This is a genomic window from Gordonia hongkongensis, from assembly GCF_023078355.1.
GTDB classification, from domain to species: domain Bacteria; phylum Actinomycetota; class Actinomycetes; order Mycobacteriales; family Mycobacteriaceae; genus Gordonia; species Gordonia hongkongensis.
In genome coordinates, this window is sequence record NZ_CP095552.1 from 5,177,254 (window position 1) to 5,292,596 (window position 115,343).

Here is a 115,343-nt window from a genome sequence, read left to right on the forward strand (position 1 = left end):
ACGGCTTCCACACCACCGCCCCCGACCGTCGCCAGTCCGTCGGCCACCGCGATCCGGACCTCACGGTCGGGATCCGTTGCCAGGCCGGCGATCAGCTCGGACTCGTCCCGAGACACCAGCGCGCGGATGGCCTCGATCCGGACGCGGTGGTCGGAATCCTCTGTGGCGGAAGCGAACAGGTCCACCCGATCAGCGCGCACGGCGCGCAACAGGTCGACGACGGTCGCACGCACGACCGGGTCCGGGGACTCGGCGTGATTGGCGAGCGCCGACACGAACTCCGCGGTCGGGTCGATGATCTCGACGAGTTCCCGCAGCCCCTGCGTCGCCGCTCCGCGGACCGGTGCCACAGCGTCGGCCAGCGCTCCGACCACGGCCATCTCGAACCCGTCCGGGGTGTTCTCGGTCAGCACCGCGATCGCGGTTCGGCGGACCGTCGGATCCGGGTCTGCCAGATAATCGGCGAGATCGGCGGCGTGGGTCACCGAGGTTCCGAGCAGTTCGACGATCCTCGGTGACGCCGTTGCCGTGGACTCGTCCTTCCTCGTGGTCTCACGCACCGGGCTCTCGACACCGCGGTATCCCGGGCCCGTCGACACGACCGGTTGTTCGATCGCGATCACCGTGCGGTCGGCCGGCGGGATGTGGTCCAGCCCCTCGACATCGACCAGGAAGGGTTCGACCGGCCGACCGAGGAACTCCATCGTGCCGTCGGCGGCCTTGCGGACGTTCAGGTGGTAGCCCCACTCGTCGTCCCGGCGCTCGGGGAGATCGGCACGCTCGTGATAGAGACCCCACCGACTCTCGGTGCGTGTCAACGAACTACGGGCCGCCAGTTCGGCGCAGTCGCGGATGAACGACACCTCCGCACACCGCATCAATTCGTGCGGGGTCCGCCCGCCCATCTGCTCGATCTCCGAGCGCATGCGCTCGAAGGTCTCGATGGCGATGGCGAGCTTGTTCGACGTCTTTGGCGGCGCCACATAGTCGTTGACGAATCGGCGCAGCTTGTACTCCACCTGTGGCTGGGGTGGGCCGTCGGGGTGGGTCAGCGGTCGGTAGATCAGCTCGTGGGCGGCACGCAGTTGGTCCATCGGCAGTTCGGTGGGCGCGGCCAGGTCGCGGGCGGTGTCGCTGGCATGCTGACCGGTGAGCTCGCCGTAGACGAATGCGCCGATCATGTAGTTGTGCGGCACGCACGCGAGGTCGCCGGCCGCATACAGGCCGTCGACGGTGGTGCGTCCGTGCTCGTCGACCCAGACGCCGGACGCGGAATGTCCACTGCACAGACCGATCTCGGAGATGTGCATCTCGATGTCGTGGGTACGGTAGTCGTGTCCGCGGTTGCTGTGAAACGTTCCCCGCGTGGGTCGTTCGGTGGTGTGCAGGATCGACTCGAGCGAATCCAGCGTCTCGTCGGGAAGGTGACTGACCTTGAGATAGATCGGGCCGCGCGCCGACTCGATCTCGGACTTCACCTCCGCCATCATGTCGCCCGACCAATAGTCGGAATCGACGAACCGCTCACCGTCGGCGTTCACCTGGTACCCGCCGAACGGGTTCGCCACATACGCACACGCCGGGCCGTTGTAGTCCTTGATCAGCGGGTTGATCTGGAAGCACTCGATGCCGCTGAGCTCCGCGCCCGCGTGGTAGGCCATCGAGTAACCGTCGCCGGCGTTCGTCGGGTTCTCGTAGGTGCCGTAGAGGTACCCGGAGGCGGGCAGGCCCAGGCGGCCGCAGGGCCCGGTGGCGAGAATGACCGTCTTGGCTCCGATCTCGACGAACTCGCCGGTGCGCGTGTGCAACGCGGCCGCACCCACCGCGCGCCCGCCCGCGGTCAGGACCCGGACGGGCATCAGCCGGTTCTCGATCGTGATCTTCTCGCGCATGTCCCGCTTGCGCAGGACGCGGTACAGCGCCTTCTTCACGTCTTTGCCCTCGGGCATCGGCAGGACGTACGACCCCGACCGGTGCACCCGGCGGACCGCGTACTCGCCGTACTCGTCCTTCTCGAACTTCACGCCGTAGCGTTCCAGACGACCGATCATTGCAAAGCCGCGAGTCGCTGTCTGATACACCGTCTTCTGGTTCACGATGCCGTCATTGGCTCGAGTGATCTCGGCGACGTAATCCTCGGGGGTGGCCTTGCCGGGGATGACCGCGTTGTTCACCCCGTCCATCCCCATGGCGAGGGCCCCGGAGTGGCGAACATGCGCCTTGTCGAGCAGCAAGACCGACGCGCCGTTCTCGGCGGCGGTGAGAGCGGCCATCGTCCCGGCTGTCCCGCCGCCGATGACCAGCACGTCACAGTCGAGCCGACTCCGGTCGGCGATGTCTGGGATATCCACTGCCGGTTCACTTCTCCAATGCATCGAGGATGGTGCGGCGAAGCCGCCGGGTGGCGTCGTCCCTGCGGCGATCCGGGTCGCGAGGGTGCGGGACGTCGACGGTGGCGCGGACGGTCTCGCCCGCACGGCCCAGTACGACGACCCGGTCGCCCAACAGCAGCGCCTCGTCGACGTCGTGGGTCACGAAGACCACGGTCGACGGGTGCGCCGACAGGGTCTGCAGCAGCAATCGCTGCATGGCGGTCCGTGTCTGCGCGTCGAGCGCCCCGAAGGGTTCGTCCATCAGAACCGCTCTCGGCGACCCGGCGAGGCCACGGGCGAGCTGCACGCGCTGACGCATGCCGCCGGACAACGACTTCGGCAGGTGGTCGGCGAAGCCGTCCAGACCGATCTCGGTGATCCACTGCTCGGCCTGATCCCGGCGGTGTCGCCGCGGGACGCCGCGCAATGTCAACGCCAGCAGGATGTTCCCGCGTACCGTCCGCCATGGGTGCAGCGCATCGTCCTGGAACACCATGGCCCGATCCCGAGACGTGGTGCCAACCGGGTCGCCGTCTGCGAGGATTCGACCGCCGCGGACCGGCAGGAGACCCGCGATGGCGCGGAGGATCGTGGACTTCCCGCACCCGGACGGTCCCGTCAGGACGACGATCTCGCCGGCGCCGACGACGAGGTCGAAACCGTCGATCACCGTCGAGTCCCCGTAACCGATCCGGATGTCCTCGAGATCGAGTCGCATCGCGGCGACCGAGTCCGCCGTCAATGCCGTTGTCGCGGGGGCCATCGTCGCTCCTGCCGTCGTCGGGGTCATCGTTGCTCCTGCCCTCGCGGCAGCCAGCGGGTGACCCGCCGTCCGATCACCTCGATCAGCCCCGACGTCAGTGCGCCGAGGACGCCGATGGTCAGCATCCCGACGAACACCTGCGGGTAGTCGACCACCGTGTACGCCTGCCACGTGCGGTATCCGACCCCGTGCCGGCCGGAGATCATCTCGGCGGAGATGAGGCAGATCCAGGCGACGCCGACCCCGACCGACAGTCCGCTGAACACACCCGGCGCGATACCGGGCAGGATCACCCGGAGGACGACGTCTCGACGGGTGCCGCCCATCGTCCGCACCGAGTCCTCCCAGATCGTGGGCAGCGCCCGGACGGCATGGCGGGTCGCAACGAGGATGGGGAAGAACGCCGCGGCGAAGGTGATGAAGACCATGCCGGCCTCGTCGGTCGGCAACACCAGGATCGCGACCGGTACCAGGGCGATCGCCGGTATCGGACGGAGCACCTCGGTGAGGGTGCCGACCGTGAGTCGCGCTGTCCCGGAGCGGCCCAGGGCGATTCCCACCGGGATGCCGACGCAGACCGCCAGCGCGAATCCCGTACCGATCCGGATCAGCGACTGGCCGAGATCCAGGTAGTACTGCTCGGAGCCGAGAGCTGCCCAGAACGCCTGGCCGACGTCGGTGAGCGAGGGAATGGTGTCGAACCTGGCCCACAGAACCACATCGTGCGTGGTCAGCAGCTGCCAGACGACACCGGCCACCACCAGGACCAGTATCCGGACTCCCCAGTGCCAGTACCGGTTCGACCCGTCCGGGGTCCGGGCCGGCACCGAATCGGTGGCCGTGTCGTCGACGGCGACCGATCCGATCGTCGCGGTGGTCATGACACGACTCCGGCGAGTGCCTGCTCGTACGTCACGTCGACGGCACCGGGATGCGTCGCGCGGTACTGTCGCGCGCTGTCGGTCGTGGTGAACGCGACGTACCGGTCGCCCTCCCGCAGCCACACCGCCTTGTCGGCGAACCAGCGGGTCCCGAGCTGCGGGTCCGAGATGTAGGCGGCCCGGACTTCCTGCCCCTGTCGTCGAGCCTGTGCGACCGCGCGCAGCAAGCAGGTCGGATCCGCGGCGGGTTGGGTCCGTTCCTGTCCGCGCAACCAGAGCTCACCCGCGGTCGCCGGGTCGACCGCGACCCCGCAGATCGGATCGTCACCACGGGTGACGGAGGCATTGCCGGTGCGGCTCAGGGCTTCCGAGTGGTTGATGCCGGCCGCGGCGAAGGTCTCCTGCAGCGGCCCCGGATCGACGAAGGTGTCCAGGTCGATCTCGTGGGGGAAGCTCCCGATGGACTTCAGGTAGGGGACGTCGTTGCGCAGCGCCTCGACGAGGCCCGACTTGATGGCCGGATTGAAATCCGTTCCGCCCGGGCCGTTGTAGAGGTAGACGACCTCGGCCGGGAGACCGCTGTTCTCCGCGACGAGTTCGGCGGCCGCGAGCGGGTCGCGGGTCAGGGACTCGGTCGAATCGAGCTGCGCGCGCAGAAAGGCCTGGACCACGTCCGGGTTCTCCTGCGCGTAGGCAGATCTCGCGACGACGCCGTGCAGGGTCGGAACCCCGAGCTGAGCTCCGTCATAGAGCAACCGCGCCTTGTCCTGGAAGACCAGGAGTCCCGGCCAGGCCACGAACTGGGCCAGGGCATCCACCTTGCCCGACTCCAGCGCCGACGCGCCCACCTGCGGCTGTTGGTTCTGCACCTGCACCCCGGTGGTGGGGTCGATCCCGGCGCGGTCGAGGGCCTGCACGAGCGTCCCGTGACCGGCCGATCCGACGCTGGCCGAGATCGACTTGCCGCGTAGATCGCCGATCGTCGATGCCGGTGAATTCTGAGGGACCACAACCATGTTCAGCGAACCCCGCGGGCTGGATCCCGTGACCGACAGCATCTCGGTGCGGGTCTTCTCCTCAGCACCGGCACGGGATCCGTTGATCAGCAACGGATAGTCACCCATCGACCCGATGTCGATTTTGCCCGCGATCATCCCGGTCGTGATCGGCGCGCCGGTGTCGAAGTCCTGCCACTCGACCGTGTACTCCTGGCCGGTCCGTTCGGTGACCTCGGCGAGCCGCTTCTCGAACTGACCTTCCGCGCGTAGCAGGGTCCCGGCGGTCACCGTGTTGATCGTCTTCGACTGATAACCGACGACGACCCGGATGGTGTCGGTGTCACCGGTGTCCTCGAGCGAGCAGGCGGCACTGCCGAGGACGACGGCGAGCGTGACGGTGATCGCCGCCAGTTGTCGGGATCGGAGACGTGTTCTCATCGGACGTCCTTTGGGCTGGGACCATGGGCATGGGTGATCGCCGCCGGTTGCGTTGCAGTACCGGCGTTGTGGGACAGAAGATTTCAGCGGAGCAGATAGGGCATGTTGACGGTGACCGCACCCGTCGGGCATCGGACCGCGCACGGCCCGCAGTACCAACACTCGTCGACGTGCATGAAGGCCTTGCCCGATTCCGGGTTGATCGCCAACGAGTCGAGAGGACAGACCTCGACGCAGAGGGTGCAGCCCTCGATGCACAGCGATTCGTCGATGGTGACCGGCACGTCGACGCGGTTGTTGACCTGACTCATGAGCCGGCCGCCTCGCGTCGGGCGGTGCTCCGCAGACAGACTCGGTCACTGCGCATCCGGATGTACTCGAGGTCGACGGGGCGGCTCTCGTGCGCGAGATGGGTCAGTCGTTCGAGCAGCAGCAGCGAGGTACCCGAACCGGTCTCGAGATGCGCAGCCGAATGCGGGTCGGCGTCGACGGCCTCCACCGTCATCGTCGCGTGTCCGAGGGGTCCGCCGGCGATCTGCTCGAGAAGCGTGAACACGTCGTTGTTCTCGAGGTCGTGCTCGAGCAGCGGGATGCCGAGGTCCGGCACGAGATACGTGATGTCCAGGCTGATCGGCTCGTCGTCGAGGTAGCGCAGCCGTTCGATGTAGACGGCCTGCGCGTCGGCGAGTTGCAGCCGCCTCGCGACTGCGCGGGGGGCATCGACGAGGGTGGCGATCTTGACCGTGTTGCGCACCTCGCCGTGCATGCGGAATGTCTCTTTCAGTCCCTGCAGGGCATCGAGCCCATGATCGAGTTTGCGAGCCACCACATGGGTGCCGACCCGTGGCGCTCGCTCGATCAGTCGTTCCTCGGTGAGGATCGCGAGTGCATCGCGGATGGTGTTGCGGGAGACATTGAAGTCGGCGATGAGGGTGCGTTCATCGAGCGACTCGGCGAGGTCGCCGTCGTGGATCTGTCGCCGGAGCACGTCGGCGACCATACGGGCGTTGTCCGCCCGGAGCCGTCCGGCTGCTGTGGTCCTGAGCTGCATGAATGGCACGATAACGCGATCGCGCCGGCCCCGGAACGCCTGTGCGCGGCGCTGGTCGCGGCCCGGGGTGAATGCGCCACCGGCGGTACGCCGTGACCTGCGGCCCGTGCTCGGCCGCAGGTCATTGCGCCACCCTCGTGCGCCTCGGTCCGATTAGAATCACCGCGCTCACAATGCGGTGTCGGCCCCCCGGGTCAGCGCGGTTGCGTCGCGTCGGCCGCTCGCAGCACCGTCCGCGAGACCGCGTCGGGGCGCGACACCAACGACGCGTGCGAGGCGTTGACCTCGGCGGTGCGCCCGGGTACGGCTCGTCCGGCCAGGAAGCGCTGCAGCGCCGTGGGATCACCCGATCCTGCTGCGAGACGAGGTACCAGCTGGGCACCCGTGCCCACGACGGCGGTCCGGACGGTTCCAGGTTGGCGCGGAGCGCGGCGGATTTCTGGTGGGCGAACATGTCGGCGGCGACCGCGGGCGACACGTCCTGCGCGAAGATCTCCCGGAAGTACGGGCGCGCGATGTAACCGTCGACGTTGCGTCCGGCCACGCCGGTCGGGTCGTTCTCGACCACCGTCAGCTGCAGGGCCGGCGGAAGGAGCCGGCTACCGGGATAGGTGATCGGGTTCAGCAGCCCCTGGACGAACTCGCCCGTGGTGCATCGGGTGTTCCGACCACTCGCCGGCGATGACCACTACTCTTGCCCTCATGACCAAGCGAACCGAACCGGACGCCGAGATCGACATCAAACCGCGTAGTCGCGACGTCACGGACGGCTTGGAGAAGACCGCGGCCCGCGGCATGCTCCGCGCGGTGGGCATGGGCGACGACGACTGGGTGAAACCGCAGATCGGCGTCGGGTCGTCGTGGAACGAGATCACGCCCTGCAACCTGTCGCTCGACCGGCTGGCCAAGGCGGTCAAAGAAGGCGTGCACGAGGGCGGCGGGTACCCGCTCGAGTTCGGCACCATCTCGGTCTCCGACGGCATCTCGATGGGTCACGAGGGCATGCACTTCTCGCTGGTGTCCCGCGAGGTGATCGCCGACAGCGTCGAAACCGTCATGAGCGCCGAGCGGCTCGACGGTTCGGTCCTGCTGGCCGGTTGTGACAAGTCCCTGCCCGGCATGCTGATGGCCGCCGCCCGACTCGACCTCGCGTCGGTGTTCCTCTACGCCGGGTCGACGCTGCCCGGATACGCGACGCTGTCGGACGGCAAAGAGCGTCAGGTGACCATCATCGACGCCTTCGAGGCGGTCGGAGCCTGCTCGCGCGGACTGATGAGCCGGGAGGACGTCGACACCATCGAACGCGCGATCTGCCCGGGTGAGGGTGCGTGCGGCGGCATGTACACCGCCAACACGATGGCCAGCGCGGCCGAGGCACTGGGGATGTCCATCCCGGGCAGTGCCGCACCCCGGCCCCGGACAAGCGTCGCGACCAGTTCGCCCGCCAGAGCGGGGTCGCCGTCGTCGAGATGCTGCGCCGCGGGATCACCGCGCGCGACATCATGACCCGCGAGGCCTTCGAGAACGCGATCGCCGTGGTGATGGCGTTCGGCGGCTCGACCAATGCGGTGCTCCACCTCCTCGCCATCGCCAACGAGGCCGAGGTCGAACTGTCGCTCGACGACTTCATCAGCGTCGGCAGCCGGGTTCCGCACCTGGCCGACGTCAAGCCGTTCGGCCGGCACGTGATGACCGACGTCGATCGCATCGGCGGTGTGCCGGTGGTGATGAAGGCACTCCTCGACGCGGGCCTCCTGCACGGCGACTGCCTGACGGTGACCGGATCGACGGTCGCCGAGAACCTGGCGCACATCGCGCCGCCGGACCCGGACGGCCAGGTCCTGCGGGCCACGAAGTCGCCCATCCATCCCACCGGCGGCATCACCATCCTCAAGGGATCGCTGGCCCCGGAGGGCGCGGTGGTGAAGTCCGCAGGCTTCGACTCCGATGTGTTCGAGGGCACGGCACGGGTTTTCGACCGCGAACGCGCCGCGATGGACGCGCTCGAGGACGGCACGATCACCGCCGGGGACGTCGTCGTCATCCGGTACGAAGGCCCGAAGGGCGGACCGGGCATGCGGGAGATGCTCGCGATCACCGGCGCCATCAAGGGCGCGGGTCTCGGCAAGGACGTGCTGTTGATGACCGACGGCCGATTCTCCGGCGGCACCACCGGTCTGTGCGTGGGTCACATCGCGCCGGAGGCCGTCGACGGCGGACCGATCGCACTGGTCCGCGACGGCGACCGCATTCGGCTCGACGTCGGCCGCGGTCTCCTCGACCTCCTCGTCGACGACGACGAACTCGCTTCGCGTGCACGAGAGTTCACTCCCCTGCCCCCGCGGTACACGCGCGGCGTGCTGGCGAAGTACTCCAAGCTCGTCACCTCGGCGTCGCAAGGGGCGGTCTGCCGCTGAGCGCGGTACCGGTCCCGCTGGACCCCTTGAACCCCGGTGCCGGCGTCAGGTTGCGGTTTGTCCCGGATTGCGGGACAAATCGCAACGGGATCTCCGGTGACCGCCGTCGAATGGGCCTACAGTCTCTGGCATGGCCAAAGACCGTGGCACCCCGAAACCCACTGCTGGGAGCTCGTCCGCGCTGTCGAAGGTGTCTCTGCCGCAATGGATTGCGCTCGGACTGACCGTTCTCGCGGTGGTCTTCATCGTGCAGAACCGGACCACGGTGCGCATCGACCTGTTCTGGGTGAGTGTCGAGTCCCCGCTGTGGTTCATCCTGGCCGTGGTTTTTCTCGTCGGCTGGGTCGTCGGCGTACTCGCCGCGCGCGGCCGTTACCGGCAGCGCCGTCCGCACTGAGTTCGACGCCGCTTCGTCGGCGAAACCGGCGCGGTCTCACGACGATCGGCCGGGCGGCAGCTCCTTTCGCGGGGTGAGGTGGCCGAGCAGCCAGTCGTAGATCGCGTCGTTGTTCAGCAGGGTGAAATGGTGTGCGTTGCCGATGTGGAACCCCTCCTGGAACTTCAGCCCGCGACGCTGCCGCGTGTGCTGCCCGCGCCCACTCGGCGCGAGCACCAGGCCGTCACCCAGCAGACGCCCGACCGGGTGGTCGGGGTCGCGGGTGATCGTCGCGGTGACGAAGAGATGGCGAGCGCCCGCCAGCAGCGGCACGTCGGCGCCGGGCGGCTGTGACCACGCGTCCGGGTCGTGACCTGTCCAGTCGTCGTCGGTCAGGCTGCCGTGGAACAGGTCTCGCACCCCGGCGCTGCGACGACGCAGCAACGAGCCGATCGGGCGGGTGACCGGCGTCCGGTTCAGCGCATTCGTGGCCAGGTGGACACCGCGGGCCAGTGGAGCTCCGAGGTGCGGCGTCCCGAGGCACACTGTCTCCGACACCAGGCCCGTCCAGTAGTCGCCGCGCTGATCGGCTGCGTGGCAAGCACTTCGGACGACCAACCCACCCATCGAATGGCCGATGAGGGTCAGTCGTGTCACCGGCGTCGGCCAGAGCAGGACGAGTGCGTCGAGAAGGTCGGCGAGGGCGCGGCCGTTCTCGCTGATGTGGCGACCGGTGTTGTAGCGGACCTGGACCTCGGTGGCGCCGATGTCGTCGGTCAGCCGCTCGCCGTATGTGGGTTGCTCACCTAGAGACCACGCGAACTCCGACTCCATCAGGCCGTGCAGGAACACGACGACGTGTCCACCCGCGTCGGGGAAGCCATCGCGGAGCGACTCGGCGTCGAGGGAGACCGGCCAGCCGTCGACGCGGATCGACATGTCGGCCGTGAGGGGCGAGTGCACGGTGTCCAGTTCATCGCCGATGAGACCGTTGAGGATGCCGAGGAGCACCGCGCCTCGAGGGGTGTGCGAGGGCGCGCGGCCCTCCGACCAGGGCACATGGTCCGCAGCCGACCGGCCGGCGTCGAGGGCAGCGGTGATCGAGTTGTACGTCCCCTCGCTGACGGCGTCATGCACCATCCGCGCGGTGTCGACGGAACTCCCCAGGACAGGCCGGAGCATCCGGAAGACGCCCCCGGCGATGACGCGGTGCATCGCTCCGACGCCGCGCGTGGCAGCGCCGGCCTCGTACAGCCCGAGATCGGTGAGCGCCCGCAGCTCGGACTCACGCGTGGTCGTGGCGGTCATGCCCCGAGTGTACAGATGTGCACTCAATTCGGGGCGGAGCTGAAGTCACGACCGCCACCCGTCAGATCCGATTGCGTTTTGTCCCGGCTACCGGGACAAAACGCAAGGGGATCTCAGGCGGCCCGGCGTCGCGCCCGGAACACCACGTCGTGGGTGTGGTGGCCGCCTCCCGCGGCCTTGCCGCGTTCCCGCGTCTCGTCGGTGACGATTTCCCAACCGTCGCCGAGCAAGGCCACGAAGCCCTTGGGCTGCACATAGGCATCAGGGTCGAAGCCATGCGCACGCACACCCTCGGGGGCGTGTGCCACGACGAGCAGGGACCCGCCGGGGCCGACGGCGTCGACCAGCCGCCGCGCGGCGTCCAAACCCTCCTTCGGAATCGGGAAATAGTGCAACGTCACGAGGTCGACCCCGGCCGCCGGCACGTCCTCGGCGATCACGTCGGCACGCAACCACGTGATCGACGGCCGCGGGTCGATCTCACGGGCCCGATCCACCGCGACCTGCGAGATGTCGAGGGCCGTGACCTGCCATCCGCGGTCGGCGAGCCATCGGGCGTCGGCCCCCTCGCCCGACCCGACGTCGAGCGCGGTGCCCGGCTCGATGTCCGACACCTCGGCGACGAGCGCAGGGTTGACGTCGGAGGTCCACAAACGGTCCGCGCTGCGGTACCGCTCGTCCCAGCCTTCGGCGGTTCCCGGATCGTTGCTCCCCCGGGACTCGGTGGCGGCCTGGGGGCGGTGGCTGTTCTCGGTTGTCATGCCTTCGACTCTGGCACGCACCGTCGTGAGCGGCAAGGACGGTTGCCGATCCGGCAAGAAGTGATGGTGGAGGGAGACCCCGGGTCAGTGCACCACGCCCGCGATCCGCCGGATGGCCTCGGTGAGCACGTCGGCGGAGCAGGCGGCGTTGAGTCGAACGAAACCGGCACCCGGATTCCCGAAGGCGTGTCCGTAATGCAGGGCGACGCGGGCTTTGTCGAGAATGACGAGCCCGGGGTCGTCGCCCAGCCCGGTCTCGCGGAAGTCGAGCCAGGCGAGATACGACGCCTCCGGCCGCGTGTACCGAACCGTCGGAAGATGCTGCGCGAGCAGCTGTTCGAGGAGATCGAAGCTCTCCCCGATGACCTCGAGGGTGGCGTCGAGCCACTCGTCACCGTGCGCCAATGCCGCTTCGGCCGCAGCGCGGCCCAGAATGATGCTCGTGCGATAGCGCACCTCGTCGGGTTGCCGCGCGATCAGAGCCCGGCCCCGATCCGACGCGACAACCGTGAGCGCGCACTTGGCACCGGCGAGATTGAAGGCCTTGCTCGCCGAATGTGCGGCCACGCCGACGTCGCGCGCCGTGTCGCTCACCGCGAGGAACGGGACGAACTCCACGCCGGGGTGGACCAGCGGCGCATGGATCTCGTCACTGACAACGGTCGCCCGCGGCCAAGTCGGCCAGTCGCGCGAGGTCGGTGGCGTCGTGGACGAGACCGAGCGGATTGTGCGGGTGACACAGTAAAACCGCGCGGGCCCCGGCGGCGAGGGCGCGTTCGATGCCCGCCAGATCCATCCGCCAGGTCGTCGACGACGACCCGCGTTCCTCGAGAAGGGGCACCTCGACGACGCGACCTCCGGCCTCCGGGATGAGTTCGAAGAACGGCGGATAGACCGGGGGCATCAGCACGACACCGTCGCCGGGACTGATCGCGACACGCAGACTCTCGACGATGACGACGCTCACGTCGGTCGTCGAGTTGACGTCAGCCGGATCCACCCGCCACCCCCACCGACGGTCGGCGAACCCGGCGAAGGCCTCCCCTGCCGAACCCGAGGTCGCCGCGTAACCGATGTCGGACGCACGTACCCGGTCGATGATGGCGTCGGCGACCACCGGTGCGAGCGGATAGTCCATCTCCGCGATGAACAGCGGTAGTACGTCGTCGGGGTGCGTGTTCCACTTCGCGCTGGTACGACGGCGTAGTTCGTCGAGCGGCGGCGCGACCGGTCTGATGCTCACCGCTACTTCGTACCGCCGATGCCAACGCCGCACCACCACTGCGCGGCCACCATGTCCGTCGACGATTCCGCCGTCAGCGGGCAGACTGGTCGGCATGGCCTCCCCATTCGCATCGGTGTCCAGATCCAGCCCCAGCACGCACCCGAGTACTCGCTGATCCGTGACGCGGTCCGCCGCGCCGAGGACACGGGCGTCGACATCGCGTTCAACTGGGATCACTTCTATCCGCTGTACGGCGCCCCCGAGGGCGAACACTTCGAATGCTGGACGATGCTCGGCGCCTGGGCCGAGCAGACCTCCCGGGTGGAGATCGGCGCGCTCGTGACCTGCAACTCTTACCGGAATCCGGAGTTACTCGCCGACATGGCCCGCACCGTCGACCACATCAGCAACGGCCGTCTGATCCTGGGCGTCGGGGCCGGCTGGTTCCAGAAGGACTACGACGAGTACGGGTACGACTTCGGCACCGTCGGTTCCCGGTTGAACGATTTCGGTGCCGCCCTCCCGCGGATCAAGTCGCGGCTGGCCAAGCTGAATCCGGCTCCCACCCGCGACATCCCGATCCTCATCGGCGGCAGCGGCGAGAAGAAGACGCTGCGCTACATCGCCGAGCACGGCGACGTCTGGCACGGCTTCAACGACGTCGAGCAGTACCGGCACAAGTCCAAGGTGCTGGCCGAGCACTGCGCCGCCGTGGGTCGCGATCCCGAGACCATCGAGCGGTCGTCGGGCGTGCAGTTCGACGGGGACACCGACGCGCTGCTGCGCGATGCCGATGCGCTCGCCGACGAGGGCGTCACGCTGCTGACCGTCGGCGTCACCGGCCCCGACTACGACCTCACCGCACTCGAGGCGCTGTGTCGGTGGCGCGACTCGCGGAACTGACCGCGTAGCACCCGGGCGCACCCGCGCCCGGGTGCCGACACTCCCCCGAAGGCGTCGACGACACCGCACGCCCGCACGGCTAGGTTTGTGATCATGCATCGAGTGCCGGCACTTCGGGAACTGCTGACACGCGCGGCTTCGGCGGTCGCGCTGACGGGACTGCTGGGCGTCCTCATGGCCCTGGCGTCCCCCGGCGCGGCGTCGGCGGAGCCGCCCACCCGGCTGCCGAACTACGTCGTCGACTCCGCCGATGCGATCTCCCCGGCGCAGCGCGCCGAACTCGAGACGGCGATCGACTCGCTCTACAACGCCCACGCGGTCCAGATGTGGATCGTGTACGTCCGCGATTTCGACGGTCTGACCAGCGAGGAATGGGCGGATCGGACCGCCGCCGCCAGCGAGCTGGGTGACCATGACGCCCTGCTCGCCGTCGCCACCGAGGACCGGGCGTATCGGTTGTTCGCACCCGACAGCGTGGGCGGCCTCGATCAATCGACACTCGAAGAAGTCGCGAACGACGACGTCGTCCCGCAATTGCGCGACGAGAACTGGGCAGGTGCGGGCCTGGCGGCGGTCAACGGACTGTCCGGCGCACTCGATCCGAACCACACCGGCCTGATCGCAGCCGGCGTCGTCGGCGGCGTGGCCATCCTCGGCGGCGGCGGCGCGTACCTCTACTCCCGACGCCGCAAGCAGCGTCGTATCGACGACAGCGTCGAGACCCTGCGAGAGCAGGAACTGACTGTCGACCAGTTGGCCGCGCAACCCGTCGAGGTGCTCGACCCGTGGTCGCGTGAGGTGCTCACGGACCTCGACAACGCCATCCGCACCAGCAAGGAAGAGCTGCAGCTGGCGGTCGGCGAGTTCGGTGAGGCCGAGACGGCTCCGTTCACCGACACCGTGCGGCACGCCGAACAGGCGCTCGGACGGGCGTTCGGGCTGCGCCAGCGTCTCGATGACAACGTTCCCGAGACCGACGACGAACGACGCTCGATGCTCGTCCAGATCATCACCACCTGCACCGAGATCGACAGCACGCTGGACGACCACGTCGAGAACTTCGACGCGATGCGCAACCTCCTCATCAATGCGGACTCGCGATTCGACGCCATCACCCAGCAACTCATCGGTCTACGCGCCCGTCTGGAGACGGCGACGCAGCAGCTGACCGACCTCATCGGCAAGCACGGCGAGGCCACGTTGACCTCCATCCTCGACAACGTCGATCTCGCCCGAGCCCAGATCGACTTCGCCGAGGCGACCGCGGATCAGGGGCGCGCCGCCATCGCCGCACCGGTGGGTCAGCAGGGACCGGCCGTCGCTGCGATCAGGTCGGCCGAGGGATCGATCGAGCAGGCGACCACGCTGCTCGACGCCATCGATCACGCAGATGCGAACATCGCCGTCGCCCGCTCGCGAATGCCGGCGCTCATCGCCGAGGTGGACGACGAACTGGCCGAGGCCAACGCCCTGGCACAGACCGGCGGGACCTCGCTGGTGACTGCGATCGAGGTCGCGAGCGCCGCGGTCGCCAATGCCCGCAGCAACTTCGACGCCGATCCGCTGGGTACCTTCACGGCGCTCGTCGACGCGGATGCCGATCTCGACGACGCACTCGCCGCGGCCCGGGACGCCGCGGCCGAGCGCATCCGTCGTGCACAGGTCCTCACCGCGGCACTCGAATCGGCCGAGGCCAAGGTGACGGCGGCGGCCGACTTCATCGGCACCCGCCGCGGGGCCGTGCAGTCCACGGCACGTACCCGACTGGCGGAGGCGCAGCGGCTTCTGCAGTCCGCGATGGACGCCGCTGCCACCGATGCACCGGTGGCGACCGCGACCGCACGTCGCGCCGGTTCCCTGGCCGACCAGGCGCTCATGGCCGCTCAGACCGACGTCGTCGACTGGCAGTCGCAGCAGCGACATCCGGGCGGCTCGTCCACCGCCGGTGCGGTCCTCGGCGGAATCCTCGTCGACAGCTTCCTACGCGGCACCGTCGCGGGACGCGGGGGCGGATTCGGCGGCGGTTTCGGCGGGGGCGGCTTCGGAAGCGGCGGACGCAGCCCCGGTTCCTTCGGCGGCTCCGGGTCGTCGGGCCGGATCGGAACCGGCGGGCGGTTCTAGGCCCCGGCGCCGGGAGCGCAGCGAGCGGGCCGAATCAGCACGGCGCCGGGAGCGCAGCGAGCGGGCCGGATCGACACGGCCGCGTGATGTTCCACGTGGAACCAACAGGGGTGTTGGGCTGCCGTTAACGCTCGGGTAGCCATCGGTTCGTTTCATCCTCCTAACGTGCTCCTCGTCGTGCGCCGGCCCCGTGGCGCGACCATGTTTTCAGAGGAGCCCGTGTGCGTATTCCGTTGCAGCTGTTCATGTCCACCGGCGAGGATGCCGGACGTTCGTCCCGCGCCTACGTGACATGCCGCTACAAGTGCGGCGACGCGTGCCGCCACGATCCCGGGAACACCAGCGACAACAACTACTTCCGGGACATCGTCCGCACCGCGGTCTCGCGTCGAAGCGTTCTCAAGACCTCGGCCGGTGCAGCGGTGGCCGTCGGTGCGACCTCGCTCCTCGCGGCGTGCGGTGACTCCGGGTCGTCGGAGTCGGCCTCGTCGTCGAGCGGTGCGACATCCGGAGATGCGATGCCGGGCATGAACTTCGCCGCCGTCGCACCGAACACGGAGGACGCCGTGGTGATCCCGGACGGGTACCGCCAGGAGGTGGTGATCAGGTGGGGCGACCCGATCCTGCCCGGCGCTCCCGAGTTCGACTTCGCCAATCAGACACCCGAGGCGCAGGCCGGGCAGTTCGGCTTCAACAACGACTTCGCCGGCCTGATCCCGGTCGACGGCGTCGCCGATCACCACTACCTGGTCGCCAACCTGGAGTATCCGACCGAGCCCTTCATGTTCGCCGGCTACAAGGAAGGCGAACCCACCGAGCAGCAGGCCCGCATCGCCATGGCGTCGGTCGGCATCGCAGTCGTCGAGGTCACCGCGCAATCCGGCAGCGGCGCTCTCAAAACCGTTGTGGGCCCTCGCAACCGACGTCTGGCTGCCTCGAGTCCGTTCCGTCTCACCGGCCCGGCCGCGGGCAGCGAGTTCGTCAAGACGGCCGCAGACCCGGCGGGCACCACTGTCCTGGGCACCTTCGCCAACTGTTCCGGAGGTCTCACCCCGTGGGGCACGATGCTCTCCGGGGAGGAGAACTTCAACAACTACTTCGCGAACCCGAGCACCGTCACCGACGCCAAGGCCAAGGAGCGGCTCGAGCGCTACTCCTTCGAGGACGACGGCGACGAGCATTACTGGGGACGGTTCGACAAGCGCTTCGACCTGGCCGTCGAGCCGAACGAGGGGAATCGCTTCGGTTACATCGTCGAGGTGGATCCGCACGACCCGAATTCCGTTCCGGTGAAGCACAGTTCGATGGGCCGGTTCAAGCACGAATCGGCGAACATCTACGTGGTCGGGAGCGGGCCGGACAAGGACACCGTCGTCGCCTACAGCGGTGACGACGAAAGGTTCGAGTACATCTACAAGTTCGTCTCCAGCCGCAAGATGAAGTCCGGCCTGTCGAAGACGGCCCGCGACCACAACATGGGCATCCTCGACGAAGGCACGCTCTACGTCGCCACCTTCACCGGGGACTCCCCCGACCCGGTGGACGGCACCGGAACCCCGCCCGCCTCAGAGAAATTCGCCGGGAAGGGGTCCTGGAAGCCGCTGCTGACGGTCAATGCCGACGGTTCGGCACGCTCGTACATCCGCGGCATGTCCCCCGCCGAGGTCGCGGTGTTCACCCGGCAGGCCGCCGACACCGTCGGCGCGACCAAGATGGACCGGCCCGAGGACATCGAACCGAATCCGAAGTCCGGCAAGGTCTACTGCGCGCTGACGAACAACGACGATCGCGGCACCGATGGAGAAGCGCCTGCCGATGCGGTGAACCCCCGCAACGAGAACAAGAACGGTCAGGTCCTCGAGATGACCGACGACCACACCGGCACCGAGTTCACCTGGGAACTCCTGCTGGTGTGCGGCGACCCGGCTGCTGCCGACACCTACTACGGCGGGTTCGACAAGACCAAGGTCAGTCCGATCTCCTGCCCCGACAACGTCGCGTTCGATCCACATGGCAATCTGTGGATCTCCACGGACGGCAACGCACTCGACAGCAACGACGGGTTGTTCGCGGTCGCCCTGGACGGCGATCGACGCGGGGAGACCAAGCAGTTCCTGACCGTGCCCAAGGGTGGCGAGACCTGCGGCCCGATCATCGACACCAATCGTGTCCTGATCGCGGTTCAGCATCCCGGCGAACTCGACGACCACTCCGCGGACAACCCGGCGTCGCACTGGCCCGACGGCGGACAATCGCAGCCCCGGCCCTCCGTCGTCGCCGTGTGGCGCGACAACGGAGGCGAGATCGGCGTCTGACCACACCTCGTCATCCGAGCACCCTCGAGTCCCGGCCACTGCCGCCCGGCTCGGGGGTGTTCTGCATCTCCCACCAGGACTGTCCAGCGGCACCGAGCCGTTGACCTGGATCTTTCGTGGACCACACCCCGATCGTGACAGTCGTCAAGGTTTTTCTTGACGACTGTCAAGACCCAGGCCTAGTGTGGCGTGCAGCACATGTCGTCTCGACTGTGTCTTGCTTCTCCGCCTCGGTCGAGGCGGTCTCACGGAGGTGGAACGATGACGAGTTATGACCTGACCGGGCGGACGGCACTGGTCACCGGTGGCGCACAGGGTCTCGGTGCCGGGATGGCCGAGGCGCTCGCCGCAGCGGGCGCGTCCGTCGCGATCGGCGACGTGAACTCCGACGGCGGTCGGCAGACGGTCGAAACGCTTCGGGCACAAGGCGCGAAGGCCGAGTTCGTCGCGCTCGACGTGACCGACGACGCAGCCTGGGAGTCGGCCGTGGCGTCGACCGTCGAGTCGCTGGGCGGGCTCGACATCGTCGTGAACAACGCCGGCATCGAGGTGACGAACCTCCTGGTCGATCTCGACGCCGGCGAGGCGTCGAAGATGCTGGACGTCAACGTGCTCGGTACTGCCCTCGGCATCAAGCACGCGTTCCGCGCGATGCGTCCCGGCGGCATCGCAGGCAGGGGCGGAGCCGTCGTGAACATCGCATCCGTCGCTGCGACAATCGCTTTCCCCGGCATCAGCGTCTACTCCGCGACGAAGTCGGGTATCGACCGCCTCACCCGGGTGGCGGCCGCCGAATCCGGCAAGCTCGGCTACGGAGTGCGCGTCAACTCGATCTATCCCGCACTCACCCCGACCGCGATGGGCAACAAGCTCGCCGTCGAGACCGCGGCCCTGGGGCTGTTCGAATCCCCGGAGGCGGCTGCCCAGGCGGTCGCCGAACTGACGCCGCTGGGCCGGCTCGGTCAGGTCGACGACATGGCCGACGCCGTGGTCTTCCTCGTCTCCGACGCCGCGAAGTTCATCACCGGCGCGGGCCTCCCGGTCGACGGCGGCATGGGGATGTGATCCCGCCGACGTCCACCGCCGCAACGCTTTTCCCGAACACCCGCATCGAACACCCGAACCAGACACGAGGAGTCCCACCATGCCCACCGACAAACGCGTCGTCGTCTACGGAGCGTCCGGATACACCGGCCGACTGATCTGTGAGTACCTGCGCGAGTACAACATTCCGTTCCTGGCCGCGGGCCGCGACCACGCCCGGCTGAAGAGCGCCGTCGAGGCGGTGCCGGGCATCGACACGGTCGCGTACGACATCGTCGAGGTCGAGCACACGGTCGAGGCGCTGACCGAGGCCTTCCGCGGCGCCGACGTCGTACTGAACACGGTCGGGCCGTTCGCCCGCTACGGTCACGAGGTCGTCCAGGCGTGCCTGGAGATCGGGGCCCACTACACCGACACCAACGGTGAACAGAACTGGATGATCGATGCCGAGGCGCAGTACGGAGCCGAATTCGCTTCTCGCGAACTGGTCTTGACGCCGGGCCTGGCGCAGATGTACTCGATCGGCGAGATCGCCGCGAACATCTGCCTGGAGAACCCCGGACTGGACACCCTCGACATCCAGGTGTTCTGGAAGGGCCACCCGACCGTCGCGTCGACCAACACGATCCTCACCAATGCGGCATTCGCGAAGGCGTACTACCTCGAGGAGAACGAGTACGTCGAATGGCCGGCGGACGCGGGTCTGTACACGGTCAGCGTGCCCGGCCAGCACGACCTCGGTCTCGCTCTGCCCTGGGGCGGTACATCACACCCGGTGTGGTTCAAGAACGACCCGCGCGTGGCCACCGCAAAGGCACTCGGCGGCGTCTTCAACCGGCCACTGATGCAGGGCGTTCCGGTTCTGGTGGCCGCCGCGCTCGAACAGATGGAGGGCAAGTCCGAGGAGGAGAAGTACCGGATCATCGACGAGCAGTCGGCCGCCATCCGCAGCGAGATGCCCCCGCGTGAGAACCCGCGCCTGAACACCTCGCTGGACTCGGTGTACGCCTCCGGTCCGCTCGGCCGCGCGCACTGCGTGATCCACGGCAACTCCAACTACAAGCAGACCGCCCTGCTCAACGCGCACGCCGCGAACGAACTCCTCCAGGCCCGCCCCCGCCGTGTCGGCTTCGTCTCGAGCTGCCAGGCGTTCGGCCATCGCGAATTGCTCGGCACCCTACGCGCTTTCGGTCTGGTCCTGGACCCGATCGTCACCGTGCACCGCTGAGGACGACATGCGACTCTCGGAGTACCTCGACAAGGGCGCCTCGCTGGGGCGCGACGCGCCGTGCCTCACCGCCGGCGGGGTCACCTCGACCTACGGCGAGGTCCAGGATCGGTCCACCGCCATCGCGGGTGCATTGCAGCACAACGGGATCGAGGCCGGTGACCGGGTCGCCGTCCTCTCGGCCAACGATCCGCTGGCCCTGACATGCGTCTTCGGCATCTCGCGTGCGGGTGCTGTGTGGTGCCCGGTCAATCCGCGCAACGAGGCCGAGGAGAACCGACAGCTGTTCGATCTCTTCGGGTGTCGGCTGCTGTTCTTCCAGGCGAAGTTCACCGGCCTGATCGAGAAGATCAAAGATCAGCTCCCGCAATTGGACCGGATGATCTGTCTGGACGGCGACGTCGACTGGGCGAGGCCGTTCGACGGCTGGCTCGACGAACATCGGGCCGAGCCGGACGAACGCCGACGACCAGATGGCGGTCTGTGCATGCTCGCCGGTACCGGCGGGACGACCGGCCGACCGAAGGGGGTGCGACTCACCGAGGACAACATGATGACCTCGACGGCACTGGCGTTGATGAGCTACCCGTTCGGTGAGCGCCCCCGGTACCTGGCGCTCGCCCCGCTGACCCACTCGGCGGGGGTGCTGACGTTCCCCATCCTCAGCCTCGGCGGGGAGGTCGTGATCATGCCGGCACCTGACATCGGGGACTTCCTGGCGCTGATCGAGCGGCATCGAATCACCCACGCCTTCCTCCCGCCGACGGTGATCTACGGGGTGCTCGACCATCCCGACCTCGACAGTCGGGATGTGAGCTCGCTGCGATGTCTGTGGTACGGCGCGGCGCCGATGTCGCCCACGCGGCTGGAAGAAGCACTGACGCGTATCGGACCGGTGCTCGGCCAGTTGTTCGGGCAGACGGAGGCGCCGAACATGATCGCCACCCTCGCGCCCGCCGAGCACTTCCATGACGACGGGTCGATGGCCACCGAGCGGTTCGGATCGGCCGGGCGGCCGACACCGCTGACCACGGTCGCGATCATGGCCGAGGACGGGTCGCTGCTGGGTCGCGGCGAGCGCGGGGAGATCGTCGTCCGGGGACCGCTCGTGATGGACGGGTATCACGAGAACCCCACGGCCACCGCCGAAGTGAGCGCGCACGGCTGGCATCACACCGGCGACATCGGCTACCTCGACGACGACGGCTACCTCTTCGTCGTCGACCGCGCCAAGGACATGATCATCACCGGCGGGTTCAACGTGTACTCGGCCGAGGTGGAACAGGCGTTGCTGGCCCATCCGGCGGTGAAGGACTCGGCCGTCATCGGGCTGCCTGATCCCAAATGGGGCGAACGCGTGACGGCCGCCGTCGAACTGCGTGCGGGGCACGACGCCGACACCGAGGAGCTCATCGCCTTCGTCAAGGAACGGATCGGCAGCGTCAAGGCGCCGAAGGAGATCGAGATCTGGACCGAGCTGCCGCGGTCCAAGATCGGCAAGATCCTGAAGACCGAGGTCCGGGGCGCATTCAGCTGACCGGATCGAGGCCTCACCCGGTGCCCGCCCGGCTGGCGCCGACAAGCGTCGAACTCGGCCGGGTGGGTACACTCGGGTCTCGAACTCCATCACTTCCCGAGCAAGGGAATCCCCGGCAAGGACCGCGAGATGACACAGGTCGTCGACCGACAGGCCCGCATCGAGGCCCGCGCACGAGACAAGTTCCAGGCCAAGCGCGACGAGCTGGCCATGGCGACTCTGACGACGCTGGCCGAACTCGGGTACGCGCGGACGAGCCTGCGCGAGATCGCGCAGAACTCCGAGTACTCGCACGGCGTGTTGCACTACTACTTCACCGACAAGCTCGACCTCATCGCCCACGCGGTCCGGCAGTACGAGGCCGTCTGCGTCACCCGCTATGACGAGGTCGTGGCCCAGGCGGTGACCGCGGACCAGTTGCGCGACGAGTTCGCCGACACCTTCTTCGCAGGCATGCACTCCGAGGCAGCCATTCATCGGCTCTGGTACGACCTGCGCAACCAGAGCATGTTCGACGACTCCTTCCGCGCGGACGTGATCGAGATCGAGCGCCGGCGCGAAGAGATGATCTGGCGTGTGGTGGAGAGATTCTGCGAGTTGTCGGGGACGCAGCCCGCGGTGACACCGGCGGTCGCCTACATCGCGCTCGACGGCATCTTCCAGCGCGGACTGCTCAGCGAGATCGACGGCCGGCCCGACGGCGTCGCGACCGCCCGCGAGGACCTGATCGCCTTCTTCGGAGTCGTGGGGCACCACTGACCGTCTGAACGAGTCGAGTCGCAGATGCGTGCGCAGCGTCACAGCCTTCCGCCCTAATACTTCGAATCCCTAAGTATTAGACTCTCTAAACGTGTCCGCTTCCGACCCCGCCCAGCTCGCCCAGACCCTGCGGCCGACGATCACCAGGCTCTACCTGGCCCTTCGTCGTCGCGCACCGTCGGTCGAGCTGACCGCGGCGCAGACGTCTGCCCTGAGCGTCCTCGCCGATCACGGGCCGATGCGGATGGGTGTATTCGCCACCCGCGAATCCATCCGCATGCCGACAGCGACGTCGGTGATCGACGGACTCACCAAGCACGACCTGGTCGAACGCAGACCTGATCCAGACGACCGCCGAGCCGTGCTCGTCGGCCTCACCGACCACGGGCGCACCCTCGTGCGGCAGATCCGCGAGGAGCGGGACGTCATCCTGACCGGTGCGCTCGCCGCACTCGACGATCAGCAGCGCGAAGCCATCGCCGCGGCCGGACCGGCCCTGCAGGCCCTGCGCGACCATCTCGACAATCACCCGGTATCGCACCCCGCCCGCCCGGCGAGTGCGTGAGCGGCCCGGTCGGGGTTCGACACCGCCGGCCGTCCGCCTGATCTGGCAGAGGAATTCATGACCGTCACCGAACACACCCCGGGCGACACCGCCGCGGTGGCGCGCGACACCACCGCAACCGAACCGTCGATGCTCGCCTCTCTGCGCGCCCAACCGCGCGCGGTGTGGATCACCGCCTTCGCCGCCGTCATCGCCTTCATGGGCATCGGCCTCGTCGATCCGATCCTGCACAGCATCGCCGAAGCGCTGAACGCCCCACCGGAGAAGCTCACGCTCCTGTTCGGTGTCTACGTCGGCGTCCAGTGCGTCGCGATGCTGCTGACCGGTTGGGCCGCATACCGTTTCGGGCCGCGACGCACACTCACCGTCGGGCTGGGACTCATCGTCGTCGCAGCCGGCGTCTCGGCCTTCGCCGACAACATCGACCAGCTCATCGCCTACCGGGTGATCTGGGGTCTCGGCAACGCACTGTTCCTCGCCACCGCACTGGCTTTCATCGTCCAATCGGCGGTGGGCAACCGCAACAGCGCCATCATGATGTACGAGGCCGCCCTGGGCATCGGGCTGGCCGTCGGACCGCTCCTGGGTGCGACGCTCGGTGAATGGACTTGGCGCGCACCGTTTGCCGGTACCGCCCTGCTGATGCTGGCCGGAGCCATCCTGTGCGCGTTCATGCTTCCCGCCGACGGCCCCCGGTCCGAACGAGTGCGGGTCCGGATCGTCGACCCGATCAAGGTCCTGCGCAACCGCACCCTGTTCGTCACGTCCGTCGGTTCCGCCTTCTACACGGGCGCCCTCTTCACCGTGATCGCCTGGGCGCCGATCGCGATGGGCCTGCGACCCATCTACGCCGGACTCGTCTTCTTCGGCTGGGGTCTACTCACCGCGGTCGCCGGAGTCTTCGTCGCGCCGCTGCTCGCTCGGGTCGTCGGTGAGAAGGCCGGTGTCATGGTTGCCATCTCGACATACGGACTTGTCATGGTGCTGGCCGGGATCGGCACGTTCACCGGACAGATCTGGCTGATCGGCCTGGCCGTCATCCTCTCCGGCTTCCCCTCGGGCGTGCTCAACACCCTCTTCACCGACGTCGCGATGTCGGCCGTCGGCGGCGACACCCCGCGCTCGGTCTCGAGTGCCGGGTTCAGCTTCCTCCGCTGGATGGGCGCCGCGATCGCGGCCGTGCTCGTCGCGTACCTCGCGAAGTGGACCGGTTCGGAGGCGACACCGTGGTGGTTCGCCACCGGATACTGCGTCGTCGCCCTCGGCGCGGTATCGCTGGCCAAGGTCGCCCACGACCACAAGGTCGCCGACGATGCCGCTCTCATCGGCGCCGAGGAGTTCTGAGGTTCGCGCACACGCGGCTTCACGCTCCCTGAGCACAGGCGCAAGGAGCACGGCCCCCTCCCGCTCCCCGAGGTGCGACGAGCGCGACGCCTCCGCTCCCTGAGGAGCGGCCGGACGGCCGTCGTGGACCACCGAGCGAACACTCCTGGGCGCCCGAATTCTATGCTCCCTGAGGTGCGAGCGGAGCGAGCCACGAAGGGCCACGCAACGTGTCTCACCAGGCCCTTCGTGGCTCGTCGCTGATATGTAGTGCTGCTCTGTCAAGTCCCATGGCGAAATTGCCTCCTTCTCAGGGGCTGTTGTGGGGTTGGCCACCCGCCGCGGTGTGTGGTGGTCGTTACTCGCGACGGTGTTGTCGGACTGATATACGCGGGTTGGTTACCGCTCAACGGTGTTCGACAGGAGATGAAAACGCTGGCCGACGGGTCTATGTAAACGTGCGTACCGTGCACCCAAAAGTGCTGGCGCACATAGCGACGCCGTGGATTCGTTCCCTGTTCACCACAGCGGGAGTCCCGCGACGGGTGGCCAAGATTGTGTGTCAGTGCTGGTTAGTCGTCGAGCACCGCCAGCGACCAGCACCAGCCGGCGAGCTCACGAGCGATCGCGGTGTTGGCCACGCAGGGATGTTTGCTGCGGCGGTCGAATTGTTGCCAGCGCTTGTGTAGCCGACGATTGCCGGCATGGCCACGGGCGCGGGCAGCCGGTGTAGCAGCCTCCCACCGGCGGCGCATGGTCTGTCCGGGTGTGGCGTAGGGGCGTCGGTGTTGCCAGGCCGCCTCGACCAATAGCCGCCGCACGTGGGCGTTACCGGCCTTGGTGATCGATCCCTGACTGCGGGTCCCGCCGGTCGAGTATTCCGAGGGCACCAACCCGGCGTAGGAGCCGATCGTGGCGCCACTAAACCGTGACCAGTCGCCGATCTCGACCGCCAAAGCGAACGCGGTCAGCGTCGACACGCCCCGCAGACACGACAGCCGGGTGACCACCGCCCGCCACGGATCGGTGGCCGCGGTCTGTTCGATCAGCTCATCGAGGCGGTCACGGCGGGCGGTCACGCTCAACACCGCGTCCAGGTCGTTGTCGAAGGCGGCTTGCAGCAGCGGCAGCTCGAAACGTTGACGCTGCAGCCACCGCTGATGAACACCGGTCCAGGGTTTCCCGCCGGAGTAGACGATCCCCTGTCGCAGAAGCAGTTTGGACAATCGATGCCGAGCGCGCATCAAGTCGCTGCGGGCGTCCTCGCGGGCGCGGACCAGATCCCGTGCGGCTTCGGTGCCCACCTCAGGAACACTGACCGCCACCACTTCGCCCAGGCGCAGCAACTTCGCCAAGTGTGCAGCGTCTCGGGCATCGGTCTTGACGCGGTCCCCGGCTGGCCGCTGCAGCTTCGAGGGCGCGGCAACCACACACTCCATCCCGGCCGCCGTGATCGCCCGCGCCAATCCAAAGCCGGTCGGACCGGCCTCATAGGCCACCCGCACCGGCGGGGCCAGGCCTTGTAGCCAGCTGACGATGGTCGCCGCATCAGGGACCAAGGTCTCCCGAATCACCTGCCCGGTGTCTTCATCGATGGCGTGAGCGACCACCGAGCGTGCGTGAACATCCAATCCGACACTTGTACCCTGAACAATCACCGGAGGCCTCCTGATCTGCAATGTGGTGCTACCGCCGAGTGTGAACTCAGCAGCAGCAACCCACGATGTGTTTGCAGCTTGAGGCCTTCGGCCCCAAGGCCCTCATACCGTCTATCGCTCCTCGCACCTCAGGGAGCAGGGGGCTGTCGCTTGCGCTCCTCGCACCTCAGGGAGCAGGGGGCTGTCGCTTGCGCTCCTCACAGCTCAGGGAGCAGGGGGCTGTCGCTTGCGCTCCTCGCACCTCAGGGAGCAGGGGGCTGTCGCTTGCGCTCCCCACAGCTCAGGGAGCAAAAGCGCGGATGGATCTGCGAATCGGCGACCGGCGCGCGGAACGACCGGTACCGTCCGCGGGATGACGAGTTCCAAGGTGATCGTCGCCATCCGGGGCGACGGGCCGAGCCGCACCGACGCCGACGATCTCGTCGAGCGCTGTATGGCAGCGGGGGCAACGCGCGTGCAGGTCAACCTCAGCGACGACGCGGTCTCCGGGGCCATGCGCATCGACGAACTCGACCCGCCCATCGTCGCGGTGCTGTCCTTCTGGGCGCCCGACCCCGACCCGGTCCTTGCCGTCGTCGATGACGAACTCGACGGTCCGATCGCTGCCTGGGCGGTCACCGCGCGGGCGCCGCTCAATCCGGACCTGCCCGCGGACGGGACGCGGATCGACGCCCTGTCCAACGTCGCGTTCCTGCGGCGACCCGACGAACTCGACCACGCCGAGTGGTTGCGCCGCTGGTTGGACGATCACACCCAGGTCGCCATCGACACCCAGGCCACGTTCGGTTACGTCCAGAACATCGTCGAACGACCGTTGACCGAGGACATCCCGCCGGTCGCGGCCATCGTCGAGGAACTGTTCCCGATGGCGGCGGTCAGCGACATCCACGCGTTCTACGGAAGCGGCGGTGATCAGCTGGAACTCGAGCGCCGGATGACCCTGATGCTCGAGAGCGTGTCCCGCTTCGGCGCGGACCGCCACCTCGACGTGGTGCCGACCTCGCGCTACGACTTCGACCTCAGCCGGTCGCGAACCTGAATGGGGCTGTCACACGGCCGAATCCGGGAACGCGATCACCGACAGGAAGCGCACCGGCAGCTCGACGAGTTCGACGGGTCCATGCGCGCCCTCGCCGTCGATCTGTAGCGAGTCGCCTGGATGCATCCGGTACACCGAGCGACTGTGGGCGTAGTCCATCACGCCCTCGAGGACGTACAGGAACTCGGTTCCCGCATGCTGGAACAACGGCTGGGTCACCGACTTCTCCGTCAAGGTGACGAGGAGACATTCCAGGCGTTTGTGCTCACCGCGCAGCGACCCGAGCAGCTCGTACTCGTGACCCTCCCGGGACCCCTCGCGCACGATCTCCGAGCCCTCGCCCGCTTTGACGAACACCGCCGACCGCTCCATCTCGGCGCCGCGGAACAGCGAGGTGACCGACACGTCGAAGCCGTTGGCCAGGCGGGCGAGCGTGCTGAGACTGCACGAGGTCTGGGCGTTCTCGATCTTCGACAGCATCGCCTTGGAGATGCCGACGCGAGTGGCCATGTCTCCCACCGACAGTCCCTGCTGACGTCGCAGGCGACGCACGTTGTGCGCGATCGCCGTCTCGAGCTCCAGCTCCTCGACCGACTGGTCGACAGGTCTCTCTCGCGCGGTGCCGGACTGATTCCGGATCAATGGGTCGTCCGTCACGCCGCCAGCATAGTGAGAAACAACGTTTCCTGACAGTTGACACACGATTCCACCCCTGTCGACGGCCACGGCCTCGGATCATCCGGCGTCCCGGTCAGCGCATCTCGCCGGCTCCCACATACGGGAAGCGCGTCGTCAGCAGGTCGCCTTCGGCGAACCGCGTGAACCGGAAGTCCGACTCCGGAATACGCGGGTCCGCGCTGCGTCCGTCGACGACGAGGTCGGCGATCAACCGGCCGACCGCCGGCGAGATCTTGAACCCATGGCCGCTGAACCCGGCCGCCAGGACGAGCCCGTCCAGTGGTCCGCTGGAGATGATCGGATTCCAGTCGGGTGTGACGTCGTAACACCCGGCGTAGCTCGTGGTGATCGCCGGATCGGTGAACCCGGGGAACCGGGTGCCGACCTTGTCGACGGTGAGGTCGATGAAGTCCGAGTCCGCGCGGTTCCGGTAGTCGTCGGGATTCGCTATGTCGAGCGCCGCGAGATCGCTGTTGCCGAACAGAATCTCGCCGCGGACGTCCGGTCGGACGTACTGCAGCGACACCAGGTCGGAGAAGACCGGCACCTCGCCGAGGTCCTCACCGGGGTGAATCATCACGATCTGTTCGCGGTGCACCTCGATCGGGATGTCGACCCCGTAGGGCGCGAGGAACGGTTTGGACCAGACACCGGTGGCGACGACCACGGTGTCCGCGGAGATCGTCGAACCGTCCGCGAGTCGGACTCCCGTCACCCGGTCGGCGTCGACGATTAGGCCGGTGACGTTGGTGCCCTGACGAATTCGGATTCCTGTTGCCCGCGCCGAGGCCGCGAAGGCCTGCGCGGTCTGATACGCGTCCCCGTAGCCGCCGCGCTCTTCCCAACCGAAGGCCGCGAAGGGTTCGAGGTCGGCGGTGGGCCACATCGCGGCGACATCGGCGGCGTCGATCTCCTCGGTCTGCACGCCGACCGCACGTTGCGCCGCGAGGCTCTTGCGCATGTTCTCGACATTCGGCTCGCCGACGCCGACGACATATCCGGTCTGACGGAATCCGATGTCGGAGCCGAAGATCTCCTCCGCCTTCTCGAAGACCTCGAGTCCGACCGCGGCCATCGCCGCCAGCGAACCGACGCCGTAGTGGCACCGCACGATTCCCGAAGACTTGCCCGTCATCCCGCCGCCGACGGTGTCCCGCTCGCAGACGATCACATCGGTGATGCCGCGTTGTCCCAAGGCCCAGGCGGCCGCCACGCCCTCGAGGCCGCCACCGACGATGACGACCGAGGCGGTCTCGGTGCTCACAGGCCCGCCCCCGGAATCCAACTCGTCCCGGCGAGCGGAACGCGGGCCATCGCCGACGCCTCGATCGAGATGGCGACGAGATCTTCGGGCTCCAGATGCTGCAGGTGCGCTTTGCCGCACGCACGGGCGATCGTCTGGGCCTCCATCGTCATCACGCGCAAGAAGTTCGCCAGGCGCTTTCCGCCGAGGACTGGGTCGAAACGCGCCGAGAGTTCCGGGTCCTGCGTGCTGATGCCCGCGGGATCGCGCCCGTCCTGGAAGTCGTCGTAGAAACCGGCGGCCGATCCCAGCGCCTCGTACTCCGCGGCGTATCGGGGATCGTTGTCGCCCAACGCGATCAGCGCTGCGGTGCCGATGGCGACGGCGTCGGCACCGAGGGCCATCGCCTTGGCGACATCGGCGCCGTTGCGGATTCCGCCCGACACGATGAGTTGGACCTCTCGGTGAACACCCAACTCCTGCAGGGCCTGCACCGCCTGCGGGATGGCGGCGAGGGTCGGGATGCCGACGTGCTCGATGAAGACGTCCTGGGTCGCCGCAGTTCCGCCCTGCATCCCGTCGACCACGACGACGTCGGCGCCGGAATGCACCGCGAGTTTCACGTCGTAATACGTGCGGGTGGCGCCGACCTTCACATAGATCGGCTTCTCCCAGTCGGTGATCTCGCGCAACTCGTTGATCTTGATCGCCAGGTCGTCCGGTCCGGTCCAGTCGGGGTGACGGCACGCGCTGCGCTGGTCGATTCCCTGCGGCAGGGTACGCATGCCCGCCACACGCTCGGAGATCTTCTGTCCCAGCAGCATTCCCCCGCCGCCCGGTTTGGCACCCTGGCCGAGCACGATCTCGATCGCGTCGGCCTTGCGCAGGTCGTCGGGGTTCATCCCGTATCGCGACGGGAGATATTGGTAGACGAGGTGTTTGGACTGACCCCGCTCTTCGGGCGTCATCCCGCCGTCACCGGTGGTGGTGGAGGTACCGACCTCCGAGGCGCCGCGCCCCAGCGCTTCCTTCGCCCCGGCCGACAGCGCGCCGAAGCTCATCCCGGCGATCGTCACCGGGGTGGAGAGATGCAACGGGTACTTCGCATTTCGCGAGCCGAGGACGACGTCGGTGTCGCAGCGCTCGCGATAACCCTCGAGGGGGTACCGGGACATCGATGCGCCGAGGAACAGCAGATCGTCGAAGTGCGGCAGCTTGCGCTTGGCGCCCCAGCCACGGATGTCGTAGATGCCGGTCTCGGCCGCGCGCTGGATCGCGGCGATGGTGGTGCGGTCGAACGTGGCCGACTCACGCAGGCCGCGCTGTTCGATGCTCAGGTTGTTGGTCATCGGTAGTTCTCTTTCGTCGTGTGGTCGTGCGGCGTTGCGGCCCTTCGTGGCTCGTCGCTAACGCTCCTCGCACCTCAGGGAGCAGGTGGTCGGCCGCGCTATCGCTCCTCGCACCTCAGGGAGCAGGGGTTGCGCCTCCGCAAGCTCCGGGCGCTCCTCAGGGAGCGGAGGAGGGTCAGTACGCGGAGGTGTTGTCGACCTTGAAGTGGTAGAGCTCGCGGGCGGAGCCGTAGCGGGTGTAGTCGCGGGGGTCGTCGTCGCCGAAACCGGCGGCCTTGAGCAACCCGGCCAGTTCCTCGAGGTGCTCGGCGCGCATCGGTTTGGCGATGCAATCGGCACCCAGCGAGGCGACCTCGCCGCGCACGTAGATGCGGGTCTCGTAGATCGAGTCGCCGAGACCGTCGCCGGCGTCGCCGCGGACGACCAAGCGGCCCGCCTGAGCCATGAAAGCGCTGTTGTGCCCGACGTTTCCGCCGACGACGATGTCGACGCCCTTCATCGAGATGCCGCAGCGTGCCGCGGCATCGCCCTCGACTACGAGGAGTCCACCGTGCGCGGTGGCGCCGGCCGACTGCGAGGCGTTGCCCTTCACGATCACACTGCCGCTCATCATGTTCTCGGCGACGCCGGTGCCGGCGTTGCCGTTGATCGTGACCTCGGCCTGCTGGTTCATGCCCGCGGCGTAGTAGCCGACGTGGCCGTTGATCGTGATCTTCACCGGCAGGTTGACTCCCGCGGCGACGCTGTGGGCTCCGGCCGGGTTGTCGATGACGATCTCGCCGGAGATGTCCCCGTGCAGCATCGAGTTGATCTCGCGCAACGGGGTTTCGGCGAGGTCGAAGGTGTGATTGGGGTTCATCGTCTCAGCTTTCGCCGTGTCGTTCGAGGCGGGAACGGTAGGGGTGGAGGGAAACTCGGCGGTCATCGAGTCCATGCGTAGACGACCTCCGGCTCGGGCTCCCAGATGCGGGCGTTCTCCACGCCGGGCAGTTTGGCCAGTGCGCGGTACTCACTCGCCATGGCCACCCAGTCGTCGGTCTCGGCGATCACGGCCGGTTTGCATGCGATGGCGTCGCGCACCACCGCGAACGAATCGCGATTCGACACCAGCAACGTGTAGAAACCGTCGAAGTTCGCGCAGACCTCTTTCAGTGCTGTTTCCACGTCCTTGCCCGCCGCAAGCTGGTGTGCGACGAAGCGCGCCCCGACCTCCGTGTCGTTCTCACTGTCGAATTCCACTCCGGCAGCGCGCAGTTCACGCCGGATGGTCGCGTGATTCGCAAACGAACCGTTGTGGACCAGGCACTGTTCGGGGCCGACCGCAAACGGATGTGCGCCCGAGGAGGTGACCGCCGATTCGGTCGCCATCCGGGTGTGCCCGACGCCCTGCCATCCCGACGCCGCGGCCAGGCCCCAGGATTCGGTCAGGTCACGGGGTGCGCCGACGCCCTTGAGGACGGTCAGGTCCGACCCGAAACCGGCCACCAGGGCCTGCGGGTATGCGGCCCGGGCGGCGGCCAGCAGCTCGTCGGCCGGCGCCGGGGCGGAGGCCACCAGCGTCACGTCGATCGTCTGTGCCGCGACCGGCACCCCGAGGGCCGCGCTCAGCGTCGTGGACACCTCGTCGGGAAGAACGTCGAGTTCGAGGAGGGAGATGCAGCCGTGTCCGGACGGTGCCCACGTGGGGTTGCCGTAGACGGCGATACCCGCCGAATCCGCGCCACGGTCTTGCATCTCGCCGAGCATCCCGGCGAGCATCTCGCCCAACCGGGGGTGAAGGTCAGGGTTGCGCAGGTGCAGCCCGACGATTCCGCACATGATCAGTTCCTTACGTCGATCGATGAATCTCGTTGAGAGGTCTTGTGTTCTGGGGGAAGGACGGTCAGAACGCCGTCAGGTACTTGTCGACCTCCCACGGCGTGACCGCCGCGTGCCAGTCGAAGAACTCGTCGCGTTTGAGTCCGGCGAAGTATGCCGAGACCCGCTGCTCGTCCTCGGGCCAGTCCTCGGGAAGCGCGGCGTCGAGCGTGCCGGCGACGACCCCGTCGGCCTCCAGCGCCTCCACCGCGTGCAGGAGGGTGAGCGGGAGTTCGGCGATGTGGCCGGGGCAGTTGCCGACGGCGCCCGGGTCCAGACTCCGCTTGATGCCGTCGAGTCCCGCACCGAGCAGCGCGGCGACGGCCAGGTACGGATTCGCCGACCCGTCACCGCCACGGAGCTCCACGCGCTGCTCGTCGGGCACCCGGATGTAGTGGGTGCGGTCGTTGCCGCCATAGGTGGCCCGCCGCGGGGCCCAGGACGCACCCGAGCGCGTCGCCGTCGCACCGGTTCGCTTGTAGGAGTTGACCGTCGGTGCGATCACGGCTTGGAGCGCGGGTGCGTGTTCCAGAATCCCGCCGATGAACCCGTACGCCGTCTCCGACAACCCCAGTCCTCGCTCGTCGTCGGTGACCTGCGGGAACACCGGGTCGCCCGCCTGCGTGAGGGACAGGTGGAAGTGCAGACCCGACCCGGTGCGCTCTGCGAAGGGTTTCGGCATGAAGGTCGCGATCATGCCCTTCTCCGCAGCCAGGGCGGAGAGCAGGTACCGGAGCGTGACGACGCGGTCGGCGGTCGTGAGCGCGTCGGAGTAGGCGAAGTTCTGCTCGAACTGGCCGTTCCCGTCCTCGTGGTCGTTGGCGTAGTTGCTCCAGCCGAGTTGGTTCATCGCGGTGGACACGGTGGTGAGGTGGTCGTACATCCGGGTGAGACCGCGGACGTCGTAGCACGGCTGGTCGGAATCATCGGCGGCGTCGGCGGTCACCAGCGAGCCGTCGGCGGCCCGTTTCAGGAGGAAGTACTCGACCTCGGCCCCGACCCACGGCTCGAAACCCGCGTCCGCGGTCTGCGCGATGAGCGCCTTGAGGATGTTCCGGGGCGCGAACGGCCACGGCTTGCCCTCGACATGGGGATCGCACTGAACGACCGCGAGGCCCTCCTTGATGAACGGGATGGGCAGGAAGGACCGGACATCGGGGATCGCGATGAGATCGGGATCCTTCGGCTCCTGGCCGATCGCGCCGACCGCATATCCGGCGAAACCTACGCCCTCGGTGGCCAATTCGTCCACCGCTTCCACCGGCACCAGTTTGGCGCAGGGCTTGCCGCGGAGGTCGACGAACATCGCGAGGATGAACTTGGTGCCGTGCGTCGCGCAGAGATCGGCGAGTTCGCCGGTCGTTGTCTCGGTGGTTGTCATCATGTGCTCCGGGGTCGACTCTATGGGCTTTCGTTCCGCATGTCTACTAGCGTGAACCATTGTCTACTATTAGTAGACCCGGTGGATGTTTCGTCCCTGTTTCGACTCCGTGAGCGGTGGGTGTCAATCTGTCCGGCAACGTTTTCCACGTCCTCGGACGCACAGCGCTCGGGGGCCCACCGTCGAACGGTGAACCCCCGAGCAGTTGCCAACCGATGACCGGTATGGATCAGACCCCGGCCGGTGGCGCCGAGGCCGGAGTCGACGGCGGCATCGCCTCCTCCACCTTGTCCGCGGCACGGGCCGGCGACATGGTCGCGAGTCCGCCGGCGTGACCGACCGAGGCGGCGGGGATCTCGTACGCCGTCTCCGCGTGGACCGCGGTGTCGAGGCCGACCATCTCGGTCTCCTCGTCGACGCGCATGCCGATGAGCTTGTCGAGTCCCTTGGCGATCAGCCAGGTCATCACGAACGAGTACGTGCAGGTGATGACGATGCCGGCGAGCTCACGCCAGACGATGTCCACCGGACCGCCGAACAAGATCCCCTGGACACCGGCCGGCGCGGCCTCGGTGGCGAAGAGCACGATGCAGATGGTTCCGACGATCCCGCCGATGCCGTGCACGGCGAAGGCATCCAGCGTCTCGTCGATCTTGAGCTTGCTCTTGAAGCTCAGCAGGAACGCCACGACCGCCGCGGCGAAGATGCCCACGAGCAGCGCACCGAGCGGTGCCATGCTGCTGGCCGCCGGGGTGATCCCGACGAGGCCCGCGACGGTGCCGGTGATCATGCCGAGCGAGGTGACGTGCCCCTCGCGCCACTTCTCGATGATCGCGAACCCGATCATGCCCGCCGAACCGGCCAGCAGGGTGTTCAGGATGACGTGCGCGAGGAAGTTGGCGCCGAGCGCGCAACTGCCGTTGAACCCGAACCAGCCGAAGAACAGGATGCCGCCGCCCATGATCGTCATCGGCACGTTGTGCGGGCGCTCCATCCGCCGCTTGCGCGCACCGAGCACCACCGCGAGGGCAAGGGCCGCGACACCGGCATTCATGTGGACGGCGGTGCCGCCTGCGTAGTCGACGATCTCGAGGTCGTTCAGCAGGAACCCGCCGCTGTAGTTGTCGTCGACGTCGGCCGCGAAGACCCAGTGGGCGACCGGGAAGTACACCACGATGAGCCAGATCGGCGCGAAGACCAGCCACGCCGAGAACTTCATCCGGCCCGCCGCGCCGCTGGCGACGATCGCGATCGTGATGGCCGCGAACAGGATGAACCAGGCTGCGAAGTAGAGCGTCTGGGTGGCGCCGGAAGCGTCGTCGGTGAGCCAGTTGGTCAGGCCGATGTAGTCGGTCGGGTTGCCGATGAGGCCCCACCCGCCCACCGACGGACCGGACACCAGGCCGTGCCCGATCACGACGTACAGGACCGCCGTGATCGCCAGGGTGGACATGACCATCGTCATGATGTTGAGGACGTTCTTCGATCCGACCATGCCTCCGTAGAAGAAGGCCAGGCCCGGGAACATCAGCAGGACGAAGACGAAGGCCGCCAGCATCCATGCCAGGTCGGCATTGGCGGCGAGTATGGGTTCCATGAGCGATCTTTCGGTTCTGGGACTCTACGAGAAGTCGGGTGTTACGGGACCAGGGCTCACGGGCGACTTTGACCGCGGAGGTATGCGACGACGTTGTCGCGATAGTCGAGAAAACCCTTGTAGGCGGCGATGTCCTCGCCGAGCGTCTCGATGACGGTCGCCAATTGACCGGCCCACTCGGGTATGCGCTTCACGTCCTCGAGCGAGGCCATGAATGTCCGGATATTGAACGTCACCGCACCCGACATCGGCAACCGGACGAAGTGTTCCAGCTCGATGCGCAGTCGCGCGCGACCGAAATCGCCGTCGGCGATCATGCCCGCGACGTCGGCCGCCCACTCCGGCAGCTCCTCGAGGCTGACGTCGAGTTTGTGGGAGTCCGACGCCGACAGCGTCCAGTTCACCCTGCGGTACACCTGGTCTGCGGGTAGCCTCCGCAGGAACTGTTCGGCGCGGGCGACGATGCCTTCGCGGAGCATGCGGGGAACGGGCGCGTGGATCTCGTACATGTCCATCCCGACGTCGAAGGACACCGACCACGCGGCGGCGAAGGTGACCACGCCGGCGTCGAAGTACAGGTGCCCGTCGCGTTCGGTGACGAGCAGCAGGTCGTCGGGTACCTCACGCGCCAGGAATTCCATGGGGCCGTAGGGAAGGGTGGCCGGATCACCCAGGACGAACTCCTGATCCGTACCCAGAAGCCGGTTGCACCAACGGAATCGACCGTCACCGTGTTCGGTGAGCTCCATCGCCGCGGGGTAGGCGTGACCGAGATCGCGCAGGTAGTACAACAGCAGATCCCAGGAGGCCAGTTCCATCCCCGGGCGCACACGGACGCGTGTCGGATCGGCGTCGAGGATCCGCCGTCGCTCGGCCATGATCTCCGGATACTCGGCGCCGCCGAGATCGACGAGGTGCCTGCCCCATTCGCCGGCCCGGGTCGGACGCGGGATGCGTGCCGGTTCGACGTTCACGCTGTAGGAGAACTCCTCCATTTCGTCCGGAAACGGCCACGGCAGGTTCGTCAGGTGGTCGACCCGACGGGTCGGGAACGATTCGATGCTCACAGGTCCACCTCGATGTCCTGACCGCGCGAGACACAACACAGCATGGCGTCGCCCACGGTCTTCTCGTCGTCGGTCAGTACGAAGTCGCGGTGCTCGATTCGGCCGCTTCGCACCGGGATTCGGCATTCGCCGCACACGCCTTGGCGGCACAGACTCGGCACCGGGACGCCGTTGTCGAGCAACCGCTGCAGCAGCGACACACCCGGTGGCACGTCGATGCGGAGGCCCGAAGACGCCACCGTCACGGTGAAGGGATCGCCGGGATCCTGTTCGGGGGCGGTGAAACGTTCGAGATGTACTCGCGCGCTGGGCCATCCGGCGTCCTCCGCGAGCCGCGTGTACGCCTCCAGGAGTGACGTGGGACCACAGGCATAGGCGTGCGTTCCGAGCGGCTGCGCCCGCAATCGCTCAGCGATCACCCGCATGGTGGCCGCGGCCCCGGACACCTCGTGCAGCGTCACGGAGGGTTGCATGGCGAGCGCCCGCAGGTCCTCGGTGTGCGCACCGCATCCACGCCGATAGGAGTAGACGATGTCGGCCCGACGCCCGTCCCGAGCGAGGGCACGGGCGTGCGACAGCACCGGCGTGACCCCGATTCCGCCCGCGATCAGCAATGCGCCGCGCTGATCGAGCACCGGCGGGAACATCGAACGCGGACCCTCGATCTCGATGACGGCATCGACGACGAGGTTGTCGTGCAACCAATCCGAACCACCGCCCGCACCACGTCGCAACACCGAGATGCCGTAGCTGGTCGGGTACATCCCGTCGTCGACGAGCGAGTAGGCATTCCGCTGTCCGCCGGCCGAGATGATGAGATGGCTGCCCGGCTGGTACGCGGTCAGGACCGCGTGGGCGTCGTCGACGGGGCCGAACCGGAAATGCGTGACCTCGTCGGTGAGTTGTCGCACGGACATGACACGCATCGGTCGCGGACCGGTGGCATAGGCCGGATGAAGGTGGGCCGGGTACTGCCCTACGGCGACCGCGGTCATTCGTCGCCGCCGACCGCAGAGGCCAGGAAGCTGCCCATCACCGGTGAATGGTGTTCGTGCACCTCGAGATCCCGAGCGCAACCGGGGCACGCGACGACGCCGCCGACAACGGCCTCGGCGCGAAAGGTCTCGCGGCAATGCGCGCAGTAGAGCGGTAGGTCGCGGGTGTGCGTGACATAGCACGACAGTTCGGCCGCCACCGCCCCCGCGTTACGCGCCATGGCGAGTGCCGTCATGACGTCGTACTGCCCGCCGGTGACCAGGACTCGGGTACCGGTGCGGCACTCGTCCAGAGCAGACTGCAACGCCGATCTGTCGACCGCGTCGCCCAGTGAGTCCAGGACCACCAACCGCGTCCCTCCGGCTGCCTCGGCGGCCGCCACCCAGTTCCGTGACACGTGCGCGGCTGCCGGATCGTCGCCGATCGCCACCACGAGGAACGCCGCCCCGGTGGTGTCGACGGCCGGGGGCGAGGCGGGCCACCGCGGCATGCCGGCCCCGGTGGTCTCCGGCGTCGCCGGTGCGGCCGCGCGCAGCCACTGCGCCGCACGATCCCGGAACTTGATGATGCCCTTGTAATCGGCCATGTCACCGGGCAATTCGGCCAACACCTCCGCGGTGCGTCGGCGCCAGACCTCGACGGTGGCGAGTTGCTCGAGCGGAAGCATGTACGTCCGGATGAGGAACATGACCGCACCCGAATCCGGCAGCCGGATGAGGTGTTGCACTTCGACGCGGAGGTGTACCCGCCTGCCGAACTCGTCGTCGGGGACCTGTTGGATGACCTCCCGGTCCGGTCCCCACTTGTGATAGATCTCGGTCGAGACGTCGAGCCTGCGGTCGATCGTCAACGTCCAGTTGGTTCGTCGATACGGCTGATGAGGTTGGAGGCGCTTGAGGAACTCGTGCGCACGGGTGATGACGCCTTCGGGGTGGATGCGCGGCACCGGTCCGTGGATCTCGAGGAAGCTCATCCCGACGTCGAACCCGAAACTCCAATCGGCGGCGAAGGTGACGACCCCGGCATCGACGTGGAGTTGCCCATTGCGCTGATCCAGAAGGGCGATGTCCTCCTGGACCTGAGAGCTGATGTAGCGCAACGGTTCCTCGGGAAGTGACGCCGGGTCACCGTATCGGAAGTGTTGCTCGATCCCGAGGATTTCGTTGTGCCACAACCAGGTGTCGGGTCCGGTCGACGCGAGCCGGAACTCGGGACAGGTCGCGGCGAGCTCACCCATGACGGTCAACATCGCGTCCCACGCGGCCGGGACCATGTGCGGCAACACAGCATGGCGGGTGGGATCGGCGGCCAGGATCACCGCGCGCTGATCGATCTCGGTGCGGTACTCCGAATCGATGTCGACAACCGACGTCCCCCACTCGCCCGCCGCCGTGGTCACCGGGGTCCGGGCCGGCTCGACATTCGTGCTGTAACGATAGCGGTCCTCGGGGAACGGGAACGGGAAGCCCGCGAGGAGATCTGGCGCGACCGTCGTCGTCGCTCCGCCCGGGCCGAGAGTGTCTGTCACAGGGGAACCTCCAGGGTGCTGGCGGCCGCAGCGCGCGAGACGCACGGCATGATGGCGTTGCCCGCGTCCTTCTCCTCGGGGGTGAGGTAGAGATCGCGGTGGACCGGGATACCGCCGGCGAGCGGGATGCGGCACTCACCGCACACGCCTTGCCGGCAGAGATTCGGCACGACGATGCCCTCGTTCTCGAGAGCCTCGAGCATGCTCGTCCCCGCCGGTACATCGACCGTCCGCCCGGAAGCGGTCAGCTCCACACGGAAGGGGTCGCCGGCGTCGAGAGCGTCGATCCCGAACCGCTCGAGATGAATCCGCGATTCCGGCCAACCGGCGTCCACCGCCGCAGCAGTGACCGCGTCGATCATCGCCGCCGGACCGCATACGTACAGGTGGGTACCGATCGGCTGGGTACGCAGGGTCTGTGCGAGGCGATCGGCGAAAGAGTGCCGGTCGGTGAACAGTTCGGCACGGGGTCCGGCGAGTGCGGTGACCTCGTCGAGGTGGGCGGCCGCCGAATCACGGAAGACATACAGCAGTTGCACATCCCGGCGCCAGCGAGCCGCCGACCGAAGGTGGGACATCATCGGCGTGATCCCGATCCCGCCGGCGATCAGGAGATGTTTACGCGCCCGGGCGACCGGAGCGAACGCGCTGCGCGGCAACCCCACCGACACCGTTGCGCCGACCTCGAGTTCGTCGTGCAACCAACGCGATCCGCCCTTGCCGTCATCGAGTCGGAGCACCGAGATCGAGTAGTGCAACGGATGCGCGCCGTCGCCGGTCAGGCTGTAGGCGTTGGTGAAGGCACCCCCGTGCACGACGACGTGACTGCCCGGGATGTAACCGGGCAGCACGTTGCCGCCGGGGTCGGAAAAGGTGATCGCGCGGATGTCTCGGGCGGGGGCGTCGACAGCCGTGACGACGAGTTCCAGCGTCGTCGCGCCGGCTCCGGGACGCACGACGGACTCGGGGCTGCTCATGTCGGCCACTCCGGTGTTCATGAGGGATCCTTCGTGAGGGTGGGTACCTCGCCTGGTCCGGTTCCCGGACAGGCCGACTGGGCGGTCTCGGCGTCGGCCATGAAACCCAGATATTGTCCGGTTCGACGCGAGACGTGGTGGTACACGAGCAGGTCGCGACGGCAACCGACGCACCCGACGATGTCATCGACGGCCGCGGCCGCGCGGGTGACCGATCGGCAGTGTGCGCAGAAGATCTGCACGACCGACTGCGGCGCGGAAGTCACCGGGACGACGGCGATCTCGTCGTCCTCGAGTCCGGCACCGAGCGCGACCGCGCGCAGTGTCAGTGCCGATCCCGGCTCCGCTGCTATCCAGACTCGCACGCCGACAACGGCTTCGGCGAGGGTGCTGCCGAGCTGGGCGGCGACCGAGTCGGTATCCCCGTGGATACGTGTGGTGGCACGCGGAGGTAGTGATGACTCCCAGCGAGCCAGGGTCTCGGCGACATCCCCGACACCGACCAGCACGTACGAGTTGCCGGTCGGTGGGGGCGTCGTCGCCTCGATCGGTACGCCGGGACGTGCCCACGTCGGCACGCTGGAGAAGTCGATCTGCGACATGGCAGCGACTCAGAGGAGGGTGGCGTCGCGCAACCCGGTGTAGAAGGCGAGCGCGTAGTCGGGGGTGCTGAAGTAGATCTTGGACCCCTTCGGGAAGAAGATCGCGTCCTTGGCCGGCCACGGTCTTCTGCCCGGTCTCCCTGTTCTCCAGGAGGAACTCGCCTTCGAGCACGACCTTCATCTCGTCGTATTCGTACTCGTAGTACAGCGGCTCGTCGGTGTGGCGCAGCTCGAAGTACCCGCTGCACATGGGGCTTCCGTCCGGGTTCTCGTAGACGTCTCCGATGAAGCCCTCGGTGCCCGGGTACTCCGCCTCGGGCATCTTCGGCAGATCCTCGTATCCGCCGCTGGTCACGCGGAACTCCAGGGCCTTGGCACTCTCGATGGTCACGATGCTCCTTCACAGGTTCGATCTGGGCGTACTCGCGGGCGGCGGTACGTCGACGACATCCGGGGTCCGCGACCCATCGGCGCGACTCCCCGTAGTGGACTTTGTCCCCTGTTATGAAACAAGCGTCGTGTTTCGTAGGTGTGACGGCACTGTAATGGCGTGCTACGGAACCGGCCCGTCCCGGACAGGGTGATCGGTCGGGCACGCAGACATCGACCCGCAGGTGCGCACCGTTTCGGCCCCTGGTCGGTCGGGTACCGCGGTCGGCAAGCCGGTTCCGCCGCATGCGAGCGCCCCGGCCCAGGCGCCCGGTTGAGAACCCAGCCGGGCGCCGTCTCATGACTCGACTCCGCGGGCCTGCTCGGCACGACTGCGACCGCGCCGCAACGTGATTCGCGATCAGTGTTGCACCTTCGACCAGACTCTGACAACATACGTTCTCAGTTTGATCGGAGGGATCAATGGGCCATCGGCGTCAGTGGGTGACGGTTGCCGGCGCAACCAGCACGACAGGTCGTGCACGAAGTGCGCGCGATGTCGGCGGAGTGCCTGACATGCAACCCACGTGTACCTCGAACCCGGACGCCTGGTTCCCGGAGCAGGCCGCCGGTGCCCGGAGCCTGGCCAACCGGCACGCTGTCGACGGGTGCGTCCGCTGTCCGATCCGCTCGCGCTGCGCCCGCCTCGCACTGGACGATCCGACTCACCTGACCGGGATCTGGGCGGGTGTCTACGTGCCGCCGCCGGGCAACCAGCACCGGGCCCGTACCCATGCACTGAATCGACTGCAATCCATCGGCTTTCCGCACGCGCACCCGAACGAAGAGCACCGGACGACGGCCTGACCCGACGATGCGGTGGCACTCGCACACGACATCGGCCCGGGTGCGGCGACTACCTGAGAGGTAGTGGCTCTCACGACGTCTGACGCCGACACTGGGATCACGACGATCCGCAGAGGAGGTGTCCGATGACCGACCGACCGACCGCCGTCGGCAGAAGACCCGCTGCTCTCCGCGCGCCCACGGGCTCGTGTCCGCGGTGGCTGACCGCGGTCATGCGGTGCGACCGCGCCCTGTCCTCGTGGTTCATCGGGGCGGGCTTCTTCTTCGCGCCGGTCTTGTTGATCCTCGACCCGTGGCCGGCCGCTGTCGTGATCGCCTGGGTGACGATCTCGATGTCCGGGCTGTGGCTTGGTCTGCTCGGCGTCTTCATGGCCGCCGGCTTGGCGCAGGTGCTGCGCGCCGGCGACGAGATCCCCGACGAGTTCTGGTCCGGTCTGCTGGATTACCGGACCCGGTGAGCCGGCCGGGCCGACGGTCGAGCGGCTAGGCCGACTCGGCGGCCCGGGCCGCCGGCGCACCCGTTCGGCCACGGACGAGCGCGGCCGCTGCGATGAGCACAAGCGACAGGCAGGCCGCGACGACGAAGGCCAGGTAAATGCCGTCGGCCCCCGCCTGCAGCGGGTTCACCCCGTCGTCGATGGCCGACTGTGTACCCCGGGACATCAGCGTGATGAACAGCGCGGTGCCTGCCGCTCCCGCGACCTGCTGGATGGTGCTGACGGTCGCGCTGCCGTGCGAGTACAGCTCGGGACTCAGCAATCCCAGCGCTGAGGTCATGAGCGGCGTCAGACCGAAAGCGATACCAGCACTGAGGATCACGTGAGCCGCGATCACCATGCCCAACGACGACCCGGCGTCGAGCGTGGTGAGCAGCCACGTGCCGGCACTGACGGCCAAGGTGCCCGGTAGCACCAGTGGTCGTGCACCGACCTTGTCGAACAATGCACCGACGAAGGGCGCCAGCAGACCCATCACCAGGCCACCGGGCAGGAGCACGAGGCCGGTGGTCAGGACGTCCTTGCCCATCACGTTCTGTAGGAAAAGGGGAAGCAGGATGAGCGCGCCGAAGAGCGTCAGCATGAACCCGGCCATCAGCACGACGGCCAAGCGGAACGGTGCGATCGCGAAGGTCCGCAGGTCGAGCAGTGCCAAGCCGCGGTCGGCGAGTTTGAGCTGTCGCACGACGAACAACGCGAGCGCGACGGCGCCGATGACGAGTGGCACCCACGGTGGGATCGGGGCGTGCCCACCCGCCGACTCCCCGATGCTGCTGAGACCGTAGACGACACCGCCGAAGCCGAGAGCCGACAACGGGACCGAGATGAGGTCGAGCTGCGCGGGCCGCCGTTCGGTGACGTTGCGGACGAACACCCCGCCGAGGATCAGCGCACCGATCGCGATGGGCAGCACGATCCAGAACATGGCTCGCCAGCTGAGGGACTGCAGGATCAGGCCGGACACCGTCGGACCGACGGCCGGCGCGACGGCGATGACGATGGAGACCAGTCCCATCGTGCGGCCCCGATTCTGCTCCGGGACGACGTTCAGGATCGTCGTCATCAGCAGCGGGACCATGAGCGCGGTGCCGGACGCCTGCACCACGCGGGCGACGATCAGGAGTTCGAAGCCCGGCGCGAGGGCGGCGGCGAGGGTGCCGATCGTGAACAACGTCATCGCCGCGATGTAGATCGACCGCAGGGTGAAGCGCTGCATCAGGTAGCCGGTGATCGGGATGACGATCGCCATCGTCAGCAGGAACCCGCTGGTGAGCCATTGCGCGGTGGCGGCGGTGATCTCGAGGTCGGCCATCAGGGTGGGCAGTGCGACGCTCAGGATCGTCTCGTTCAGGATCACCACGAAGGCCGCGACCAGCAAGACCCCGATGAGCAGCACGGCGCTGCGATCCGTGCCGGTGTCGGTGCGGTTGTCGGTGCCCGGGAGGGCGGCGTTCTCGGTCACTGTCGTTCTCTCATCGCTGTGGTGGTCCGGGTCGATCACACGGCGACGCTACCGAAAAATGGCAGGGACTGCCAGGCTGGCACCGACTGACACCTGCGCCGGTCGACCGCTAGTCTCGACCCATGCCGGAATCCTCCGAGACCGGCGGGTTGCGGGCCCGCCGTCGAGATGCGACGCGCCTGGAGATCCACGAGGCCGCAGTGGATCTGTTCGAGCGCAACGGATTCGACGAGACGACGGTCGACGAGATCGCCGCTGCCGCCGGGGTCTCCCCGCGCACGTTCTTCCGGTACTTCCCGACCAAGGAAGAGTGCGTGCTCTTCGACCGCTTCGGTTTCGACCAGGCACTCGACGACCATCTGGCCGGCACCGACCCCGATGCCCTGTCGCTCGCCGACATCGAGGGCGTCTACCGGCAGCTGCTGGAGGGGTTCGGTGATCGCAGCGACGACGTGTCCGCCCATTTCATGCGCGTGCAGAAACTCGTACTCGCGACACCCACCCTGAGCCGAGCCGCCCTCGGCCGCTACGCCGACAAGTCACGCCGACGGCCCGAGGCCCTGGGCGACCGCAGCTCGGCGCGAACTCGCGGTCAGCTACGGATGATCCTGGAGATCGCCAATCTCGAGGTGCAGTGCGCCTTCGAGGAATGGGTCGAGATCAACGAGCGTCCCGGGTCGTCGGGGACGCCCCGGCCACTCGTGGACGTCTACGACGACGTGTGCCGTCGGATGCGGGAGCTGTGATCAGAGGTCACTCATGTCGAGGACGAAGCGGTGCCGCACCTCCCCTCGGCGAAGGCGGTCCAGCGCGACGTCGACCTGGCTCGACGGAAACACCTCGACGTCCGCGGCGAAGTCGTCGGGCGACGTGGCCACCGCCACCGTGTGCGCTCCGAGCGCCCGGCCATCGGGGACCTTGGCGGCGGTCGAGGTGCACGCCGTGACCTCGGCGCAGAGCGCCACCGCGAACTTCACGGCGAGGGGTCCCAGACCGCCGACTCCGGCGACGCCGACACGGACGCTCGGGCCCGCGTTCCACCTCCTCAGCGGTGCGGTCGATGATCATCTCGCTGGCGGCCACATGGGTCCCGGCGTCGATCGTCGTCGTCGCCGACCAGGACGAGAACCCCGAGATTCATCGGCGACGCAAAGCAAGCGCTCGCCGCGAGCGCTTCGCGAGCTTCTTCTCGGTGTGACCGCCCACGATGGGTCGCCCCGGCCCGGGGTACGGACTTCGAGCGTCCGCACCGCACTGACCGGGGCACGCGTCAGGACGCGACGTCGAGGACCCAGGTGACCCCGAATCTGTCGGTCAGCATGCCGAAACCGGGACTCCACTGCGACGCGGCGAGCGGTTCGACGGTCGACGCCCCGACGGACAGCCCGTCCCAGAACTGCTGCACTTCGTCGAGGGTCTCCCCTCGGACGGAGACGAAGAAGGACGCGTCGGTGACCGTCATCCCGTTCTCGCGTCTCGTCGTGCCGGCAACGTCTGCCGAAACACCCGCCGGACCCGGAACGTCATACGCCATCACTCGGAACCCGTTGTCTGATACGACCGATCCGAAGACCACGTCGTCAGCACCGGGCGCCTCGGCGGGCATCCCGAAGTCGCCGTAGGTCCGGATGACCATCTGGCCGCCGAAGACCGACCGGTAGAACTCCAGGGCCGGGCGTGCATCGCCACGGAAGTTGAGGTGCGTGGTGGTGGTGATCATCATTCTCCTGGATGTGTGTCGCGTTGCCGACCGATTCTCGGTCGCACAGACGACGATCGCCCGTGAGTAGGTCACCTTGTGTCCGCCACTGCGAACTACATTTGTCTGGTGCGCACACCGACCGCCCGGCACCTACGGCTGCTGTCTCTGCTGCAGACGCGGCGGGACTGGCCCGGCGCGCTGCTGGCCGACCGTCTGGAGGTCAGCCACCGCACCATCCGACGGGACGTGGACCGTCTGCGCGACATGGGCTACAACATCCAGGCGACGATGGGACCCGAGGGCGGTTATAGACTCGAGGCCGGCGCGGAGTTGCCGCCGCTGCTCTTCGACGACGACCAGGTGGTCGCCCTCGCGCTCGCCCTGCAGACCGCGAGCGCCACCGGTGTGGATGTCGGTGAGCCGGCCGCACGTGCGCTGGCGACCGTCCGGCAACTCATGCCCTCCCGTCTCCGCCATCGTCTCGATGCGCTCCCCGTCACCGCCGGTGGCCCCGAGACCGATCTGGCTGGGCCGGATGTGCTGAGCGCGATATCGCGGGCCGTCCACCACCGCCACGTCCTCCGGTTCGACTACGCACGCCGTGTCGGCTCACCCGAGTCAGCTGATTCTCGTTCCACTGCATCGGTTCCCGACGTCTCACCACCGCGCCGGGTGGAACCGCACCACCTCCTGACCGCTCGGGGACGCTGGTACCTGGTGGCGTGGGATCTCGAGCGAGACGACTGGCGCATCTTCCGTGCCGATCGAATGAGCCCGCGAGTACCCACCGGTCCGCAGTTCACTCGGCGCGACCTACCGACGGGAGACCCCGCATCGTTCGTCGCCGCCCGGTTCAAGGGCTCGACCGATTCCGACACGTGGCCGTGCCGCGGCAAGGTGATACTCGACCTGCCTGCCCGCGATGTCGCCCCGTTCGCCGGCGACGGCACCGTCGAAGAACTCGACTTCGATTGTTGCAGTGTGGAACTCGGCTCCTGGTCATGGATCGGGATGGCCGCGTCGCTCAACCGGTTCGACTGTTCCGTCGAAGTCGTATACCCGGCCGAACTCGCCGCGGCCTTCGGCGTCCTCGCGGCCCGCAACGCGGCCACGGCAGAGAGCTCAGGCGGCCCGGGCCTTCCCTCGGGCCCGGTTCCGTCCTGCTGATGGGATGCCATCAGCGGGACGGAAACGGCACCAGGACGACACTATTCGCTGCAACATGTGGCGAATCCGCACCAGCTCAGTCGAGCCAGTCCAGCACCGACGCCGCGGTCCAGCTCTGCTGCATGCTGCCGAGCGGCTCCCCGGTGAACGGCTCGTAGTACTCGGCGAACGTCCCGTCGGTGGCCTGGCGGAGTCCTTCCTCGCGCAGGCGCGCCGACCGCTCGGTCCAGCCACGGCGGGCGAACGCCCAGCTGAAGAGCCAGGTCATCACCGGCCAGACGGGCCCGCGCCAGTACTCGCGCGGGCGGAAGTCGGCCGAGATCGGTGACGTCGACGGCGGGACCGCATACCGCAGATCCGGGTGGCCGCAGTACCGCGGACCGTCGAAGAGTCGCAGCAGCGCGCGTTCGCGGTCCCGGGAGAGGCCGCCGCATAGCAGCGGCGCGAACACCGCGATCGTCTCGGTGTTGATCCACGAGTTGGCGCGCAGGTCGAAATCCCGTGCGGCACCGTTCCGGTCGTTGGCGGCGGACACGACCCCGGCCCGGAACCGGTCAGCCCACGCGCGGAGATCCCGCACGTCCGACCGCGGCTTGGAGTAATCCTCGCCGATCGTCGCCAGCACGTCGCAGGCAACGGCGAAGATCGCGCTGACGAACACATCCTCGACGGCGAAGCTCATCACCTTCGGGAGCAATTCGTCGTCGTAGTTGGCGCGCTTCATCTGTTCGACCAGCCAGATGTAACGGTCGTACTCGAGGTCGGTGGGCCGCATCGAGAAGTCGTCGACGTGATCGAGGTCGGCGCGTTGGTACGGGGGGAGGTCCACCCCGGGGATCACGTTGGCGTACGCGGAATCCCAGCGTGGCGAGTTGTCCATCCCCGACTCCCAGCCGTGGAAGATGGTGATCCGCCCGCGCCCGTTGGGGTCTCGCGCGTGTGCCAGCCACCGGTGCCACCGCACCAGCGAACTCCAGCGCCGGTCGATGAACTCGTTGGCGACGGCGCGGGTGGTGCGACCGTGGCGTCGGGAGTGATCGAGGATGCGCTGCACCGCGATCGCATGCACCGGCGGCTGGGTGATACCGGACGTGTCGGGGAAGTCGGGCGCGCACTCGGCGAGGCGGGCGCACTCCCAGCGAGCCGGCCCCGGGAAGTAGCCGTCGCGGCCGTTCGCGAAGACGATGTGCGGAATCATCCCGTTGCGCCACTGCGCCGACAGCAGGGTGTCCATCTCGATGACGGCCCGCTCCACCGACAACGGTGCGAGACCGACCGTGACGAACGCCGCATCCCAGCTCCACATGTGCGGATACAACTTGGGCGCAGCGCTTGTCATCGTGCCCAGGTCGTTGCCTCGAAGCAGGTACGCGGCACGTGCCGACAGCTGCGTTGGGGTGAATCCGTACCTGGCCACGTCGACGATTGTGCCCCGCGACGTCGGCGTCTGCTCATCGAGCCCGACGGGGCTGCCGCCCACGGATTCGCAGTAGGGTCGAGAGGTGCCCACCGCGTTGATCACCGGGGCGAGCCGCGGCCTCGGAGCCGAGATCGCCCGCCAGCTCGCGCCGACCCACGACCTCCTGCTCGGCGGACGACCCTCCCCCGAACTCGATCGGCTGGCGACCGAACTCGACGGCGCGAGCACCTTCGCCGTCGACCTCACCGACTACGACGAGGTCGAAGCCGCGGTCGAGGCGATCACCGAGCTCGATGTCCTCGTCCACAACGCCGGAGTAGCCAGCAGTCTCGAGCACGTCGCGGAGACGCCGGTCGAGGAATGGCGTCACATCCTCGAGGTGAATCTCATCGCGGCCGCCGAGCTGACGCGGCTGCTGCTCCCCGCTCTGCGAGCGGCTGCGGGCCACGTCGTGTTCATCAACTCGGGCGCGGGACGCCGGGTCAACCCGGGATGGACCCCGTACGCCGCGAGCAAGTTCGGGCTGCGCGCTCTCGCAGACGGATTGCGCGTCGAGGAACCGACCCTCCGGGTGACGTCCGTCTTCCCCGGCCGCATCGACACCGACATGCAGCGCGACATCGTCGCCATCGAAGGAGACGAGTACGACGGGTCGCGGTTCCTGCGTCCCGCGACCGTCGCCCGAGCAGTCGTGCACGCCATCTCCACCCCGGCCGACGCCCACCCCGAAGAAATCGTGCTGAGGCCGACGGGGCGGGGCTGACCCTTCCTGAGCGTCCGTATTCTCTGCTCCCTGAGGTGCGAGCGAAGCGAGCCACGAAGGGCCCGCAAGACGTCTGGGGGATCGCTAGAAACCGCCGTCCACCAGGCCCTTCGTGGCTCGTCGCTTGCGCTCCTCGCACCTTTTGGGAGCAAGGCTGACTCGCCCTCCGCAAGCTCCGGGCTCTCTCAGGAGCGGAGGGATCGCGGTCAGAGTTGCTTGAGATCCGACTGCTGCCAGACCGCGCGCATCGTCGACACCTTGCCCTCGGCGTCGAAGACCATGATGTCGACGGGGGTGATCTCGAAGGCGAGTCCGGCGGTCTTGGTGACCAGGGTGAACTCGAAGACCGCGGTGTCGCCGGCGATCTTCTTCCACTTGAGCGTCGCGGTGCGCTCGTCCATACCGGTGATCACCGAGTAGAACTCCACCAGCTGCTCGCGGGTGTCGCGGATGTCCGCGCCGATGGGGTCCTCGACGGTCGCGTCGGCGGCGTAGAGGTCGGCGATCTGCTCTGCGGTACCCGAGTTGAGCAGCTCGATATAGGCGTCGACGGCCGCGTCGATCTTCTCCGCGAGCCCGGCTTGTTCCACGGTCATGAATCCTCCAGAAAAGTAGAACGTGTTCTAATTCGGCACGGTAGCACGGCGTCCGTCAACCGGTGGATGATTTCGGTGCCCGGTCGGAGTTGTTTGATACGTTCGCCGCACAGTTTCCCCGCGTGCGGAAAGGCCGGTGCACCTCTCGATGACCGAGCCGCCGCGCGTACCTCCACCACCGTCCGGCGAGCCCCAATGGCAGCCGCCCGTCGTCTCCGACGAGTGGAGCCCGGTGCCGGATGCCGGACCGCCGCAGGGTCCACTCACACCGCGCCCTCCGACCGTGCCCGGACCGCAGCCCCAATGGGGCTCCGCGCAATGGGGCCCGGCGTTGTCGCCGCCGCACGAGCCGGGAGCGACCCCTCCGGGCAACGGGTGGCCGGGGTGGATGCCGCAACGACGACCGACGTCCGTCAACTCCTTGCTGCAACAGATCTTCTCCACCACGTTCGCGGCACCGCGTGTCTTCCTGGGCCTCGTCGGCGTGAGTTGGGGCGCGGCGGCGGCACCAGTCGCGCTCATCACCTGGTGGCTGGTGAGCGCCGAACCGACCCTCGACGACCCGGACGACTTGGCATCGAGCCTGGCACCGGTCACCGCGTTCGTCCTCATCGTCTTTGCGCAGTGGACCGTCATGACGGGCGCACTCAGCGGTCTCGCCGCCCGCCCCCTGGCCCGCCTGCGCGCCGGGTCCGTACCGACGCTCGACGACGCCCTGCGCGCGGGTCGCCGGTCCCTCGCCCGACTGTCGGGGTGGACCGCCCTCCTGGGACTCGCCGTCGCGGCGGCGTTCACCCCGGGCATCGCACTCCTCGGTCTGGGAGTCAGCTCCGACGGGATCGTGCTGATCGCCGGGAGTCTCCTCCTCTTCCTCGTCGCGCTCATCCCGGTGACGTGGCTGCTGGTACGCACGGTGTTCACGGCACCGGCGATCGTGATCGACGGCCTCTCCGTGCGAGACGCGATCGCCCGCTCGGGGTCGTTGTCGGCGGAGCGGTTCTGGCGGACCTTCGGCATCCTGGCGGTCATGGTCGTGCTGGCGTGGGTCGCGATGCCGACGATGATGTACCCCTTCGATCTCCTCGGATCGATCGCCGGCATGTGGTTCGACAACTGGGACGCCCGTGGCACCGAGACCGTCGTCGCGGTGATCGGCACCGTCGTGGCGTCGATGGTCGTGCAACCGGTACTGACCGTCGTCCCGGCCGTCCTCTATGACGATGCACGCGCCGAGGCGGACCCGAAGCCGTTCTTCTCCGGACAGGGCGACCGGTGATCGGAGTTCTCGCTGCGCCACTGAACCCCGGCAACGACGAAGCACGCCGGTGGGCCGAGGAGGAGCTGTCCGACTCCGAGTATCAACCACCCGAACCGTCGTGGTTCGACCGCTTCGGTGAGCGGCTCTGGGAGTGGATCGCCGACAACGTCTTCGGCTGGTTCGGCGGCTCCGACACCCTTCGGGGCATCGTGATCGTCGTGGCGATCGCCCTCGTCCTCGGGCTCGTCGTCGCGGTCGTCCGGCATCTCCGACGCAACCCACGACTTCCCCGCACCACCGCTGGCCCGCCAACGGGGTCGGTACTGACAGGTCCGGCTCGGTCCGCGGCCGACTTCCGGTCCGACGCCGACGCCGCCTTCGCCGCAGGCCGGTACGACGAGTGTGTGCTCGCCGCCGTGCGTGCCATGGCTCGTCGGGGTATCGAGCGCGGTCTGCTGGCCGATGAACCGTCTCTGACCGCCCACGAGGTCGCTGTCGACCTCGGACCCCGCTTCCCCACCTACGACTCCGGGTTACGAACGGCGACAGACCTGTTCGACGCCATCGCCTACGGCGACCGACACGCATCGGCCGAATCCGCGCGCGCGGTCCTCGACATCGAACGCGGGGTCTCGTCCGCACGGCCGGTCGACCAGGACACGGTCCGGTCGAGCCGACTGGCGGTGCCCCGGTGACCGGAACCGTGCAGGCGACGCCACCCGGACCCGTCGCGTCGACGCCGATGCGACCGGCGCCCGCGAAGAACAAGACGCCGGCGTGGATCTGGGTGACCATCGTGCTGGTGGTGGTCGTCGTGGTCGCCGGCGTCGGACTCCTCGGTGTCACGGCACTCACCGGGGTGCAGGGCACGCCCGGTCCCGGCGTCAGCTACGACCCCGACAACGCCCAACCCACCGGATCGCGCGCTCTCGCTCAGATCCTCGACGACCGCGGGGCCGACCTCAGGCAGGTGCGCGGCCTCGCGGAGTTCACCGACGCCCCGCGTCCCGGCCGCGGGACCACGGTGGTGGTGAGCTCGACGTCGTCGCTGAATCCCGGTACGACACAACAGTTCCGAGAGCGCGTGCAGGACGCCGACCGCGTGATCCTGATCGCGCCGGACACCACCGTGCTCACCGCGCTCGACCTGCCCGTCACGTCCGGCTACGGCGCCGGCCCGGCAGCGGTCCCCGCGGGTTGCCGCACGCCCGGCATCGACGAGACCGACGTCGTCGACTTCAGTCCGTTCGGATACTCACCGACCTCGCCCGCGGCCACGGCCTGCTTCACGTCCGACGGGACATCGAATCTGGTCGTGGTCCCCCGCACCACCGACCGTCCCGAATTTGTCGTCATCAGTGGCACAATGCTCACCAACGATCAACTGGCACAGCAGGACAACGCCGGCGTCGCCGTGCGGGTCTTCGCGAGGTCCGACGAGATCCTCTGGTACGTTCCCTTCTTCACCGATCAAGTCGCGACCGAGGACGAGGAGTCCGACATCCCGGCCGCGGTCGGGCCGCTGATCGTGTTGACCGTCTTCGCGGTTCTGGCCCTGATGTTGTGGCGGGGCAGGCGATTCGGCCCGCTGGTCACCGAGCCGCTCCCGGCGGTCGTCAAGGCGGTCGAGACCACCCGGGCGCGGGGCCGCATGTATCACCGCGCTGGAGCCGACGCGCGCGCCGCGGCGGCGCTGCGCATCCACACGCTGGGTTCGCTGGCGTCGTATCTGGGACTTCCGTTCGACGCCGCCCGTGCCACCGACGCACTGTCGCGACCCGACTGGGACACCGTCGTCGCGCCGACCGAGAACTCGGACCCGATGGTGTCGGCGATCGTCCTCGCCGTGGTGGGGGCAACGCACCGCGATCTGGGCGAGGTCCGGTCGCTGCTGTCCGGTCCGCTCCCCACCACCGACGCCCAGCTCGTGCACTTCACCGCCGAGCTGACCAACCTCGAGAAGGAAGTCCGACACGCGCCATGACCGTCGACCCGTCCCGCAACCCAGGCCCCGGTCCGTTCGCCCCGGACGCATCCGTACACGCAGACCCGTTCGCCAAGGCACCTGCCGGGCCACCACCGGAGCACGCCCACCACCGACCCGGCGGAGCGCCGAACCGCGCCCGCGATGCACTCGGGGCCGTCCGCGGCGAGGTCGGGAAGGCCGTCGTCGGCCAGGACCCGGCGGTGGCAGGCATCCTGATCGCGCTGCTCTGCCGCGGGCACATCCTGCTCGAAGGCGTTCCCGGCGTGGCCAAGACGCTGCTCGTCCGGTCCGTGGCGGCCGCGCTCGACGTCGAGACCAAGCGCGTGCAGTTCACCCCCGACCTCATGCCCGGTGATGTCACCGGCTCACTCGTGTTCGATTCCGCCAGCTCCGAATTCACGTTCCGCGAGGGACCGGTGTTCACCAATCTCCTGCTGGCCGACGAGATCAACCGCACCCCGCCGAAGACCCAGGCATCGTTGCTCGAGGCGATGGAGGAACGGCAGGTCACCGTCGACGGGGATCCCCGCCCGCTGCCGAGCCCGTTCCTCGTCGCGGCGACGCAGAACCCGGTCGAGTACGAGGGCACCTACCCGTTGCCCGAAGCCCAGCTCGACCGCTTCCTGCTGAAGGTCACCCTGCCGCTCCCCCTCGCGACGACGAGATCACCGTGCTGACGCGGCACGCCTCCGGATTCGATCCGCGGAATCTGTTCGCCGCCGGCCTCCGTCCGGTCGCTTCGGCCGCCGACATCGAGGCCGGCGCCGAGCAGGTCCGCCGGGTCACGGTCGCCCCGCAGGTCACCGCCTACATCGTCGACATCGCCCGGGCCACCCGATTCTCGCCGTCACTGGCCCTCGGCGTCAGTCCGCGCGGCGCCACCGCACTGCTCGGCACGAGCCGGGCATGGGCGTGGCTGAACGGCCGCGACTTCGTGACCCCCGACGACGTGCAGGCGCTCGCTCAATCGACGCTCGCGCACCGCCTGTCGTTGCGCCCGGAGGCCGAACTCGAAGGGGTGTCGGTGGGTTCGGTGCTCGACGCCGCGATCAACTCGGTGCCCGTCCCCCGCTGATGTTCCTCACGGGGCGCTTTCTGATCCTGGTGCTGCTCGGTGCGGTGCCCATCCTGATATGGCCGAACTACTTCGTCCCCGTGCTGTGGGCGCTGTTCTGTGTCCCGGTCGTGTGCCTCGACATCGCGCTGGCAGGGTCCACGAAATCGATCACCATGTCGCGGTCGGCACCCGGCCCGATCCGGCTCGGCCAGAGCACGACGTGTTCGATCGCGGTCACCAACCACGGCTCTCAGACGTTCCGCGGAGTGTTGCGCGACAGCTGGCAGCCGTCGGCGGGCGCCTCGTCGAACACCCACCGCGTCAGCATCCCCCGCGCGGAGACACGCTCGATGACAACGACTCTCACCCCCACCCGGCGCGGTGACCGACTCGCGGTCCGAGTCGCCGTCCGCCGGGTGGGTCCCTTCGGCCTCGCCGGACGCCAACGGTCGGTGCCGCTCCCGGGCCGAGTCCGCGCACTCCCGCCCTTCGATTCGCGGCGGTTGCTGCCGTCACGGTTGGCCCACCTGCGTCAGCTCGACGGTCGGTCGGCAGTGCGCGTGCGCGGTCAAGGTACCGAATTCGATTCCCTGCGTGACTATGTCGAAGGCGACGATGTCCGCAGCATCGACTGGCGGGCCACCGCCCGGCGTCGTTCGACCGTGGTGCGGACCTGGCAGCCGGAGAAGGATCGGCACATCGTCATCGTTCTGGACACGTCTCGAACGTCGGCCGGGCGTGTGGGCGACACACCTCGGCTCGACGCCGCGATGGATGCCGCACTATTGCTTGCCGCACTCGCGTCGCATGCCGGCGATCGGGTCGATCTGATCGCCGGTGACCGGCGGGTCCATCGACGGGTGGTCGGCGTCGGTCGCACGATGCTGCTCAACAGCCTTGTCACCGCGATGGCTGATCTCGAACCCGCCCTTCTGGAAGCAGATTGGCCACTGCTCGGCGCCGAAGTCGCCAAGATCGGACGCCAGCGCGCACTGTTGGTGCTGCTCACACCCCTCGAACCCGCGGCCGTCGAGGAGTCGCTTCTACCCCCGCTGTCGGTGCTTGCGCAACGCTACAAGGTCATCATCGGCTCGGTCGCCGATCCCGCCCTCGACGACATGCTCACCGAGCGTGCCGACGCCGCACAGATCTACGACGCCGCCGCCGCGGCACGCACACTCACCCTGCGGGACCGAACCGCCACCGCGGTGGGCCGACTCGGCGTCGACGTGGTCGATGCGGCGCCCGACAAGCTCCCGGCGAAACTCGCCGATCAATACCTATTGCTCAAGTCGCGAGGGTTGCTCTGACCTGGGCGATTCACACTCTTCGAGGGTGTCTACCTGGCGACCACTTTCATAGACACCGGGAGTCGAGAGGGAGGGATCGACACGCGTAGCTACCACCTGCGAAGTCACTCAGGATGTGGAAGCCGTGTCCTCCCAACTTGTTTCCACTCGTCCTCGTCTTTCGCCGATGCTCTACCTTCTGTCGACTGAAGTGCTGCATATCGCTGCCCAAATATGTCGGGCTTGCCAAGAGCCACCCGAGGAATGAACCTGGGCTGCCCACCTCACTCCGGGTCATGCCACGCCACGTTCGAGGCGTGACACCGATCACGGCAGTACCAGCGATCCGCACAGATCCATCAGTCGAACTGAATATGGACAAGGATGGCACTCGGCCGACGGGGAGGACGGCGGGTGTCATCCTTGTCCACTTCTCTGCCTGCCATCGCCCAGAGCCCGGCACCGCCAACCCTTTCGACTCCCGGACGCAGGCGTCTTTCAGAAGCTCTCAGATCGAGGTGGGCGGGCCACGCTGCCGCCCACCTCGCCTCACCACTCGGTGTCGCGGCCGCAGGTGCGCGATGCGAGCGGCGGTTCGGCATGAACCAGGTACCCGGCGCCGAACGGTGGCGACCCCGCACGTGAGGGTAGGTAGCACCTGTTGCGGATCGCCGACCTGCGCGAAGACAGCATCGATTTCAGCGGCCAGCCAGGTGTCTTCGGCGTCGATCACGTCGACACATCCGGCTGGCGACGCAGCCGTGACGCAGCCCATCATCATCTCAGACCTCCCGGTACTGGGGTGACAGTGACGAACCACCTCCCCGGTCAGTCAGCCCGAGGCCGCCTCGGAGCCGGCGGTGATCTCCTGACGTCCGTCGCCGGAATGCTCGATGGCCACCTTGCGAGGCTTGGCTCTCTCGGCCACCGGGATCGTCACCGTGAGCACACCGTTGTCATAGGCAGCAGAGATCTTCGCCGGATCGACACCCTCACCCAGAGTGATCTGCCGACGATAGGTGCCGGCGAAACGCTCGTTGCCCAACCACTGCACACCCTCATCCGAGAGTGCGCTGCGATGCGCCGACAAGGTCAACACCCCGTTGTCGACGTTGAGATCGATCGAACCAGGATCAGCACCAGGCAGGTCGGCAATCAACGAATAGTGGTCGTCGACCTTGTACACATCGATCGGCATGAATCGCGGTGTACGTCGGCCAGCGCCGGACTCGCCGGTGAGAAGTCCTCGAGCCCAGTCATCAACCATGGAGAACGGATCGATACCCAGCATCGCAAACACCTCCTTGATCCACGGGTGCCGCCACGCTGACGGCACCACATCAACCATCACTGCGCGCCATCAGATTAGCACTCAACGCCAGTGAGTGCCAAGCATCTTTTCGATGATCAACGCACTCAGTCCTCCACCGGCACAACAGCACTCGACCCAAGAGCAGAGCAGTAGCCCGCTTTCGGCATCGGGTGGCGATTCACCCAGACGAGTGCTATCTAGGAACACGACGTTCACCCCCGGCACGTTCCGACGACATGACCCAGGAAGGACCCAACCGATGTCGGCCCCCGCCCCTGAACTTCACCCGATCGTCTGGCCCGACCCCAGCCCGCTGCAGCACTGGTGGACCCACGTCATGGGCCGGCCACGTCTCCACCCGGATCAATCCGAAACACCGGTACCAGCCACACCCGGCACCCATGACCAGCAACGACGCACGCCCGGCCCGGCATTGACCGCCAGCATGGGTGCCCGCGGCCGCCACAGCATGCCTCGACAGCAGCTGGCTTCCGCTCGACGGCGCTGACCGCGTCACACACCTCTACGGCCGGGCCACGCCTCCCAACGCACAGCGACATGACCCCCGACCTCAGGGTGCGTTCTGTTCACGCGCGGGACGGGCATTGGCCCTACGACGACTCTTGCTGTCCCACAACGCCAACTTGATCGAACTTGCAGTCATGACATCCCGCAGCCTCACATTTCACCGTTACACCCCGCCCACCCCACATCACGACCTACGGTGGGCCCTGGCCTACCTCATCACCCTGGCCGCCATCCTTGTATTCCTCACCACGTTGCAATGACACCTCGATCTCCTGGCGGGCTGGGCAACCCAACAACGGGTGACGGCAGCGGCGTACCCGCCGCGACACTGTCACGCCGCACACGTAACGTCCGATGACCGGTCGTAGATCGGTGTCGCATCGGCCCTAGTAGATCCCGAAACACACTGCGCTAGAGCACTTTCGAAACACATTGAGCAGGACATCAGAAGGAAGGTCAGACGCGTATGGTGAGCCTGGGTGGTCTTGTCATGCCGGTCGCTGTGATGGTCGCCGCGTTGGTCATGGAAGCAGTGCAGAAACGCATACACCCCTATTCGCCCGACGACGACGTCCCACGCCTCTGACAGACCGGGCGCGCCCATCCTGGCCACGGCCTTTCTGCCAGCAGCGGCGGGACCACCTCTGGCAAAGCGGTTTCGGGGCCGGCTTCCGACTGATCTCCGCAGGACGACTCTGGCACTGAGTGTCTAATACCCTGTCCAGCAGCGATTCACAACCACTGGCTACGACGATCAGGAGGAGTGGCCAGGCTGACACATCTGGGAGATATGCAGGCTATTGCTGCGGGTAACACTGCATATCCGCTTGCTGCGTTGGTCCTGCGTTGATGGCTCACTGTCCGATGACACCGTAGTTGGGAGTTGTGACAGCTAATTGGTGAGTCACTAACCCGCGTTTGCGGCACCCGGATTGCGTAGTTCGCTGCCAACTGAATCGAGATCGCGGGTTCGGCACAGGCGTGGCCCCGACGGCCGGCCTGCTGACTCCTGTCGAAATACGCTGTGCGAGAACGAATACTCTGATTCGATGGTGCCCAATGTGCTAGGACCAATGGAAGGTCGGGGACGTTCAGAATGCCTAGCGAGAGACCGGACAGGTTCGGCCCCAGCCACTCCCACCGAAGCCCTCGCCCCGGGAGCAGCGTAGGGGCCTGGGTCGGGTTGACCGGCGGCGGGACAGTCTGTACCGTTTGGTACATCGCATACTATTCAGTACACTCTGAACCGATGGGTACACCCGTGCTCTTGAAAGGAGCTTGTCATGTCTCGTCCTCCGCTGCCGCCGTTCACCGAGGCCACCGCTACCCAGAAGGTCCGCGCCGCAGAAGACGCGTGGAACACGCGTGACCCCGAGCGCGTCTCCCTCGCGTATAGCGAGGACAGCTGGTGGCGGAACCGATCGACTTTCGTCCAGGGCCGTGCCGCGATCGTCGAATTCCTCACAGACAAGTGGGACCGCGAGCTCGACTACCGACTCATCAAAGAGCTGTGGGCATTCACCGGCGACGTCATCGCGGTGCGCTTCGCCTACGAGTATCGTGATCTCACCGGCCACTGGTTCCGCGCATACGGGAACGAAAACTGGCACTTCGACAAGGACGGCCTGATGACCCACCGCCACGCGAGCATCAACGACGTCGCGATCACGGAGTCCGACCGCAAGTTCTTCTGGGACGCCTCCGGTCCCCGGCTGGCCGACCACCCCGGCTTGAGCGACCTCGGACTGTAATGGCCCGAACCGTCCTCGACCGATCCGACGCGGTCCGCGCGCTGGCCGGCGTCTTCCGCAAGCGAGGCTTCGAAGCCGGCTCGCTGTCGGTCATCCAGCAAGAGACCGGACTCGGCCGCGGCAGCCTCTACCACTTTTTCCCTGACGGGAAAACGGACATGGCGCGTGCCGTTCTCGACGAGGTGAGCGAGTGGTTCGAGGAACGGGTCTTCGTGCCACTTCGCACGACCGAGAGCGCAACTCAAGCGGTCGAGGCGATGTCACAAGAGGTGGCCGACTACTTCATGTCCCGCGAGAGCGTGTGCCTGTTCGCGGCAATGACGTTGGGCCAGGAGAAGGAGACATTCGCTGACGCGGTCCGCAGCTACTTCAGCGACTGGGTCGACGCTCTCGCGGAAGCGCTACGGCGCGGCGGGCTCACCAACCAAGAGGCTTCAGACCGTGCCCTGGACGCGGTCGCGGCGATCCAAGGCGGGCTGATCTTGGCCCGTGCCTACGACGACAGCGCGACCTTCCTTCACATCGTCGACCGCACCCGGCAGCGCCTACTCGCCCCCGTTTCCTGAGCGGACGCTGACAGTAGGCCGAGCCGCCGTCACTCTCGGCTGCCGGACTTGCCTCATCGCGACGCCCGACGGTTTCATCGGATCGACAGACAGACCCTATGTCACCCAACCGTGAAAACTGTTCTTTGTCAGCGTCATTCATCGAGGTCGGCGCTCGGTCGCCCCCTGACATCGAGACGTCCCCCTCCCGCCCCACGCCGGACAACTTTCTGGAGGAGGCACTTAGGAGCGCGGGGCTGGAGTGAAGGCGTGGGGTGGCTCAGAAGTAGTAGCTCTTGTTCGCGACGACGGTGACTCGCTTGATCGCGGTGCGGTACGCCCCTGCGCCGTACCAAGTCTTGCAGAACAAGTTGGCGGTGAGCTGAACACTTGCACCGGCGGGCGCGGTAACGGCTGTCCAACGTCCGGGACGCCAGTTCGTGGAGTTTCCTGGTGTGGCCGCGACTTGCAGGCTGCTCACAGACCCCCGCCCCAGACAATTGGCGTCACTATAGTTGGGATAGATCGTCACCATCGCCGCGTCGGCGGTGGGTGCGGTGAGCAGTCCGGCGCCACACACCATTGCCGCAGCCGCGGCCGATACTCCCAGTCGATGCTTCATTCTCATGCGGTGTACCCCTTGTCTTGGTCAGAAATACGAAATGCCAGCTGCCTCGACGACGGCGGCAAATGCACTATCGCAACGATTTGAGGGTGTCGGCACCCGACCTGCGAGAATTCACCCGTACGGGCCAACCGATTCCAGCGTTTGGCCCGCACCGCCGTGCCTTGACCCCCGATTCATACTCCGGAGTACTTATCTGACTTCGTCGTCGGTCGCCGACGAGGCGTGCGCTGATTCAGGATCGCGACGGCCAGGCATCGACCTCACCTCACACCACTGCGACAGAGGACATTCCGCGGCGCACCACCACCCGACTCGCCGCGACTGGCCCCTCGGCGAGCCGAGCGTGCCCGCGATCGGAGGCAGCGCGAAGCCACGCAAGAAGCCGAACGTCATGACCTACTGGAGGACCGCCGACGTTCCTCTCACACCTCCACGACAGTCACACCGCCACCGCCGGGATGTCGGCCGCGTAGCGGATGACCGAACCGACCCGGCCGAAGCGACGTTCGATGATCACGATCGCCTCCGCGAGCTGGTCGGGGTCGTCGACGTCGGCGACGAATGCCGCGGTGTGCCCGTTGTTGCCGAGCATGAACGGCAGGACCGCGGAGTACTCACTGCTGACGACAGCCAGCGGGATGTCGCGACGGAACAGGTCGTACGCGTGGTCGATGGCAGCAGGGTCGTCGAGGACGACGAGCGGGACCGAGGAGATGTGCTTGTTCTTTCTCATGTATCGAGAGTGAACTCGCAGGTTATGAGGGGGTTGACCGATCACTGTGAATTCGCTGGCAGCTACGCGTTGCCACCCCCCGGCCCGCGAGGTCACCGCACGAGTTGCTCGTCGAGAATGCTGGGGATGACTCCGCCGCGTCGGAGAAGCCGACGATCCAAATCGGTCTCGGCGGCCACCTGCGCGTCGAAACGCATCTCGGAACCGTCGACCCGTCGGACCACGACCGTCACCGTCCCGCGCTCGACGGCGTCGGCAGTCCCGTTGACGTGCAGTCGGTCTCCGGGCTGCAGGTCCTGCAACCCGCCGTCGACGTCAGCAGGAACCAGCAACGGCAGGACGCCGACACCGATCAGATTGGACCGATGAATCCGCTCGAAACTGCGCGCGAGCACGGCCCGCACTCCGAGAAGACGCACCAGCTTCGCCGCCCAGTCGCGCGAGCTGCCCATGCCGTACCGTTCCCCGGCGACGATCACCACTGCGTCGCCGGCGTCGGCATAGCGTCGGGCGGCTTCCGGGAGCAACACGACCTCGCCCGTGGGGGCGTGGACAGTGTGCGCGGGAGCCGCATCCGGTGCGAGCGCGTTGCGGACGTTCTTGTTCTGAAAGCCGCCCCGCAGCATGGCTTCCCAATTGCCGCGCCGGGAGGCGTAGACGTTCAGGTCGCCCGGTTCCGCACCCCGCTCCACGAGGTATCGACCGGTCGGGCTGTCGGGCTTGATCGCCCCGGCCGGGGAGATGTGGTCGGTGGTGATGTCGTCGCCGAGCACGAGCAGGGGATGCGCGGTGTACTCCCCGAGCATGGTGTGCGCGTAGCCGTCATCGGCAAAAGGAGGACGCCGCAGGGCCGTCGACGACGGGTCCCAGGGAAACAGCGGCCCATCCGGTACATCGAGTGCGTCCCACGCGGGATTGCGGGATGCCGACGCGAAGTCGTCGACGACATCGCGCGGCCGCCGCGACGAATCCGTCAGAGCATCGATTTCGTCAGGGGCGGGCCACAGATCAGCGAGCAGCACGTCGTGTCCGTCGGCGTCGACGCCGATCGGCTCCGAGGTGGGATCGATGGCCGCGTCACCGGCAAGGGCGAAGACGATCACCATCGGCGGCGACATCAGCAGACCCAGTTCGAGGTCCGGGTGGACGCGGCCGGGGAAGTTGCGGTTGCCACTGAGAACAGCCACCGGCTTCCGGGTGCGCGCCTCGGCCACCGCGGTGATCTCCGCCGGCAGCGGACCCGAGTTGCCGATGCAGGTGGCACAACCGAATCCGACGATGTCGAAACCGACCGCGGACAGGTCGTCGGTGAGACCGGCCCGCTCGAGCACGCCGGCGGCAGAGGGCGAACCCGGCGCGAGGGAGGTCTTCACATACTCCGGCACCCGCATCCCTCGCTCCCGTGCGCGGCGGGCGACCAGACCCGCAGCGATGAGGAGGCGCGGGTCAGAGGTGTTGGTACAGCTCGTGATCGACGCGATGGCGATCGGGAAGGCGGGCATCGGGATGTCGTCGTCACATCGAGAAGGCCCCTCGGCGTCGAAGGTCGCCGGCAACTCGGTCACCGTAACCAGGTCCTGCGGACGACGCGGACCGGCCACCGACGGGACCACCGCACCCAGGTCGATGTCGATCATGCGGGTGAAACGCGGCTCGGCGTCGGGGTCGAACCACAGTCCGAGCCGTCGTGTCACCGACTCGACGAGCTCGCAGTGTTCTGCGGCACGTCCGGTGTCGGCCAGGTATCGGACGGTCTGTGCGTCGACGGGGAAGAACCCGGTGGTGGCACCGTATTCCGGGGCCATGTTGGCAATCACCGCCCGTGCGCCCACCGTCAGTGCCGATACGCCCGGTCCGTAGAACTCGACGAACTCACCCGTGACCCCGAGCTCGCGCAGACGGTGCGTGACCACCAACGCAAGGTCTGTGGCCAGCACACCCGCGGAGAGCGTCCCGGTGAGGCGGACTCCCACAACGTCGGGGATCCGCAGTGTGGTCGGCATGCCGAACATCACCGTCTCGGCTTCCAGACCTCCTATGCCCCAGCCCAATACACCCAGCCCGTTGATCATGGGCGTGTGGCTGTCCGTACCGAGCATCATGTCCGGAACCGCGTGGTCGACGCCACCGACCTTCTCCACCGTCACCACGGTGGCGAGCTGTTCGAGGTTGATCGTGTGCATGATCCCGGTACCCGGCGGGTTGATGTGCACGGTGTCCATCGTCGTCGACGCCCAGGCCAGGAAGCGATACCGCTCCGCGTTGCGGCGCATGTCGTGGGCGAGATTGGCCGCGGCGGCATCGCGGCGCGCGAACGACTCGACCGCGAGCGAATGGTCCACCGAGACCTCCACCGGCAGGCGGGGACTCAACGCCGTCGGATCCCCACCTCGGGCGGCAACCGCGTCACGCATCGCGGCGATGTCGACGAGGGCGGGCGTGCTGGTGGTGTCGTGCATCAGCAACCGGCCCGGCACATACGGGATCTCGGCGTCGCTGGTGCCGGCGCGAAGCCAGCGGGTCATGTCGTCCAGGGCTCGATCGCGCGTCTCGGCGTCGGCATGGCGAGTCACGTTCTCGGCGAGTAGACGGACCACCGTGGGCCACTGCCGGTACACGTCGGACCCGACCCGCCGCTCGACATCGACGACCGGCAGATCGGGTTGCGCGCGGCGTTCAGCTCCACTCATGCATCCCACCATAGGTTATAACCTATAACTTGCACCACCGGTGATATCATCGCGGCGTCCGGCGCTGCCGCACCTCGACGTCCCATGACCACTGCCGGGAGGCCGCCATGACCACACCAGGCGGGATGTTCACCAAGAACGATTACGCATACGCCGAGCTCCAACGGCGAATTCTGACCGGGGTCCTGCCGGCCGGCGCGGTGATCCCCCAGGCCAAGCTGGCGGCCGAGATCGGCGTCAGCACGACTCCCCTCCGCGAGGCGATCCGCCGGCTGTCCGCCGAGGGCATGGTCGAACTCGAGGCCCACCGAGACGCGCGGGTGACCCCCGTATCGGCAAATGAGGCGCGCCACCTCTACCAGGTACGGGAGAACCTGGACCCGCTCGCGGCGGCGCTCGCCGCGCGGACGCGAACGGCGGCCGACATCGCCGCCATCAGCAATGCCTTCGATCGCCTCTCGCCTATTGCCAGTGCGTCCGATGTCGATGCCCTTGTCCGACACCGGGAATTCCATCGCACGGTGTACCGCGCGTCGGGCAACCCCGTTCTCATCGACATCCTCGAACGACTCTGGGACAAAGCAGATCGTTACCGCGTCATCGGCCTCTCCCACCGGGGCGATTCACCCGACGACCGGTCGCGGGTCACCGCCGAGCACCGGGCGATCATGGAGGCCGTCGCCGACGGTGACGCCGAGCGTGCCGACGCGGTGATGCGCGAGCACATCGGCAACAGTCTCGGACGTCGTGCCATCGATGCGCTCACCGCGGACCCCGTCGCCGGTTGACCTGGCCGCTGCCACTTTTCCAACCCCTGTGTCCTGCGTCACGGCCATAGGTTATAATCTATAACTGTGCGACGCCGAGTGCGCGCGAAAAGCGCAAAACGATACTTATGCGCCCAAGCGTGACTGTGACGACGGTTACGCCAACACTTCCGATGTGACCACCGACGTGGTTGTCCTCACATCCGCAGCAGAATCGAGTCAGACGATGTTGGTAGCTCTCGGCCTCGGGACCCGACCCCGAACGAAAACGAGGACCGCATGACCGCACCATCCCCCGGCACCGACGAATCGACAGAGCTGTCCCGCACGTCTCGTCCGCCGAAACGTGTTCCCACGCTCGTCAAAGCACTCGGCGCACTGGTCGCCGCAGCGATCGTCGTCGTCGGCGTCGTCGACGCGGCCGGTAGCGAGGGCGGCGCCGACGCGCGATCGCAACTGACCCTGATCGCGCCCGCGGCCGCCGGTGGAGGTTGGGACGGTGCGGCGCGCGAGATGCAGCAGGCGCTGCGAGCCCAAAACATCGTCAACAACTCGCAGGTCGTCAACATCCCCGGTGCCGGCGGCACGATCGGACTCAGCCAGTTCGCGGGGATGACCGGCGACGCCACCACGATCATGGTCATGGGCATCACGATGCTGGGCGCGATCAACATCAACGGGTCCGACGTGGATCTCGGAGACGTCACCCCCATCGCGCGGCTCGCCGACGATTACGACGTCGTCGTCGTGCCGGCTGATTCTCCGATCACGACCATCGAAGAGCTGATGGCCGAATGGAAGAAGGACCCCAAGAACTTCACGTTCGGTGGCGGTTCGCTGGGCAGCGTCGACCAGATGATCATCAGCCAGATGGCTCGGGAGAACGGTATCGACCCCGCCGCGGTCAACTACATCGCCTACTCCGGTGGTGGCGAACTGGCGACCTCACTCATGTCCGGGACGATCAAGGCCTCGGTCAGTGGTTACGAGGACTTCGTCGACCAGATCACCGCCGGAAATCTACGCGCACTGGCGATCTCGGCTCCCGAGCCGGTCCCGGCCATCGATCTGCCGACCCTGTCCGAACTGGGTTACGACGTCACCCTCACCAACTGGCGCGGGGTGGTCGCACCGCCGGGCATCACCGATGACCAGCGCACCGAACTCGAGGCGATCGTCACCGAGGTCGTCGAATCACCCGAGTGGCGAGATGCACTGCAGCGCAACAACTGGTCCGACACGTTCACGCCGGGTACCGGATTCAACCAGGTCATCGACCAGCAATCGGAGTTCGTCCGCGGCATCTGGGCCGACCTCGGGTACTGACCGACCGCCTGTCGGCGAACCCGCACTGCACAACCCCTGCCCCACACGACATCACGGAGAACCCATGCCCATCCTTGTCGCTTTCGCCCACACCCCCGAAGGTCGAGCGGCCTTCGAACACGGCCGGCGCCTCGCGCGCAACGAGAGCTCTCAACTGATCGTCTTCGACATGGAGACCCCCGCTGTCGACGACGACGGTGGCATTCCCGAGCCCGACTTCGCCCCTGTCGAGAATGCCGGCAACAACACCGCGATTCGCTGGCTCGGCCATCGTCGCGAGGATTCCGATCCGGCCGCCGAACTCATCGACGTCTCAGAAGAACTGGCCGCCGATCTCATCGTCGTCGGCCTGCGCCGTCGGTCACGGGTCGGGAAACTCCTGCTCGGCTCGAACGCACAGCGCATCCTCATCGACGCCGAGGTCCCGGTACTGGCAGTGAAGGCAGCCCATCATGACGACTGACAATGCGGCGGCACAGCCCGTCGGCACGACGCTCGACGACGGACACGGATCGGACCCCGCGCGCCGACCGCTCACCGGACGAAGCGGTCTGGTCGTCGCGGGCCTCATGCTCGCACTTGCCGTCTACCTGACCGCGGGCATCATCGGGATGGACATCCCGGGCAGCGCAGCGACTCCCGGACCCGCGTTCTTCCCAATCATCCTGACGATCTGCGCGTACGTGATCGCCGGACTGCTGACCGTGCAGACCCTGCGTCACCCCGACGAGCCCGACCCCGACATCGTGCCGCCCGCGACCGGTCAGTGGCGAACGCAGAGTGATTGGCGTGCACTGGGTCTCGTCCTGGCCGGGCTCATCGCCTTCACCGCGCTGCTGGTTCCGCTCGGTTGGATTCTGTCCGCCGCGCTGCTCTTCTGGATCGTCGCCTATGCCATGGGTTCCACCCGTCCGGTCCTCGACATCGCGGTGTCGCTCGTCGTCTCCTGTGCGGTGCAGGCGTTCTTCTCGGCGGGTCTCGGGCTGAACCTCCCCGCCGGCATCCTGGGAGGTCTGTTCTGATGGACAACGTCTCACTCCTGTTGGAAGGTTTCTCCCAGGCGCTCACCCCGATGAACCTGCTCTGGGTCTTCATCGGCGCGCTGCTCGGCACCGCAGTGGGTGTGCTCCCGGGCCTCGGTTCGGCGATGGCCGTCGCACTGCTGCTGCCGGTGACCTTCACCCTCGACCCCACCGCCGCGTTCATCATGTTCGCCGGCGTGTACTTCGGCGGCCTGTTCGGTGACTCGACCATGGGCATCCTGATGAACACGCCTGGTGGGTCCACCGCCATCGCAACATCATTCGAGGGTCATCGGATGGCCAAACGCGGGCGGGCCGCCCAGGCCCTCGCCACCGCCGCGGTCGGCGCCTTCATCGGCGGCATGATCGCGACGACCATCGTCGTGTTCTTCGCACCCAAGCTCGCCGATCTCGCCATCCAGTTCGGTCCCGCCGAATACTTCGCCCTCGCCGTCTTCGCCTTCATCGCGATTGCCTCGGTGGTCTCCGACTCCGTCATCAAGGGTCTGACCGGACTCCTCATCGGGCTGATCCTTGCGGTCGTCGGGATCGACGGGATCTCGGGCACCCAGCGCTTCACGATGGGGGCGCCGGAGTTGTTCGACGGCATCAGCATCATCGTCATCACCGTCGGCACCCTGGCCCTGGGCGAGGTCCTCTACGTCGCCTCTCGCATCCATCGCACACGTGCGCCGGACGCCGACGCCGTCATCGGACGGCCCTTCCTCAAGCGCGCCGAGTTCCGCGAGGCGCTCCCGGCGTGGTTGCGCGGCACCGGTTTCGGCGTCCCCTTTGGCGTCATCCCGGTCGGCGGCGCAGAGGTGCCGACGTTCCTCGCCTACGGAACCGAGCGTCGTCTCGACCGCAAACGACCCGACCCCCAGTTCGGCCACGGCGCCATCCGCGGTGTCGCCGGTCCGGAGGCGGCGGGCAACGCGACGTCGGGCACCGCGATGGGAGCCCTGCTCGCGATGGGTCTGCCCACCTCCGCCACGGCGGCGATCATGCTGGCCGCATTCCAGCAGTACGGCCTGCAGCCCGGCCCCCTGCTCTTCGAACGCAACGCCGATCTCGTCTGGACGCTCATCGCCAGCCTGTTCATCGGCCTGGTCATGCTGCTGATCCTCAACATGCCGTTCGCCGCCATCTGGGCGAAACTGCTGCTGATCCCCAGGCACTACCTCTACGCGGGGATCGCGGTGTTCTGCGTGCTCGGTGTCTACGCGACCTCGGCCGCGATCACCGACCTCATCCTGGTCATCGCCATCGCCTTCGTCGGATATCTGCTGCGACGCTATGGTTTCCCGCTCGCCCCCGTCATGATCGGCGTCGTCCTCGGCCCCCTTGCCGAGACCAGCCTGCGCAACGCGATGATGTCGAGCGGCGGCGATCCGAGTGTGCTGGTGGGCAGCGCGATCACCTGGGTCCTCTACGGAGTCCTGGCCGTCGTCGTCCTGTTCACCGCGTTCCGCCGCCTGCGGATGCGAACGCGTCAGGACACCTGATGCGACCGCAGTTCGTCCCGCGCTTCTCGCCCGCCCTCACCGAAAGTCAGCCGCCGACGCCCATGCGCACCACCACCGACCGCGCACTCATTCGCTCCCGCTTCCTCGCCGTCGACGTCGCGAACGTCGCCGACGTCCTCGACGACCTGGGCCACCGTGATCAGGCGCTCGCCACCGACATCAGGTGTGTGGCCGGACGCGAACGGCTGGCCGGGTGGGCGTTCACCATCTCGGGCGCGATGAGCGCCGCCCCGGGACGGGACCCGCTGAAAGCGCAGGCGTGCAGCCAGATCGGCCCGGACGAGGTCTCCGTGTGGCAGGGGAACGGCCGGGGCGTCTGTTACTTCGGTGAACTCGTCGCGATCGGCATGATGCAGCGGGGCTCCGTCGGCGCAGTGGTCGACGGCGGTGTGCGCGACAAGAGATGGCTCCACGAGATCGGTTTCACGACGTTCTCCTGCTATCCGACCTCGGTGCAGACCAGCGGCCGTTGGCGCGTCGAGACGTGGCAGCAACCCGTCACCATGCCGGGCGCATCCGGGCAACCGGTCGTCATCGAGCCCGGCGACTTCGTCCTCGGCGACGACGACGGTGTCATCGTCATCCCCGCCGGGATCGCCGACGTCGTGCTCGAGGCAGCGGAGACCATGACGGAGAAGGAGATCGACGTCCGTGCCGCCATCCGCAACGGCATGACCCTCGCCGACGCGATGGCGGAGTTCGGACGGTTCTGATCCCGCACTCTGCGGCGTCACCTCCGCCCCACGGTCACTTCTTCGCGAGAGCCGCCCGGTAACCGAGGAACCCGACGTAACCGGCCAGCCCGGCCAGGCCCAGCCGGCGGGTCCGCGGCGACACCAGTGCGAGGCCAATAGCGGTCTCGCAGGCACCGTTGCGGTAGGTCCAGGTGGTGGTGTCGTCGGGGAATACCGGCTCGGTGATAGGGCCGAAGATCTCGGGCTTGATGAAGTGCGCAACCCCGGTGGCGGCCAGTCCCCCGCCCAGCAGCGAAACAGCGTCGAGTGATCCCTTGCGAGTTGCCATCAGAGTGTTCCCCTTCGTCGTCGTCGACTCTCCCCGGTGATCGTAGGCGTCGTTCCATTCCGGTTCGACGTCGACGGGCCGCTATCTCGCCGTCGGGACGGTGAGCCCGCGAGCTGCCTCGTCGAGATCGCCGGTGTCGCCGTACTCGTACGCGCGGCGCCCGGCGATGAAGACGTACGCCATGAACAGCGTCCACGCCGTCACACCGATCCCGATCCGGGCCCAGGTCGGCAGCGGGGACGGCGTGACGAACGCTTCGATGACCCCGCACAGCAGCAGCACGACGACCAGACCCAGCGCGACACCGACCGCTGCCCGGCCCTCCTCCCCGAGAGCCGTTGCACGCGTTCGGTTCCCCGGGGCCACCCAGGCCCAGAAGATCCGCAGGCCCACGCCCGCGGCGACGAACAGGCAGGTCAGCTCGAGCATGCCGTGCGGCAGGATCAGTCCGAAGAACAGGTCACCACGACCGTGCCGGATCATGATCGACGCCACGACCACCAGATTGAGGATATTCGTGTAGAGCATCCAGATCACGGGGAACCCGAAGACCCCCAACGCGATACACAGCGCGGCCAGCCAGAAGTTGTTGGTCCACACGCGAGCGGCGAACGACGTCGCCTCGTATTCGCTGTAGTAGTTCTCGAAGTCGTTGGTGACGAGACGCTCAATCTCCGCGGGCGATGCGAACGAACTCTCGATCCGCGGGTGGGCCAGCACCCACCACGTCATGATCACGGCCGCGCCGAGGGACCCGCCCATCACCGAGAGCCACCACCAGCGCATCCGGTACAGGGCCGCGGGGAACGATCGGGTGAAGAACTCGATCACCGTCGCCGGCGTGCTGACCCGGGTTCCGGTTGCGCGACCGCGGGCGCGGGCCAGGAGGCCCGACAGGTATGCCACCAGCGAGGCATCGGGCGCCGTCGAGCGGATGACCGACAGGTGGGTGGCCACCCGCTGGTAGGTGTCGATCATCTCGTCGGCCTCGGCGCCGGTGAGTCGGCGGCGCCGCGAGAGCGCATCGAGCCGCTCCCACGTCGCGCGGTGCGCGGACACATAGGCGTCGAGATCCACTCGGCCAGCGTATCGGGCATTCTCACCTCCGCGGCACGTGTCATTCAGCGGACGTCGGGGCTGTGAGTTCCCGATGCGCTGTCGACGAATTGCGTCGTAGGGTGAGGCGTGATGTCTCGTCCATTGCCGCCTCGGCCCCCCGCGGGCCCGGGCGCACCCGTCGCCGGCCGGCCCGGTCCGGTCGCATGGGGCGCGGGCGCCACGACGACGGTCGGAGTTGGACGCAACGACCTCGTCTCCGGCGAGGCGGTCGCTCTCGCACTCCCGCCGGCGAACCTCGGCTACCGGATTCTCTCCGGCATCATCGACGTCCTGCTGGGGTTCGGACTGTGGTTGTTCCTGTGGTGGATGTCGTTCAAGGTCGCCGGCGAGGCGAGCGAGGCGTGGCGGGGAACCATCAACACCCTGATCCCGATCGTCGCCGTCGTCGCACTCCCGACGCTGCTGGAGACCGTGACCCCGGGGAAGACCGTGGGACACCTCGTCCTGGGCCTCCGAACAGTCCGCGATGACGCGGGCCCGACCGGGTTCCGCCACTCCCTGACCCGAGCACTAGTCGGCTTCGTCGAACTGTATGCGTGCCTGGGACTCCCAGCGCTGATCTCGGCGGCGATCTCGCGCAAGAGCAAGCGCCTGGGCGACCTGCTCGCCGGGACCTACGTCATCCGCGACCGCCACCGGCTCGTCGAGCAGGCACCCATCGAGATGCCACCCGGCCTGCACTCGTGGGCCGTGTCCGCCGACATGGCCGCCCTCCCCGACCCACTCGCGGTGATCATCCGCCAGTTCCTCAACGGCCGCCACGGCATGAAGCCCGAGCCGAGAGCCCATGCCGCCCGGAGGATCGTGTTCGACGTCGCGCCGTTCGTCGCACCCGCTCCCCCGCCCGGCGCCCCGTTCGAAGACGTGTTGTCGGCGATCATGGCCGAGCGTCGCCGCCGGGACACCGAACGGCTCGCGCGCGAAGCCGTACTGCGCCAACGTCTCCTGCGCTGATCTGTGCTGCGACCCGCCGAGGCGGCGCGGCGCACCCGAATCCCGGTTACTCTGCTACGGGTGACGTTGCCCACCCTGCTTGCGAAGGACACGAGATCGATCGGCGGCCGACGGCTTCTCGCCGCAGTCGTCGGAGTCGCGTTGACCTTCACCACGGTGCTGACCGTGCAGGCTCCCGCCAGGGCGGGAGGTCCAGGGCCGGATTCGGCGGCCGGTGTTCACGTGGTCCCGCGCATCGTCGACTCCGAAACCGTAACGGATCCGATCGTCGCACTCCCCCAGGCGGGTTCGACGCTCCGCGTGCGATACAGCTCGACGTCCATTCACGGTCTCCCGACGGAGATGACCGGCACGCTGCTCACACCGTCGACGCCGCCGCCCGCCGGGGGTTGGCCGCTCGCCGTCTGGAATCACATGACGGTCGGCGCCGCGGACCGGTGCGCGCCGTCGCGAGCCCGGGCCGGTCATTCCGAACTGCCCCGCATGACGTCAGGTGACGGCATCGTCGGCCGGTTGCTCGACGCCGGATTCGCCGTCACACGGCCCGACTTCGAGGGCATCGGCGGGCCCGGGCCGCACCCGTACCTCATCAGCGACTCGCTGGCGCGATCGACGGTCGACATGGCGCTGGCCGTCGCGGATCACGACCGACGGATCGGCCGCGACGTCGTCGTGGCCGGGCATTCCGAGGGCGCCGTCGCCGCCTTGGCCGCGGCGGCGCGGCCGTCATCGGAATGGGGTGACCTCCGACTACGCGCGGTGTCGGCACTCGCGCCGCCGACACAGGTGGCCGCGCTCCTCGACGGGGCGTCCTACGTCCCGTTGTCCGGTCCCGCGATCAACGAACTGATGGGATTGGCCGCCCTCATCGGATATGGCGCGGCCGCAGCCGATCCCGAGTTCGACGAGCTGATGTCCAACGGCGGGCTCAGCGCGACGGCGAGGAGGCTCCGTCCGCAGGTCGAGACCCGCTGCTACGCCGACCTGACCTCACCGGACTCGTTCGGCGGCCTCGCACCGGCCCAGCTCCTGGGACCGCGCGGCGACGAGATGAAGGTCGCATTGTTGAAAGTGCTGCGCGACAACGACGTCGACCGTCTGCGTTTTGATCGGGGGCTACCGGTCCGCATCGACTCGGGCACCGTCGACACCGTGTCGCCGCAACCGCTGGTGTCCGGTCTGGTGCAGACCTATCGGCGCGCCGGGGTGCGCGTCACGTACTCCGACCGGTTCACCGGGCATGCGGGCGTGGCCACCGACCGCGCGAACGCTGCCACGATCGCGGCGTGGCTCATCGCGCAGGTTTGAGAACGTTCGACGACACCCAGACTTCAACTCGACCGCCAGACCTCGATCGAGGTCTTGCGGTCGAGTTGAGGTCTGCAGGTGACCTTTTTCGGCGGTCGCGACCAGTGGACTGCGGCCGGACTTTCGAGAGTCTTACGTCAGATCGGTCGAGCTCTTCCCCAACACGCGCCGGGCGATGATCAGCTGCTGGATCTGCTGGGTTCCCTCGAAGATGTCAAGGATCTTCGAGTCACGCGCCCACTTCTCCACCAGTGACGTCTCGGAATAGCCTGCCGTCGCACCGATCTCGACGGTCTTGTTGGTGATGTCGGTGACGGTCCGACCGGCCTTCGCCTTCGACATCGATGCCTCGGTCGAGTTGGGCTGCTTGTTGTCTGCCATCCACGCCGCCCGCACCGTGTGCAACCACGAGGCCTCCCAATCGGATTCGAGGCGGATGAACTCGGCGACGGTGGCGTGCTGCGACGACGCGGGACGGTCGTAGTCGATCTCGTGACCCGCTTCCTCCAGCATCCGACGCAGCTCCTCCAGGGAGGCGCGACCGAGCCCGATGGCCATCGCGGCGACCACCGGACGGGTGTTGTCGAAGGTCTGCATGACCCCGCCGAAGGCCTTCTTGGTGTCGATCTCCGGCGAGCCGAGCAGGTTCTCGGCGGGGACCCGCGCGTTCTCGAACCGGATGACCGCCGTGTCGGAGGCCTTGATGCCCAGCTTGTGCTCGAGGCGGGCCACGGTGACGCCCTCGGTGGTCATCGGCACGACGAAACTCTTGATGGCCGCGCGTCCGACGCTCTTGTCGATGGTCGCCCACACGACGACGTGGTCGGCGCGCGATCCCGCGGTCACGAAGATCTTCTCCCCGTTCAGGATGTAGTCGTCGCCGTCGAGGGTCGCGGTCGTCGACACTGCCGCCGAGTCCGAGCCGAAGCTCGGCTCGGTGATGGCCATCGCCGCCCATACGTCGCCGAAACGTTCGAGCTGCTCGGGGTTCGCCACGGCCGCGATCGCGGCATTGCCCAGGCCCTGACCGGGAATGGAGAGCAGCAGGCCCACGTCGCCCCAGCTCATCTCCAGAGCCGACAGGAGCCCGCGCATGTTCGCGCCGTTCACCGACGGAGCGTCGGAGGCGGACTTCTCGGCGTCGGCGGACTTCTCGGCGTCGGCGGACTTCTCCGTGGAGCGACTCTGCTTGGCGAGCTTCGCCAGTTCGTCGAGTTCGACCGGGTACTCGTGCTCGGCCTGGTCGTACTTCCGCGAGATCGGCCGGAAGAGGTGCTCGGCAGCCATGTGGGTGCGCTCGACCGTCGAATCGAACTTCTTCGGGAGCTCCAGGTTGATCGCCATGGCAGTACCTTACTGCGCAGTAAGTTCGTTGCCAAGTCCCGGTTCGTGACCGAAGCCGAATAATGTGGACCGGTGGCGTACGACGAGGAACTGGCCTACCGCATCCGTGCTCTGCTGGCGACCGAGTGCGGCCTCGACGAGAAGCGCATGTTCGGCGGGCTGGCCTTTCTGATCAACGGCAACATGGCCGTCGCCGCCAGCGGCAAGGGCGGGATCATGGTGCGCGTCGCACCCGAGGAGACCGAGAGCCTCCTCGAGTACCCGCACACCCGGCCGATGGTGATGTCGGAACGCGAGCTCCGGGGATGGCTACGCGTCGACGACGCCGGCATAGCCACCGACCGCCAGCTCTCCCGCTGGATTGCAATCGGTTCGAACTACGCGCGGAAGTTGCCGCCGAAGTAGATGGCAACCGCTCCGCCCTCTGACCTGGGAGAACCGCACCCCATTGCTCCCTGAGGAGCGCCCGGAGCTTGCGGAGGGCGCGTAACGAAGGGTCTGCCAGGCATCTCACCAGGACCCTTCGTGACGCTCGCAAGCTCGCTCCTCAGGGAGCGGGGGTGTTACGCCCGAGCCCCGCGGGGAACAGAGGGGGTCACGACCCAACCACGCGGGGAGCAGAGCAGAGGGGGTCACGACCCAGCCACGCGGGGAGCATGAGTACGGCCCTCTCGGATCAAAGAGCAGAGAGGTGCCGTCAGGGAACGATGTTCACCATCCGACCGGGCACCACGATGACCTTGCGGGGTTCGGCGCCGTCGAGGAGCGCGACGATCTTCTCGTCGGCGAGCGCGGCGGCACGCAGGGTCTCTTCGTCGGCGTCGGCCGGGACGGTGATCCGACTGCGGACCTTGCCCTTGACCTGAACCGGGATCTCGACGGTGTCCTCGACCAGCCACTCCTCATCGGCGACCGGGAATGCGGTCCGCACCACCAGGGTCTCCCGACCCAGCCGATGCCACAGCTCCTCGGCGATGTGCGGCGCCAGGGGAGCCAGCATGATCACCAGCGCCTCGACGGCCTCCCGCGGGGCGCCGGTCTTCTCGAAGTTCTTGGTGAGGTGGTTGGTCAGCACCGTGAGCTTGGCGACCGCCGTGTTGTTGCGCAACGCGTCGTAGTCCTCGCGGACGCCGGCGATGGTCTTGTGCAGCAACCGTTTCGTGTCGTCGTCGAGCTCGGTGTCGGCGACCCGGAGCGCACCGGACTCCTCGTCGACGACGAGTCGCCAGATGCGCTGCAGGAATCGCTGCGACCCCACCACGTCCTTGGTGGCCCACGGCCGCGACTGGTCGAGCGGACCCATGAACATCTCGTAGACGCGCAGCGTATCGGCACCGTAGTCACGGCAGATGTCGTCGGGCGCCACCGAGTTCTTGAGGGACTTGCCCATCTTGCCGTACTCCCGGCGAACCTTCTCACCGTTGTAGAAGAACTCGCCGTTCTCTTCGGTGACCTCTTCGGCGGGCACATAGATGCCGCGCGAATCGGTGTAGGCGTACGCCTGGATCATGCCCTGGTTGAACAGCTTTCGGTACGGTTCGCGACTCGTGACGTATCCGAGGTCGAAGAGGACCTTGTGCCAGAACCGCGAATACAGCAGGTGCAGCACCGCGTGCTCGACACCACCGATGTAGAGGTCGAGGCCACCCGGGTCGTTCTCGCCGTGCAGTGCCGGCCGGGGCCCCATCCAGTACGCCTCGTTCTCCTTGGCGCACAGGGTTTCCGAGTTGGTGGGGTCGATGTAGCGCAGCTGGTACCACGAACTGCCCGCCCACTGGGGCATGACGTTGGCGTCCCGGGTGTAGGTCTGCACGCCGTCGCCCAGGTCGAGTTCCACCGTCATCCACTCGGTGGCCTTCGCCAGCGGAGGCGACGGCTCGCTGTCCGCGTCGTCGGGGTCGAAGGACACCGGCGCATAGTCGTCGACCTCTGGAAGCTCCACCGGCAGCATCGATTCCGGCAGCGCGTGGGGTTGGCCGGCGGCGTCGTAGACGATCGGGAAGGGTTCGCCCCAGTAACGCTGACGGGCGAACAGCCAGTCGCGAAGCTTGTATTGGATTCTCCCGGTGCCCACCCCGTCGGCCTCGAGACGTTCGACGATCGCCGCCTTCGCGTCCTCGACATTGTGACCGTCGAGGAACCCGGAGTTCACCAGGGGTCCGTCGCCCACGTACGCCTCGGTGGCGATGTCGGTGTCGGAGCCGATCACCTCGCGGATCGGCAGTCCGAACACCGTCGCGAACTCATGGTCGCGGGCGTCGTGGGCCGGGACCGCCATGATCGCGCCGGTGCCGTAGCCCATGAGGACGTAGTCGGCGACGAAGACCGGAACCTGCTCTCCGTTCACGGGATTGACGGCGAAGCTGCCGGTGAAGACACCCGTCTTCTCCTTGTTCTCCTGGCGCTCGAGGTCGGACTTCGCGGCGATCGACGCGCGGTACTCCGCGATCGCGGCCGCGGGGTCGGCCCCGCCGCGGGTCCAGCGATCATCGGTGCCCTCGGGCCATGCTCCGGTGATGAGGTCGCCGACGAGCGGATGCTCGGGCGCGAGAACCATGTAGGTGGCGCCGAACAGGGTGTCGGGACGGGTGGTGAACACCTCGATGCCGCCGACGCCGGGCACGTCGAAGCGAACCTGGGCACCGCGCGAGCGTCCGATCCAGTTGCGCTGCATGGTCTTGACCTTGTCCGGCCAGTCCAGCAGATCCAGGTCGTCGAGCAACCGGTCGGAGTACGCGGTGATCCGCATCATCCACTGCCGCAGATGCTTCCGGAACACCGGGAAGTTGCCGCGGTCACTGCGGCCGTCGGCGGTGACCTCCTCGTTGGCCAGCACGGTGCCCAGTCCTGGGCACCAGTTCACCAGCGAATCACTCAGGTACACCAGGCGATGGTCGTCGAGGATCTCGGTGCGCTCGGCAGGGGAGAGGTCGGCCCAGCTGCGCCCCTCATGCTTCCCACCTAATGCTCGTGCACCCGAGGCGAATTCGTCGACCAGCTCGGAGATGCGCCGAGCCTTGCCCTGGTCGGTGTCGTACCAGGCGTTGTAGATCTGCAGGAAGATCCACTGGGTCCACCGGTAGAAGTCCACGTCCGTGGTGGCCACCCGACGGCGCTCGTCGTGGCCCAGCCCGAGCCGTCGGATCTGGCCCAGGTAGCGCTCGATGTTCTGCTCGGTGGTGGTGCGCGGATGGGTGCCGGTCTGCACCGCGTATTGCTCGGCGGGCAGGCCGAACGAGTCGAAGCCCATCGTGTGCAGCACGTTCTTGCCGGTCATCCGCTGGTAGCGCGCGAAGACATCGCTTGCGATGAAGCCGAGCGGGTGGCCGACATGCAGGCCCGCGCCGGACGGGTAGGGGAACATGTCCTGCACAAAGAGCTTGTCGGCGGCGTCGGCGTCCCCGCCACCGAAGTCGGACAGGTCACCGGCGAGCGGCCCGACGGGATTCGGCGCCTCGTAGGCGTGCTCGTCGGACCAGGTCTGCTGCCAGCGCTGCTCGATCTCGCCGGCGACCGCCGCCGTGTAGCGGTGGGCGGTCGTGCCGGCGGTGTCGCCGCTCGTCTTCTCGGCTGAAGTCACGCGACCAGGGTAAATCCTGTCCGTCGCCGCCCCCAATCCGGTCGCCTCCGCCGTAGGCGGCACCGGCTCGTCAGATACCGATTCACCTCGGTACGACGCACGGTCGTATGCTGTGGGTCGTGAATGCCGTGTCCGTCGCCGTTGCCGTACTGCTCTTCGTGCTGGCCGGACTCTGGGCGGTGGTAGGAATCCGCGGACTCCGCGGCACCCTCCCGCGCAATCGTTGGATCGGCGTTCGCTCCGCGGAGACCATGCGATCCGACGAGGCTTTCCGCGTCGCCAACCGCATCGCCGGACCGGGCACCCTCGGCGCGTCGGTGATCCTCACGCTGGGGGCCATCGCGACCCTTGCTGTCCCGGGCGGGTGGGCACTGGCCTTCGGACTCGTCGCGCTGGTGGCCGCGCTCGTGGTGGTCGGACTGGTCAGCGGCATCGGGGTACGCGCCGCTGCAGCCGTACCCGCCGACGACGAGGGCTGTTCCTGCTGTTCCGGCGGCGACGCCCACAGCCATGCTGCCGACGAGAACCCCTCGGACCCGGCGGCCGACTGCGGCACCAGCAGCTGCGGTGCCTGCTCGTTGCGCGGCGTCTGCGCAGGCGACTCGGCCCAGGCCTGAGCCGGCCGGCGTCGTCTCACACCACTGATCTCGGGGGCACATCCATGCGTACTCTCAAGAATCTCCTTGATCGTTCTCCGATCGACGGCTTCATCCTGGCCATCTGCATCGCCGTCGCGGTGGCCGCATTCCTGCCGGTTCGCGGCGCGGCGGCGGAGGCACTCGACTGGGTGGTGATCGTCGCGATCGCCGCACTGTTCTTCCTCTACGGCACGCGACTGCATCCACGCGAGGCGCTCGAAGGTCTCCGGCACTGGCGGCTGCACGTCACGATCCTCGCGTTCACGTTCATCGTGTTCCCGATCGTCGGGCTCGCGCTCAAACCGGTCGTCGAGCCGCTGATCGGCGAGGACCTCTATGCCGGACTGCTCTTTCTATGCCTGGTCCCGTCGACGGTGCAGTCATCGATCGCTTTCACCTCGATGGCCAGAGGCAACATCGCCGGGGCGATCGTCAGCGCATCCACGTCGAACATCCTCGGCGTCTTCCTGACCCCGCTGCTGGTGGTCGCGCTGATGCAGAACGCCGGCGACATCAGCATCGACGCGACGTCGGTCCTGAAGATCGTCGCGCAGATCCTGGTGCCGTTCCTGCTCGGGCAGCTCGCCCGCCGGTGGGTCGGCCCGTTCTTCACCCGGCACGCGAAGATCACCAAGCTCGCCGACCGCGGCGCCATCGTGCTCGTCGTCTACGTCGCGTTCAGCGAGGGCGTCGTCCAGGGCATCTGGTCGTCGGTGGAGGTGGGTCAGGTGATCGCCGTGACCATCATCTCGCTGCTGCTCGTCATCGTGATGCTCGCGATCACCGGCTGGCTCCCGAAGCGGCTCGGCTTCGACCGCGCCGACACGATCGCCATCCAGTTCTGCGGCACCAAGAAGAGCCTGGCCACCGGCCTGCCCATGGCGACCGTCCTGTTCACCGGCACCACCGTCGGCCTCATCGTGCTGCCGCTGATGATCTTCCACCAGATCCAACTCATGATCTGTTCGTGGCTGGCGACCCGGTACGGACGCGAGGCGGACGACGCCGAAGCGGCCGGGGCGCCCACTCCGGCTCCCTGAGGAGCAAGGGGGTCCCGACTTTCGGATCACCGAGCGAAGGGCGGTTATCCGGTTGTTTCGGGTTGAGGGACAGAGGTTGTCTGATCAGCCGACAGGCCGACCCACCGGGGTCGACAACGGTAGGTTCACGAAGCTCGGCCGGTTCGGGTCGAGCTGGATGTGTTGCGGCCGGAGCCCGGACTCGTTCAGCAGCGGACGCAACGGCAGACCGCGCGGGAAGTTCATCGCGAACACGTCGATCCGCAGGCGGTGGCCCGGTTTGATGAGTGCCTCGGTCGGCAGCAGGCCGATGTCGACACTCACCGGGCGGCCCGGCACGACGCGCTGGCGTGACGCCAGCGTGAGCTCGTAGAACGGATCGATCACGTCGCCGTTGGGCGCGAACTGCGACCTCGCGTCGTCGTATCCGCGCAACGACGCCATCACCTGACCGGAGGTCAGGACCTTCGACGTCCCGTCGGGGGCGACGTCGTTCAGGGTGGCGGTCCAGTATCCGTCGGTGGCGTCGAGCACGGTGTTCAACCGCACGTTGGCGTACCCGGACACGCTGCGCGTCGTGGTCATCGGGGGAGTGGTGAACGTCAACGCCGCACGCTCGGAGATGCGTGCGTCGAGAGCACAGAACGGGAAGATCGCGAGGGCACCGGCCAGTTGCTGTGCAGCGTCGCGTGAACACATCGGTGCCAGACCGGGCGCGATGGTCATCCGGGCGCGGGATGCGGGAGCGGCCGGGGTCAGGCTGCCATCACGGACCGCATGTGCCGCGGTACCGGTGCGCCGGTCGCTGAGGTAGAGCCGCTGGCGTTCCATCCCGGCGCGCGGGAACTGCTGCGCGGTGATCCACGAGTCGCCGACCTGCTTGAGGTTGACGGGCCCGTAGGCGTCGACACCGTTGTCGATTCCCTTGAGCCACTTGTCGAACCACGCCTTCTGCAATACGTCCAACCGGGGTGGGGTGTTGCGCCTGCCCTCCTGGCCGCCGCCGATCGTCAGGTGATAGCCGTCGCCCATGATGAGTTGCTTCTGGCCCGGCGGCAGCGGGATCTTGTTGTACATCCGGACTTCACTGTTGGTGAAGAGGTCGAACCAGCCGCCGTAGATGAACGTCGGCGTGGTGATGCGGTCGGCGTGGTCGAGCCACGACGATCTCGGCTCGGAATTGTTGTCCAGCAACGCCTTCAGGTTCGGCGGCACCGACGAGATGTCGGGGGTGAGCAGAGCGGCGAACAGCTGTGGGTAGAAGGTGAACGGGTCGGAGATCCGGTCCGCCAACCACTTCCAGTCGAAGGTGCCGTTCAGCATCGACGCGACGTTCGGGATCATCTTGGTGGTGTTGACCAGCGTCAGCCACAGCGGGAGGAAGCCGACACCCAGAGCGCCGCCAGGCGCGACGATGTCGCGGATGAGGTCTCCGCCCGGCTCGACCGGGAAGATCGCCTTGAGTGCCTTCGGGTTCTTGTTCGCGGCCTGGATCTGGTTGATCGCCGAGTACGACACACCCGACATCCCGACCTTGCCGTTGGACCATCGCTGCTTCGACGCCCAGTCGATGACCTCGATGGTGTCGCGCTGTTCCCGCGACTGGAAGACGTCCCAGACTCCCTGCGAGAAACCGGTGCCGCGCACATCGACAACGACCTGCGTGTAACCGCTGCGCACCAGATCGAAGTCGACGAGGAAGGTCTTCGCGCCGCCGTCGCGGATGGTGTGCGCGATGTCGTTGATGCCGTCGATCGGCGTGCCGGACAGGTTGATCGACCGCGCGATCTGCAGCAGGTAGGGCTCGAGCACCGGGTTCTGCATCACCGCGGAACCGACGGTGGTGATGAGCTTGGTGTAGGGCGTCATGTTGACGATGACCGGCGTCTTCGTCGACGTGGGACGCTCGCGAGCGTCGGCCGGGCGGTACACGTTGGCCCGGAGAACCGTGCCGTCACTCATCCGGATCGGCACATCCCAGGTGACGTTGACGCCGGCATAGGGTTGCGGGCCGTCGTGGCTCGCCGCCCATCGCGCCCCGTCGGCGCCGCCGGTGGGTCCGACCGGGGCAGCGCCCGCCACGGCGATGGGCGCCACCAGCGCGACCACCGCGAGGATCACCCCGACCAGAACCCGCGCACTCTTCGACCCGCTCATGCACACCCCCGCATGTCATGCGCTGGAGCAATCCACGGTTTGTCCAGCGAAAAATTGATCAAGCGTCCACAACCTAACACCCCGCGGGTGACGTGGATCACCGGGTATCTCAGGCAACGCTCAGCATCACCGTCCGGACGGACGGACTCAGTTCACGCTGAGATCGATCGGGTGGGTCGCGAGGAGAGGTTTCGGCCAGGCCTGCCTGCGCAGGACGTCGAACCACACGTCCGACGCCGGCGGCGCAAGCAGGTCGCGGGGGAGTGCCGAGGCGACCATCCAGCTGAACTGGTCGAGTTCGTCGTCGAGTTGCCCGATGCCCCATCCGCTGTAGCCCGCGAAGATCCGGACACCCTCGAGGACCTCGGCGAGGGGCTCGGGGTCGGCGTCGAGATCGACCAGGACGACCCGGCCGTCGACCGGACGCAGGGCGGGCACGTCGTCGATGTCGGTGCCGGGTTTCACCACCCCCAGGCACAGCGCCGCCTCCTGGTTCACCGGCCCGCCCACATAGAGGGCGCGCGGCGAGGCTGCGATGTCGGTCCACTGCGGCAGGAGGTTGTGCACGGCGGTCTGGCTCATCCGGTTGAGGATGACCCCGAGACTGCCCGACTCGTTGTGCTCGATGACGTAGATGACGGTTCGGGCGAAGGTGGGTTCGATGAGATCGGTCGAGGCGATCAGCGCGGTGCCCGGGCGCACCCGCGGCGTGGGGTCGGCATCCCAGGGGACGCCGGGCATACGCGCACCACCACCGCTGTCCGCCGAGTGTTCTCCGGGGCGGGATTCCGGTGTGGGATCGTCTGCGTCTTCACCTCCGGCCACCCGACCATCATCGCACGTCCGTGGCCGACGACGTCCATCGTCAGCTCGGTAGGCTGGATCGGTGAACAGCACCCAGGTGACCCGTGACCAACGCGGGTGGTCGGTGTTCGTCCACTCCCTCCGTTCCTCGCCGGGACTAGGCCGGTTGTTGTCGGTCCGGTTGTCCAGTCAGATCACCGACGGGATCTTCCAGGCCGCGCTGGTCGGCAGCATCCTGTTCAACCCCGAGCGCCATGCGGATCCGCTCGCGGTGGCCGGTGGCCTCGCGGTGCTGCTGCTGCCGTATTCGCTCATCGGCCCGTTCGCGGGCGCGTTGCTCGACCACTGGGATCGACGCAACGTCCTCCTGTACGCGAACCTGCTGCGCGGGCTGATTATCGGGCTCGTCGCACTGGCCGTCGCCTCCGGCGCACCCGATGTCGTGGTGCTGATCTCCGCCCTCGCCGCGACGGGTGCGAGCCGGTTCGTGGCGGCCGGACTGTCGGCCGGACTGCCGCACGTCGCGCGGCGTGAGGTGCTGGTCGCCACCAATGCGTTGTTCACCACGTTGGGCGGCGCGATGCTCACGGTCGGTCTCGGCATCACCCTGGGACTCCGCGCGATCTTCGGCGACGACAACGTGGGCAGTGCCCTCACGATGGTCGCCGGGATCGTGCTGGCCGTCGTCTCCGGCGGGCTGGCGCATCGGTTCCGACCGCTGCAACTCGGTCCCGACGAGCCCGACGACCCGGGTCGTTCGGCCGTGCACGCGGTCTCGGTCGGACTCTGGCACGGTGCGCGCGCCGTCGTCCACCACAAGACCGTGGCCGCCGCGTTGTCGGCTATCGGGGCCCACCGGCTGGTGTTCGGGATGAACACGCTGATGATCCTGGTGCTGACGCGCCAGATGGGTCCCGGCGACGGGGTCGACCGCGTCAGCGTGGTCATCGGTTTCACCGGCGCGGGGGCGCTTCTCGCCGCGGTCATCACGCCGATCGCGGTGGCACGGGTGGGCCGGTACGTGACGCTGCTCGTCGCGCTGGCCGTCGGGGCGGTCGCCGAGATGTCCGTGCTCAGCTTCGACTTCGCGGTGATCTGCGGGTCGGCGTTCGTACTCGGACTCATCGGGCAGATCGCCAAGTTGTGTGGCGACGTGGCGATGCAGGTCGATGTCGACGACGCCGTGCGCGGACAGGTGTTCTCGGTGCAGGACGCGGTGTTCAACATCGCCTACGTGGGTGCGGTGACCGTCGCGGCGCTCGCAATCCCCGACGACGGCCGGGCGGTCGGGCTCGTCGTGCTCGGGGTGGTGCTGTACCTGCTCGGAATGCTCGTGGTGCGCCTCCTGCATCCGCGTGGGCACTGGTCCGCCGAGCCCACGACGGTGCGGCCCAGCGTCACCGACCCCGCCGCGTGAACCGCGGGTCCCGGTTGTCATAGGCGGCGTCGGCCACGCCGTCCGCATCCAGGTCCACCAGCACCACATCGTGGCCGCCGTCCGCGTCGGAGTCGACGTAGAGTCGTTCGCCGACGATCCGGCCGCCCCGGTCGGCGCCGATGATCTCGGCATCGGGATCACCGTCGTCGTCGAGGTCGACCCGGGTGACCTGCGCTGCCGGGGGCTGCGGAGTCCGCTCGGGGACGTCGCGCCGCGGCAGTTGTTCGCCGGCGAGATCGGCTCGCGCGACGGGCCGGTCCCAGAGACCGGCACCGGAGTCGCGGTAGTAGGCGTCGGGCTCGCCGTCGTCATCGGTGTCGAGCGCGGCGACGTCGGCGACACCGTCGGCGTCGGTGTCCCACATCGCGTCATCACGACGACCGTCGCCGTCGAAGTCGAGCCGGATCGCGTCGAAGAGATCCGACCGCGGTTCCCCGAGCGCGAGGTCGGCGGCCCCGGACCAGCGCGTCGTCGGACCGTCGCCGGTCCCGAAGAAATACTCGATCGCCGGGTCCATGAGGTCTTGGACGCACCGGGGCCCAATCCGGTTCCCATCGATCGGTTCCCAGCGCCCGGGTTCCCGCTGTGCGGTTCCCGATGGGTGTGGACACCTCGACCACCCGGTAGGTTGTGGCCCATGTACGTCAGCGATCTCGGCGAGCAGTGGCATGCGGCCCGGCTCGAACCAGCCCTGGCACATCTCGACTCTGCTTCGGCGGGCCGCTCGTCGTACGCACTGATCGGCGCGATGACCGCGCACCTCTGGCGGGAGACCGAACGCGGGTCGTATGTCGCCGCCGACGACCGCGCCGAGGAGATCGCGCGCGACACAAGGAATCTCGCTGCCCTGATCGGACACACCGGCGACGAGGTGGTCTTCCGTGAGAGCGCCCGCGCCGCTCTGCGCGCCCTCCTCACCAACTGGAGCCTGCCCGTCACATCGACCGTGTGGGTGGCGAAGAACGAGTTCGGGCCCAACCTCGAGGAGTTCGAGCGCCGCGGGTACGCGGTACGGACCATGCCCGACGGGGACGTCTACGGTCACGTCGACACCGACGCGCTCGAGAACATGCTGCAGTTCGAGCAGCCCGACTTCATCCACGTCTGCCACATCGGCTCGATGTCCGGTGTGGTGCAGCCGGTCACGCGGATCGTCGAACTCGCGCATCGGGCCGGTGTGCCCGTCGTGGTGGACATGGCGCAGTCGGTCGGTCACGTCCCCACCGTCACCGGTGCCGACGTCGTCTACGGCACCAGCCGCAAGTGGCTCACCGGCCCGCGTGGCGTCGGGTTCGTCGCGGTGCGTCGAGACTCGTTGCGGCCGGTACGAATCGACGGTTCCGAGGCATTCATCGCCGGTCGCCTCGGACTCGGTGTCGCGGTCCGCGAGTTGCTCGAGATCGGCCAGCAGCGCGTCTTCCGCGAACTCGCGAAGATCGGCCGGGTCACCCGCGAACGACTCCACGGCATCGCGAGCTGGGAGGTCCTCGAACCGCTCGACGAGCCGTCGGCGATCATCACCCTCGCACCACCGCCCGGATGGCAGTTCGACGACGTCGCCGCGGCCCGCGACAAACTGCTGTCACTCGGTGTCCTGGTCACCGCCGCGGACACCTGGCGCGCACCGCTGGCGACCGAGCATCCGGTGCTCCGGATCAGCCCGCACCTCGACGTACGCCGGTCCGAACTCGACCGCGTCGCAGACACATTGCGCACGATGGGTTACTGACGCCGAGCAAGCTCACCCGAGGACCTCGCCGAGGATCCGCTCGATCTCCGGCCGTGCCGCGTCGGCGTCGCCTCGCACGAGGCCGATCCGCGTGCGCCGGTGCAGGATGTCGTCGGCGTCGAGGGCACCTTCGTGCGTGATCGCGAACTCGATCTCGGCGCGGGTGACGTCGATGCCGGGGACGATCGGATCCAGGGGACCGGCGAGAACGGCGGCGTCCACCACCGCCGGCGCCTCCCCGCCGAACCGCTGCACGAGCGAAGCCGGCAGACCCTGCTCGCGCGAGTTCCGTAGGGCTCCGACCAGCGGGGTCGTGGTCGTGACACAGTCCCCGGCGGTGAGGTCGGTGGTCGCGAGGGCGGCGTCGACGGCGTCTTGCGCCATGCGCCGGTAGGTGGTGAGCTTGCCGCCGAGGACGCTGACGAGACCGTCGCCGCGGACGCCGACGTGGTGCTGCCGCGAGACGTCGGCGAGGGCGTCGGAGTCGCGACCGCCGCGGGTGTCGACCAACGGTCGCAGACCCGCGAACGTGCCGATGATGTCCGAGCGATCCAACGGTCGTGCGAGAGCGGGATTCACGGCGTCGAGCAGAAAGTCGATCTCCGACTCGTCCGGCATCGGGACGTCGGGGATCGGCCCCGGCGCCGCGACATCGGTGAGGCCGACGTAGACGCGCCCCAGCTGCGCGGGGATCACGAAGACGAACCGCGACACCGAGGTGCCCAGCGGCGTCATCAGCGCGGCGTCGGGGAATCCCAACCGCGCCGCGTCGACGACGAGATGCGTTCCGCGGCTGGGATGTACGGCGAGTGCATCATCGATGCCGCCGGACCAGACGCCGGTGGCGTTGACGACCATCCGCGCGCCGACGTCGAAGCTCTCACCGGTCAACTGATCGGTGAGGGTGGCCCCGCGGCCGTCCAGGCGCTCCGCCCGCACCCGGGTGCAGACGGATGCGCCGTAGCCGGCCGCCGTCCGCGCGAGGGCGACGACGAACCGAGCGTCGTCGACGAGTTGACCGTCGGAGGTGGAGATACCGCCGCGCAGACCGTGGGGCGACACCGCCGGGAAGCGGGCGAGGGTCTCCAGGGCCGACACCCGGGCCGGCGGGGGCAGGAGCGAGTCGGGGGTACCAGCGTTGCGTCGGAGCACATCTCCCGCGCGCAGGCCCAATCGGATGATCGAGGTTTGCCTGCCACCGCGGTCGGGGATGATCTGGCGGAGGGGAGCGATCAGATGCGGAGCGATGGCGGTCATCAGATGATGACGTTCGACGGCACTTTCGCGCGCGATCCGCAGATCACCCCTGGCCAGGTAACGGAGACCACCGTGAACGAGTTTGCTGCTCCAGCGCGAGGTTCCGGCCGCGAGGTCGTCCTTCTCGACGAGCGCGACGCGCAGGCCACGGGTCGCGGCGTCGAGCGCCACCCCGGCGCCGGTCACACCGCCGCCGATGACCAGCAGATCCAGGGGATCGCCGGACGTCAGACGGTCGAGCGCACGACGACGGGTGTCGGCGGACAGGGTCGCCATCAGAGTCGCACCGCGGGACCGGCGCTCACGACGTCATCCGTCGACGCCCGCGCCGGCCGGACGCAGATACCCGGCCAGCATCTCGTGCAACTCGGTGCTCCAGCCCTCGGCGATGATGTCGGAGACCAGTGCCCCGGACTGGAGGAACGACTGCGCGATCAGCAGCACCATCGCCGCCATCCGTTTGGCGTCACCCGCCCGGACGTGGCGCCGTTCCTGGGCCTGCGACAGCATGTCCGAGAGAATCGCGAGCGCCCCTTGCTGACTCGTACCGAGACGCTCGAAGACGTACGGCGCCATGAAGTCTCGCTGCTCGCGCCACAGCGAGGCGATCAGTTCGTCGTCGCGGAGCGCGCCGACGACCGCGACCACCCGATCGACCAGCGCATCCAGATCGGCGGGTTCGCCTCGTCCGCCGATCGCGTCCTCGACGACTCCCAGGACCTCGCGGGTCAACAGCCCGCGGATGATCTCGTTGATGTCGGGCCACCGGCGGTACACCGTCGGTCGACTGACACCTGCTTGTCGGGCCACCTCGGAGACAGTCACCTTGCGTCCGCCGCTACGCAGCAGACAGCTCCGTGCCGCATCCAGAACGAGATCCCCGATCTCCTCGTTACGGATTGCCATGATGTGTAACACTGTAACGGATCACTTGAACGGCGGGGGGCCGACTCATATGACTATCGAACACGCCACACTCGTGGCCACTCCGTACGCACGGCACGGAACGGGCCTGCGCGTCGCCCACGACGCCGCAGAACTGCTGCGTGCCCGCGGCGTGGAGGTGGAGATCATCGTGGGCGAGGACATCGCCGACGCCGCCGATCTCGCCGGCAAGGCTGCCCGGGGGGACACCGACGTCCTCGTCGTCGTGGGGGGCGACGGCACGGTGCGTCTGACGGTGGAGGCCACGATCGGGTCGGGCAAGCCGCTGGCCGTCGTCCCGGCCGGGAGCGGGAACGACTTCGCCCGCAACCTCGGCATCCCACTGGATCCGGCCGACGCCGTCGAGGTCATCCTGGCCGGCCACCGGCGACCCATCGACCTCGGCCGGGTCAGCTTCCCGGACGGGCAGACCGCGCTGTTCAGCACGGTCGCCGCCACCGGGTTCGACGCCGCGGTCACCGCGCGGGCCATCGACATGCGCCGGCCGCGCGGACAGTCCCGGTACACGATCGCGGCGCTCCTCGAACTACTCGCTCTGCGGTCGCGTCACTACCAGGTCCGCGTCGACGACCAGGCCGTCGAATCCGACCTCATCTTCGCCGCGATCGGCAACACCACGTCGTACGGCGGTGGCATGAAGATCACGCCGCAGGCGTCGATCACCGACGGCCGGCTCGACGTGACCCTCGCGCTCAACCCACCGCGGCTGGCACGTTGGACGATTGCGCGCGTCTTCCCGAAGGTGTTCTCGGGCAAGCACATCGACAGTCCGAACGTCCGGACCATGCGCGGCGCGGAGGTCGAGCTGTACTGCGATCCGCCGGCCCTCGTGTCGGTCGACGGTGACCTCGTCGGCGAGCTGCCGGCGGTCTTCGAGGCGGTACCGCACGCGATCGAGGTGTTCGCGCCGGCGAGCTGAAACGCCCGGGGCGTCTCGCAGTCCTCACTGACCGCTGCGCGCCGCCCACCATTCGCGAAGGGCATCCTCGGCTTCGTCGCGGCTGAGCGGTCCACGGTCCAGGCGTAGCTCCTTCAGATGACGCCACGCCTGTCCGACGATCGGACCGGGCGGCACGCCGAGGAGTTCCATGATCGCGTTGCCGTCGAGGTCGGGCCGGACCTTCTCGAGATCCTCGGCCGCCTGTAGGTCGGCGATCCGCTGCTCGAGACTGTCGTAGTTCTGCTGCAGCCGCCGGGCGCGCCGCTTGTTGCGGGTGGTGCAGTCGGCGCGCACCAGCTTGTTCAGCTTGTCGAGTAGGGGACCGGCATCGGTGACGTACCGGCGGACGGCCGAGTCGGTCCACGCGCCGTCTCCGTAACCGTGGAAGCGCAGGTGCAGGAAGACCAGCTGCGCCACGTCGGACACCACCGCCTTCGGATACTTGAGTGCCCGCATCCGTTTGCGCACCATCTTCGCGCCCACGACCTCGTGGTGATGAAAGCTGACGCCACCCCCCGGTTCGTGCCGCCGCGTCGCGGGTTTGCCGATGTCGTGCAACAGGGCCGCCCAGCGCAGCACCAGGTCCGGATCGCCGTCCTCGAGATCGATGGCCTGGCGGAGCACGGTCAGGGAGTGCTGATAGACGTCCTTGTGCTGGTGGTGCTCGTCGATGGTGAGCTTCATGCCGGGCACCTCGGGCAGCACCCGCTCGGCCAGACCGGTCTCGACCATGGCGTCGATCGCCTCGATCGGGAACTCGCCGCAGATCAGTTTGTCCAGCTCGGTGCGGATGCGTTCGACGGTGATGCGTTCGATCTCACCGTTCATGTCGGTAATCGCCTGCCACACGCGCGGCGCGAGCCGGAATCCCAGCTGGGAGACGAACCGGACGGCGCGCAGCATCCGGAGCGGGTCGTCGCCGAAGGACTGTGCAGGCGTGGCGGGGGTGTCGATGACCCCGGCCAGCAGGGCGGTCATCCCGTCGAGCGGGTCCCGGAAGTCCTGGGCGCCCGCCGAGCCGATCCGGACCGCCATCGCGTTGACGGTGAAGTCCCGTCGGATCAGGTCGTCGTCGAGGGTCTTGCCGAAGGTGACCTCGGGATTGCGGCTGACCTGGTCATACGAGTCCGCGCGGAACGTCGTGATCTCGATCAGGTGGTCGCCCTTGCGGACCCCGACCGTGCCGAACTCGATGCCGACGTCCCAGAACGCGTCGGCCCAGCCGCGGAGGAGCTGCGACACCGTTTCCGGGCGCGCATCGGTCGTGAAGTCGAGGTCGTTGCCCAGACGCCCGAGAACCGCGTCGCGCACCGAGCCGCCCACCAGGTACAGCTCGTGGCCGGCGGTCTCGAACAGCTTGCCGAGGGGCACGAGGACGTCGTCGAGGTCGCGCAGTGCGATCGCCGCGGCGGCGAGCAGGCGGGTGCGCCGTTCCGGGTCCGCCGAGTGCACCTGGTCCGGCTGGGCTGCCCCATTCCGGAATGGCCCAGACGCCGCCGCACCGGACGAGGAAGTGTCGTTCACGGCTTGCCACCCTACCGTCGTGACCCGCGACGACGACGCCGCACAGCTCGTCGGCGACGACTCATACACCCCCGGCGCACTCGCGACACTGCGAATCCACAACCTACGCGCCCTCGGAGGCGTCCGGACAAACTGCAGGTGACCAGCCGCTAGCATCGTGGAGTGTCCACCGATTCCTCGACCAACCCTTCAGACGTCAGCGGCGTCTCGTCGGGTGCGCACGGTGAGGGTGGCGGACAAGGCGAGCAGAATGCCTCCGGCCAGGGGCGTCGTGCCCGGCGCGGCCGACGCCGCCGGGGCCGGCGCAAGTCCGAGAACCGAGGTGCGGCGCCCGCTCACACCCCGACGGCGCACAGTCCGCACGGGCACAAACAGAGCGGTCATGCCCAACCCAAGAACAAGCAGCCGACTCCCGGCCAGGCGGGCTCGCGGCCGGGCCACAAACCGGGCTCGCCCAACCCGGCCTCCGAACCGGCACCCAGCACTCATCACCCGACTCCCAATGACCTCGCCCGCGCCCGGGCCGCCGATCCCGCGTGCCCGGATCCGGTCGAGGCCGAGCCCGTCGACAAGCTCCCGGTCGATCCCGATCGTGCGCGACCCCGCGTCACCCCGCCGAAGCCGTCGGACATGGTCGCCGTCAGCGCCAAGCTGACCAAGACCGGTCTGACCCAGGCCGGCGGCAAGGCGTCGAAGGGTCGACGGCGCACGGCGCGGGCGGACCGTGCGTCCGAACGCCCGGCTGCCGACCGCGTCCATCCCGACCGCGCGGGCAACGAGAAACTCCGCACCGTGCGCGAGACCTCGGCAGGGGGGCTCGTCATCTCCGACCTCGACCTCCCCGTCGACCAGTTGTCGGCCGCGCTCATCGGTCGCGTCGACCGTCGCGGCCGCACCATGTGGTCGCTGCCCAAGGGACACATCGAAACCGGCGAGACCGCCGAGCAGACCGCCATCCGCGAGGTCGAGGAGGAGACCGGGATCCAGGGCACGGTGGTGGCCCCGCTCGGCAAGATCGACTACTGGTTCGTCAGCGAAGGTCGTCGGATCCACAAGACCGTGCATCATTACCTGCTGCGGTGCACGGGCGGCGAGCTGTCCGACGCCGACTACGAGGTGTCCGAGGTGGCCTGGGTGCCGTTACACGAGCTCCCGCGTCGGCTCACGTACTCTGACGAGCGGCGACTCGCCCGGATGGCCCGGGGTGTGATCGCCGAACTCGCCGCCGACCCCACCCGGCTGGCCCAGTCCGAGGCCGACAGCATCCGTACCGAACCCAACGCCTATGAGAAAGCCGCCGCCGCGCGCAACCAGCGCCGCAACGAGCCACCGCCCCCGGTTCGTCCGCGCCGGCGCCGGCGCCGTCCACGACGGCCCGCGGCCGGCGATGGCTGAGCCGCGCCCGTCCGCCGCCGAGCCCCGTTCGTCTCGTTCTCTCGCCTTCTCGCATGCGCTGCGGTCCGGCGCGCTCGCGACGCTGGCCTCCGCCGTGGTCCTGGCCGTTCTCGGTCTGATGGTCCTGTCCGGCGCGGTGGGACCGGCGTCGGCGGCGCCGGAGACGGCCACCAGCGATTCCGACGCCGGATCCGGCGCGTCGGACCGGTCACCGAGCCGCTTCGCCCGCATCGTCATCGATTCGATGACCCCGAACATCGTGACCACGACCAGCCGGCCGGTGGTCACCGTCAGCGGACGCGTCGACAACGTCGGCGACCGGTCCATCACCGACCTGACCATCCGGCTCGAGCGCGGCGATCCGGTGGCGTCGGCCGCGGGCCTGCGCACCGACCTCGCCGACGACGATCCGGCCGTCGCCGTGGCCGGCCCCTTCGAAGCGCTGTCCGACTCGCTCGCCCCTGGCGAGAGCGTCGGCTTCCGCATGTCGATGGCACTCTCGGCCAACAACGGTCCCGACGGCCAGGGCCTGGCCATCTCCCAGCCCGGCGTGTACCCGATGCAGGTCAACGTCAACGGCACCCCGGAGTACGGCAACACCGCGCAGGTCGCGGGATCGCGGATGCTGCTGCCGGTGTTGTCCCTGCCACCCGACGACACCCGGGCCGCCGGTTACGTCGACCCGTCCACCGAGTACTCCGACGCCGACCCGGTCGTCGGGCTCGGGCCGGACGGGTCGGTGTCGGCGAACCTGTCCAGTCCGGCACGCATGACGATGGTGTGGCCGTTGGCCGCCCCGCCGCAGCTCGCGCCGGGTGTGCTGGGCGGCAACACCGAACCGGTCCGGTTGATCAACGAAAACATGGCGCGGTCGCTCGCCGACGGCGGCAGACTCGCCGAGCTACTCGCCGCGCTGCAGCGGGTCGTCGGGGAACCCCACCCGCACAATCGGATTCGGTGACATCGGACACGCCGCCATCCGAGACACCGGAGAACCCGGAACCGAGCGCACTGCCCGGTTCGGAGAAGCTCGCCGACAGCATGTGCCTGGCGATCGACCCCGACCTCGTCGTCACGGTGCGCGCGATGTCGCTGGGGTACGAGGTGTCCGACAATCCCGCCGATCCGAGGTCGACGACCCGGCCCGGTAGCGGCGTGGACGCCGCCGGTCGCTGGCTCACCGGCCTGCGATGGATCGCGCAGCGGATGTGCGTGGTGGCCCTGCCGTACGCGCAGGCCGATCTGACCTCCCTGACCCGGATCGGCAACACCGGCCTCACCGAGGCCGCGCTGCGGTCACCGGCCGACATCATCGACACCGTGCTCGGCGTCCGGAGCGTGCGCGGTCTCTCGATCCCCGCCCTGGGGGCGATCGACGCCGACGGCGCCGCCGCCCTCACCGAGGCCGAGATGACCGCGACCGCGGTGTCGTCGAATTCCGTCGCGCCGGTCGGTCGCCGCGACGCCGCCGGCCGCTACCGGATCGGTGACCTCGCCGCCCAGACCTACGACGCACCTGTGACCGCCTCGTTCGCCGCGCTCGGTACGGCGCCGTCCACCCCCGCTCTGACGCCTCCGAGTCAGCGCGTCGACCTGTCCGACGAGTCCGAGGGAAGCAGGCGCCAGAGCGCGATCGGTGCCCTCGCCTATCCCGCGATCGCCGCGCCGGAACCCGGTCCGACCGCACCCGGGGCACGCCCGTCGCCCGACCCGGTCGTCGGCAGATCGGCGTTCCTGATGCCCCCGACGTACTGGTCGCCCACGTCCGCCGACGCCGAGGCCCTGTTCACCACCGCACGGCTGCTCCTCGAATCGGGTGCCGCGACACCGGCTCCGCTGTCGACGCTGGCCGCCGACCTCAATTCCGCGCCCGAGCAGGCGCGGCTGATCGACCCGCCCGGGGTCGGTCCGGTGGGCGAGGTGGGCTCGGTGCTGACGAGCGACGCGACCGGATCGATACGACGCAATGTCGAGGACAGCTGGCAGTTCGAGGGCGCCCTGGTGCGCTCGGCGGATGTCGCCGCCACCCCCGAGCGGTACATGTCGCCGCTGCGCGAGGACCAGCTCCGGGCGATCCGCTCCCCGGATGCCCAGGGGTCGGCCGTCTACACCCACCTGCGGCGCGCGCAGACCGAACGCATCGACGCCGTCGCGTCGACCCTGTACCGGATGTCGCAGTCGGTCACCATCCTCGATCCCGGCGGTCGTTACACGCTGGCTTCCGAGCGGAGTCCGCTGCTGCTGGTCGTGAGCAACGACCTCGCGCTCCCGGTGCGTGCCCGGATCACCACGTCCGAGCCGGCGGGCATCGAGATCGGCGACCTCGGGGTGATCGAGATCCCGGCGCGCGGAACCCGGCAGATCCAGCTGCCCACCCAGGGCGACGCCTCCGAGGCGATCAGTGTGCAGATCCGGTTGTCGACGGTCACCGGCGTGCCACTGGGCCAGCCGATCAGCCTGTCGGTGCACACCAACGCGTACGGCAAGCCGCTGTTCTACATCACGATCATCGCTGCGGCAGCGCTGGTCCTGCTCACCGCGCGTCGGTTGTGGCATCGTTTCCGCGGCCAGCCCGATCCCGCCGACGCCGACCGTCCCGAACCCGACGAACTCGAGCGATTGCTTGCCGGAAGCGGGTATCAGGAGCGACGCCGTACCCTGCAGAGCGAGGGTCGGACGTACGGCGAGGAACCGGGCGATGACCCTCCATGACCGACATCACCACGACCCGAGGACGGCGGCAGAAGCGACGTGACCTGGAACGATGAGCCGCGTGTACCGCGGTCGGGGACACCCGGCCCGGTGCCGCCCCAGCGTCCCGAGCGCGCCGCACCCCGGCGGATTCCGCCGAACCGGGTTTCGGGTGGCCGGGTCCCTCCGACGCGGATCCCGCCCGGGTCCCCGGATCCGGGACCCACTGCGCCACGGCCTGCCGAACCACGATCGCCCGACGCGCGGTCTGCGGCCCCACGACCCGCGCCGCCGCGGCCGGGCGGGCGGGCACCCTCGGCCCCGCGTCCGCCCGCGCCATCGGCACCTACTCCACCGGCCCCCACGCCGGCCCGGCCGGACGTGTCACCGGCCCAGAACAACACGCGGGTCATGACCGCGTCCGACCCCCGCGGACCGTCGAACGGTCCGGTGGCCGCCGGCGCGGTGTCCGTCCAGAAGGCACCCGACGAGAAGGCGCCCGACGGGAAAACGCCCGACGGGAAAGCGTCGTCGACCGGTCTGGCGCGGGACTCGGACTCGAGCATCCTGCGCACCAGCGGGTCGATCGCGATCGCCACCCTGTTCAGTCGCATCACCGGCTTCCTGCGGACCGTACTCATCCTCGCGATGCTCGGCCCTGCCATCGCCTCGGCGTTCCAGGCGGCCGACGTGCTGCCGAACATGATCGCCGAGGTCGTCCTCGGCGCCGTGCTGACGGCGATCGTCATCCCGCTGCTCGCCCGGGCCGAGGCCGAGGACGACGACGGCGGCGAGGGTTTCATCAACCGGATCTTCACCATCACCGTCGTCGTCCTCGGGACCGCGACGGTCGTGGCGGTGATCGCGGCGCCGCTGCTCACCTATCTGAACCTGGGGGACGGGCAGGTCAATCGCGAGCTGTCGACCGCGCTCGCCTACCTGCTGCTGCCGGAGATCCTGTTCTACGGCCTGTCCGCGTTGTTCATCGCGATCCTCAACCTGCGCGGCTACTTCAAGCCGGGTGCGTGGGCGCCCGTACTGAACAACGTCGTGCAGATCACCACTCTCGTGCTCTACGCGGTGGTGCCCGGCGAGATCACCCTCAACCCCGTCCGGATGTCCGATCCGCAGCTCCTGGTGCTCGGCATCGGTTGCACGACCGGTGTCGTGCTCCAGGCGCTGATACTGGTGCCGTTCCTCCGCAAGTCGGGGGTGCGGCTGCGCCTGCAGTGGGGGATCGACGCGCGCCTGCGCCAGTTCGGGAACATGGCCGTCGCGATCGTCGCGTATGTGGCGCTGCTCCAGGTCGGCCTGATCGTCACCTACCGGATCGCATCGTCGGCCGACGCGTCGGGCGTCAGCATCTACTTCACCCACTGGCAGTTGTTGCAGCTTCCGTACGGCGTGCTGGGCGTGACCATCCTGACCGCGATCATGCCGCGACTGTCGCGCAACGCCACCGCCGACGACACCAAGGCGGTCGTCGACGATCTGTCCCTGGCGACGCGACTGACGATGGTCGCCCTCGTCCCGGTCGTGTCGTTCATGACGTTCTTCGGACCGGCCATCGCCATCGCCGTCTTCAACTTCGGCAAGTTCGACGCCGCCTCCGCGTCGCAGCTGGGTTCGGTGCTGTCGTGGGGTGCGTTCACCCTCATCCCGTACTCGATGACCCTCGTCCAGCTGCGCGTGTTCTACGCCCGCGAGGACGCGTGGACCCCGACGTTCATCGCGCTGGGCATCACCGTGGTGAAGGTGGTGTCGTCGTACCTGGGGCCGGTGCTCTTCGACGATCCCGAACTCGTCGTGCGCTGGCTCGCGCTGTCCAACGGGTTGGGCTATCTGGTCGGTGCCGTCGTCGGGCACTTCCTGCTCCGCAGCCGTCTTCGCGGGGCCCGGCTCTCGGATGTGGCACGCACGTCCGTCGTGACCCTGGCTGTCTCGATCGGGGTCTCCGCCACCGTGTGGGCAGTCGCGAAACTCACCGGCCTCGACGACATGATCGGCTGGCTGGGCAAGGTGGGGTCGGTCCTCTACCTCGGGCTGACCGCCGCGGTGGTGCTCGCGGTGACCTACGCCGGTCTCGCCGCGGCCCGCGTACCGGATGTCGTCGCGATCGGGCTGGCCGTACGCCGTCTGCTCGGCCGGTTCATCCCGGCGCTCGCCCCGCCGCCGCAGCCCGAACGTGAACAGTCACCGGCGATCACAGTTCAGTTTCCGCGCGTCACCGGCGACGAATCGCTCCCGTACTCTGGTCAGGTACAGGTGCTGCGCCGCTTCGACAGAGGTACCGCGACGTGGCAGTCGTACTCCGTACACTCCGGTGGCGCGATCGGCGCGACCCGGGATGTGCGCCCCATCCCCGAACGCGCGCCGGTACCGCGCGACATCAGATACCGCAGGAGAGGAGTCCGTCGCGTGAGTGACAGTGAGGTCGACACCACTGCTGCCACCGGGCCGCCCGCCGAGCCCCGAGCCGGCGACGCACCCACTCCACCGACCCCGACTCCCGCCGCCGAGACCGGTCCGGCCGACAGCGCGGCGAGCCCACGCCGCCGCGGACCACGCCTCATCCCCGGCGCTGCGGTCGCCGGCGGCCGGTACCGACTGCTCGAGCAGCACGGCGGCACCCGCGGTCTGCAGTTCTGGCGGGCCCAGGACATCAACCTCGACCGCGAGGTCGCGCTGACCTTCGTCGACGCCGAGCAGCTCGCACCGCCGCCCGAGCGTGGTCAGGCCGCCAAGATGTCCGATCAGGGACCGCAGGCCGTGCTGTCGCGCACCCTGCGCCTGGGCCAGATCAACTCCGACGGGGTGGCACGGGTCCTCGACGTCGTCCGCGGATCGTCGGGCGGCATCGTCGTCGCCGAATGGGTGCCCGGATCGTCCCTGGCGGATGTCGCCGGGTCGGGACCGTCGCCGATCGGCGCCGCGCGGGCGGTGCGTTCACTCGCCGCGGCCGCCGAGATCGCCCACCGCTCCGGTGGCGCGCTGTCCATCGACCATCCCGACCGCATCCGCATCAGCCACGACGGCAATGCCGTGCTCGCGTTCCCCGGCACCCTCGCCGGGGACGACAAGGCGTCCGATGTCCGCGGCCTCGGGGCCGTGCTGTACGCGCTCCTGCTCAACCGCTGGGCGCTCGATCCCGCGGACGGGTCCCGGCTGATCACCACCGCCGACACCACCGAGCCCGTGGGTGGGATCCCCGTGGCCACACCCGGTGAGGACGGACAACCGGTCGAGCCGCGGCTCAGCAAGCCCGACATCCCGTTCGAGATCTCGGCGGTCGCGGCGCGCGCGCTCGACGGTTCCCGCGGGATCCGTACCGCGGCCACGGTGCAGCACGTCCTCGATCAGGCCACGGTCGTCGACCTGAACACCGACATGTTGCCCGCCATCACCGACGCCGACGCCCCGCAGCCGGTGAGCGTGGCGCCCCGACTGGGTGCCGGTGGCGACGCGAAGCCACCGCGCCGCAACCTGGCGCTGCTCATCGGGGCCGGACTCCTCGCCCTGTTCATCGTCATCGCGCTGATCGTGGGTGCCACCAACATCTTCGGCGGCAGCAGCGGCTCGAGCGACATCGACTCGATCCTCACCACGACCGAGCCCTCGCCTCCGCCCGGCGCCCAGCCGCCGCCGACGCCCGCGGCCCCGGCGGCCCCGCAACCCATTGCGCTGCAGTCGGTCTCGGTCGTCGACTTCTCCGCGCAGACACCGGACAACTCGGCGAACGTACGCAACGTGATCACCGGCGCCGCCCCGCCGTGGCAGACCGACAACTATCGCGGGCGTCCGGACTTCGGCGGGCTCAAGCCGGGGCTGGGCCTCATGTTCGACCTCGGAGCGGAACGCCCGGTGCGGTCGGTCACCATCGAGAGTCCGACGCCCGGGATCAGCGTCGAGATCCGTACGTCGCCGTCGGCGCGTCCGGCGTTCGCCCGGACGACGACGGTGGCGTCGGGTCAGGTGGACCAGGCGTCCACCACGATTCCGATCGCCCAGCCGCCGACCACCCGCTACGTCATGGTCTGGCTCACGAGCCTGCCAAATTCGGGAAGCGGCTATCAGGCCGAGATCTCGCGCGTCACGATGGCCGGCTGACGCACCCGTCGAGCACCTGACCGCGGCCCGCGATTATCGGCGCGTGCAACTCGAGGTCCGAGTTACGACCAACGAGTATGAACGACGACGGCACTCGGGTACGTGCGGGGCATGACGCGGAACCATCGGCGCGGTCTCCTGTACCGCTGCCCTCGACACCAGTGTCGAAATCCGCAGACATCGCGAGTGCGAAGAGCGCTCGACTGCCCGAACTCCGGCTCGAACACCTGGTCCGAGAGGCGACACGCCTGTTTCAGGAGTTCGGCTATCGCAACGTGAGCATGGAACAGATCGGGGCGACGGTCGGACTGACCGGGCCTGCGTTGTACCGACACTTTCCGTCCAAGCAGGACATCCTCGCGCAGGCGTTGACCGCGCAGGTGCGGACCGTCAGCCGGTTCATGGCCGATGCGCAGGAGCGCGGTGGCACTCCCGAGGAGCAAATCGGGTTGTTCTTCGACGCATTGGGTGACATGACCGCGCATCGAGATGTCTCCATCCTCTGGAACCGCGAACGATTGCACCTGGAGCGATCGGGCCTGTCCGAGTTGAATCGCTCCTTCGGGGGACTCGTGGACACGCTGGCGGCGAAGATCAGCGCCGCCCGACCCGCGGTCGACCCGGCGGGCGCGGAACTACTCGCGACCGCTGTCCTCAGTGTGTACTCGAGCACGGCCCGGATGCGTGGCTCACTGTCGGCCAAGCGCCTCATGCAGGTCCAGCGAGCGCTCACGGACTCGATTCTCGACTGTGACCTGGCAACGGCTCCTGTTGTGGTGGGGACAGATGACGCACGATCACGTCGAAGTCCGATCGCCCGACGCGAACGAATCCTCGACGTCGCGACCGAGTTGTTCTTCGTACGCGGCTTCCGGAACGTTCGTATCGACGAGATCGCCGCCCACGCGGGCGTCTCGGTGGCGACCGTCTATCACGAGCACGCAGGGAAGACAGAGATCTTGTGGACGGTCATCCGTCGAGGCATCGAAGGCTTGTTGGGGACGTCGATCGCGGCACTCGACGGAGCCGCCGCCGGTGACACGCTCGACGTGCTCCTGCTGGAGCAGGCTCTAGCCGGGTTCGCCGGCCACGTGATCTCGTCCCCCGAGCTCCGCTCTCGGCCGGCATCGACGGGCAATTGAGGAAACTGGCATACGCCATCCTGATACCGCGCGCTCGTATCTGACGTGACGGTTCCCTCGGCCGACCCGCGGTACTCACGCGACCGCCTGACACGCGAGAAGGGTAGGACCGACCCGGGGGCCTCGGGCGCTTCGCCGTTCTCGGGGCGACGGTGGTGGCAGCAGGGCTCGGATACCTGTTCGCGGCAGGCTCAGATGCACGAACCAGATTGCGTGAGCTGAGGTCTGGCTCATGAGCTTCGCGATCAGCCCGGCGGCGCTCGGCATCCAGACCGCGCTCATCTCACTCGTCACGACGATCGGCACAGTGACCGCATATGGCGCCCGACCGACCTCGCCCTTGAGGCCGCTCCGTCAGACGCCTTCCGAGGATGCGCCAGTCGTCCCCGCCACCTGCTCTCCGACCAGGTCGCGTGGCGTCCATCCCGGCGGCCCGAAGACATAGCCGAGGCGGGCGCGCCACGTCGACGCACCGCGCACATCCCGCGCGATCGCCGCATATTCGTGCGTCTGCAGTCGCAGGATGTTGTATGTGTCCACCGGTTTGGTCAGGCCGTAACGGGGCCGGCGGATCTCCGGCGCGAACGTGCCGAACATCCGGTCCCACAGGATGAAGACCCCGCCGTAGTTGCGGTCGAGGTACTCGGGGTCGCAGCCATGGTGTACCCGATGATGCGACGGTGTGTTGAGCACGAATTCGACGGGTGCCCACAGTTTTCCGATCCGTTCGGTGTGAATCCAGAACTGGTAGATGAGATTCAGCGAGTAGGCGGCGAACACCAGGGCGGGCGGGATGCCGAGGAGCGGTAGGGGGATCCACATCAGCACCGCGGCGCTGATGTTCCACTTCTGCCGCAGCGCCGTCGCGAAGTTGAAGTACTCGCTGGAGTGATGGGCCTGATGGGTCGCCCACACCAGGCGGACCCGATGCGAGACGCGATGACTCCAGTAGAAGAGGAAGTCCACGCCCAGGAAGGCGATCATCCACGTGTACCACTCGTCCGCGGGCAGCTGCCACGGGGCGACATAGGCGAACAGCACGCTGTACAGCAGGAGTCCGAGGAATTTCCAGAAGGCGCTGGTCGCGATCGACACCAGTCCCATCGAGACGCTTGAACGCGCGTCCCGCGAGTCGTAGGCGCCCGGCGGCGCTGTCTCGGTGTCATCGTGCTCGAGTTTGGCCGCGGCGAACCACTCGATGGCCAGCAGGGTGACGAAGAACGGGATCGCGAGCACGGTCGGCTCACGCATCGGCTCCGGCAAGAACTCCAGCACGATTGTCCCCTCACAGCGATATCTGACACGACGCCATGTCACTTACTTCTGACAAGGTAACGTGTCAGAAGATCTGATGTAAAGACCCGGGAGGGAGCTCGCGTGACAGCCGTGCCGGACCCGACCCCGTCGACGCCGACCCCGCCCGGACGACGCTATGGCGGAGCCGACCCGACGCAGCGGAGAGAACGCCGTCGAGCCGCTCTGATCGCGGCCGGGCTCGACGCCTTCGGAACCGACGGATACGCGAACGTGTCGGTGAAGGGGATCTGCGACCTCGCCGGGCTGACGCAGCGATACTTCTACGAGTCCTTCACCGACCGCGCCGCCCTGCTCGTCGCCGTGTACGACGACTGCGTCGACTTCGTCCGGGCGGCGACCGTCGATGCCGCAGCGGAGATCGCCGGCGCCGCCCCCGGATCATCGGACTCGGCGGAAGGCGTTGCCGCCGAGCATGTTCCGGAGGTCACCCGGGCGGCTCTCGGCGCGTTCATGTCCTGCCTCGCCGACGATCCCCGGCGCGCACGCGTGATGCTCGTCGAAGTGGTGGGTGTGTCCCCGGAGATCGAGCAGGTCCGCATGCGCGCGATCCACGACTGGGCCGCGCTCATCTTGGCACTCGCTCGTGGCTCGCGACCGACGTCGGACCGCGAACGGCTGGCGTCGGTGGGCCTGGTCGGAGCAGTCACCCAGCTTCTCGTCGACTGGTACGTCGCCGGTGCGGGGGAGGCCGACGCGGAGCGCTATGCGCTCGACGAGATCCTCGACGTTTGTGTGGAGCTTTTCGTCGCCGCCTACGGCCGGCTTCTGACCTGACCCTTCGAGGCTGCTCCCATATCCGCAAGAACTACAGAACCGCTGCTGTGTGGGGTGAATGCGATGCCCTCCCTCTGCTCCCTAAGAGCCTGCTGAATTAGGGTCCAGCCTGGGTTGAGGTTCCTGCTGCGGGGATGTGTCGGTTCCGGGGTGTGGTCGTGGTGATCGATCTAGGTGGGGCGGCGGTGCCGCGGTTCAGGCGGTGGCCAGTGTCCAGGTGCCGTTGGTGGTAGTCAGTCCGAGGGTGATCAGGCGGCGTAGGTTGATCGCGGCGGCGCGGTGGTGCAGCCAGTTGTTGTTGCGTTCGATTCCACGGTAGGGCACCCGCCGGTTACCGCGGGTGAGCCAGGCAATCGTCCGTTCGACCATGGGTCGATGCTGGCGGTAGGTGTCGGCAATAGTCTTGTCAGAGAAGTGTTGTCGGTGTTCGCGCTGGAGTTGGTGGTGTTCGCCGAAACTGATTTTGCGTCCACGAACCGCGGTGGTGCACCGTGCCCGAAGTGGGCAGTCTTGGCAGGCCGCACCGTAGGTGACGTGGCCTTTCGCGCTGACCGGCCGGGTCAGGTTGTTGGGGCAGGTCAATGTGTTCGCGTCGGCGTCGAAGGTGAAATCGTCGATGACGAAACCACCAGCAACCGCCGGCATGTGTGGCTTGGGTTTGATCACCGCGTTCCATCGTGTCCGCGCCAGCGTGGCCAGCATGTCACCGGAGGCATACGCTGAATCACCCAGCACCTCACGATCGTCGGCGTCGTCGGCGACGGTCGGATCGCTCAGCAACAACCGTGCCCCGACTGCTCCGTCGGAAGTGTCCGGACCAGCGGCTTTGGTCATCTCGATCGCGGTGACCAACCCGGTCTCCGGTTCATTGACGATGTGGCCCTTGAACCCGTCCTGCTGGCGTGCCCGGGTTTTGTGGGCGTGGCGGGTGTCGGTATCGACGGTGGAGATCACCCGGTCCGGGGCGGTCCGGGGCGCGATGCGCCAGCGTCCGTCGGTGCCATCAGAACCTGGTGCCGGTTCCACATCCTGGCCGGTCACCAATGCCAGCAATGCCACCGCCTGCGCCTGGGCCTCGTTACTCGGTTCCTTGTCGATGGCCTCGAGGTCCAGACCGTCGAGCACGGCCAACCCATCTTCGACAAGGGCGCTGATCAGGTCCTGTTGAGCACACTCATCATCCCAGGCGATCCGCGGCTTGCCGGGCCGGTCATAGCCGCCGCCGGTCAACGCGGCCAGACGAGTCGCACGCTGCTCGACCACCACCGCACCACCGTCGACCTCTCGGGCGACCCGCCGGATCGCCGCGATCACCTGGGTGATGGCGTCCTGGCGGGCCACCGCGTCATCGTAGATCGTCGAATCCAGCGCTCGACGGCTCTTACCCGCGAGCACCCCGGTGGTGGTGATGACCTCGCGTACCACCTCGAAAATGCGGTGCGGCCGATCGCTGGCTGCCAGTCGCCGACGCCAGTACGTCAGAGTCGACGGATGAAAACCTTTGTTACCCAACACGAATCCACACGCCGCTTTCCACCGCAGATCAAAAGTGACCGCATCAGCGGCTTCGCGATCGGACAAACCCTGCAGCGTTTGCAGCACGATCACCGACGCCATCGTGGCCGGCGGGATCGACGGACGGCCCCGGCCGCTGGGAAACAGGTCCGCGAACATCTCCGCAGGGAACAACTGCTCGCGATGAGCAGCCAAAAACGCGAACACACTGCCCTCGGCCAGCAAATGCCCGACGACCGAGTTCACATCCAGAAACTCACCCTGACGATCCGGCTCACCCTGCATACTCACCAGGATCCCAGCCCACCAGGCAAACCCGCTCACCCCACACCGAAACGACGCCGACTATTTCAGCAGTCTCCTAATCCGAAAGGACGCCCTGCCCCCTGCTCCCTGAGGAGCGCCCGGAGCTCAGGGAGCAGTGGTTGGGCTCGCTCCAACACAACGGGTTCCTTCGTAGCCACGACGGCCGCCAGGCCGCAGATACTGAGGTGCGAGGAGCGCAAGCGACGAGCCACGAAGGGTTGATGCGCCCGCGGCTGTCGTTCGATCGGATCGGGGAGCAAGGGCGTGCCGAAAACGCTCCTGAACCACGCGGTCGGCGTGTAAGTTCTCCTGCAACTGCGCTGCGACGGTCGGACAGGGGCCCGGGAGGTGTCCGGTGAGCACTGCCGAAGAACGTGCGAGACAGCTCGAACTCGTTGCGCGACTTAAGTCCTCGTATCCCGAGCTGCCGGATGCCCCCACGCCCGATCTCCTCGACCACGATCGATTCGTCGCCTACATGAAGCCGGTGCACGACGTCGGGGGTGAGCCCGACGCACCGATCACCTACGAGGGCAAGGCGTACGAAGAATGGGAGCACATGACCTATGTCATGTGTGAGGTGCTCGCCTGGCGCGGGATCTGGTTGTCCGAAGAGCGGCGTCGGATCGGCAACGTCGACGTCGGTCGCGCGGTCTACCTCGGAATCCCGTATTACGGACGCTGGTTGCTGGCGGTCGCCAGAATTCTCGTCGAGAAGCACCACATCGCGCTCGGCGAGCTCAGTGAACGCATGCTCGAGGTCCGGGAGCGATACGCGGGCGGACTGGACGGCCGGCGTCTCGAGGCCCGCCCGCGCAGCGTCGGAGACGGATCCGACGTCCCGCGGAACACACACCATCGGCACGCGATCGGAATCGGCGACCCGCAGATCTACGCCGGGCGGGCGGGCGACGCCGCGTTCGGCATCGGGGACCGGGTCCGGGTCCGCGAGCTGCCCGTCCTGTTGTACACGCGGACACCGGAATACGTCCGGGGCGCGGTCGGCGAGGTCGCGGCCGTCGCCTACGAGAGCCCAGCGCCCGAGGACGAGACCTGGGGTCTCTCCGACGCCCAACCGGAGTGGTTCTACGTGGTCCGGTTCACCATGGGCGACCTCTGGCACGGGTACACCGGGCCCGCCGACGACACCCTGCAGACCGAGATCCCCGAACGCTGGCTCGAATCCGCCGGCGGAGAGGACGACCGCCGATGAGCGACGATCACCACGACCACGACCACGACCGGACGGTCAAGCCGATGGTCGACGAGATCACCGACTTCGAGGTACTCGAGATCGCGCTGCGCGAGCTGTGCATCGAAAAGGGACTCTTCACCGCCGAGGAGCACCGCCGCTTCACCGAGTTCGCCGAACAGATCGGGCCGACGCCCGCGGCGACGCTCGTCGCCCGGGCCTGGCTCGACCCCGAGTTCGAGCGGTTGGCACTCGACGACCCGATGGCCGCCAGCAAGGAGGTCGGCGTCGACTGGCTCGAACCGACCGGCTTCGGAACACCCAGCGATTTCACGGCTTTCGAGATCCTCGCCGACACCCCCACGATCCATCACGTGATCGTGTGTGCGCTGTGCTCGTGCTATCCGCGCCCGATCCTGGGGAACTCGCCCGAGTGGTACCGAACGCCGAACTACCGCCGCCGGATGGTGCGGTGGCCGCGACAGGTGCTGTCCGAGTTCGGACTCCAGCTCCCGGAGGGTGTGTCCGTACGCGTGCAGGATTCCAATCAGAAGCACCGCTTCATGGTGATGCCGCGGCGCCCGGCAGGCACCGACGGATGGACCGAGCAGCAGCTGTCGGAGATCATCACCCGCGACTGCCTCATCGGCGTCGCGCTCCCCAGACCGGGGGTCACCACCAACGTCGTCTCGGCCATCCGCCCGGCCGTCCACCCGGCGGGGGAGTAGCCGATGATCGAGGACGGACGCACCGGATCATCCCACGGACCACTCGAGGAGATCGTCGACCGGAACCAGGTGTGGCACCGGATGGCCGCGAAATACGGTGTGGAGAACCCTGTTCCACCGTGGAAGACAAGCCTCGACGGTCTCTGCGATGCGCTCGACCGGGTGGCCGACTCCACCGCGGTGAACGCGGGTACCCCCGGCGTCGTCGAACGACGCGACGAGGAGGACCGGCTGTCGGCGACCATCTACGCCGACCTGCCCTACCCCGAGAACCAACTGGTCGCCCTGGCACACACACTGCTCGACCGCGGGGTCATCGACGAGAGTGAGTTGCGGACGCGGATGGCTGCCGTGCGCGCCCGCCTGGAGTCCTGACCGACCGGCCTGAGGACAGATCCGTCACCCGGCGACAGCTGTGCACAGCCGTCGCTCCAACGGATGACGCGGTGTCGGCTCCACTACTCTCAGCCCATGCCCGGGGGGAACGACGCGATCGACACGCGTAGCGACGAGCAGCTTCTGCACGCTCACCTCGCCGGCGACCCACACGCCTTCTCCGATCTCATCAGCCGCCATCTCGATTATCTGTGGTCGGTGGCGCTGCGGACCAGCCAGAATCCCGAGGATGCCGCAGACGCGTTGCAGGACGCCCTCTTCGCAGCGCATCGGACCGCCCACGACTTCCGGTCCGATGCCAAGGTGACGAGTTGGCTGCACCGGATCGTCGTGAACGCCGGCCTCGATCGCATCCGACGGAACAAGGTCCGCAGAACCGTGCCGCTGCCGGAATGGGACGTGGTCTCCATCGCCGACACCACCGACGACATCGCCGCCGTCGACCTGTCGGTGTCGATCGGGCGGGCGCTGCACGTCCTCCCCGAAGGGCAACGGGCGGCCATCGTCGCCGTCGACATCGAGGGTTACACGGTCGCCGAAGCGGCCGAGATCCTCGGTGTCGCCGAGGGCACGATCAAGAGTCGATGCGCTCGCGGCCGCCTCAAACTCGCCCAGGTCCTCGGACATCTGCGGAGCGGCTGACCCGCCATCACCCCGACTGGTCCATCCCGTTCCCGACAGATCGCGGCCGGGGGGAACCGAACCGGGGCGGGCCGCGTCCAAGTATCCGACGGATCGCGACCAGGAGACCGCCTCCTCTGACCCGACTCCGCTCGTGAACCACGCCGAACCGAGCCGAACTCCACGAACGCCCGCCATCCCCCGGAATGGAAGACTGACACCATGACCCCTCGGGGACCAGACGACCACGAGACCGGCGATGTACCGGACCCGCCGTATTCGGCGGAGATCCTCGCCGACCTGCACGCCGGTGCACTGCCCGACCGGACAGCCGCACACATCCGTTCCCGTATCGTCGATGACGTTGCCGCGCAATCCATCCTGGCCGCGCTGGATCACACCTCCGACGATCTGCGCTCCGCCGGTCCGGCGCCCGCGCCCGTTCCCGACCAGGTCCGCGCCGACGTCGCGACCACCCTCGCCGCGCTCGGCCGGGATCCCGCACCGGTCGACATCTCGGCCGCACGCCGCGGGCGTCGACCCGCCCGCTCCCGATCGCGCGACGACCGTCGAATGGCCGGCCGTCTGTTGCTGGCTGCCGCCGCGGTCGTCGTCGTCGCGGTCGGAACGGTCGGAATACTGCGGCTGGTCTCGGCGCCCGACGCGACCAATCCCGGGCAGACACCGCGCGCTCAGTCGTCGTCGGTCCCGACCCCGGCGGGTCCCGCGGGCATCGCGACCGCACTCTCGGTCCTCGGGCGTACCGACGGAGCACCCTTCGGTTCCGTGGAGGCGCTCCGCCGCTGCACCGCCGCGCACCTGGTACCGGTCGAGGTGGTGATCGTCGGGTCCGGTCGAATCCTCGTCGACGGCACCGGAGCCGCCGCGATTCTCTTGTCGACGGGCGTGGCAGGACGTTTCGACGCGCTGATCGTCGGCCTCGACTGTGACCTGGGAAATCCGGCGCTGATCTCACGGGGGATCGTCGGCGGGTGACCGGCACCTCGCGATGCCCGGGTCTGCGCCGACCGGCCGGGGCACGCGTCGCGTCCGCGGGAACATCTCCGCCTACCCTGGTGTTGAAGCAGCCGTGACCCGCCTGGACTGGGCGGGTCTCGCTAAACCCACAGCACGGAGGACAAGTGAGCCAGCCAGAGACCCAGCAGATCCACGAGTTGATCATCATCGGATCTGGTCCTGCCGGGTACACCGCAGCGATCTACGCCGCACGCGCCGAGCTATCTCCGATCGTCTTCGAGGGCACCCAGTTCGGTGGCGCCCTGATGACGACCACCGAGGTGGAGAACTTCCCCGGTTTCCAGACCGGTATCCAGGGTCCGGCGTTGATGGACGAGATGCGTGAGCAGGCCATCCGCTTCGGCGCCGACCTGCGCATGGAGGACGTGGACACCGTTCGGCTGACCGGCCGGATCAAGGAGGTCGAGGTCGGCGGTGAGATCTACCGGGCCCGCGCCGTCATCCTCGCCATGGGCGCGGCGGCGCGCTATCTCGGCATCGACGGGGAGCAGCAGCTCCTCGGCCGCGGTGTGTCCGCCTGTGCCACCTGTGACGGTTTCTTCTTCAAGGACCAGGACATCGCCGTCATCGGCGGCGGCGACTCCGCGATGGAAGAGGCCACGTTCCTGACCAAGTTCGCGCGAAGTGTCACGCTGGTCCACCGTCGTGACGAGTTCCGGGCGTCGAAGATCATGCTCGAGCGCGCACGTGCCAACGACAAGATCCGTTTCGTCACCAATGCCGCGGTGCAGTCCGTGGTCGGCGACGGTTCGGTGTCGGGCCTGAAGGTCGAGGACACGCGCACCGGCGAGGTCAGCACCCTCGAAGTGACCGGCATGTTCGTCGCGATCGGCCACGACCCGCGCAGCGAGCTCGTCCGCGGGCAGGTCGACCTGGATCCCGAGGGTTACGTCCTGGTCCAGGGACGTACGACCCTCACTTCGCTTCCCGGCGTGTTCGCCGCCGGGGACCTCGTGGACCACACCTACCGACAGGCCATCACCGCCGCGGGCAGTGGATGTTCGGCGGCCATCGACGCCGAGCGCTGGCTGGCCGAGCAAGGTGAGGCAGCCGACCTCAGCGTGGACGACGCCGAAGCGGCCTCCGTTTCCGAGATCGACGCTGCTCAGGCACCCGCCTGAACCGTCAACCACTCACCACCTGGGCCACCCGGCCCGGTCCGACCAAGGAGATCAGATCATGGGTGCACACACCGTTGCCGTCACCGACACCACGTTCAAGGACGCCGTTCTCGGCGCCGACAAGCCGGTTCTGGTGGACTTCTGGGCCACCTGGTGCGGTCCCTGCCGCATGGTCGCTCCGGTTCTCGAGGAGATCGCTCGCGACCACGGCGACAAGCTGACGGTCGCCAAGCTCGATGTCGACGAGAGCCCGTCGACCGCGCGTGACTTCCAGATCATGTCCATCCCGACCATGATCCTGTTCGACAAGGGTCAGCCGGTGAAGACGATCGTCGGCGCCAAGGGCAAGGCCGCCCTGCTTCGAGAGCTCGACTCGGTCGTCGGCCAGTCGGCCTGACGACCTGCGATTCTCCGCACATCGACGCGACAGTCCGACGGGTGAACGACGTTGCCGTTCCACCCGCGGACTGCTTGCGTTGGTAGTGTCGGCCGTGGTCTCGACCGGAGACCCCTGCACGCCGGATCACACCGATTCGGCTCCGTGCAGTTTGGTGTAGTGAAGTCCAGCTGCGAGAATGCAGGCTGACGTTTCACCGGTGTACCGCTTGGCTACATCGGACATCGCGCAGAGCCGCACCTGCCGCGATTCGTACGAGGGGTGACCAGATGCCATTGTTCCGACTTGGTGATCACGGCTCGGCGGTGGCCGAGATCCGCGCCATCCTCGTCGGACGTGGTCTGTTGCCCGACGATGGATCCTCCAGCGCCACACACGGTGGGCCGGCGAACGGGTGGAATCCACCCGAAGCCGTCTTCGACGAGGCGTGTGACCGGGCCGTCCGTGCGTTTCAACAGGAGCGCGGCCTGATCGTCGACGGCATCGTCGGTCCGGCCACCTACCGCGTCCTGCGCGAGGCGTCCTACCGACTCGGCGCTCGAGTGCTCTCGTATCAGCTGTCGGCGCCCATGGTCGGCGACGATGTCGCCACCCTGCAGAGCCGGCTGCAGAACCTCGGTTACTTCACGTCGCTGGTCGACGGCATCTTCGGCCTGACCACTCATAACGCAGTCTGCCTTTACCAGAGTGAATACGGTCTCGCTTCCGACGGCATCTGCGGTCCGGCCACCCTGCGTTCGCTGGAGCGCCTCGGCACGAGAGTGACCGGGGGTTCGCCGTACGCGATCCGCGAAGAAGAGCACGTCCGTCGTTCCGGACCGCAACTGTCCGGGAAGCGGATCCTCATCGACCCCGGCTCCGGTGGACTCCATGCCCTGTCGACGGGTGAGGTCGCCGATCGCGAGTCGGAACTGCTGTGGGACCTCGGTGCTCGTCTCGAAGGCCGGATGGCGGCCGCCGGAATGCAGACGTTCCTGTCGCATGACGGTCGGGGACGTCCCGGGGACGACGAGCGCGCTCGCGTCGCGAATCTGATGGACGCCGACCTGATGATCTCGCTCCGCTGCGGCCATTACCGGAACGCGCGCGCCAATGGTGTCGCGTCGTTCTACTTCGGCAACAACGACTCGTACTCGACGATCGGGCGCAACCTTGCCGGCTTCATCCAGCGGGAGATCGCGGCACGCACGCCGTTGTCGGACTGCCGGACTCACGAGCGCACCTGGGATGTCCTCCGGCTCACCAGGATGCCCGTGGCGCTCATCGACGTCGGTTACATCACGAACCCGAACGACGCTGCAGTGCTTGCTGATTCGGATTGGCGCAACGTCATCGCCGACGCCATCGTGGTGGCGGTGAAGCGACTGTACCTGCTCGATCAGGACGATCGTCCTACGGGCACTTATACTTTCGCGGATCTGCTGGCCGCGGAGAACAGCTCCCGCTGATCCGCTGCGGCCCGGTTCCCACCGGGACCGCCGTCCGCTGCCGACCGGCCAGATCCATCTCGGCCATCACCACCAGTTTCTGCAGCGCACTCTCGACCTCGACCTTCCAGCCGAGTCCTTCGTCGAGCTCCAGTCGGAAACGCGGGAACCTCTGGTGCGACGACACGACGTCGAACCCGGAATCTTTCAGAAACGACGCGTCATTCATACAGTTCGTGCAGAGGTCGCCCTGTGGGTCGTCGAGAATCTCACGCGCGACTTCGACGATCGCCTCATCCGACCAGAGCTCGAGATCGTCGGCCACCCCACCCGCGCTCCCGGCGAGCACAAAGGGATCCGCGCCGGACCCGTTCCGTACCAGACCGAACGATTCGACCGCCCGGACGCCTCGTCGGATCAGGTCGCCCAGCACCGCGTCCAGCAGGATGGTGGCGACTTCGTCGTGGCCGGGCTCGGTACGGATGCTGGTGAGCAGCACGGCGTCGTGGCTGACCGGCGACGTAGGGAAGTGCTGCGACCGCGGAACACGATTGGGCGGCGCGTAGAAGGCTGTACCGATGACAGTGTTCGTGCTCGACTCGATCGCGACCTGCCCGCACGCACCCCAATCGAGGAGAAGACCCGAGATCCACGCCTCCTTGTCGAACTCGCTCTCGTAGGGTTCGAGATCGCCGGGGCCCGGTACCGTGCCGCGGCTTGTCTGCGCCACGGGCTCGACTTCCCAGAAGACGCAATTGCGGGTGTGGCGGGGGAGCGACGCGAAGGATCCCAGTTCCAACCGAGTGACGGACACACTCATGTCGGTGCGCCCCGGTCGAGAATTCCACGGATGCCGAATGTAGCAGCGCAACAACAGCTTTCGCTGTACAAGCGCCCGCTGGCTACGTCAATCGTCACTGTGACATTACTTCCGCGTCTAGGTGGTACCGGAAATCCCGCGTCGAAATTCACTTCTTCGGATCGATGAACTGGACAATGCGTTCCAGGTCGTCGACCGAGCCGAACTCCACCACGATCTTGCCTTTTCTTTTCCCTAGACTGACTGTAACCCTGGTGTCCAGACTGTCGGACAGTCTCTCCGCGAGATCCTGGAGGCCTGGCATCTGCATCGGACGGCGTTTCGGCGCCGACGGAGATTTCGCTTCCGGACCGTCGCCACGATTGGCGAGCGTGACAGCTTCCTCAGTCGCCCGCACCGACAACCCTTCGGCGACGATCCGCGCCGCGAGAGCTTCCTGAGCGTCGCTTCCGGTCTCGAGGGACAGGAGAGCGCGGGCATGGCCGGCCGACAGCACCCCCGCCGCGACCCGGCGTTGCACCGGAATCGGGAGTTTGAGCAACCGGATCATGTTGCTGATCAGCGGGCGAGAACGGCCGAGGCGAGAGGCGAGCTCCTCGTGCGTCACACCGAACTCCTCGAGCAGCTGCTGATAGGCCGCCGCTTCTTCGAGTGGGTTGAGCTGCGCACGGTGGATGTTCTCCAACAACGCATCGCGCAGCATGTCACCGTCAGGCGTCTCCCGCACGATCGCGGGGATGGCCTCGAGCCCTGCCTCCTGGCTTGCCCGCCACCGGCGCTCACCCATGACGATCTGATAGGCGATCCCATCCGCGGTGGGCTGCTTGAGTCGGCGCACCACGATGGGCTGCATCAGCCCGAACTCTCGAATCGAGTGCACGAGCTCCGCCATCGCCTCGTCATCGAAGACGGTTCTGGGCTGACTGGGATTCGGCTGGATCTCCTTCGGGGGCAACTCGCGGTACACCGCGCCCGCCTCTTCCGGGCTGAGAGGTTGCGTCCCGGTCGCCTGCGTAGCGGCAGTCGACGAGGTCTTGACGCCATCATCAGCTGTCGTCGGACCCTTGCCGATGACGACATCCGCTGCGGCGTTGCCGAGGCGCGGGGCGCCCGATTGGTCGTCGGCAGGCCCCGTCGGAATCAGCGCCGCGAGCCCTCGTCCGAGTCCACCCCGGCGCTGAGCGGCGTCTCGTTGACTCATTGGTGCTCCCTTTCGCGATGATGGTCGTGAGTCGGCGTGTCACGTGAACCGAGGCGATACCGGATCACGCCGGCGCCCCCTCGGCAGCCCGCAACGCCAGTTCGCGTGCGGCATCGAGGTAACTCATTGCGCCGCGAGAGCCGGGGTCATACTCGATGATCGTCATCCCGTAGCCGGGGGCCTCGGACACCTTGACGCTCCGCGGGATGATCGTGCTCAGCACCTTGTCGCCGAAGTGACGCCGCACTTCTTCGGCCACCTGGTCGGCCAGTTTCGTCCTGCCGTCGTACATCGTCAGCACGATCGTGGAGACGTGGAGCTCACGGTTGAGGTGCGCCTGTACGAGTTCGATATTGCGCAGCAGCTGTCCGACGCCCTCGAGTGCGTAATACTCGCACTGGATCGGGATGAGAACCTCACGGGCTGCCACCATCGCGTTGACGGTCAGCAGACCCAGTGATGGGGGACAGTCGATGAACACGTAGTCGATCTGGTACTTGGCAAGCACATCGTCGGCGAGCGCATTACGCAACCGATTCTCGCGGGCCACCAGCGACACGAGTTCGATCTCGGCGCCGGCCAGATCGAGAGTCGCAGGCACGCAGAACAGGCCGCGCTGGCTGGGCGACTCCTGGATCGCTTCCTCGAGGGTCACTTCACCGAGCAACAACTCGTACACCGATGCGATGTCCTCTGCGCGATGATCGATGCCGAGCGCGGTACTGGCGTTGCCCTGGGGGTCGAGATCGACAACCAGAACGCGAAGACCGCGCAGCGCGAGTCCCGCCGCAAGGTTGACGGTCGTCGTGGTCTTCCCGACGCCGCCCTTCTGATTGGCGACGGTCATGATCCGTGTATGCGGCGGTTTGGGTAGTTGCCCCGCACCCCCGGGAGTCAGTACCTGACTCGCGCGCTCGGCGGCCATGGCGATTGGGGTGTCGGCGAAGGGCTGGCCGTCAACTCCGGGGTGACCCCCTGCCGCAGTTTCACGTGAAACATTCGGGTCTTGATCGACCACGCGTGGACTCCTTTGACCGACCTCGTACGGACTCGCGTCCGTACCGCCGGCGGCTGTAGCTGCCGACCCTACGGTCGCGGAAGCGTCCATTGCAGCACCTTCGGGGGTGCCGACAGAACGCTTCCTATTCTGCGCCCTCCGCGGACTCCACACCAATCCGATCGCCTCCTCAGCGCCGTCCGGAACGGCCACCGCGCGACCGCTCGGTCTTCGTTCCCACGATCACGGTCGTCGGCGTCTCGAGAACGCGATCGCCACACGTGTGAACCGTCAGTTCTGTGATCCCAGAGCGCCCGACCACCGCCCGATCGCGTTCGATCTCTTCGGCGGCTGACGACCCCTTGATCGCGATCATCTGGCCTCCGGGACGGACCAGGGGAGCGGACCATTTCGCCAACCGTTCGAGCGGCGCGACTGCTCGCGACGTCACCACATCGGCGGGCTCGACGACGGCGCGTACCGCCTTCTCTTCCGCTCGCCCTCGGATCACGATCACGTTGTCCAACGAGAGCGCGGCAGCAGCACGGTCCAAGAAGGTGCTGCGTCGGAGTAGCGGTTCGATGAGAGTGATCGAGAGATCTGGGCGTGCAATGGCGAGGGGGATGCCGGGGAGGCCGGCACCGCTGCCGATGTCGACCACGCGCAACCCGTGCGAGATGAGCTCGCCGAGTACGCCGCAGTTGAGAATGTGACGATCCCACAGTCGCGGGACCTCTCGCGGACCCATGAGTCCGTGGTCGATCCCGTCGGTGGCGAGGACGCGCCAGTAGTCCACCGCCAGCGCCACCCGCTCACCGAAGACATCAGTCGCGATGTCTGGCGGAACCGCCAACGCATCAAGATCGTGCTCGTGCCCGGGTTGTGCGTCAGACGGCACTTCGCCTCCGTTCGAGTGGGATACCTAGACAGTGTTTCACGTGAAACCCAACCCTCTGGCAGGTCGGTGCACATCGGGTCCTAGCGCGATGTTTCACGTGAAACACATCGATGTGATTCGACGACAAACCGACGGAACTGAGCGCAACGTCCCGTCGAACCCGCGATCGACATCTGCGTCGCTTTCGCCCCCTCCCGCTCCCTGGTCCGAGAGATCCGCTAGATCTCTGGCCCTGGGGCCAGAAGCAAAAGCCGCCAGGCCCAAACAAGCGACGAAGAAGCGCGGTCGAGATCGACGAGCCTCGATAGATTCGCGACGCATCTCGCCAGGACCCTTCGTGACGGCCTCCGCAAGCTCCGGCCTCCTCAGGGAGCGGTGGTTCCCTCGTAGCCCACGACGGCCGCCAGGCCGCAGATACCGAGGAGCGAGCTCGGGAGCGATACCACCTGCTCCCTGAGGAGCGACCTTGCGAGCGTCATCCTGCTCCCTGAGGAACGACTCGCGAGCGGCACCGCCTGCACCCTGAGGAGCGACCTGGCGAGCGGCACCACCCGCTCCCTGAGGAGCGAGCTTGCGAGCGTCACGAAGGGTCTTGGTGGGCCGGGTTGCGAAGACCCTTCGTGACGGCCTCCGCAAGCTCCGGCCTCCTCAGGGAGCAGGGGGTGACGCGCCCTCCGCAAGCTCCGGACGCTCCTCAGGGCACGGGAGGCGACGCGCCCTCCGCAAGCTCCGGGCCCTCCTCAAAGAGCGCAGGTTTGCCGCGCCCTCCGCAAGCTCCGGACACTCCGTAGGGGCGGAACTAGACGCGCCCTCCGCAAGCTCCGGACGCCCTCAGGGAGCAGGTCGTTCATTCGGACCAGGGGAGCACGGACTCGGATGTTCACGAGTGTTCTTCCATGGTCCACAACAGTCGCCAGGCTGAAGATAGTGACGTGCGAGCCCTGCGCCACCCAGCTCCCTGAGGTGCGAGCGAAGCGAGCCTCGAAGGGTCTGATGACGACCGTTTCGATTGACACTCCGGTCCCGGAAGGAAGCGTCACGTGACAATTCGACCAGTTTGCGTCCGGACCGAGCAGCGAGCGGTGTCGTTGGCCAGTGGCGACGCGTGGCGCGGGTATCCCAACCCGCCGGAGAGTCACTGCCGCGGTCCGCGCTGCCAACACCCGGAACTGCCCTGGCGTCACAGCGGCCGCCGAGACTGCAACTCGGCAGCCGCTCGACCGAACGGGCCTCGACCCGGTCCGGGCAATGAACGGCTTTGGGCTCTCTCGTCGCGTCCGGCACACGTGGCCATCCACCGCGCTACGAGGACGTCCATGGTGCGAGTTGGCGCTACCGCCATGTGCAGCAACGTCGCCGACTGAGTCGGCCACCGGGCGCGGGGGATCGAGGCATCCGAAGGTGACGGTTACGCATTCCGTCGGCGACATCCCGGGACGTTTGACCGCAACCCGAGTTGCAAGGGGCGCCGACCGTCGACTCGATCGTGCACATCAACGCCCCGCGCGCATCCGTTCTGTGCGCCGCCTCAGCGGACGAGTCGTGTTTCACGTGAAACAACAACAGTGTAAGTAGCCCACAGCGCGCAACGCCGTCGAAACGCCACCCGCTATCGCGGCACACAACCAAGCAGTACCCGGAAACAAAGCAGGCCCCGACCGAGACGGTCGGGGCCTGTTCACCTCCGTGGGGGAGGGGAGTACTTGCTACGAGGGGAGGACCACCACGCGACGTTTCGGCTCTGCACCCTCGCTCTCGCTGACGACGCCGTCGACGACCGCGACCGCGTCGTGCACGATCTTCCGCTCGAACGGCGTCATCGGATCCAGCGCTTCGCGCTCGCCGGACGACAGAACCCGCTC

General features: G+C 67.7%; 99 protein-coding genes and 6 pseudogenes (2 of these 105 only partly in view). 55 read left to right on the plus strand and 50 right to left on the minus strand.

All coding sequences use genetic code 11. From position 1 onward, the window contains the following. The 7 genes and pseudogenes from MVF96_RS23310 to MVF96_RS23340 form a co-directional block, all read right to left on the minus strand. A protein-coding gene (locus tag MVF96_RS23310) for a fumarate reductase/succinate dehydrogenase flavoprotein subunit (protein WP_247450663.1) crosses the window boundary here: on the minus strand, nucleotides 1-2,351 show its 5' portion. Its footprint begins 367 nt before the window's first position; only the first 2,351 of its 2,718 coding nucleotides appear in the window; it begins with the start codon at nucleotides 2,349-2,351; its stop codon lies beyond the left edge, outside the window. Nucleotides 2,352-2,358: 7 nt separating this feature from the next. Continuing rightward, nucleotides 2,359-3,135 carry an ABC transporter ATP-binding protein gene (locus MVF96_RS23315; protein WP_247452169.1) on the minus strand — a complete coding sequence of 259 codons (777 nt, stop codon included), beginning with the start codon at nucleotides 3,133-3,135 and terminating at the stop codon, nucleotides 2,359-2,361. Between the two features lie 23 nt (nucleotides 3,136-3,158). After that, on the minus strand, nucleotides 3,159-4,016 hold the full coding sequence (locus MVF96_RS23320) for an ABC transporter permease (RefSeq protein WP_247450664.1): 858 nt from the start codon (nucleotides 4,014-4,016) through the stop codon (nucleotides 3,159-3,161). Beyond that, complete coding sequence (locus MVF96_RS23325) at nucleotides 4,013-5,452, minus strand: ABC transporter substrate-binding protein (protein ID WP_247450665.1); 1,440 nt, start codon at nucleotides 5,450-5,452, stop codon at nucleotides 4,013-4,015. The genes MVF96_RS23320 and MVF96_RS23325 overlap by 4 nt, the downstream gene beginning before the upstream one ends. Before the next feature lie 83 nt (nucleotides 5,453-5,535). Continuing rightward, entirely contained in the window at nucleotides 5,536-5,763 is a 228-nt protein-coding gene (locus MVF96_RS23330; protein WP_010843879.1) for a 4Fe-4S dicluster domain-containing protein, read from the minus strand. Further along, nucleotides 5,760-6,452: a GntR family transcriptional regulator gene (locus MVF96_RS23335; protein ID WP_336287435.1), complete on the minus strand. Its 693-nt coding sequence runs from the start codon at nucleotides 6,450-6,452 to the stop codon at nucleotides 5,760-5,762. The genes MVF96_RS23330 and MVF96_RS23335 overlap by 4 nt, the downstream gene beginning before the upstream one ends. A gap of 245 nt (nucleotides 6,453-6,697) precedes the next feature. Next, nucleotides 6,698-7,149, minus strand: a pseudogene (locus MVF96_RS23340) (alpha/beta fold hydrolase); the annotation flags it as partial. A 167-nt stretch (nucleotides 7,150-7,316) separates the two neighbouring features. On the opposite strand from MVF96_RS23340, the pseudogene MVF96_RS24780 reads away from it, so the two are divergent. From MVF96_RS24780 to MVF96_RS23350, 3 genes and pseudogenes are all read left to right on the plus strand, one after another. Next, nucleotides 7,317-8,245, plus strand: a pseudogene (locus tag MVF96_RS24780) (dihydroxy-acid dehydratase domain-containing protein); the annotation flags it as partial. Continuing rightward, nucleotides 8,231-8,920: an IlvD/Edd family dehydratase gene (locus tag MVF96_RS24785; protein ID WP_472924654.1), complete on the plus strand. Its 690-nt coding sequence runs from the start codon at nucleotides 8,231-8,233 to the stop codon at nucleotides 8,918-8,920. The pseudogene MVF96_RS24780 and the gene MVF96_RS24785, both read left to right, overlap by 15 nt. A 130-nt stretch (nucleotides 8,921-9,050) precedes the next feature. Further along, the gene (locus tag MVF96_RS23350; protein WP_247450667.1) at nucleotides 9,051-9,317 is read left to right on the plus strand and encodes a lipopolysaccharide assembly protein LapA domain-containing protein; all 267 of its coding nucleotides are present in this window, start codon (nucleotides 9,051-9,053) and stop codon (nucleotides 9,315-9,317) included. A gap of 36 nt (nucleotides 9,318-9,353) precedes the next feature. Here MVF96_RS23350 and MVF96_RS23355 read toward each other — a convergent pair whose 3' ends face one another. From MVF96_RS23355 to MVF96_RS23365, 3 genes and pseudogenes are all read right to left on the minus strand, one after another. Further along, a complete protein-coding gene (locus tag MVF96_RS23355; protein ID WP_247450668.1) occupies nucleotides 9,354-10,604 on the minus strand; it encodes a lipase family alpha/beta hydrolase in 1,251 nt (416 codons plus the stop codon). 113 nt (nucleotides 10,605-10,717) lie between these two features. Further along, nucleotides 10,718-11,365 carry a class I SAM-dependent methyltransferase gene (locus MVF96_RS23360; protein ID WP_247450669.1) on the minus strand — a complete coding sequence of 216 codons (648 nt, stop codon included), beginning with the start codon at nucleotides 11,363-11,365 and terminating at the stop codon, nucleotides 10,718-10,720. 84 nt (nucleotides 11,366-11,449) lie between these two features. Next, nucleotides 11,450-12,608: pseudogene (locus MVF96_RS23365) on the minus strand (MalY/PatB family protein). A 51-nt stretch (nucleotides 12,609-12,659) separates the two neighbouring features. Between MVF96_RS23365 and MVF96_RS23370 the strand changes: the two are divergent. From MVF96_RS23370 to MVF96_RS23410, 9 genes are all read left to right on the plus strand, one after another. Then, nucleotides 12,660-13,493 carry an LLM class F420-dependent oxidoreductase gene (locus MVF96_RS23370; protein ID WP_247452170.1) on the plus strand — a complete coding sequence of 278 codons (834 nt, stop codon included), beginning with the start codon at nucleotides 12,660-12,662 and terminating at the stop codon, nucleotides 13,491-13,493. Nucleotides 13,494-13,586: 93 nt separating this feature from the next. Beyond that, nucleotides 13,587-15,614, plus strand: coding sequence for a TPM domain-containing protein (locus MVF96_RS23375; protein WP_159371710.1), 2,028 nt, complete (start codon nucleotides 13,587-13,589; stop codon nucleotides 15,612-15,614). Between the two features lie 221 nt (nucleotides 15,615-15,835). After that, the gene (locus MVF96_RS23380) at nucleotides 15,836-17,929 is read left to right on the plus strand and encodes a PhoX family protein (RefSeq protein ID WP_159371711.1); all 2,094 of its coding nucleotides are present in this window, start codon (nucleotides 15,836-15,838) and stop codon (nucleotides 17,927-17,929) included. Between the two features lie 261 nt (nucleotides 17,930-18,190). Next, nucleotides 18,191-18,994: an SDR family NAD(P)-dependent oxidoreductase gene (locus MVF96_RS23385; protein WP_205333794.1), complete on the plus strand. Its 804-nt coding sequence runs from the start codon at nucleotides 18,191-18,193 to the stop codon at nucleotides 18,992-18,994. Between the two features lie 79 nt (nucleotides 18,995-19,073). Continuing rightward, nucleotides 19,074-20,201, plus strand: coding sequence for a DUF5938 domain-containing protein (locus MVF96_RS23390; protein WP_065631111.1), 1,128 nt, complete (start codon nucleotides 19,074-19,076; stop codon nucleotides 20,199-20,201). Between the two features lie 7 nt (nucleotides 20,202-20,208). Next, complete coding sequence (locus MVF96_RS23395; protein ID WP_247450670.1) at nucleotides 20,209-21,738, plus strand: acyl-CoA synthetase; 1,530 nt, start codon at nucleotides 20,209-20,211, stop codon at nucleotides 21,736-21,738. A 129-nt stretch (nucleotides 21,739-21,867) separates the two neighbouring features. Next, nucleotides 21,868-22,497, plus strand: coding sequence for a TetR/AcrR family transcriptional regulator (locus MVF96_RS23400; protein WP_247450672.1), 630 nt, complete (start codon nucleotides 21,868-21,870; stop codon nucleotides 22,495-22,497). Between the two features lie 91 nt (nucleotides 22,498-22,588). Next, the gene (locus tag MVF96_RS23405) at nucleotides 22,589-23,062 is read left to right on the plus strand and encodes a MarR family winged helix-turn-helix transcriptional regulator (RefSeq protein ID WP_247450673.1); all 474 of its coding nucleotides are present in this window, start codon (nucleotides 22,589-22,591) and stop codon (nucleotides 23,060-23,062) included. A 57-nt stretch (nucleotides 23,063-23,119) separates the two neighbouring features. Beyond that, complete coding sequence (locus MVF96_RS23410) at nucleotides 23,120-24,406, plus strand: MFS transporter (protein WP_068972103.1); 1,287 nt, start codon at nucleotides 23,120-23,122, stop codon at nucleotides 24,404-24,406. 551 nt (nucleotides 24,407-24,957) lie between these two features. On the opposite strand, the gene MVF96_RS23415 is transcribed toward MVF96_RS23410, so the two are convergent. Then, nucleotides 24,958-26,043: an IS110 family RNA-guided transposase gene (locus MVF96_RS23415; RefSeq protein ID WP_137808695.1), complete on the minus strand. Its 1,086-nt coding sequence runs from the start codon at nucleotides 26,041-26,043 to the stop codon at nucleotides 24,958-24,960. A 352-nt stretch (nucleotides 26,044-26,395) separates the two neighbouring features. On the opposite strand from MVF96_RS23415, the gene MVF96_RS23420 reads away from it, so the two are divergent. Further along, nucleotides 26,396-27,082 (plus strand): EthD domain-containing protein, encoded by a 687-nt coding sequence (locus MVF96_RS23420; protein ID WP_247450674.1) that lies wholly within the window; start codon nucleotides 26,396-26,398, stop codon nucleotides 27,080-27,082. Between the two features lie 9 nt (nucleotides 27,083-27,091). Here MVF96_RS23420 and MVF96_RS23425 read toward each other — a convergent pair whose 3' ends face one another. The 13 genes and pseudogenes from MVF96_RS23425 to MVF96_RS23485 all read right to left on the minus strand — a co-directional run bounded on the left by MVF96_RS23425 (nucleotide 27,092) and on the right by MVF96_RS23485 (nucleotide 40,748). Then, a complete protein-coding gene (locus MVF96_RS23425; protein WP_374193967.1) occupies nucleotides 27,092-27,739 on the minus strand; it encodes a helix-turn-helix domain-containing protein in 648 nt (215 codons plus the stop codon). 94 nt (nucleotides 27,740-27,833) lie between these two features. Beyond that, nucleotides 27,834-29,024, minus strand: a complete 1,191-nt coding sequence (locus MVF96_RS23430; RefSeq protein ID WP_159371720.1) for an NAD(P)/FAD-dependent oxidoreductase — start codon at nucleotides 29,022-29,024, stop codon at nucleotides 27,834-27,836. Further along, complete coding sequence (locus tag MVF96_RS23435) at nucleotides 29,021-30,352, minus strand: FMN-binding glutamate synthase family protein (RefSeq protein ID WP_159371721.1); 1,332 nt, start codon at nucleotides 30,350-30,352, stop codon at nucleotides 29,021-29,023. The genes MVF96_RS23430 and MVF96_RS23435 overlap by 4 nt, the downstream gene beginning before the upstream one ends. 175 nt (nucleotides 30,353-30,527) lie before the next feature. Continuing rightward, nucleotides 30,528-31,286, minus strand: a complete 759-nt coding sequence (locus tag MVF96_RS23440) for a GltB/FmdC/FwdC-like GXGXG domain-containing protein (protein ID WP_159371722.1) — start codon at nucleotides 31,284-31,286, stop codon at nucleotides 30,528-30,530. Then, nucleotides 31,274-32,170, minus strand: coding sequence for a class II glutamine amidotransferase domain-containing protein (locus MVF96_RS23445; protein WP_159371723.1), 897 nt, complete (start codon nucleotides 32,168-32,170; stop codon nucleotides 31,274-31,276). The genes MVF96_RS23440 and MVF96_RS23445 overlap by 13 nt, the downstream gene beginning before the upstream one ends. 64 nt (nucleotides 32,171-32,234) lie before the next feature. Beyond that, complete coding sequence (glnT, locus tag MVF96_RS23450) at nucleotides 32,235-33,593, minus strand: type III glutamate--ammonia ligase (RefSeq protein ID WP_374193966.1); 1,359 nt, start codon at nucleotides 33,591-33,593, stop codon at nucleotides 32,235-32,237. Nucleotides 33,594-33,819: 226 nt separating this feature from the next. Further along, nucleotides 33,820-35,187 carry an ammonium transporter gene (locus MVF96_RS23455; RefSeq protein ID WP_247450675.1) on the minus strand — a complete coding sequence of 456 codons (1,368 nt, stop codon included), beginning with the start codon at nucleotides 35,185-35,187 and terminating at the stop codon, nucleotides 33,820-33,822. Between the two features lie 56 nt (nucleotides 35,188-35,243). Continuing rightward, nucleotides 35,244-36,254 (minus strand): heme-dependent oxidative N-demethylase family protein, encoded by a 1,011-nt coding sequence (locus tag MVF96_RS23460; protein ID WP_159371724.1) that lies wholly within the window; start codon nucleotides 36,252-36,254, stop codon nucleotides 35,244-35,246. Continuing rightward, nucleotides 36,251-37,249: a PDR/VanB family oxidoreductase gene (locus MVF96_RS23465; protein ID WP_065631121.1), complete on the minus strand. Its 999-nt coding sequence runs from the start codon at nucleotides 37,247-37,249 to the stop codon at nucleotides 36,251-36,253. The genes MVF96_RS23460 and MVF96_RS23465 overlap by 4 nt, the downstream gene beginning before the upstream one ends. Beyond that, on the minus strand, nucleotides 37,246-38,778 hold the full coding sequence (locus MVF96_RS23470) for a heme-dependent oxidative N-demethylase family protein (RefSeq protein ID WP_159371725.1): 1,533 nt from the start codon (nucleotides 38,776-38,778) through the stop codon (nucleotides 37,246-37,248). Before MVF96_RS23470 ends, MVF96_RS23465 begins: the two co-directional genes overlap by 4 nt. Beyond that, on the minus strand, nucleotides 38,775-39,776 hold the full coding sequence (locus MVF96_RS23475; protein WP_159371726.1) for a PDR/VanB family oxidoreductase: 1,002 nt from the start codon (nucleotides 39,774-39,776) through the stop codon (nucleotides 38,775-38,777). Before MVF96_RS23475 ends, MVF96_RS23470 begins: the two co-directional genes overlap by 4 nt. Then, nucleotides 39,773-40,357, minus strand: a complete 585-nt coding sequence (locus tag MVF96_RS23480) for a dimethylamine monooxygenase subunit DmmA family protein (RefSeq protein WP_159371727.1) — start codon at nucleotides 40,355-40,357, stop codon at nucleotides 39,773-39,775. The genes MVF96_RS23475 and MVF96_RS23480 overlap by 4 nt, the downstream gene beginning before the upstream one ends. Nucleotides 40,358-40,366: 9 nt before the next feature. Continuing rightward, a pseudogene (locus MVF96_RS23485) lies at nucleotides 40,367-40,748 on the minus strand (cupin domain-containing protein). Nucleotides 40,749-41,302: 554 nt separating this feature from the next. On the opposite strand from MVF96_RS23485, the gene MVF96_RS23490 reads away from it, so the two are divergent. Next, a complete protein-coding gene (locus MVF96_RS23490) occupies nucleotides 41,303-41,593 on the plus strand; it encodes a WhiB family transcriptional regulator (protein WP_068972131.1) in 291 nt (96 codons plus the stop codon). 125 nt (nucleotides 41,594-41,718) lie between these two features. Continuing rightward, the gene (locus tag MVF96_RS23495) at nucleotides 41,719-42,051 is read left to right on the plus strand and encodes a hypothetical protein (RefSeq protein WP_159371728.1); all 333 of its coding nucleotides are present in this window, start codon (nucleotides 41,719-41,721) and stop codon (nucleotides 42,049-42,051) included. A gap of 25 nt (nucleotides 42,052-42,076) precedes the next feature. Here the strand turns inward: MVF96_RS23495 and MVF96_RS23500 are convergent, their stop codons facing one another. Further along, nucleotides 42,077-43,552: an MDR family MFS transporter gene (locus MVF96_RS23500; protein WP_159371729.1), complete on the minus strand. Its 1,476-nt coding sequence runs from the start codon at nucleotides 43,550-43,552 to the stop codon at nucleotides 42,077-42,079. A 122-nt stretch (nucleotides 43,553-43,674) separates the two neighbouring features. On the opposite strand from MVF96_RS23500, the gene MVF96_RS23505 reads away from it, so the two are divergent. Further along, nucleotides 43,675-44,298 (plus strand): TetR family transcriptional regulator, encoded by a 624-nt coding sequence (locus MVF96_RS23505; RefSeq protein ID WP_159371730.1) that lies wholly within the window; start codon nucleotides 43,675-43,677, stop codon nucleotides 44,296-44,298. Here the strand turns inward: MVF96_RS23505 and MVF96_RS23510 are convergent, their stop codons facing one another. Continuing rightward, nucleotides 44,299-44,529, minus strand: a complete 231-nt coding sequence (locus MVF96_RS23510; RefSeq protein ID WP_137809184.1) for an MDR/zinc-dependent alcohol dehydrogenase-like family protein — start codon at nucleotides 44,527-44,529, stop codon at nucleotides 44,299-44,301. An 83-nt stretch (nucleotides 44,530-44,612) separates the two neighbouring features. On the opposite strand from MVF96_RS23510, the gene MVF96_RS23515 reads away from it, so the two are divergent. Continuing rightward, the gene (locus MVF96_RS23515) at nucleotides 44,613-44,750 is read left to right on the plus strand and encodes a hypothetical protein (RefSeq protein WP_159371731.1); all 138 of its coding nucleotides are present in this window, start codon (nucleotides 44,613-44,615) and stop codon (nucleotides 44,748-44,750) included. A gap of 72 nt (nucleotides 44,751-44,822) precedes the next feature. On the opposite strand, the gene MVF96_RS23520 is transcribed toward MVF96_RS23515, so the two are convergent. Further along, nucleotides 44,823-45,275 carry a VOC family protein gene (locus tag MVF96_RS23520; RefSeq protein ID WP_137809183.1) on the minus strand — a complete coding sequence of 151 codons (453 nt, stop codon included), beginning with the start codon at nucleotides 45,273-45,275 and terminating at the stop codon, nucleotides 44,823-44,825. A gap of 105 nt (nucleotides 45,276-45,380) precedes the next feature. Between MVF96_RS23520 and MVF96_RS23525 the strand changes: the two genes are divergently transcribed. After that, nucleotides 45,381-46,421, plus strand: a complete 1,041-nt coding sequence (locus tag MVF96_RS23525) for a helix-turn-helix transcriptional regulator (protein WP_159371732.1) — start codon at nucleotides 45,381-45,383, stop codon at nucleotides 46,419-46,421. Between the two features lie 76 nt (nucleotides 46,422-46,497). Here MVF96_RS23525 and ggh read toward each other — a convergent pair whose 3' ends face one another. Continuing rightward, nucleotides 46,498-47,838, minus strand: a complete 1,341-nt coding sequence (ggh, locus tag MVF96_RS23530; protein WP_159371733.1) for a glucosylglycerate hydrolase — start codon at nucleotides 47,836-47,838, stop codon at nucleotides 46,498-46,500. An 85-nt stretch (nucleotides 47,839-47,923) separates the two neighbouring features. Between ggh and MVF96_RS23535 the strand changes: the two genes are divergently transcribed. Next, nucleotides 47,924-48,604, plus strand: coding sequence for an SDR family oxidoreductase (locus tag MVF96_RS23535; protein WP_247450677.1), 681 nt, complete (start codon nucleotides 47,924-47,926; stop codon nucleotides 48,602-48,604). Nucleotides 48,605-48,810: 206 nt separating this feature from the next. Here the strand turns inward: MVF96_RS23535 and MVF96_RS23540 are convergent, their stop codons facing one another. Continuing rightward, nucleotides 48,811-49,200, minus strand: a complete 390-nt coding sequence (locus MVF96_RS23540) for a nuclear transport factor 2 family protein (RefSeq protein ID WP_064572124.1) — start codon at nucleotides 49,198-49,200, stop codon at nucleotides 48,811-48,813. A 388-nt stretch (nucleotides 49,201-49,588) separates the two neighbouring features. On the opposite strand from MVF96_RS23540, the gene MVF96_RS23545 reads away from it, so the two are divergent. The 5 genes and pseudogenes from MVF96_RS23545 (at nucleotide 49,589) to MVF96_RS23565 (ending at nucleotide 54,812) form a co-directional block, all read left to right on the plus strand. Then, entirely contained in the window at nucleotides 49,589-50,476 is an 888-nt protein-coding gene (locus tag MVF96_RS23545; RefSeq protein WP_247450678.1) for a DUF7847 domain-containing protein, read from the plus strand. Beyond that, nucleotides 50,473-51,153, plus strand: a complete 681-nt coding sequence (locus MVF96_RS23550; protein WP_247450679.1) for a DUF4129 domain-containing protein — start codon at nucleotides 50,473-50,475, stop codon at nucleotides 51,151-51,153. The genes MVF96_RS23545 and MVF96_RS23550 overlap by 4 nt, the downstream gene beginning before the upstream one ends. Then, entirely contained in the window at nucleotides 51,150-52,442 is a 1,293-nt protein-coding gene (locus tag MVF96_RS23555; RefSeq protein WP_247450681.1) for a DUF4350 domain-containing protein, read from the plus strand. Before MVF96_RS23550 ends, MVF96_RS23555 begins: the two co-directional genes overlap by 4 nt. After that, nucleotides 52,439-53,520 (plus strand): annotated as a pseudogene (locus MVF96_RS23560) (AAA family ATPase). The gene MVF96_RS23555 and the pseudogene MVF96_RS23560 overlap by 4 nt, the downstream one beginning before the upstream one ends. Beyond that, a complete protein-coding gene (locus tag MVF96_RS23565; protein WP_247450683.1) occupies nucleotides 53,520-54,812 on the plus strand; it encodes a DUF58 domain-containing protein in 1,293 nt (430 codons plus the stop codon). The pseudogene MVF96_RS23560 and the gene MVF96_RS23565 overlap by 1 nt, the downstream one beginning before the upstream one ends. Before the next feature lie 811 nt (nucleotides 54,813-55,623). Here the strand turns inward: MVF96_RS23565 and MVF96_RS23570 are convergent. Then, complete coding sequence (locus MVF96_RS23570; RefSeq protein ID WP_247452171.1) at nucleotides 55,624-56,082, minus strand: Hsp20/alpha crystallin family protein; 459 nt, start codon at nucleotides 56,080-56,082, stop codon at nucleotides 55,624-55,626. A gap of 683 nt (nucleotides 56,083-56,765) precedes the next feature. Between MVF96_RS23570 and MVF96_RS24500 the strand changes: the two genes are divergently transcribed. From MVF96_RS24500 to MVF96_RS23580, 3 genes are all read left to right on the plus strand, one after another. Continuing rightward, nucleotides 56,766-56,891, plus strand: coding sequence for a hypothetical protein (locus MVF96_RS24500; RefSeq protein WP_259935984.1), 126 nt, complete (start codon nucleotides 56,766-56,768; stop codon nucleotides 56,889-56,891). 1,023 nt (nucleotides 56,892-57,914) lie between these two features. Next, a complete protein-coding gene (locus tag MVF96_RS23575) occupies nucleotides 57,915-58,382 on the plus strand; it encodes a nuclear transport factor 2 family protein (RefSeq protein WP_247450684.1) in 468 nt (155 codons plus the stop codon). Further along, entirely contained in the window at nucleotides 58,382-58,948 is a 567-nt protein-coding gene (locus MVF96_RS23580; protein WP_247450686.1) for a TetR/AcrR family transcriptional regulator, read from the plus strand. Before MVF96_RS23575 ends, MVF96_RS23580 begins: the two co-directional genes overlap by 1 nt. 259 nt (nucleotides 58,949-59,207) lie before the next feature. Here MVF96_RS23580 and MVF96_RS23585 read toward each other — a convergent pair whose 3' ends face one another. The 3 genes from MVF96_RS23585 to acnA all read right to left on the minus strand — a co-directional run bounded on the left by MVF96_RS23585 (nucleotide 59,208) and on the right by acnA (nucleotide 62,978). Next, entirely contained in the window at nucleotides 59,208-59,549 is a 342-nt protein-coding gene (locus MVF96_RS23585) for a hypothetical protein (RefSeq protein WP_247450687.1), read from the minus strand. Between the two features lie 445 nt (nucleotides 59,550-59,994). After that, nucleotides 59,995-60,288: a hypothetical protein gene (locus tag MVF96_RS23590; protein ID WP_058253737.1), complete on the minus strand. Its 294-nt coding sequence runs from the start codon at nucleotides 60,286-60,288 to the stop codon at nucleotides 59,995-59,997. Nucleotides 60,289-60,380: 92 nt separating this feature from the next. Then, nucleotides 60,381-62,978 carry an aconitate hydratase AcnA gene (acnA, locus tag MVF96_RS23595; protein WP_247450689.1) on the minus strand — a complete coding sequence of 866 codons (2,598 nt, stop codon included), beginning with the start codon at nucleotides 62,976-62,978 and terminating at the stop codon, nucleotides 60,381-60,383. Between the two features lie 107 nt (nucleotides 62,979-63,085). On the opposite strand from acnA, the gene MVF96_RS23600 reads away from it, so the two are divergent. The 6 genes from MVF96_RS23600 to MVF96_RS23625 all read left to right on the plus strand — a co-directional run bounded on the left by MVF96_RS23600 (nucleotide 63,086) and on the right by MVF96_RS23625 (nucleotide 68,332). Then, entirely contained in the window at nucleotides 63,086-63,766 is a 681-nt protein-coding gene (locus tag MVF96_RS23600; RefSeq protein ID WP_137809169.1) for a GntR family transcriptional regulator, read from the plus strand. A gap of 258 nt (nucleotides 63,767-64,024) precedes the next feature. Then, nucleotides 64,025-65,071 carry a Bug family tripartite tricarboxylate transporter substrate binding protein gene (locus tag MVF96_RS23605; protein WP_159371743.1) on the plus strand — a complete coding sequence of 349 codons (1,047 nt, stop codon included), beginning with the start codon at nucleotides 64,025-64,027 and terminating at the stop codon, nucleotides 65,069-65,071. A gap of 64 nt (nucleotides 65,072-65,135) precedes the next feature. Continuing rightward, nucleotides 65,136-65,534, plus strand: coding sequence for a universal stress protein (locus tag MVF96_RS23610; RefSeq protein WP_137809167.1), 399 nt, complete (start codon nucleotides 65,136-65,138; stop codon nucleotides 65,532-65,534). Then, the gene (locus MVF96_RS23615; RefSeq protein ID WP_159371744.1) at nucleotides 65,524-66,093 is read left to right on the plus strand and encodes a tripartite tricarboxylate transporter TctB family protein; all 570 of its coding nucleotides are present in this window, start codon (nucleotides 65,524-65,526) and stop codon (nucleotides 66,091-66,093) included. Before MVF96_RS23610 ends, MVF96_RS23615 begins: the two co-directional genes overlap by 11 nt. Beyond that, a complete protein-coding gene (locus tag MVF96_RS23620; protein ID WP_247450690.1) occupies nucleotides 66,093-67,598 on the plus strand; it encodes a tripartite tricarboxylate transporter permease in 1,506 nt (501 codons plus the stop codon). Before MVF96_RS23615 ends, MVF96_RS23620 begins: the two co-directional genes overlap by 1 nt. Then, on the plus strand, nucleotides 67,598-68,332 hold the full coding sequence (locus MVF96_RS23625; RefSeq protein ID WP_238994977.1) for an RraA family protein: 735 nt from the start codon (nucleotides 67,598-67,600) through the stop codon (nucleotides 68,330-68,332). The genes MVF96_RS23620 and MVF96_RS23625 overlap by 1 nt, the downstream gene beginning before the upstream one ends. Nucleotides 68,333-68,366: 34 nt before the next feature. Here the strand turns inward: MVF96_RS23625 and MVF96_RS23630 are convergent, their stop codons facing one another. Then, complete coding sequence (locus MVF96_RS23630; RefSeq protein ID WP_159371745.1) at nucleotides 68,367-68,642, minus strand: hypothetical protein; 276 nt, start codon at nucleotides 68,640-68,642, stop codon at nucleotides 68,367-68,369. 81 nt (nucleotides 68,643-68,723) lie between these two features. Then, nucleotides 68,724-69,719, minus strand: a complete 996-nt coding sequence (locus tag MVF96_RS23635) for a stage II sporulation protein M (protein WP_159371746.1) — start codon at nucleotides 69,717-69,719, stop codon at nucleotides 68,724-68,726. A gap of 111 nt (nucleotides 69,720-69,830) precedes the next feature. Between MVF96_RS23635 and MVF96_RS23640 the strand changes: the two genes are divergently transcribed. Together MVF96_RS23640 and MVF96_RS23645 are read left to right on the plus strand one after the other, a co-directional pair. After that, the gene (locus MVF96_RS23640; protein ID WP_159371747.1) at nucleotides 69,831-70,715 is read left to right on the plus strand and encodes an RDD family protein; all 885 of its coding nucleotides are present in this window, start codon (nucleotides 69,831-69,833) and stop codon (nucleotides 70,713-70,715) included. A 60-nt stretch (nucleotides 70,716-70,775) separates the two neighbouring features. Next, nucleotides 70,776-72,023, plus strand: coding sequence for a lipase family protein (locus MVF96_RS23645; RefSeq protein WP_238994978.1), 1,248 nt, complete (start codon nucleotides 70,776-70,778; stop codon nucleotides 72,021-72,023). A gap of 132 nt (nucleotides 72,024-72,155) precedes the next feature. Here the strand turns inward: MVF96_RS23645 and MVF96_RS23650 are convergent, their stop codons facing one another. After that, nucleotides 72,156-73,367: an acyl-CoA dehydrogenase family protein gene (locus MVF96_RS23650; protein ID WP_159371748.1), complete on the minus strand. Its 1,212-nt coding sequence runs from the start codon at nucleotides 73,365-73,367 to the stop codon at nucleotides 72,156-72,158. Between the two features lie 72 nt (nucleotides 73,368-73,439). Here MVF96_RS23650 and MVF96_RS23655 point away from each other — a divergent pair, with 72 nt between their 5' ends. Beyond that, nucleotides 73,440-73,772 carry a TfoX/Sxy family protein gene (locus MVF96_RS23655; RefSeq protein ID WP_065630869.1) on the plus strand — a complete coding sequence of 111 codons (333 nt, stop codon included), beginning with the start codon at nucleotides 73,440-73,442 and terminating at the stop codon, nucleotides 73,770-73,772. Between the two features lie 292 nt (nucleotides 73,773-74,064). Here MVF96_RS23655 and leuS read toward each other — a convergent pair whose 3' ends face one another. Then, complete coding sequence (leuS, locus tag MVF96_RS23660) at nucleotides 74,065-76,947, minus strand: leucine--tRNA ligase (RefSeq protein WP_159371749.1); 2,883 nt, start codon at nucleotides 76,945-76,947, stop codon at nucleotides 74,065-74,067. A gap of 107 nt (nucleotides 76,948-77,054) precedes the next feature. Between leuS and MVF96_RS23665 the strand changes: the two genes are divergently transcribed. Continuing rightward, entirely contained in the window at nucleotides 77,055-77,564 is a 510-nt protein-coding gene (locus MVF96_RS23665; RefSeq protein ID WP_068970761.1) for an SdpI family protein, read from the plus strand. A 44-nt stretch (nucleotides 77,565-77,608) separates the two neighbouring features. Further along, nucleotides 77,609-78,625 (plus strand): bile acid:sodium symporter family protein, encoded by a 1,017-nt coding sequence (locus MVF96_RS23670; RefSeq protein ID WP_068970760.1) that lies wholly within the window; start codon nucleotides 77,609-77,611, stop codon nucleotides 78,623-78,625. 84 nt (nucleotides 78,626-78,709) lie between these two features. Here MVF96_RS23670 and MVF96_RS23675 read toward each other — a convergent pair whose 3' ends face one another. Together MVF96_RS23675 and MVF96_RS23680 are read right to left on the minus strand one after the other, a co-directional pair. Further along, on the minus strand, nucleotides 78,710-80,761 hold the full coding sequence (locus MVF96_RS23675; protein ID WP_247450691.1) for a CocE/NonD family hydrolase: 2,052 nt from the start codon (nucleotides 80,759-80,761) through the stop codon (nucleotides 78,710-78,712). 147 nt (nucleotides 80,762-80,908) lie between these two features. After that, entirely contained in the window at nucleotides 80,909-81,502 is a 594-nt protein-coding gene (locus MVF96_RS23680; RefSeq protein ID WP_065630864.1) for a YqgE/AlgH family protein, read from the minus strand. 145 nt (nucleotides 81,503-81,647) lie between these two features. On the opposite strand from MVF96_RS23680, the gene MVF96_RS23685 reads away from it, so the two are divergent. Further along, nucleotides 81,648-82,982, plus strand: a complete 1,335-nt coding sequence (locus MVF96_RS23685) for an MFS transporter (RefSeq protein WP_065630863.1) — start codon at nucleotides 81,648-81,650, stop codon at nucleotides 82,980-82,982. Here MVF96_RS23685 and MVF96_RS23690 read toward each other — a convergent pair. After that, nucleotides 82,963-83,520: a hypothetical protein gene (locus MVF96_RS23690; RefSeq protein WP_065630862.1), complete on the minus strand. Its 558-nt coding sequence runs from the start codon at nucleotides 83,518-83,520 to the stop codon at nucleotides 82,963-82,965. The genes MVF96_RS23685 and MVF96_RS23690 overlap by 20 nt on opposite strands. A gap of 120 nt (nucleotides 83,521-83,640) precedes the next feature. Here MVF96_RS23690 and MVF96_RS23695 point away from each other — a divergent pair, with 120 nt between their 5' ends. Further along, nucleotides 83,641-84,732 carry an aminotransferase class V-fold PLP-dependent enzyme gene (locus MVF96_RS23695; RefSeq protein ID WP_159371753.1) on the plus strand — a complete coding sequence of 364 codons (1,092 nt, stop codon included), beginning with the start codon at nucleotides 83,641-83,643 and terminating at the stop codon, nucleotides 84,730-84,732. Between the two features lie 12 nt (nucleotides 84,733-84,744). Here MVF96_RS23695 and MVF96_RS23700 read toward each other — a convergent pair whose 3' ends face one another. Next, nucleotides 84,745-86,265, minus strand: a complete 1,521-nt coding sequence (locus MVF96_RS23700; protein ID WP_065630860.1) for a glycerol-3-phosphate dehydrogenase/oxidase — start codon at nucleotides 86,263-86,265, stop codon at nucleotides 84,745-84,747. A 33-nt stretch (nucleotides 86,266-86,298) separates the two neighbouring features. After that, nucleotides 86,299-86,895 (minus strand): TetR/AcrR family transcriptional regulator, encoded by a 597-nt coding sequence (locus MVF96_RS23705; protein ID WP_065630859.1) that lies wholly within the window; start codon nucleotides 86,893-86,895, stop codon nucleotides 86,299-86,301. A gap of 49 nt (nucleotides 86,896-86,944) precedes the next feature. On the opposite strand from MVF96_RS23705, the gene MVF96_RS23710 reads away from it, so the two are divergent. Beyond that, complete coding sequence (locus tag MVF96_RS23710) at nucleotides 86,945-87,853, plus strand: diacylglycerol/lipid kinase family protein (protein ID WP_247450692.1); 909 nt, start codon at nucleotides 86,945-86,947, stop codon at nucleotides 87,851-87,853. 24 nt (nucleotides 87,854-87,877) lie between these two features. On the opposite strand, the gene MVF96_RS23715 is transcribed toward MVF96_RS23710, so the two are convergent. Then, nucleotides 87,878-89,326, minus strand: a complete 1,449-nt coding sequence (locus MVF96_RS23715; protein WP_058253767.1) for a CCA tRNA nucleotidyltransferase — start codon at nucleotides 89,324-89,326, stop codon at nucleotides 87,878-87,880. Nucleotides 89,327-89,417: 91 nt separating this feature from the next. Here MVF96_RS23715 and MVF96_RS24505 point away from each other — a divergent pair, with 91 nt between their 5' ends. The 5 genes and pseudogenes from MVF96_RS24505 (at nucleotide 89,418) to MVF96_RS23735 (ending at nucleotide 98,733) form a co-directional block, all read left to right on the plus strand. After that, on the plus strand, nucleotides 89,418-89,540 hold the full coding sequence (locus MVF96_RS24505) for a hypothetical protein (protein WP_264186656.1): 123 nt from the start codon (nucleotides 89,418-89,420) through the stop codon (nucleotides 89,538-89,540). Nucleotides 89,541-89,560: 20 nt separating this feature from the next. After that, complete coding sequence (locus MVF96_RS23720) at nucleotides 89,561-90,793, plus strand: NUDIX hydrolase (protein ID WP_247450693.1); 1,233 nt, start codon at nucleotides 89,561-89,563, stop codon at nucleotides 90,791-90,793. Nucleotides 90,794-90,911: 118 nt separating this feature from the next. Further along, nucleotides 90,912-93,505 (plus strand): annotated as a pseudogene (locus MVF96_RS23725) (DUF6049 family protein). Nucleotides 93,506-93,895: 390 nt separating this feature from the next. Then, the gene (locus MVF96_RS23730) at nucleotides 93,896-97,591 is read left to right on the plus strand and encodes a murein biosynthesis integral membrane protein MurJ (RefSeq protein ID WP_247450695.1); all 3,696 of its coding nucleotides are present in this window, start codon (nucleotides 93,896-93,898) and stop codon (nucleotides 97,589-97,591) included. 161 nt (nucleotides 97,592-97,752) lie between these two features. Beyond that, entirely contained in the window at nucleotides 97,753-98,733 is a 981-nt protein-coding gene (locus tag MVF96_RS23735) for a TetR/AcrR family transcriptional regulator (RefSeq protein WP_247450697.1), read from the plus strand. A 354-nt stretch (nucleotides 98,734-99,087) separates the two neighbouring features. Here MVF96_RS23735 and MVF96_RS23740 read toward each other — a convergent pair whose 3' ends face one another. Further along, a complete protein-coding gene (locus tag MVF96_RS23740; protein ID WP_159371758.1) occupies nucleotides 99,088-100,008 on the minus strand; it encodes a sterol desaturase family protein in 921 nt (306 codons plus the stop codon). A gap of 102 nt (nucleotides 100,009-100,110) precedes the next feature. On the opposite strand from MVF96_RS23740, the gene MVF96_RS23745 reads away from it, so the two are divergent. Continuing rightward, nucleotides 100,111-100,824 (plus strand): TetR/AcrR family transcriptional regulator, encoded by a 714-nt coding sequence (locus MVF96_RS23745; RefSeq protein ID WP_247450699.1) that lies wholly within the window; start codon nucleotides 100,111-100,113, stop codon nucleotides 100,822-100,824. 195 nt (nucleotides 100,825-101,019) lie between these two features. On the opposite strand, the gene MVF96_RS23750 is transcribed toward MVF96_RS23745, so the two are convergent. Further along, entirely contained in the window at nucleotides 101,020-102,624 is a 1,605-nt protein-coding gene (locus MVF96_RS23750) for an IS1182 family transposase (protein ID WP_247452172.1), read from the minus strand. A 376-nt stretch (nucleotides 102,625-103,000) separates the two neighbouring features. Between MVF96_RS23750 and MVF96_RS23755 the strand changes: the two genes are divergently transcribed. From MVF96_RS23755 to MVF96_RS23790, 8 genes are all read left to right on the plus strand, one after another. Next, nucleotides 103,001-103,858 carry an SH3-like domain-containing protein gene (locus MVF96_RS23755; protein ID WP_137809147.1) on the plus strand — a complete coding sequence of 286 codons (858 nt, stop codon included), beginning with the start codon at nucleotides 103,001-103,003 and terminating at the stop codon, nucleotides 103,856-103,858. Continuing rightward, nucleotides 103,855-104,565, plus strand: a complete 711-nt coding sequence (gene scnC / locus MVF96_RS23760) for a thiocyanate hydrolase subunit gamma (RefSeq protein WP_247450701.1) — start codon at nucleotides 103,855-103,857, stop codon at nucleotides 104,563-104,565. The genes MVF96_RS23755 and scnC overlap by 4 nt, the downstream gene beginning before the upstream one ends. A 3-nt stretch (nucleotides 104,566-104,568) precedes the next feature. Then, complete coding sequence (locus tag MVF96_RS23765; protein WP_247450703.1) at nucleotides 104,569-104,940, plus strand: thiocyanate hydrolase; 372 nt, start codon at nucleotides 104,569-104,571, stop codon at nucleotides 104,938-104,940. A 96-nt stretch (nucleotides 104,941-105,036) separates the two neighbouring features. Then, nucleotides 105,037-105,603 carry an RNA polymerase sigma factor SigM gene (gene sigM, locus MVF96_RS23770; RefSeq protein WP_058252981.1) on the plus strand — a complete coding sequence of 189 codons (567 nt, stop codon included), beginning with the start codon at nucleotides 105,037-105,039 and terminating at the stop codon, nucleotides 105,601-105,603. A 201-nt stretch (nucleotides 105,604-105,804) separates the two neighbouring features. After that, nucleotides 105,805-106,578, plus strand: a complete 774-nt coding sequence (locus MVF96_RS23775; protein WP_247450705.1) for an anti-sigma factor — start codon at nucleotides 105,805-105,807, stop codon at nucleotides 106,576-106,578. 146 nt (nucleotides 106,579-106,724) lie between these two features. Beyond that, the gene (gene trxB, locus MVF96_RS23780) at nucleotides 106,725-107,741 is read left to right on the plus strand and encodes a thioredoxin-disulfide reductase (RefSeq protein ID WP_247450706.1); all 1,017 of its coding nucleotides are present in this window, start codon (nucleotides 106,725-106,727) and stop codon (nucleotides 107,739-107,741) included. 58 nt (nucleotides 107,742-107,799) lie between these two features. After that, nucleotides 107,800-108,138 carry a thioredoxin gene (gene trxA / locus MVF96_RS23785; RefSeq protein ID WP_058252984.1) on the plus strand — a complete coding sequence of 113 codons (339 nt, stop codon included), beginning with the start codon at nucleotides 107,800-107,802 and terminating at the stop codon, nucleotides 108,136-108,138. A 269-nt stretch (nucleotides 108,139-108,407) separates the two neighbouring features. Further along, nucleotides 108,408-109,586, plus strand: coding sequence for an N-acetylmuramoyl-L-alanine amidase (locus tag MVF96_RS23790; protein WP_247450708.1), 1,179 nt, complete (start codon nucleotides 108,408-108,410; stop codon nucleotides 109,584-109,586). Here MVF96_RS23790 and MVF96_RS23795 read toward each other — a convergent pair. The 5 genes from MVF96_RS23795 to MVF96_RS23815 all read right to left on the minus strand — a co-directional run. Beyond that, entirely contained in the window at nucleotides 109,531-110,385 is an 855-nt protein-coding gene (locus tag MVF96_RS23795; protein ID WP_065630847.1) for a hypothetical protein, read from the minus strand. The genes MVF96_RS23790 and MVF96_RS23795 overlap by 56 nt on opposite strands. Before the next feature lie 148 nt (nucleotides 110,386-110,533). Further along, on the minus strand, nucleotides 110,534-111,586 hold the full coding sequence (locus tag MVF96_RS23800; RefSeq protein WP_058252987.1) for a ParB/RepB/Spo0J family partition protein: 1,053 nt from the start codon (nucleotides 111,584-111,586) through the stop codon (nucleotides 110,534-110,536). A gap of 64 nt (nucleotides 111,587-111,650) precedes the next feature. Continuing rightward, on the minus strand, nucleotides 111,651-112,604 hold the full coding sequence (locus tag MVF96_RS23805) for a ParA family protein (protein WP_065630845.1): 954 nt from the start codon (nucleotides 112,602-112,604) through the stop codon (nucleotides 111,651-111,653). Between the two features lie 169 nt (nucleotides 112,605-112,773). Continuing rightward, nucleotides 112,774-113,481: a 16S rRNA (guanine(527)-N(7))-methyltransferase RsmG gene (gene rsmG / locus MVF96_RS23810; RefSeq protein WP_205334178.1), complete on the minus strand. Its 708-nt coding sequence runs from the start codon at nucleotides 113,479-113,481 to the stop codon at nucleotides 112,774-112,776. A gap of 1,706 nt (nucleotides 113,482-115,187) precedes the next feature. Beyond that, nucleotides 115,188-115,343, minus strand: the 3' portion of a protein-coding gene (locus MVF96_RS23815) for a Jag family protein (RefSeq protein ID WP_137809136.1). 534 nt of this gene lie beyond the right edge of the window; only the last 156 of its 690 coding nucleotides appear in the window; the start codon falls outside the window, past its right edge; its stop codon occupies nucleotides 115,188-115,190.

Coding starts and splice junctions, on each gene's coding strand:
- MVF96_RS23315 (WP_247452169.1), bottom strand. CDS start 3,135: ATGGCCCCCGCGACAACGGCATTGACGGCGGACTCGGTCGCCGCGATG.
- MVF96_RS23320 (WP_247450664.1), bottom strand. CDS start 4,016: ATGACCACCGCGACGATCGGATCGGTCGCCGTCGACGACACGGCCACC.
- MVF96_RS23325 (WP_247450665.1), bottom strand. CDS start 5,452: ATGAGAACACGTCTCCGATCCCGACAACTGGCGGCGATCACCGTCACG.
- MVF96_RS23330 (WP_010843879.1), bottom strand. CDS start 5,763: ATGAGTCAGGTCAACAACCGCGTCGACGTGCCGGTCACCATCGACGAA.
- MVF96_RS23335 (WP_336287435.1), bottom strand. CDS start 6,452: ATGGTCGCCGACGTGCTCCGGCGACAGATCCACGACGGCGACCTCGCC.
- MVF96_RS24785 (WP_472924654.1), top strand. CDS start 8,231: ATGAAGGCACTCCTCGACGCGGGCCTCCTGCACGGCGACTGCCTGACG.
- MVF96_RS23350 (WP_247450667.1), top strand. CDS start 9,051: ATGGCCAAAGACCGTGGCACCCCGAAACCCACTGCTGGGAGCTCGTCC.
- MVF96_RS23355 (WP_247450668.1), bottom strand. CDS start 10,604: ATGACCGCCACGACCACGCGTGAGTCCGAGCTGCGGGCGCTCACCGAT.
- MVF96_RS23360 (WP_247450669.1), bottom strand. CDS start 11,365: ATGACAACCGAGAACAGCCACCGCCCCCAGGCCGCCACCGAGTCCCGG.
- MVF96_RS23370 (WP_247452170.1), top strand. CDS start 12,660: ATGTCCGTCGACGATTCCGCCGTCAGCGGGCAGACTGGTCGGCATGGC.
- MVF96_RS23375 (WP_159371710.1), top strand. CDS start 13,587: ATGCATCGAGTGCCGGCACTTCGGGAACTGCTGACACGCGCGGCTTCG.
- MVF96_RS23385 (WP_205333794.1), top strand. CDS start 18,191: ATGACGAGTTATGACCTGACCGGGCGGACGGCACTGGTCACCGGTGGC.
- MVF96_RS23390 (WP_065631111.1), top strand. CDS start 19,074: ATGCCCACCGACAAACGCGTCGTCGTCTACGGAGCGTCCGGATACACC.
- MVF96_RS23395 (WP_247450670.1), top strand. CDS start 20,209: ATGCGACTCTCGGAGTACCTCGACAAGGGCGCCTCGCTGGGGCGCGAC.
- MVF96_RS23400 (WP_247450672.1), top strand. CDS start 21,868: ATGACACAGGTCGTCGACCGACAGGCCCGCATCGAGGCCCGCGCACGA.
- MVF96_RS23410 (WP_068972103.1), top strand. CDS start 23,120: ATGACCGTCACCGAACACACCCCGGGCGACACCGCCGCGGTGGCGCGC.
- MVF96_RS23420 (WP_247450674.1), top strand. CDS start 26,396: ATGACGAGTTCCAAGGTGATCGTCGCCATCCGGGGCGACGGGCCGAGC.
- MVF96_RS23435 (WP_159371721.1), bottom strand. CDS start 30,352: ATGACCAACAACCTGAGCATCGAACAGCGCGGCCTGCGTGAGTCGGCC.
- MVF96_RS23440 (WP_159371722.1), bottom strand. CDS start 31,286: ATGGACTCGATGACCGCCGAGTTTCCCTCCACCCCTACCGTTCCCGCC.
- MVF96_RS23445 (WP_159371723.1), bottom strand. CDS start 32,170: ATGTGCGGAATCGTCGGGCTGCACCTGCGCAACCCTGACCTTCACCCC.
- glnT (WP_374193966.1), bottom strand. CDS start 33,593: ATGATGACAACCACCGAGACAACGACCGGCGAACTCGCCGATCTCTGC.
- MVF96_RS23455 (WP_247450675.1), bottom strand. CDS start 35,187: ATGGAACCCATACTCGCCGCCAATGCCGACCTGGCATGGATGCTGGCG.
- MVF96_RS23465 (WP_065631121.1), bottom strand. CDS start 37,249: ATGACCGCGGTCGCCGTAGGGCAGTACCCGGCCCACCTTCATCCGGCC.
- MVF96_RS23475 (WP_159371726.1), bottom strand. CDS start 39,776: ATGAACACCGGAGTGGCCGACATGAGCAGCCCCGAGTCCGTCGTGCGT.
- MVF96_RS23480 (WP_159371727.1), bottom strand. CDS start 40,357: ATGTCGCAGATCGACTTCTCCAGCGTGCCGACGTGGGCACGTCCCGGC.
- MVF96_RS23490 (WP_068972131.1), top strand. CDS start 41,303: ATGCAACCCACGTGTACCTCGAACCCGGACGCCTGGTTCCCGGAGCAG.
- MVF96_RS23495 (WP_159371728.1), top strand. CDS start 41,719: ATGACCGACCGACCGACCGCCGTCGGCAGAAGACCCGCTGCTCTCCGC.
- MVF96_RS23505 (WP_159371730.1), top strand. CDS start 43,675: ATGCCGGAATCCTCCGAGACCGGCGGGTTGCGGGCCCGCCGTCGAGAT.
- MVF96_RS23515 (WP_159371731.1), top strand. CDS start 44,613: ATGATCATCTCGCTGGCGGCCACATGGGTCCCGGCGTCGATCGTCGTC.
- MVF96_RS23520 (WP_137809183.1), bottom strand. CDS start 45,275: ATGATGATCACCACCACCACGCACCTCAACTTCCGTGGCGATGCACGC.
- MVF96_RS23540 (WP_064572124.1), bottom strand. CDS start 49,200: ATGACCGTGGAACAAGCCGGGCTCGCGGAGAAGATCGACGCGGCCGTC.
- MVF96_RS23545 (WP_247450678.1), top strand. CDS start 49,589: ATGCCGCAACGACGACCGACGTCCGTCAACTCCTTGCTGCAACAGATC.
- MVF96_RS23565 (WP_247450683.1), top strand. CDS start 53,520: ATGTTCCTCACGGGGCGCTTTCTGATCCTGGTGCTGCTCGGTGCGGTG.
- MVF96_RS23570 (WP_247452171.1), bottom strand. CDS start 56,082: ATGCTGGGTATCGATCCGTTCTCCATGGTTGATGACTGGGCTCGAGGA.
- MVF96_RS24500 (WP_259935984.1), top strand. CDS start 56,766: ATGACATCCCGCAGCCTCACATTTCACCGTTACACCCCGCCCACCCCA.
- MVF96_RS23575 (WP_247450684.1), top strand. CDS start 57,915: ATGTCTCGTCCTCCGCTGCCGCCGTTCACCGAGGCCACCGCTACCCAG.
- MVF96_RS23580 (WP_247450686.1), top strand. CDS start 58,382: ATGGCCCGAACCGTCCTCGACCGATCCGACGCGGTCCGCGCGCTGGCC.
- MVF96_RS23585 (WP_247450687.1), bottom strand. CDS start 59,549: ATGAAGCATCGACTGGGAGTATCGGCCGCGGCTGCGGCAATGGTGTGT.
- MVF96_RS23590 (WP_058253737.1), bottom strand. CDS start 60,288: ATGAGAAAGAACAAGCACATCTCCTCGGTCCCGCTCGTCGTCCTCGAC.
- acnA (WP_247450689.1), bottom strand. CDS start 62,978: ATGAGTGGAGCTGAACGCCGCGCGCAACCCGATCTGCCGGTCGTCGAT.
- MVF96_RS23600 (WP_137809169.1), top strand. CDS start 63,086: ATGACCACACCAGGCGGGATGTTCACCAAGAACGATTACGCATACGCC.
- MVF96_RS23605 (WP_159371743.1), top strand. CDS start 64,025: ATGACCGCACCATCCCCCGGCACCGACGAATCGACAGAGCTGTCCCGC.
- MVF96_RS23610 (WP_137809167.1), top strand. CDS start 65,136: ATGCCCATCCTTGTCGCTTTCGCCCACACCCCCGAAGGTCGAGCGGCC.
- MVF96_RS23615 (WP_159371744.1), top strand. CDS start 65,524: ATGACGACTGACAATGCGGCGGCACAGCCCGTCGGCACGACGCTCGAC.
- MVF96_RS23620 (WP_247450690.1), top strand. CDS start 66,093: ATGGACAACGTCTCACTCCTGTTGGAAGGTTTCTCCCAGGCGCTCACC.
- MVF96_RS23625 (WP_238994977.1), top strand. CDS start 67,598: ATGCGACCGCAGTTCGTCCCGCGCTTCTCGCCCGCCCTCACCGAAAGT.
- MVF96_RS23630 (WP_159371745.1), bottom strand. CDS start 68,642: ATGGCAACTCGCAAGGGATCACTCGACGCTGTTTCGCTGCTGGGCGGG.
- MVF96_RS23640 (WP_159371747.1), top strand. CDS start 69,831: ATGTCTCGTCCATTGCCGCCTCGGCCCCCCGCGGGCCCGGGCGCACCC.
- MVF96_RS23650 (WP_159371748.1), bottom strand. CDS start 73,367: ATGGCGATCAACCTGGAGCTCCCGAAGAAGTTCGATTCGACGGTCGAG.
- MVF96_RS23665 (WP_068970761.1), top strand. CDS start 77,055: ATGCTGTGGGTCGTGAATGCCGTGTCCGTCGCCGTTGCCGTACTGCTC.
- MVF96_RS23670 (WP_068970760.1), top strand. CDS start 77,609: ATGCGTACTCTCAAGAATCTCCTTGATCGTTCTCCGATCGACGGCTTC.
- MVF96_RS23675 (WP_247450691.1), bottom strand. CDS start 80,761: ATGAGCGGGTCGAAGAGTGCGCGGGTTCTGGTCGGGGTGATCCTCGCG.
- MVF96_RS23680 (WP_065630864.1), bottom strand. CDS start 81,502: ATGCCCGGCGTCCCCTGGGATGCCGACCCCACGCCGCGGGTGCGCCCG.
- MVF96_RS23690 (WP_065630862.1), bottom strand. CDS start 83,520: ATGGACCCGGCGATCGAGTATTTCTTCGGGACCGGCGACGGTCCGACG.
- MVF96_RS23695 (WP_159371753.1), top strand. CDS start 83,641: ATGTACGTCAGCGATCTCGGCGAGCAGTGGCATGCGGCCCGGCTCGAA.
- MVF96_RS23700 (WP_065630860.1), bottom strand. CDS start 86,265: ATGGCGACCCTGTCCGCCGACACCCGTCGTCGTGCGCTCGACCGTCTG.
- MVF96_RS23705 (WP_065630859.1), bottom strand. CDS start 86,895: ATGGCAATCCGTAACGAGGAGATCGGGGATCTCGTTCTGGATGCGGCA.
- MVF96_RS23710 (WP_247450692.1), top strand. CDS start 86,945: ATGACTATCGAACACGCCACACTCGTGGCCACTCCGTACGCACGGCAC.
- MVF96_RS23730 (WP_247450695.1), top strand. CDS start 93,896: ATGACCGCGTCCGACCCCCGCGGACCGTCGAACGGTCCGGTGGCCGCC.
- MVF96_RS23750 (WP_247452172.1), bottom strand. CDS start 102,624: ATGCAGGGTGAGCCGGATCGTCAGGGTGAGTTTCTGGATGTGAACTCG.
- scnC (WP_247450701.1), top strand. CDS start 103,855: ATGAGCGACGATCACCACGACCACGACCACGACCGGACGGTCAAGCCG.
- MVF96_RS23765 (WP_247450703.1), top strand. CDS start 104,569: ATGATCGAGGACGGACGCACCGGATCATCCCACGGACCACTCGAGGAG.
- sigM (WP_058252981.1), top strand. CDS start 105,037: ATGCCCGGGGGGAACGACGCGATCGACACGCGTAGCGACGAGCAGCTT.
- MVF96_RS23775 (WP_247450705.1), top strand. CDS start 105,805: ATGACCCCTCGGGGACCAGACGACCACGAGACCGGCGATGTACCGGAC.
- trxA (WP_058252984.1), top strand. CDS start 107,800: ATGGGTGCACACACCGTTGCCGTCACCGACACCACGTTCAAGGACGCC.
- MVF96_RS23790 (WP_247450708.1), top strand. CDS start 108,408: ATGCCATTGTTCCGACTTGGTGATCACGGCTCGGCGGTGGCCGAGATC.
- MVF96_RS23795 (WP_065630847.1), bottom strand. CDS start 110,385: ATGAGTGTGTCCGTCACTCGGTTGGAACTGGGATCCTTCGCGTCGCTC.
- MVF96_RS23800 (WP_058252987.1), bottom strand. CDS start 111,586: ATGAGTCAACGAGACGCCGCTCAGCGCCGGGGTGGACTCGGACGAGGG.